Genomic DNA, 83,074 nt, shown 5'->3' with positions numbered 1-83,074 from the left:
ACAATCCCAACCCGCCTAAAAACACCCCAAATACCGCGTGCGCCCACCACCATTCGCTCTGGGCGAGGGGGCCGTATAAATACGCGGTATCGGCACGGGCCAACGCGCGCCTGGCGGCGCGCGCGATCCATGACCTCGGCCGGCCATCAGCAGCCACGGCAGATGATCAGCCGGCGGTCGATCTCCTTGTCGAGCCGCTGCAGCTCCGCGTCTTGGGGCGAGGCTTGCGTCGACCCGGGCACGTCGCTGCGTCGCGGCTGCCGGTGACCGATGGGAGCCTGCCGGGACAGGTCCGCGAACTTCATTGCGTCCACACTGCCAGGCGAGGACATGGTCACAGGCGCGCTTGCGCCTCCGGCAGCCCTGAGGCTGGAAACCGATCCGAACAGAAACGTAGCTGCGACGACGGTCACGCCAAGTCTGATTGACATCATCATTCTCCTATCGCGGTGACGTTGCGACGATGCGCACACGATGGATAGGAGGTCCCGGCTACTCGACCATTTCGCCCGCGGTGACATCGCGTTACCATTGCAACCGCGATCGCCGATTGTCGTGCGCCAACTCTGGATTCCTGTTTTGACGCGCTTCGTTCGCGCGAGCCGGCTTCCGCTTCGCTCGAAAACGCTCTACCGCGCCACGGCGGCCCGCCTCACGCGTCGTCGCGCGGCCGACGAGGCGACGCTCCGCGCCAGGACGCCGGCGAGCTCCGCCGATATCAGCGGGTGATGAACGAGCTCGGTGATCCCTGACGTCTCCAGCGACGGCACCGCCAGCTCGCGCGTCGATGGGCTCGCCAGAATCATCGGCAAGGCCGGCGCCGCCGCGTGCAATGCCGCCGCCAGCTCGATCGAGGAGCCTCCGGGCATGTGACACACCAGCGCCGCATCGAAGCGTGCTTGCGCGGTGCGGCAGGCGGTGATCGCCTCCGCCAGCCTGGTGAACCCGACCGGCTCATACCCCAGCGCCGCGAGGATTTCCTCATGGCGCAACAGGCGACGGCGATCGGTGTCGAGCACCAGCACCGTCTCGCCCGCGCCACGGAACGCCAGATCGGGGCTGTGCTGAACCGGCACCGCCTCGTCGGGGTCGCCGGATGGCAGCCAGACGTCGAAGCGCGTGCCCGCATCCGGCTCGCTCTGCACGGCGACGGCGCCGCCATATTGCTCCGCGATCTCGCGAACGGTTGCGAGCCCGATGCCGTTGCCGTCCGGGCGCGTCGTGAAGAAGGGCTCGAAGATCCGTTCCAGCGTCGCCTCGTCCATTCCCGGCCCCGGATCGGTGACCGAAATCACGGTGAAGCGGCCGGGGCCGACCTCACTGCGTCCGATCGACAATGGCTGTTGAAGATCGCGCACCTTGATGCCGAGTTCGATGCAACCCGGCTCCGTCATCGCCTGAGCCGCATTGTTGCAAAGATTCAGGATCACCTGCTGCAACTGGGCGGGCTCGCCCATCACGGTGGCCTCTTCGGCCGACTCGTTCACCTCGAACTGGACGTGCGAAGGCAACGAAGCCGCCAGCAGCGATCTGGTTTCGTCGATCAGGGTCCTGACGCAGACACGCTCCCGCCTGCCCTCGCCGCGGCGGCCGAAGCCGAGAATCTGTTCGACCAGTTCGCGCGCCCGCTCGCCGGCACGGCGGATCTCCGCAAGGCTGCCGGCCGGCCGGCCTCCTGACCGGATTCGCGCTTCGGCGATCTCGGCATAGCCGAGAATCGCACCGACGATATTGTTGAAGTTGTGGGCGATACCGCTGGCAAAGGTGCCGAGGGTTTCCATGCGGCGTGCCTGTTGCAGGCTCGCCTGCAAGCGCTCCTTCTCGCCTTCGAGCCGCACCCGGCGGATCGCGTTGCCGATGGCGTCGAACGCCATGCGAAACAACGAGACTTCGGACCAGTATGCGAGCGCCCCGGCCGGCACGGTATCGAAGCCGAGGATTTCATCGCGATGTCCCCTGACCGCCGTCACGCACAGCCAGCCACCGACGCCGGCGTCCTCGAGCAGGTTCATCGTGTCGTCGGGATGGGCGGCCTTGACCTTGGGAATATAGACGATACCGCCTTCGCCACTGTCGAAGCGTGGCGCGAGGCTCAGCGCGCGATCCGGCCAACCCGGCTCGAATGCGATCCCGTCGCGGGACCACCGATAGGTGCTTGTCGTCGTCCCGGTCGCGCCGACGAAATAGGCGCGATCCGCACCGATGCATCCGGCGAGCTGTTGCAGCGCGGTCTCGACGTCAGCGGTGATCCTCTCGCGGCTCGAATCGATGAACCGCATCGAGATGCCGGCCATGACGTGCTCGAACGCCGCACGGCGGCGCAGCGTGACCGCGCGCCGGTGCAATAGCAATCCGAAATAGACCACGCCGCAGAGCAGCAGCAGCGACGTCATGAACTGCAACAGGCGTACCCGGCGCGCCGACGCCCGCGAGGCGAGCTGACGCCTGGTGATCAATGCCAATACGGCATCCTGCTCGCGGTTGTTCGATTCGGCGACGAGCGTCTTCACGATCGTGTCGATGTCGGGCAGAAGGTCATGCAGCATCTCCCCGTGCATCAACAACGCGCGGACCGAATCCATGTCCTGCGGCGGCGTTTGCACGAGCGCCAGCTCTTCCAATCGACCCTGGACCTGACGCGCCACGACGTCCGACGTATCGAGCGTCAGGCGCAGCATCGCTGCCGCCAATGCGGAGGCGGCCGTGACCAGCGCCCGCTGATCCGACTCAGCCAACTTGTCGCTGAACAGACCGAAATAGGCAAAGGAGTTCTGGAGCAACGCGTTGCGGCTCTTGAACCGTTCGACCAGATCCTCCTGCCGGAGGGCGCGTGCCGACAGCACATCGATGGCCCTGGTCTCTTCGGCATTGAGACCCGGCGTTTCGCGCAGCCGCGTCAGGGCGTCGTCATAGGCATCGGTCATCTGCACCAGCTTGTCATAGTTGCGCGACAGGCCGACGCGCGCGGTCAGCACTTCCCTGGTCATCGCGCGTTCGAACCGGGTGAAGTCGCCAAGCGCCTGGAGCTGACGGTCGTAACGCACCGAATTGAAGTTCAGCCCGTTCAACAACAGCCAGGTCAGCAGGGCGAGCACGCAGGTTACGCCGATCACGGCGGGGGCAAATTTCATGGGGAGCATCCGACAGTCGCGCCGCGATAGGTGCCGGTCAGACTGTTCAGAAAGGCGACGAGCGCCTTGACCTGCTTCTCCGTCAACGTGGCGTTCAATTGGGCAAAGGCCATCTTGCGAACCGCGTCATCGAGCGTCGGCGCGCTGCCGTCATGGAAATACGGCGGCGTGGTCGCGACGTTGCGCAGGCTCGGCACGCGCAGAATTTTCGGCTCGGGCGATGCGAGCGGGTGGAATATGCCGTGGCGCTGGAACAGATTGCCGCCGACATTGACGCCCTGATGGCAGGACGCGCAGCCCAGCGATTTGAACAATTGGTAGCCGCCCAGCTCGTCCTCCGACAGCGCCGCGGCGTCACCCGCCAGCCAACGATCGAACTTGCCGCCCGGCGTGACCAGCGTGCGCTGGAAGTTCGCGAGCGCGTCGACGACATCGCCGCGCTCCGGGCGGTGGCCGTAAGCCGCGAAGAAGCTCTCGCGCATGTCGGGATCGGAATTGAGCTTCTCTGCGATCTCGACCGAGCTGCTCGCCATGGTGCGCGGGCTTTCCAGCGACGCCCTGGTATCGGCCTCGATGTTGCGTAATTTTCCTTCCCAGCCGAAGCGAAAGCTGAGCGCCGCATTGAAGACGGTGAGCGTGTTGAGCGTGATCGCCGCCCCGTCGGGGCCGACATCGTGCTGCCTCGGGCTCGCGCCGTTCGTCGCGATATCGTGACACGATGCGCAACTGCGTGAATTGTCGTGCGACAGCCTGCGATCGGAGAACAGTCGTTCGCCGAGCTTGACCTTCAGCGGATTGATTGCCGGCGGTGCCGGAATGGGCGTGATGGGCTCATCCTTGCGGACCGACACGAAGGCCGGCGGCGACTGCGACGGTGCCGGAGAGACCTTCAGAGAGCACGGCACCAGTGCGCAAATCACGATCGCGCAACGTCGAAGGCCGGCACCTCGTCCGGCCCCGAGAAATCTGGCGAACTGCTGCACGCCCAGCAATGTGGGGGTGAAGCGAGAATTGTCGCGGCTGCTCAAGGAATTTTGATCGAAGCTGGATGATTTCGCGAAGGTGGCCGCCACATGCTCCGGGCGATGCTGTCAGCAATCACGGCAGTACCTCACCACCCGCTCGATGTCCGACCTGCCGGAAATCCCGAGGTCCCGCAAGGTCCGGTCATCGAACTCCATCAACGCAGCGACGGCCTTCCTGATCTCACGTTCCCGACGCCAGTACGCAGGCAGGTCCATCAGAGTCCCCAGGGTCGCGCCGAGCGACCCCAGCCGATTCCAGCTGCGCTCCAGTCGCGCATCGCGCGGCGCGGCGCGATCGAGCCTGACGATATTCCCATTATTGTCATTCCCATTGTTGTCGGCTCCATCGTTGCCGCTCTTCTCCGCGGGCTCGCGACCCGCCGAGGGCGATCGGCAATCTCTCGTGGCCTCCAGCATCGCCTGAACCGGCGCGGCTGCGGTCGGATGCAAGGCTGCACCGTAGAGGGCAAAGCCCTCCATCAGGGAGGCGAAGACCGCCCACCAGAATGTGGTGACGGGCTGATCCTGCCCGGCAGGCGGCACATCCGGAGGCGAAGCAATGTCCGGCGCGCGATGCCTCGCGGCAACCGCACCGAGACGGACCATGCCGCGACCGTCAGATCGTGCGACCCAGTTCGCCCTGTCGAGTTCCATGTGACCCGGCAAGGCAACGCGGCTCACACTGTGAGAATACTTCTCCATCGTAAATCTCCCACACGCTGTTGGTGGGAGGCAATCTGACGGCCCGCTGTTACGCCAAGGTCACCGCCATCGGCAAATTGGCTACAATTGCAATCCGCCAATTGCTTCTAGAACGGATCGACCGGCACCGCGAAGACATAGCCGACGCCGCGCTCGGTCTGAATGACGCGCGGCGCGCTCGGATCGGTCTCCAGCTTGCGCCGCAGCCGCAGCACCTGGACGTCGATGCTGCGATCGAAGATATCCTCATGGATACGGGTCGCCTGCAGCAGATGCTCGCGGGTCAGGGGACGCTGCGGCGCCTCCAGAAAGGCCAGCAGCAGCGCATATTCTCCCTTGCTCAACGGCACCGGCGCTTCGTCGGGATCGGTCAGCTTTCGGCTACGGCGTTCGAGCTTCCAGCCGCTGAAGCGATAGCCCCCGCGCTCGGGATCGCGGGCGCGCGCGGCCCGTCCCATCTCCTGCCGCCGCAACACCGCGCGGACGCGCGCCAGCAGCTCCCTCAGGGAGAACGGCTTGATGATGTAGTCGTCGGCGCCAAGCTCGAGCCCGACGATACGATCGATCTCGTCGGGACGATGGCCCGTCGTGATGATGACCGGCACGTCGGAATGCGACCGGATTTCCCTCAACAGGTCCAGACCGTCATCCTGACCAAGCCGAAGATCGAGGATGATCAGGCTCGGCTGGCTGCCATCGAGATAGTGGTTCAATTCCGATCTGTTGGAGGCCGCCCTTGTCGGGATATTGTGCTCCTCGAGATATTTGATCACCATTTGCCTTAACGTCGGATCGTCATCGACGACGACGATGTGGCCAATATCTGCAAGCATTCCATACTCTCAAAATTCGCCGTCCGCCGAGTGAGCTGTACTTAAGAATTGCGAACGTCAACGTCCGGCTGTGGTGAAATGATATTGATGTCATCCGAATTGGAATCGCTCAAAATAGAACGGGATATCCGAGGCCATCGGCACACACTGAGCCTATCTATGATGCCGTGATGACGTCGCAACAGGGTAATTCTGCGGCTAATTCCGCCGGATGTCGCATACGTGAATAATTGTGATCCCAACGCTTACTACTTTGGGGCGATAGGAAGCCTGCGGCCTGCGCTGTCGTTCAGCGACTGCGATGTGCTGCGCAGGCTGTTGCCCGCCCCCGCAGGGCGCGATCGTTTGCGGGCTTCACGGAATCATCAGGAGCCCGGCAGAGCCAACAGGTACTGGTAGATCGCGGCGAGATCGTCGTCATCCATCCGCCCGATCGGCCGCCACGGCATCTGCTCGCCGAGCCGATGCCCGTTCGGATCAACGCCTGTGCGCATGGTGTCGACGAATTGCGCAAGGCTCCAGTTCTTGACGATACCGAGGTCCGGTCCGAGCGGCGGCAATTGTCCCGGCACGCCGCCGCCGAGATCCCTGCCGTGGCATTCGCGGCAATCCTGATAGGACAGCAGGTACTTGCCATAGAGCGCCGTCGGCGCCTTCGGCGGCGCGGTGATCACGCCGGTGAAGACGGGCTTCGCATCCGGCAACAGTCCGGCGCCCAGCATCACGATGCCCAGCAGGCTGAAGCGATCCGGCGGATCCGGGGTCTGCGTACCGCTCGCGGGCAGGCTGCGGATGTAGGCGATCACCGCCTTGGTGTCGTCGTCACTGAGCCGGCCGGCATTGGTGAAGGACATGATCGCCAGCCAGCGCCCCCTCGCGTCGATCCCATTGCGAATGGCACGAAAGATCTCGGCATCGGACCAATTCTTCAAGACGCCGGCGGGCGTGAGATTGGCCGGCACGAACGAGCCGATGGGAATCGGGAGATCCTTGGCCACGTCGCCGCCGCCGGTCAGCGTCCCGGTCTGCGAGTGACATGCGGCGCAAAAGCCGTCGGCCACGGCCATGCCTCGGGCAATCTGGTCCGGTGTCGCCTCGATCTTCACATCCGGGACCGGTGCAGAACGGGCGTGTTGCCGGACGATACCGACCGCGGTCAAAGCGGCAACGCCGAACACTGAGATGGCCAGCATGGCCGTCAGCACCATGCCGCTCCACTTCGCCAGAGCAGATTTCGTCCGGGAGGCGCGAACGCCCAGCCAGGCCAGAAACGCGATGAACGCAACCATCGCAATCAGGGCGACAATATTTTCCATGCCAGTCCTCAATGAATTGGGCGCGACCGATGCCGCGCGACATCCGGATCGTCAAAAATGAATTTCGGCCGACGCCAACGCGCCAATATCTGCGAAGGTGTGCCATGCGGAGGTCTGCCGGATTAACAGCGCGGTGTTTCCGTGCCGTTTCATCGCCCGCCGCTCGCGTTACAATTGTAATCCTGTGCGAGTTATCGGCTTCCGGCGCGATGTCACCGGTTTTTGCACCGGCCTTTTTGCCCGGCCTTGGCAGCGCCACGATGCGTTGCCGCCGTAACCATTTTCGCTGCCGCCGGAAGTCTTGGCGTAACGGCGATCGCTTCAATTGCCTCTCACTCGACCGGACGCTCTGGGGCGACCGTGCATCGATCATCAAGAGGTCAACTCACATGAAGATTCTTATCGCTTCGACACCGGCGACGGGTCATCTCAATCCGATGCTGGCGATCACGCAAATCCTGCGTGGCGATGGCCACGAGATCGCTTTCCTGACGGGCACCGCCTTTCGTGCCCGCGTCGAAGCCAGCGGCGTCAAATTCTTTCCCCTTCCCGAGGACGCGGACTTTGATCCGAACGACGTCTTCTCGCGGTTCCCCGAACTCAAGACCATCCCGCCGGGACTGGAGTGGTTCCGTGTTGCTTGCGAGCGCATCTTCGTCGACGCCATTCCGGCTCAGCACCAGGGGCTGCTGCAAATCTTGCGGCAATTCCCCGCCGACATCATTGTCGCCGACGACATGCTGTTCGGTGTACTGCCGATGCTGCTCGGACCGCGCTCGCAGCGGCCTCCCATCGCGCTCTGCGGGACCTCGTTTCTGCATTGGGCGCGCGAGGACGGCGCGCCCAATTTCCTCGGTCTGCCGCCGGCAAAGAGCGGCGAGGAGCGCGATCGCTATGCGGCCATGGCGCGGGAATTTGATGCGGCAGTCGATCAGCCGGTGTCACTGCGCCTGAATCGGGCGTTGAAGTCTCTCGGGGTCGGGCCGATCGCGATGCCGATGTTCCATTCTGTGGTCGCTCTCGGGGATGCCTATCTGCAATTGTCGGTGCCAAGCTTCGAATTTCCTCGCGAGATTCCGCCCTCAGTGCATTTCGTCGGCACCCCACCGATCATCGCCAACCAGGTCCCGCCGCCCCCCTGGGCCGAAGAGCTCGACGGATCGCGCAAGATCGTTCTGGTGACGCAGGGAACGGTGGCCAATCACAATTTCAATCTGCTGGTTGCCCCGACGCTGGCGGCCCTCGCGGACGAGAAAGACATCCTGGTGATCGCGACGGCAGGCGGCCGCCCGGTTGACGCCATCCCCGGCAAGATCCCGTCGAACGCGCGCATCGCCAGCTATCTGCCGTTCGAATGGCTGCTGCCGAACGTCGACGTGCTCGTCACCAACGGCGGCTATGGCAGCGTCAACCAGGCCATGAGCTTCGGCATCCCGCTGGTCACTGCGGGGCTGACCGAAGACAAGGCCGACGTCAACGCGCGGGTCGCATGGTCCGGGGTCGGCATCAACCTCGCGACCAACGAGCCGACACCGAAGGCGCTGCGCGACGCGGTGCGGACGGTGCTCGATCAATCCCGCTTCCAGTCGCGAGCCTCGCAGATCGCGGACGAATTTGCCGGGATCGACACGCGGGCCGAAATCCTCCGGGTCATCGGCGAGCTTGTGGCCGACGAGAGCTCGCACACCGGCGCGATGGCGGCAACCCGGGGGCGGCGCGCCGAACGGCGCGCGTAATCGCCGAACGCAGCGATGGAGGGCGGGCGACCGCGCCTCCATCGCCTCATGCACATCGACCAAGCCGGAACCGGAAATCTGTCCATGCAAATCGACCCCGCATCCTTCGCCTTCACGCTGCTGCTCGGTTTTCTGGCGGCCGTGCCCTATTCCGGCATCGACATCAATCTGCCGGCGCTGGCAGCAACCGGTGCGACGCTCGACGCGAGCGCGTCGGATGTCGGGCTGACCATGAGCGCCTTCATGCTCAGCCTCGCCACCGCGCCGCTGATCTACGGACCTATCTCCGACCGCCTGGGCCGCAAGCCGATTCTGGCATTCGGCCTCGTACTGTTCGTCGCAGCAAGCCTTGCCTGCGCGAAAGCGTCCTCGCTGCCGGTTCTGTTGCTGGGCCGCTTCGTCCAGGGCATCGGCGCCGCCGCCACCGCAACGACCTTTGCCATCATTCGCGATCTCTTCGACGGCAACGCCGCGCGAGGCAAGATCGCCAACGTCATGGTCACGGTCAATGTCGCGACCGTGATCGCACCGACGGCCGGCGCCGCCCTGCTGGCGATCGCCGGCTGGCGATCGATCTATGCCGCCCAGGCGGGGATCGGTCTCATGCTGCTGGTCGTGGTGATGTTTCGCTTCGCGGAGACTGCGACGACCGACCGCGCCGGCCGCCTGGGGCTTTCTGCTGTCATCGACAGCTACCGCCAGGTGCTGACGCATCCGGTGTCGTTGCCTTTCATCCTGGTCGGCGCCGCGGGCGGCGCGACCGTGTTTGCCTACGTCACCGGCGCCTCGCTGTTCTTCGTCGGCGCCATCGGACTGCGCCCGGAGCAATATGGCCTGATCTTCAGCGCATGCTCGGGGGCCGTCATGGTCGGCGCCTTTCTCGACGGCCAGCTCGGCCGGCGCGGCGTAGAGTCGGCGCGCATGCTCACAACCGGGCTGACGCTGTCGGCCGCCGCCAGCACCGCCCTGCTCGCGATGACATTGGCCGGCTGGATGCCCACGTCACTCGTGGTCGCGCTGCTGATGGCGGTCGCACTCGGCTTCGGGTTCAGCGTGCCGAACGTGATGAGCGCGACGATGCAGCGTCTCCCGGAGATCGCGGGCGCCGTCAGCGCTGCCGCCGGAAGCATTCAGCTGACCGCCGGCGCGATATCGAGCGGACTGGTCGCACTTCGCTTCGACGGGCGGACCGCGTTGTCGATGACGGCGGTGATGGCGGCAACGTCGCTGCTCGCCCTGGTTCTCTATCTGCTGGTCGCGCGCCCCGCCGAACGCCGCCTGCCGTCGCAGACGATCGATCCCGGCGTGGCGGTCCGCAGCCCCACGAAGTCCTGAGTTGGGGTTGCGACCTGACTAGGCCAGTGAGGGATCGAACCTCCGCATGGCGGAACCAAAACCTGTTTGATTATTCGACGATTTCAATCCGCATTTGGAACAAGCGGCGTGGCGCGCCCCGCCCTTATTCTCGCCGCCATCATCATTCAGGAACGCGCGCAGGGGGCGGGCTCCTCCAGGGGGCAGTTCCCAAAGGTTCTGCGTGATCATCCGACGTTTAGTGCAACACGAAGTGATTGCGTCCCGCCGTGCGCTCCTTGGCGGGCTTGCGTCCTCAGCCTGCGTTGTCGCGCTGGGCGGATGCGCCAGCCTGGGTGCTACCGGCGCACGCTACGACGCTTCGTCGCTCTCGGTCGACCCTACATTGCTCGTCGTAACCACGCGCAAGCCAGTGAACGGCGGCCGGACGAAGCCGTGGTTCGGGCCGGAGCGGGCTTCTACGATGACCGTCGCACGCGCGAAGCTTGTGGCGCCTGGTGACAGCCGTTTTTCTCTGGCTGCAGCGGGGCTTGACGATTGGCGTCTTGATGGGGTCGAGCCGGTATCGGGCGATGTCGGCAGTCTTGTCGCGCAGGCCGGCGGCGGACCGGACGTCCTGATCTACGTGCACGGCTTCAAGCAGACGTTCGAGACAGCGGCGCTCGATGCCGCGCATCTCTCCGATGGCATCAGGTTCCGCGGCCAGACGATGGTATTCTCCTGGCCCTCGAAGGCTGGACTGTTCGACTACGCCTATGACCGCGACAGCGCAATGTGGTCCCGCGATGGCTTCGAACGCGTGCTGCAATCTGTCGTGACGAGTTCAAGCGCCGGCCGCGTCCACATCGTCGCGCACAGCATGGGAACCATGCTCACGCTCGAAAGCCTGCGCCAGCTCTATGCGCGATCCGGTGACGCCGTTGCGGGCAAGATCGGGGCCGTGGTGTTCGCCGCGCCGGACATCGACATGGACGTGTTCTCGTCGTCGATCAACCGCATCGGTCCGCTTTCGCGCAAGATCACCGTCATCGCCGCGACGAACGACCGCGCGCTGGCGTTGTCGGGGCAAATCGCTGGTGGGATGACACGGGTCGGCGCTGCCGAGAAGACCGCCATCGAAGGGCTTGGGGTGCGCGTGGTCGATGCTTCCGAGGCAGGCTGGGGCGTTATCAACCACGACCTGTTCCTGTCGAATGCGGAGGTGCGCCAGGTGATCCGCCGCTCGATTGATACCGTGGCCGCGTGAACCCGGCGTGGCGGAAACGATATCGCTGATAGAGAGGTATCTTGGGGCTAGCTCTGACATCCCGTTGACAGGTTCAATGCCTTGAACAGGCCATCGAAGACACCTGACCGGCAGGGCTTGACCTCCGCGACTGGCTTGGCGCGCTTGGCATTCGCAAATGCCTTGGACGTTCCCTGCACGGGCCGAGGTCTGGGCAGCATGACCGCGAATTTTCTCCCGCTTGCGGTGCGCTGGTGTGGCGCGATGATCTTCAAAGGCTCTGGCGCAACATTCGCCGTTTAATCCGGCGGAGGCATCGGTTCGCTCAAGGAGACCGGCTGCGGAGGCGCTTCAAATTGCATGTGCATGTGCGGGGTCCCGAGCCGGTCTGCCGTCGTCAGCGTATCGGCTGAGACGCGTAACCCGACGGTCGCCTGAACAGGCGGCGCGTTCACGGGCTTGGTCATGCGCGGCGCCGTCTCAAGCTCCATCACCGCGAGTGTACTGAAGCCAACGAGGATGAGAGCCGCCTTCATCTGATTTCACGCTTCCCGAACGCGACGCCTCGTTCAAAGCCTGCCGAAAAATAAGCTCCCGAAAATCGGAGACCAATTGCGGACATCCAATAAGGCGGCTTGGCGGCAGAACCGAACCAGCCGGCGGGGCGACCGGACAAGATCAGAGACAGGGTTAACGCGGGTCATGCGAACTGGCCCCTTATGCGGAGTGCTCGCTGTCGCCTAACGACCGGTACCTGAGGCCCCCCCTCGAGCTTGCAATGTGCTAGTCTGAGCCGGCACTCAGCCCGGACGGTGCACCGTGACCGATGGTCGTCACCCGGCATGGACCGAGGAAAGCCGCTTTCGCGGTGCGCTCGACGATGTGATTATCATCCCACTTGTTGTTGTTGCGCTCGCCACGAACAAGATCCTGCGTTTCGTTCTTGCGATCTTGATGCGGATGCTTGACTTCGCCTTCCCTTTTGCGATGCAGATTGTCTGGCTGCCGCTGTTCGCGGCCAGGGTTGTCGGCGATGTCATCGTAACTGTCATCAATGGCGCGGTGCGCTTGCTTCCCCTGTCCGCGTCGAAGCGTCGACAGTGGGGTAGATCGATTCGCCGAAACTGGTTGTGGTTCCGGCGGAAGATCAGCTATCGGGCGTTCGAACACGCTGTGCATGATGCCTTTGAAGGCGGCATGGCATGGGTGTTCAGAACATGCCGGCATCTCACGCCGAATGCCGCATTGCTCGTGATCCTGTGCGCGGTCCTTTGGCTGCCGATCTCTTTCGGTGCGGCAACGGCGATGCACGCGATATTGTTTGCCAAGGTCACATCCTGGCCAGCCTGGATGCAACTCCTGCATCCGCTCGCAACGGTCATCGCGAAGAGCAAGCTTCTGGTGCTACCGGTCTATCCGGCAGCCTGGCCGCAGGCCAGAAAGCATCCACTCGTTCAGCTCGTCTTCAAGGGCTACGACATCATCAAGCGCGTGCATGTGATCAGAAAGGTCGGCCTTCGCTATCGGCAGGCAGAGATCGCCGGGACCGCAGCGGTTGAGAGGCTCGAGCGCATTGCCGGCCTCACGTCGGCGGTGAGGTGGTTGCGCGAGGCGCATGTCGCAGAGCATTTGGGCGTCGAGAAGCCCACTCAGGAATTGCGTTCGTTCTTCGCGCGATGGTCCATCAAGTTCTCGGCCGAATATTACGAAGCAAAGGAACGGCAAGCCTCAGCGGTCCCATCATCAAACAGCAGCAAGCTGCGACCGCCGAGTTGATCGTCAATCGCCAACGGCCTCACCGTGCCGCCGTCGCTGCCCGATCTCTCTCCAACGGGCAACGGACTGCGACATTTCCAAATGAAGCCAGGACAGCTTGTCTTACCATCCGGCAGCGAATCCCACTGGTCGATAGATCAGAAGCTTGGGTGCAAACCAGCGCCGGGACGCGATTGCGGTGTTTCTGTCTGTCAGCATCATTGCCGCGCCTGAGGGATTGGTCGGACGCTGCCGGGCGCGTGCTCCTCGCCGCCAATTGCTGCCGACTCCATCGCTCGCAACTACGATGTCGTCGAAGATGGCAGTGAATTGTTTCTGACTACAATCCGCTACAGCAGCTCTTTTGCCGCGCGGCACGATTGGACGCACGGCAAAGCGATCCGTGCGCTCCTCTGGCAATCTTATTTATGCCGAGGGCTCGCTATTCATCGCTTCGATCCCCACATTTAAGTCCACCTTGGTCAACCGTCGAGATTGGCCGGAGTGCGCGGAGACTTCCAACGAAAGGGCTCTGCATATGTCCAAATCTCAGCAGCATCGCGCAAGAGCGACCGCGTCCGGCGAGCTCGTTAAGGATTCGGCCAGCGCTGAGGAAAGCTGTAAATTCAACACCTGGCGGGCCGGCTTCGTCTTTTTGACGGATCACAGGCGCAACAATGAAATCGGTCGCAACAAGCTGCCTTTGAAAAAGGACACGCCTGGCGATGCGAGATCGAGCGCAACCGCTCTGTCACGATGGGAGAACGAGGGAGGCTCGGTCCGCGACGAACTGCCGCCCTGATCCGCTATTCGAGTGGGCTAATGTCCCGCGTTTGGCCCGGCGCTCGGTTTGGCCGCGCGGCGGTCAGTTCTTCCGGTCTATCTCGGGTTTGTCGCGCAGAACCGCGTTCAGAAGCGAGCTATGGACCTCGATCTTTCCATTGTAGCTGATGAAGCCAAGCTTCCGGAACTTGTTCATGAAGAAGCTGACCCGTGATCGGGTCGTACCGATCATTTCGGCCAGCGTTTCCTGGCTGATATTGACGCCAATGGGCTGCGAGCTGGCTTCCTTGCCGAAGTTCGCCAGCAGAAGCAGCAGGCGCGCCAAGCGTTTCTCGCTCGAATTGAAGAGTTGGTCGATCAGGTCTTCTTCAATCCGGCTATTGCGCGCGAGCAAATACGCCATGAACAATTGAGAGAACTTCGGCTTGCCTTCGAGCGCTGTAGTCATCGCCGTCTTCGATATTCTCGTGATGACACAGGACTCCATTGCCGTAGTCGTGGCAAGACGCAATGGATGACCATTGAGGCAGCCCTCGCCAAAGAATTGTCCGGGCTCCAAAATCCCAACGACGGCTTCCTTGCCTTGGTCCGAAACGACCGTGAGCTTGATCTTTCCCTCTTGAATGTAGAATACCGCGTCCGCAGCATCTCCCTGCACGAACACGCTCCGACCTTTGCCAACTTTCGAGATCGATTTCCCGGCCCCGACCTTGGCAAGGAATGCTCTGGGATCAAAGTCCTTCGCCGCTTTCACCAAGGCAGGACTCTCGTTCGCTGGACCATTAACACGCAATCATACTACCACAATTGAAAGGATGTTCACCCGTTGGAAGGCCGCGTGGCGTGCGGCAAATCGGGAACTGAAATGACGAGGGGAAGCGCTCGGCTCGACCTGGGCTTCAGGGATTTCGTCCCATCGAGTTCTCCGTTCAAAGTAGATACGACGAATTTGATGCTTGACCATCTGGCGACGACTGCCTGGTCTGCTTTGCAGGAGCCCCCTTCCACTGCGCAAGATGCAGACGTGTCGAGGGGCCGGCGCGTCTATGCGCAGATTTCCGCCGCGCGACTTGCCTGACTATCCGCGCAGCTCCACAGCTTTCTTGCTACCAAGCGATTCGGCACAAGCTTTCGCAACGGCTGAATTTGGCTCAGTGCTTCCCGGCATCGTGGCCCAACCGCCTTTTTCGACGAACTTGCTCTGATCCCACGCATAGGTCGTCTTCTTCATTGCGACCAGGTTTTCCGACGCATCAGCGGCTTGTTGAAACTTCTCAACGCAGATGGGTGTGAGAGCTGCGACGACAGCCGTCGCAGCACTATTCCTCGCGAGCGTCTCGGCGGCCCCACCCGTCACCCAGCCGCCCCAGCTGAAACCCACGATTGCCAGAGCAATTGCTCCGGCCACGGCTCCCCACAGTGCCGGCCGCACGGCAGCTTTCGTCTCCCTGGAGATTTCCATGATCTTCGCCTTGATTTAGAGGTATGTTGAGCTTCACCGGTTAAGGAGGCTAGACACGTAGAGGGATCGGCGTCTGTACCAAATTGCTCACTGCACTCGCGTAGGGATACCTTCGGGATGGCTTGATGCGCCGGCTCGCTGCAGTCTGATGCCAGCGCGCCACGGCGAGTATCTGCACCCTTGATGCTCCTGGAAATGCAGGGCCTTTGTGAGATTCTCCGCCTTTCGCGGTTGAGCGCTGGCGGTACCAATAATCGGTTCAGGTGTTCCTTTTCGAACAGACGGCGACGCCTCTCCCCGCTTTATTCCTGCATTGCCTGACTTGAATATATTACCGATCAGCCCGGCCCTCGCGGCCGGGCTTTTCGCTTGGGAAGGCCGTTCGCAGTCGAGGCCGATAGAACAGCAGTCTCACCTCGGCGTCTCGGCAAACGAGGAGAAGCTTCCCTGGAAGGGTTTGCCGGACTGCGGAGTGCGCATGCGGTTCTCAACTGACCCTTTCCTGTGAGCAGATCGTCGCTTCTGCCTCCTGGAAATCGGCCATCCCTTCCCTTGTCTCCGTTCGGCCATGAGCGGGTTGACCTAGAAATCCATACCGCCCATGCCTCCCATGCCGCCGCCACCCGCAGGCGCGCCGCCGCCGGCGTTCCTCTTCGGCACCTCGGCCACCATGGCTTCGGTGGTGATCAGGAGAGCCGCAACCGAAGCCGCGTTCTGGATCGCCACGCGAACCACCTTGGTCGGGTCGATGATGCCCTTGGCGACCAAGTTGCCATACTCACCGGTCTGCGAGTCGAAGCCGTAGGCGTACTGTTCCTTTTCCAGGATCTTGCCGACGATGACCGAGCCGTCTTCGCCGGCGTTGATCGCGATCTGGCGAGCCGGCGCGGACAGCGCCTTGCGCACGATCTCGACGCCGGTCTTCTGGTCGTCGTTCTTGGTGCGCAGCCCCTTGAGATGCTCGGAGGCACGGAGCAGGGCGACGCCGCCGCCCGGGACGATACCTTCCTCGACCGCCGCGCGGGTCGCATGCATCGCGTCATCAACGCGATCCTTGCGCTCCTTCACCTCGACCTCGGTCGCGCCGCCGACGCGGATCACCGCGACGCCGCCTGCGAGCTTGGCGAGACGCTCCTGGAGCTTCTCACGGTCGTAGTCCGAGGTGGTCTCCTCGATCTGCGCCTTGATCTGGGCCACGCGCGCCTCGATGTCGGCCTTCTTGCCGGCGCCGTTGACGATCGTTGTGTTCTCCTTGTCGATCATCACCTTCTTGGCGCGACCGAGCATGTTGAGCGTGACGTTCTCGAGCTTGATGCCGAGATCTTCCGAGATCGCCTGGCCGCCGGCCAGGATCGCGATGTCCTGCAGCATGGCCTTGCGGCGATCGCCGAAGCCCGGAGCCTTGACGGCCGCGACCTTCAGACCGCCGCGCAGACGGTTGACGACGAGGGTGGCGAGCGCCTCGCCTTCCACGTCTTCGGCGATGATAACGAGCGGCTTGCCGCTCTGTACGACAGCTTCCAGGAGCGGCAGCAGTTCGTTCAGGCTGGAGAGCTTTTTCTCGTAGATCAGGATATAGGCGTCGTCCATTTCAACGCGCATCTTGTCGGCGTTGGTGACGAAGTAGGGCGAGATGTAGCCGCGGTCGAACTGCATGCCTTCGACGACTTCGAGCTCGGTCTCGAGCGATTTGGCTTCTTCAACCGTGATGACGCCCTCGTTGCCGACCTTCTTCATGGCGTCGGAGAGGAACTTGCCAATCTCCGCATCGCCGTTGGCCGAGATGGTGCCAACCTGAGCGATCTCCTCGTTCGAGGTGACCTTCTTGGAGTTCTTGACGAGGTCGGCGACGACGGCGTCCACTGCCAAGTCGATGCCGCGCTTGAGGTCCATCGGGTTCATGCCGGCGGCAACCGCCTTGGCGCCTTCCTTCACGATCGCAGCCGCGAGCACGGTGGCGGTGGTGGTGCCGTCGCCGGCCGCGTCAGCCGACTTGGAGGCAACTTCGCGCACCATCTGTGCGCCCATGTTCTCGAACTTCTCTTCGAGCTCGATCTCCTTGGCGACGGTGACGCCATCCTTGGTGATGCGGGGAGCGCCGAACGACTTGTCGAGGACAACGTTGCGGCCCTTCGGACCGAGCGTCACCTTTACCGCGTTGTTGAGAATTTCGACGCCGCGCAACATGCGGTCGCGGGCATCGACGCCGAATTTGACTTCTTTGGCTGACATGGCGATCTCCGTTTTCAACTGGTCAGATCCCAAAAGCCGCGCAACTGGCGAGCTCTTGAGGGATGAGATTTGAATTGCGGGCCTCATCCTTCGAGAACCCGGCTACGCCGAATCCTCAGGGTAAGGAAAACCGGCTGGCGCTTACGCGGCCTTCTTCTTGGCGGCCGGCAGATCAGTGAGGACGCCCATGATGTCGCTTTCCTTCACGATCAGCAGGTCGACGCCGTCGATCTTGACTTCAGTGCCGGACCACTTGCCGAACAGCACGCGGTCGCCGACCTTCAGGTCGATCGGGATCAGCTTGCCGGCTTCGTCGCGGCCACCGGGGCCGACGGCGATGACTTCGCCCTGGGAGGGCTTCTCCTTGGCGGTGTCCGGAATGATGATGCCACCGGCTGTCTTGTCGTCGGCCTCTATGCGCTTGACCACGACGCGGTCATGGAGCGGACGGAATTTCATGCGATCCTCCCTGGCTTTTGTGATTATTTCTGGATTGGCAGTCGTAATGAAGCACGTGCCGTAAACGAAGTCTTCCGCTTCCATCAAGACGCGAGGCTTCGTCTCAAAAATTGGCGGCGACCAGATCGTAAGAGCCCCTGCTGCCGCGGACGTACACCCTGGCAGCGGCGGCGCATATCACATCACGATTGGAATCGAATGCGCTCAGGAAATCCGATTCATTGTTGGAGTGAGCGCCCGGTTCAAGTCGCCTCAGCGCGTCTTCCTCTATGAAGAACGATGCCTCTAACGCGCTATCGTATCCCCAAAAACGCACGGCGTGCCGCGTTCGGTCATATGAACGACTGAAATTCGGAAACTCGATCATGGTTGGGTCCGATCAAGTTTGCGCAACGGGAATAGGTTCTGAGAGCGATCCGGCTGCGCTAAACCATAAATGGCTACTCTGGAATCGGATTACAACTGTCCACGAAAATTAAGTGCGACCAGCCTCGTGATCTTCTTCGGGCTGTTGATCGTCGCTGCAATTAATTTTCAGTGGTAGTTCTCTCGGCTCACCCGCGCTATCGGCTCAAGCCAACAGCTAGTTGGCTCCGCTGAAATGACTCACGAGCTCAGCCCGGCGGCAGTTGATGCGATCCTTTCACAAGGTACGACCGTCACTCGTACTGCGCTCAGTCCTACAGGTGGTCAGCTTGTCTTCAGCGACCCGCGCGATCGTTGTGCGAAATTCGCGAACACCGTCCGGGTAACTGATCTCGAGTTTCTGGAAGATGTTCTGAGTGAATGGTGGCGAACAAAAACAGCAACGTCTCCAGCGGACGGCGCCATCCGCTCTCCAAATGGGGCAACGATGACGTCGATTTGGTAAGCAATATCAATTGGCTGGGGCGGGAGGGATCGAACCTCCGAATGGCGGAATCAAAATCCGCTGCCTTACCGCTTGGCTACGCCCCAACAGGCGACCAGGGAACGGGCGGAAGAACCGGCTACCGCAGATTCCCGCTGGTCGCAGCCGGTCTATAGGGAGCGGCGCGCCATTTCAACCGCCTGGAGGGGCAAAATACCTGAGGTCCAGGACCGGGGCCGGCGCTGGCCGAGCCACCCTTTATTATAGGCCCGGCGGCGGCGCCGTTCCGGGCCGGCGCAGTCCCGGCGTTCGGGCAGTTGAGACCTCCCCCGTTTCATGGGAATACGGCGCCAATACCTGTCCACGGGAGTGAGCCATGACCTACCGCGCGCCGATCTCAGACATGCTGCTGTCGCTCAACCATGGCGCCGGCCTCAAGGCTGCCGTGGAGGCCGGCCATTACGGCGATTTCGACGGCGACATCGTGAGCGCCGTGCTGGAGGAAGCCGGCAAGTTCGCAACCGACGTGCTGGCGCCGCTCAACCAGGTCGGCGACGAGCACGGCATCAAGCTCAGCGATGGCAAGGTCACGACTGCGCCGGGCTGGCCGGACGCCTACAAGCGCTGGACCGAGGGCGGCTGGAACGCGGTCTCCGGCCCCGAGGATTTCGGCGGCCAGGGCCTGCCGATCGCGATCAACGCCGCCTGCACCGAGATCTGGAGCGCTTCCAACGTCGCCTTCGGCCTCTGCCCGCTGCTGACGGCCTCGGCGATGGAGGCGCTGGATGCGCATGGCAGCGACGAGCTGAAGAAGATCTATCTGGAAAAGCTCGTCTCCGGCGAATGGACCGGCACGATGCAGCTCACCGAGCCGCAGGCCGGCTCCGACGTCGGCGCGCTGCGCACCCGCGCCGACAAGCAGGCCGACGGCACCTATCGCATCAAGGGGACGAAGATCTTCATCACCTATGGCGAGCACGACATGACCGACAACATCGTGCATTTCGTGCTGGCGCGCCTGCCGGACGCGCCCGCGGGCACCAAGGGGATCTCGCTGTTCCTCGTGCCGAAGTTCATGGTCAATGCCGACGGCTCGCTCGGCGCGCGCAATGACATCTATGCGTCGGGCGTCGAGCACAAGCTCGGCATGCACGCTTCCCCCACCTGCACCATGACCATGGGCGATCATGGCGGCGCGATCGGCTTCCTCGTCGGCGAAGAGAACCAGGGCATGCGCTGCATGTTCACGATGATGAACCAGGCCCGCCTCGGCGTCGGGCTGGAGGGCGTCGGCGTCGCCGATCGCGCCTACCAGCAGGCGCTGGCCTATGCGCAGGAGCGCAAGCAGGGCCGCGCCATCGGCAAGAAGGGCGACGGTTCGGACGCGATCTTCGTGCATCCGGACGTCAAGCGCATGCTGATGCGGATGCGGGCGCAGACCGCCGCCGCACGCACCATCTGCTATGCGACCGCGGTCGCGATCGACGTCTCCACGCGCGCCAAGGATCCGAAGGTCCGCGCGGACGCCGCCGCGCGCGCGGCGCTGCTGACGCCGATGGCGAAGGGCTATTCCACCGATATCGGCAACGAGGTCGCCTATCTCGGCGTGCAGGTGCACGGCGGCATGGGCTTCATCGAGGAGACCGGCGCCGCGCAGCACTATCGCGATGCGCGCATCACCGCGATCTACGAGGGCACCAACGGCATTCAGGCGATCGATCTCGTCACGCGCAAGCTCGCGGCCAATGGCGGCGCTGCGGTGTGGGCGCTGCTCGACGAGCTCTCGGCAACCGTGAAGCAGGTCGAAGCCTCCAACGATCCCGCTTTCGGCACCACAGGTATCAAGCTGCGCGAGGCGCTGGAGGCGCTGACGCGCACCAGCAAGTGGCTGCTGGAGCGCGTGACCTCCGCGCCGAACGAGGCGCTCGCCGGCGCGACGCCGTATCTGCAGCAGTTCGGCTCGACGCTCGGCGGTTGCATGCTGGCCTCCGAGGCGCTCGCCGCCAAGTCCGACGGCAACACTGACGCCCCGCGCTACGTTTCGCTCGCGCGCTTCTTCGCCGAGAACATCACGGTGCAGGCCGGCGCGCTGGAGCGCACGGTGACGGAGAGCGCGGAGTCGGTCGCTGCGGCGGATGCGGTGTTGTTGTAAGCGAGATACTGCCAACGCGTTGTCATGGGAGATTTCTCCTCCTCCCCGCTGTCATTCCCCGCGAAAGCGGGGAATCCAGTACGCCGCGGCCTCGCGATAAAACAACAAACGTCTCGGCGTACTGGATCGCCCGATCAAGTCGGGCGATGACAGCGAACATGTGGGACGCACGTGCCACACTCGAGCCTATCCCGGATTGCGCTTCGCTCCATCCACCCTACGAAGCGGCGAGCTTCGCCCTTCTCCCCGGCCGCCACAGCACGATTCCCGCCGCCACGAGATCGAGCATCACACAGATCGCAAACGCGCTCGTGTAGTTGCCGGTGAAACTCCGCACGAGGCCGATGATGCCGGGGCCGAAGGCGCTGACGACGCCGCTGATCGACGTGCCCAATCCCATTGCGGCGGCAAAGGCGGCAGCGCCGATCTCGCGCTGGATGATCAAGGGTGGGAACGTGATCATGTTGCCAATCGAGAAGCCGTAGACGGCGCAGCAGACGAGCAGCACGGTCGGGTTCGTGCTTTGGAGAAGCACGAACAGCGCCGCCGCCTGGCTCGTCATCGACGCCGCGCAGGCGAGCCGCGGATCGAGCCGGTCGACGAACAGGCCGAGCGACAGGCGGCCGACCACCGCCATCGCCGCCATGATGGTGACCGCAAGGCCTGCGGCATAACGCCCGATCAGCGGCTCGAGGAACGTCACCTGGTGGATGATGAATCCCATCTGCGCCAGCAGCGCGATCGCGATCGGCAGCACCATGGTCCAGAACGCCGCGTTGGCGAGCAGCGTCTTGCGGGAATGGGCCGGCGCGGCCATGCCAGCGGACGAGCGGCCGCCCGATGCCGGCGATATCTGCGTCGGCCAGCCGATGAAGATGACAACCACCGGCAGCACCAGCACCACCATCGCCATCGTGGCGGCAAGCATGGCGGACTGGAAGCCGATGCTGCCGGTCAGCGACAGCAGCAGCGGAACGAGGACGATGCCGCCGCAGGTCGCGCCGTTGAAGGCGAGGCTGAGCGCGAGCCCGCGCCGCCGTTCGAACCAGGCGTTCAGCACGGTGGCGATCACCACGGTGCCCATGCCGGTCCAGCCGACCGACATCAGCGCATAGGCGAGATAAAGCTGCCAGGGCGTCTGCATCAGCGCCAGCAGCACGGTCGACGCGCCGAGCGCCGACAGGCCGCACAGGATCAGCGCGCGCAGCCCGATGCGGGCGAGCAGATCGTCGGTGAAGATGACGAGCACGGAGGTGAGGAGAAACGAGAAGGTGCTGGCCGCGGAGACCAGCGTGCCCGGCCAACCATGGGCGCGCTGGAGCTCGGCGAGATAGACGCCCTGGCCATAGAGGCCGAAGCCGAACATGAAGAAGGCCATCAGGAAACAGGCCAGCACGACGCGCCAGCCGCGATAACGCAGCGAGGATTCGTCAACGCCCGTTGCGGCAATCATCAAACGAGCAATCGGCCAAGTGGAACGGCATTGGGCAATCGTGCCCTACAACCCCCGGTTTTTCAAATGAAACATTGTAGCCATTTGTTGCAATGCGCAACTGCATGTGCGAAGCAATACAACCGGCATGATCCGGTGCGGTGCGGTTCCCGATCAGAAAAACGACAGCGCGCCATATGGCGGACTCACGAGGACGTTCTCGAAAAGGCCGAGCGGGCGGATTGGCACGCCTGCAAGATGATGTAGGCTGAGGCTTGCGAGACTCGCCAAGGCAAGCGTCGCGGCGACCGCAGGGGGCTCTCATGCCGAATGGCAATATCGTCGTCACCGAAGAGCGCGGAACGCGCGTCATCACCCTGCGCCGCCCGAGCAAGAAGAACGCGATCACGCAGGACATGTATCGCGAGATGAGCCGCGCGATCGACACCGCGCAGAACAATCCCGACATCCGCTGCATGATCATCACCGGCGGCTCCGGCGTGTTCACCGCCGGCGACGACATCGACGACTTCATGCAGGCCGAACCGAATTCCGAGACGCTGTCGGACGGCGCAAAATTTCTCTATTCGCTCGCCCTCAACGTCAAGCCGATCATCGCGGCCGTCGACGGCGCCTCGATCGGCATGGGCACCGTGATGCTGTTCCATTGCGACTATGTGCTTGCCTCGAACGCCGCGACCTTCTCCGCGCCCTATATCCATCTCGGGCTCGTTCCGGTCGGCGCGGCCAGCCTCCTGATGCCGAACACGATGGGCTACCAGCGCGCCTTCGCGATGCTGGTGATGGGGCGAACTTTCACCGCCGCGGAGGCGCACGCGGCAGGCTTCGTCAACACCGTGGTCTCGCCGGGACATACCGAGGTCGAGGCGCGCAAGGTGGCGCGCGATATCTGCCGGCTGCCGGCCGAGGCGGTCGCGGCCTCGCGCAAGCTGCTGCGCGCCGCGCCCGAGGAGCTCACCCGCCGCATCGACCAGGAGGCCCATCTGTTCGGCGAGCGGCTGAAGTCGGACGAGGCGATTGCCGCGTTCAAGGCGTTTGCGAATCGGAAGAAGAGGTAGGGGGCGGCCGGCGCCCAGCCAATGGTCGTCATTCCGGGCTCGCGACTTCGTCGCGCCCCGGAATGACAGCGAGAACGTTCGTGAAATCTTCGCGGGGAACGACTAAACTTGTTCCATGCGATACGCCTTCCTATTCCTCCTTGCCGCTCTCGCCACCCTCCCCGCCTCGGCCCAGACCGCCGCGCCCGTCGAGCTGCGCATTCTCGCGATCAACGATTTCCACGGCAATCTGCGTCCGCCGCCGGGCGGCATCCGGATCGGGGATCCCGAGGACAAGAGCAAGAAGGTGACGGTCGCGGCCGGCGGCGCGGAGTATATGGCGACGCTGGTCAAGCAGCTGCGCGAGGGGCACACCAACACGATCTTCGTCGCCGCCGGCGACCTGATCGGCGCGAGCCCGTTCCTGTCGGCGATGTTTCACGACGAGCCCTCGGTCGAGTCGCTCTCGATGATGGGACTTGCGATCACATCGGTCGGCAATCACGAGTTCGACGAGGGCAAGACCGAGCTCTTGCGGATGCAGAACGGCGGCTGTCATCCGGTCGACGGCTGCCAGGGGCCGCATCCCTTCACCGGCGCCAAATTCCATTATCTCGCGGCTTCCACCATCGAGACCGCGACCGGCAAGAGCGTACTGCCGCCCTACGAGATCAGGGAGGTCGAGGGCATCCCCGTCGCCTTCATCGGACTGACCTTGAAGGAGACCGCGGGCATCGTCTCGCCCTCAGGCATTGCCGGGCTCGAATTCCGCGACGAGGCCGAGACGGTGAACGCGCTGGTGCCGCAGCTGAAGGCGCGTGGCGTCGAGGCGATCGTGGTGCTGATCCACCAGGGCGGTGAGCCCTCGGGCGACTACAATGAATGCCCTGCCATTACGGGGCCGATCGTCGACATCGTCAAGAAATTCGACCGCGCCGTCGACGTCGTCGTCAGCGGCCACACCCACCGCGCCTATGTCTGCGACATCGACGGGCGGCTCGTCACCAGCGGCGACAAATACGGCACGCTGGTCACCGCGATCGACCTCAAGCTCGATCCTGTAACCCGCGACATCGTCGGCGCCAAAGCCGAGAACGTCATCGTCGCCAATGCCTCGCTGGCGAAGGATCCCGAACAGACCGCCCTGATCGATGCCTATGACAAGCTGTCGGCACCGATTGCGAATCGCCCTGCCGGATCGGTGACGCAGACGCTGTCGCGCGTGCCGAACGAGGCCGGCGAGAGCGCACTCGGCGACGTCATCGCGGACGCTCAGCTCGCCGCGACGAAGGACGCCAAGGATGGCAGCGCTGTCATCGCGTTCACCAATCCCGGCGGCATCCGCACCGACATTGTTCCGAAGGAGAACGGCGCGGTGTCGTTCGGCGAACTGTTCGCGAGCCAGCCGTTCCGCAATCGCCTCGTTACGATGACGCTCACGGGCAGCCAGCTCAAGGACATGCTGGAGCAGCAATGGCTCGATCCGAAGCGCCCGCGGATTCTCCAGGTGTCGAACGGGTTCAGCTACACTTGGGATGCGACGAAACCTTTCGGCGAGCGAATCAGCATCGAGAAGGTGACGCTCAACGGCAAGCCGATCGAGCCTGGGAGCGGCTACCGCGTCACCGTCAACGATTACCTCGCCGTCGGCGGTGACGGTTTCACGGCCGCCAAACAAGGCACAGCGCAGCAATATGGCGGCTACGACGCGGACGCGCTGTTCGCCTTCTTCAGGGCACACGGACCGATCGGTCCGCTGCCGCCCACCCGCATCCTGCGCGTGAATTGATCCGGATCAAACGGACTTGTCCGGAACCACCCTTTGCCATCCCCGCCCAAGCGCTTAGATTGCGTTTTGCATTTGCGTTTTGGCTCGGGATGCGCCAAGCGACGTCAAGAGCCCGTTCCCTGTGAGGCCGACCTGATGAGCACGCTTCTCCTCTCCCACAAGGCCTGCCTCGACCACGTCACGCCGCCGGGACACCCTGAAAGGCCCGACCGCCTGCGGGCGGTGGAGGAAGCGCTGTCGCAGGAACGCTTCCAGTTCCTGGCGCGCGACCTGGCACCGGAAGGCGATCTCGATCTCGTGACGCTGTGCCACAACGAGCACTACGTCACCGAGCTGCGCCACATCGCGCCGACCAGCGGCCAAGTCTATATCGACGGCGACACCTCGATGTCACCAGGCACGTGGGAAGCAGTGATGCGCGGCGTCGGCGGCGCAGTGGCTGCGACCGAAGCGGTGATGAATGGCGAGCATCGCAACGCCTTCGTCGCGGTGCGCCCGCCCGGACATCACGCCGAGATCGGCAAGCCGATGGGCTTCTGCTTCTTCGACAATGCCGCGATCGCCGCGCGTCACGCGCAGCGCAAATACGGCGTCCAGCGCGCCGCCATCGTCGATTTCGACGTGCATCACGGCAACGGCACGCAGGACATCTTCTGGTCCGATCAGACCGTGATGTACTGCTCGACGCATCAGATGCCGCTGTTTCCGGGTACCGGCGCGAAGGGCGAGCGCGGCGACCACGACACCATCGTCAATGCGCCGCTCGCTTCCGAAGACGGCGGACCAGAATTCCGCGCCGCGTTCGAGCAACTGATCCTGCCGCGCCTCGAAAAATTCAGCCCCGAGCTTCTCGTCATCTCCGCGGGCTTCGATGCGCATTACCGCGATCCGCTGGCCTCGCTGAATTTGCGCGCGGAGGACTACACCTGGGTCACGCGCAAGCTGATGGACCTTGCCGACAAGTCCGCAGGGGGCCGCATTGTTTCGGTGCTCGAGGGCGGCTATGACCTGCAAGGATTGAAAGAATCTGTTACGGCGCATGTCGGCGCCCTGATGGGCGCTTGACGCACCCGCCACATTACGCCCGCAAAACTGCGCTTTTTCTCACGTGAAGCGGGCAATCGGAAACGGATATGGCCGAAAATACCCAAGTCGACGTCTCCAGGCTCACCTTCGAACGCGCCATCGAGGAGCTCGAAACCATCGTGAAGCGGCTCGAGGACGGCAAGGTGCCGCTCGAGGAATCCGTGACGATCTACGAGCGCGGCGAGGCGCTGAAGCGCCGCTGCGAGGAATTGCTGCGCCAAGCCGAGGCACGCGTCGACAAGATCACCACCGATGCCAGCGGCCAGGCCACCGGCACCGCACCGCTCGACGTGCAGTAAGGTCCCCGTTTCAAGCCGCCCGCCTCAAGCATCGGCCATCTGCAGTTTTTCATGATCGCACGCCGCTGTTTGGGCTTACAGCCCTCGGCGGCCAAGCACTGACATCGAAGAGTTCCCCCGGCCAGGGCCTCTCGGGCTCGCGAATCTGGCCAAAACGGCCTTCCTCTCGCCCAAAATGCAGGCGAGGAACCGGGCAAGACTGGAACCCATCCGCCGGCGCCAGGATTAACCAAGCTGGCCCGCGGGTTGCAGGTGCATACCCCTAAACGACCCTGCGGGTTGGCTTTGGCCCAAGCTTTGGTGTAAAGCTGCGCGGAGTGTGGCTTTTTGCAAGCCTTGCGTGGGCACAAATTACCGACGACAAGCGCTTCAAACTGCTAATGAAATTGGCTGGGACGGACGAAGCCGATCTAAGTGACAGGGATCACAGGGACTGAACCGGAGCGCACCTAAGCTCACCTAAGCTTGAAGACGGGGCCCTGCCCCATGCAGGTGGCTCCGACGGTTTAAGGACTCGCGCTGCGCCGATATTGTGCAAACCCATCGCGCACCGGAACGATCTTCCGGCGCTGACAAATTGGAAATCGCCGTGAACGCATACAGTAAAACGCCGCTTCTCGACACCATCCATACGCCGGATGACCTGCGCAAGCTCAAGATCGAGCAGGTTCGCCAGGTCGCCGACGAGCTGCGGCAAGAGACCATCGATGCCGTCTCGGTGACCGGCGGTCACTTCGGCGCCGGCCTCGGCGTGGTCGAGCTCACCACCGCGATCCATTATGTCTTCGACACGCCGCGCGACCGGCTGATCTGGGACGTCGGCCATCAGGCCTATCCGCACAAGATCCTCACCGGCCGGCGCGACCGCATCCGCACGCTGCGCACCGGCGGCGGCCTGTCCGGCTTCACCAAGCGCAGCGAGAGCGATTACGATCCGTTCGGCGCAGCGCATTCCTCGACCTCGATTTCCGCCGGCCTCGGCATGGCGGTCGCGCGCGACCTCTCCGGCGGCAAGAACAACGTTATCGCGGTGATCGGTGACGGCGCGATGTCAGCCGGCATGGCCTATGAAGCCATGAACAACGCCGGCGCCATGAACTCGCGCCTGATCGTGATCCTCAACGACAACGACATGTCGATCGCGCCGCCGGTCGGCGCGATGAGCGCCTATCTGTCGCGCCTCTACTCCGGCAAGACCTATCGCACGCTGCGCGATGCGGCCAAGCAGATCAACAAGCGCCTGCCCAAGATCATCGCCAACCGCGCCAACCGCGTCGAGGAATATTCGCGCGGCTTCATGATGGACGGCGGCACGCTGTTCGAGGAGCTCGGCTTCTATTATGTCGGCCCGATCGACGGTCATAACCTCGACCATCTGCTGCCCGTGCTGAAGAACGTGCGCGACATGGAGACCGGCCCGATCCTGGTCCACGTCGTGACTCAGAAGGGCAAGGGCTACGGCCCGGCGGAAGCTTCCGCCGACAAGTACCACGCGGTCGTCAAGTTCGACGTCGCGACCGGCACCCAGGCCAAGGCCAAGCCGAATGCGCCGGCCTACCAGAACGTGTTCGGCCAGAGCCTCGTCAAGGAAGCGCAGAAGGACGACAAGATCGTCGCCATCACCGCGGCGATGCCGTCCGGCACCGGCGTCGACATCTTCAACAAGGCCTTCCCGGACCGCACCTTCGACGTCGGCATCGCCGAGCAGCACGCGGTGACGTTCGCCGCCGGTCTTGCGAGCGAAGGCTACAAGCCGTTCTGCGCGATCTACTCGACCTTCCTGCAGCGCGGCTACGACCAGATCGTGCATGACGTCGCCATCCAGAACCTGCCGGTCCGCTTCGCCATCGACCGCGCCGGCCTCGTCGGCGCCGACGGCGCGACGCATGCCGGCTCGTTCGACAACGCCTATCTCGGCTGCCTGCCGAACATGGTGATCATGGCCGCGGCCGACGAAGCCGAGCTCGTGCACATGGTGGCGACCCAGGTCGCGATCGACGACCGTCCGAGCTCGCTGCGCTATCCGCGCGGCGAAGGCCGCGGCATCGAGATGCCCGAAGTCGGCGTTCCGCTCGAGGTCGGCAAGGGCCGCATGATTCGCCAGGGCAGCAAGATCGCATTGCTTTCCTTCGGTACGCGCCTCGCCGAATGCGAGAAGGCGGCCGACGAACTCGCCGCCCACGGCCTCTCCACCTCGATCGCCGATGCGCGCTTCATGAAGCCGCTCGACACCGAGCTGGTTCTCAAGCTCGCCCGCGACCACGAGATCCTGATCACGATCGAGGAAGGCTCGGTCGGCGGCTTCGGCTCGCATGTCGCGCAGTACCTGACCGATCAGGGCGCGCTCGACGGCGGCATGGTCAAGTTCCGCTCGATGGTGCTGCCCGACGTGTTCCAGGACCACGACACGCCGGCCGCGATGTACGGCCGTGCCGGTCTCGACGCCAAGGGCATCGTCGCCAAGGTGTTCGAGGCGCTGGGCAAGGACGTCAAGACCGAGACGGTCAAGCTCGCCTAACGGCGAGCTTCGACCTTCGCGAACCAGCGCGACCTTCATGAAAATCTATCTGGCAGGGCCCGACGTGTTCCTGCCGGATGCGGTTGAGATCGGCCGGCAAAAGGCCGCGATCTGCGCTGCGCATGGGCTCACCGGCCTCTATCCCCTCGACAACGCGATCGATCTCACCTCGCCCGACGCCTCGCGGCAGATCTTTTGCGGCAACGAGGCGATGATGGACGAAGCCGATGCCATCATCGCGAACCTCACCCCGTTCCGCGGTGCCGGCGCCGACCCCGGCACCGTCTACGAGCTCGGCTACATGGCCGGCCGCCGCAAGATTTGCCTGGCCTATTCCAACGACGGCGCCGTCTATGCCGACCGCGTCGGCCGCTTCATGGACGTGACCTCCGAGGACGGACGGCTGGTCGATGCACAGGGGCTGACGGTCGAGGATTTTGGCCTCGTCGACAACCTCATGATGATCCATGCGCTGGAGCTGCACGGCTGCCCGCTGGTGACGCCGGCGCAGATGCCGATCGACGTCTGGCACGATCTGGCCGCGTTCGAGGCTTGCGTCCGGATCGCGGCCGCGCGATTGATCGCACCATAGACGTTTCAGTCGCCTCCGGAGATCCGATGTCCCCTGCCCGCAAGCGTGCGGATGTTCTGCTGGTCGAGCGCGGCTTGTTCGAGAGCCGGGCGCGGGCGCGCGCGGCGATCGAGGCCGGGCTCGTCACCGCCGACGACAAGCAGGTCGCCAAACCCTCGGAGACGATCGCCGAGGACGCGGTGATCGTCGCCGAGCCTGCGCATCCCTATGTGTCGCGCGGCGGCGTCAAGCTCGCCGGCGCGCTGGAGCGCTACCCCATCGAGATCGAGGACCATGTCTGCCTCGACGTCGGCGCCTCCACCGGCGGTTTCACCGAGGTGCTGCTGGCGAACGGCGCCAGCCTGGTGTTCGCCATCGATGTCGGCACCAGCCAGCTGCATCCCTCGCTGCGCGACCATCCCAAGATCGTGTCGATGGAGGAGACCGACATCCGCAGCTATGACGGCAAACGGTTGCCGGCGCGGCCCGACGTCGTCGTCATCGACGTCAGCTTCATCTCGCTCAAGACGGTGCTGCCCGTGGCGCTGTCACTGGCGGCGGCGCCGATGAGCCTGCTGGCGCTGATCAAGCCGCAGTTCGAGGCCGATCGGAAGCACAACAAGAAGGGCATCATCCGCGACGCCGCCGTGCATCAGGAGATCTGCGACGACATCGCGGTCTTTGCCGCTTCGCTCGGCTGCACCGACATCGAGGTGTTCCCCTCCCCGATCACCGGCGGTGACGGCAATATCGAATTCTTCCTGGGCGCGCGCCGTGGTTGAGCGCATGAGGATCGATCACGTCGGCCATCGCGGCGACGGCGTCTCGCTCGCTGCGGGCGATCCCGTCTATGTGCCCTACGCGCTTGGCGGCGAGACCGTCGAGGTCGACCACGTCGCCGGCAGCCATCCCGACCGCCGCAAGCTGCTCGCGGTCGATGTCGCCAGCCCCGATCGCATCGAGCCGTTCTGTCCGCATTTCGGCGTCTGCGGCGGCTGCGCCATCCAGCACTGGGCGGCTGAGCCCTATCACGCGTGGAAGCGCGGCATCGTGGTCGAGACGCTGGCCCAGGCCGGGATCGACTGCGAGGTGGCGCCGCTGGTCGATGCCCATGGTGCCGGCCGCCGGCGCGTCACGCTGCACGGGCGGTTCGGCACGCATGACGTCCTCAAGGTCGGTTTCTCGGCGGCGAGCTCGCACGACGTGATCCCGATTCATCGCTGCCCGATCCTCGATCCCGGGCTCGAGGGCGCGCTCGATGCCGCCTGGGCGCTTGCCGAATCCCTGACGTCTAGGATGGCGGTGACGAAGCCGCTGGACATCCAGGTCACCGCGACCGCCAACGGCCTCGATGTCGACGTGCGCGGCTCCGGCCCGCTGCCGACGCCGCTGGTCACGGCGCTTTCGCGCGTCGCCGAGCAGCATCGGCTGGCGCGGCTGACGCGGCACGGCGAGCTGGTGCTGCAACGCCTGCCGCCGACGGTGCGGATGGGCCGCGCCGAGGTGACGCTGCCGCCGGGCTCGTTCCTGCAGGCAACGGTCGCGGGCGAGGAGACGCTGGCGTCGCTCGTCGCCGAGCGCGTCGGCAAGGCCAAGGAGGTTCTCGACCTCTTCTGCGGCGTCGGCCCGTTTGCCTTGAGGCTCGCCGAGAAGGCGCGCGTCACCGCCTATGACAACGACGCCGGCGCCGTCGCGGCGCTTGTGAAGGCTGCGCGCACACCCGGGCTGAAGCCGATCAAGGCCGAACCGCGCGACCTGTTCCGCCGCCCGCTGGTGCCGCCGGAGCTGCGCGACTTCGACGCCGTGGTGTTCGACCCGCCGCGCCAGGGCGCGCAGGCGCAGGCGCTGAAACTCGCTGCGAGCAAGGTACCCGTCGTGATCGCGGTGTCCTGCAACGCCGCAACCTTCGCTCGCGACGCCCGGCTCCTCATCGACGGCGGCTACAGGATCGAGACCGTGGTCCCGGTCGATCAGTTCCGCCACACGCCGCATGTGGAATTGGTGGCGCGGTTCACGCGCTGACGCGCTACCTGCCGCTCACCGTCCGAACCCTTCCAGACTGCTATGCCGACGGTTCGAATTGCGGCTGCCATCGCAGCAGGTAGGACTGCAGCGAGCGCACCGCGATCGCCAACAGGATTCCGACGAACATCATGACGAAGATGGCGACCATCATCTCGCTGGCATTGGCGCGCGCCTCGGCTTCGATGATGAGCTTGCCGAGCCCGCGCTCGGCGCCGATGAATTCGCCGACGATGACGCCGATCAGCGCGAAAGACACCGCCGGCAACAGCGACGCGAACACCCAGGCCAGCGCGGAGGGGATCACCACCGTGCGCAGCACGGTGAGTTCGCTGGCACCGAGCAGACGGGCAGCGGCGATCTGGTCGCGGTCGACCGCACGCGTTCCCTCGAAGGTGTTGAAGAACACCACGAAGAACACGACGAGCCATGCCGTGGCGATCTTGGAGAGATCGCCGAGGCCGAAGATCAGGATGACGAGCGGCACCAGCGCGATGCGCGGTATCGAGTTGAGCGCCACGACATAGGGCCCGAACACGCGGGCCAGGAAGTCCGAACGGCCGAGGACCAGGCCGGCCGCGATTCCGCTCGCTGAGCCGAAAAGAAATCCCCACCAGGTGTTCTTCAGCGTGACGAGCGTGGCGAGCCACAAATTGTTGTCGTTGCCGTTGATGCAGGCGGCAAAGCCGGCGGGATCGGCAAAGCAGCCAAGCCGCAGGAAGCTCTGCCAGATCAACGACGGCTTGGCGACGAAATAGGGATCGAGGATTTTCGGCACATAGGCCTTCGGCAACAGCGCCTTGCTCCATTCGAAGCCCCACTGCCAGACGACGAGAACCACCACGAGAATGGCCACTTGCCAGAACAGGACGGCGCTACGGCTGTTGGACATGATCATTCGGCCCTGGTGCGGCGGAATTCTTCGCCGAGGGAATGCCAGATGTGAGAGTAGAGGCGGCCGAATTCGGCGGTCTCGCGCACGTCCACGGGATCGCGCGGCCGCGGGATGGCGACGTCGAAATCTTCCTTGAGCCTCCCGGGCCGGGCCGAGAGCAGGATGATGCGGCTCGCCAGCGTCAAGGCCTCGCCGAGATCGTGGGTCACGAACAGCACAGTCTGCCGCTCGCGTTCCCATATCTCCAGCAGCGTCTTGTGCATCTCGAGTTTGGTGTGGGTGTCGAGCGCGCCGAACGGCTCATCCATCAGCAGGATCTCGGGCTCCATGATCAGCGTGCGCATCAAGGCGACGCGCTGACGCATGCCGCCGGACAGCATGCTGGGGAAGCTCTGTGCAAAGCCGGAGAGCCCGGCCTTCTCGACGGCCGAAGCGACGCGCCCGGCGCGCTCGGTCTTTCGCAGCCCCGCGATCTCCAGCCCATAGCCGATGTTCTGCTCCACGGTTCGCCAGGGAAACAGCGTGTCGCGCTGGAAGACATAGCCGACCCTGCGGTTGACCTTTCCGGTCTCAACCATGTCCTCATCGATCAGGATGCGTCCGCCCGAGCGCGGCAATAGCCCCGCAACCATGTTGAGGATGGTGCTCTTGCCGCAGCCGGACGGACCGAGCAGCGCGACGAACTCGCCTTGCTTGACCTCGAAGGAAACGTCATCGACCGCCACGAACTCGCGGCCGGACGCGTTGAAGCGCTTGGCGAGACCTCGCACCGCGATGCGGGTTCGCTCCTCCACCTCGTCTCGCGCGAGCGCGAATCCTGGGCCTGGCGCAGCGATCATTTGTATTTCGCCATCGCCGCCTGGAGGAAGCTCATGTCGACGACATCCTCGTATTTCGTCTCGGGAATATCCGTTCCCTTGCGGTACCAGGGCTTGGCCCCGCGTTCGAACGAGGACTTGTCGATGACGCCGTCATAGGCCCAGGTCGATTTGTCGAAGCCGAGCTCGGCGCTGACTGCATCGGGGTCGATGCCCGAGAAATATTTCGGCGTGACCAGTGCCTGTACGTCCGCGAGCGGCGTCGCCTTCACGAAAGCGATCGCGCGGTGGATCGCGTTCACATAGGCCTGCACCATCGCCTTGTCCTGCTCGATCGTGTCCTGGAGCGTGTAGATCACCAGCACGGGCAGCGTGCCGCCGAAATCCTTCTCGAATACGCCGGGCTTGGAGGTGTCGTAGATCGTCCTGCCGAAGCCCTTCTTCTCGACCTCGACGATCCAGCTTGGCGGCGCCATGATGGCGTCGAACTGCTTGGTCTGCAGCGACGGGAACATCGTGTTGGGTCCGCCGCCGGCGACCCAGTTCACCCTGTCGCCGAGCCCGCGCGTTTCGAACACATAGGTGCCGAACACCCAGGTGCCCGACCCGATCGCGGTGGCCGCGACGATCGGCTTGGCGCCGTCAGGCCGTTTATGCTCGGCGAGCTTCTCGACTGAATTGATACCGCCGTCGTAAAGGTCCTGCCGGACCACGATGTTGGCGTAGGAGCACACCATCTCGGTCGCGAGCAGGATCTTGCAGGGTTTGCCGCGCGCACTGAGCTGGAGCGGATGGCTGGCATCGCCGTGCGCGAACAGGGCTTGTCCCGCCGCCAGCGTCTGACGGCCGAACGTGCCGGCGTTACCGGTGACGAGCTTGGAGTCGAGACCTTCGTCCCTGAAGTAACCCTTCAGCTCGGCAATCATGCCGATGGCGTAGACCGGCGACACCGGCCCGAAGGCGAGCGATACCTGCTTGGTCTCGGCGCGGAGCTGCCCGGGCAGCATCGATGCGCCGGCCAATGTGGAGCCCGCGATCAGCGCCTGGCGTCTGGTGATGTTCATGTGCTCCTCCTTGATTCTTGTTTGATCGATCCGTTCGTCAGGACGGCCCAGGCGCAATCCGGATGGTTCCTGCCTTTTGCAGCGTCTCGATTTCACTCGACGAAATGCCGATCTCGCTCAGGATCTCGCGCGTCTGCTCGCCGATCTGCGGCGGATCGTAGCGGTTGGGCAGCCGGCGGCCGTCCATGGAGATCGGCAACAGCGGCGTTTTTGCCTCGCCGCCGTCAGGCAGGTGAATGTTGGTCAGCCCGCCCGACTGGTTCAGATGCGGGTCGTCGAAGAGATCGCCGGGCTTGTTGACCGGCGCGTAGGGCAGATCGAGCTGCTCGAGGCGTGCCGCGAGATCGGCCTTGTCCCATTGCTTGAAGATCTTCGCGATCTCCGGGATCAGCCAGCCGCGATGATCGACGCGGTCGTTGCTCGTCGCAAAGCGCGGATCGGCAAGCCAGGATTCGCGATCGAAGGCGCGGCAGAACGCCTCCCATTGCTCTTCACCGACGATGGTGACGAACAGCTTCGAGCCGTCCCTGGTGTCGAAGAGATCGTAGACCGGCCAGGGGCTGTCCTTGATCGAATAGGGGATCGAGGGCTGGCCGCTGACCACCTCGCACATCATGGCCTGCGCCATCAGGAACACGTTGTTCTCGTAGAGCGCGCTCTGGATGTAGCGGCCGCGCCCGGTGCGCTGCCGCTCGGCCAGCGCGGCCTGGATCGCGATCACGCCGAACATGCCGCCCATGATGTCGTTGACCGAGGCACCGGCGCGCATCGGCCGGTCCGGCAGGCCCGTCATGTAGGCAAGGCCGCCCATCATCTGCACGACCTCGTCGAGCGCGAGGCGATTCTCGTACGGGCCGGGCAAATAGCCCTTGAGCGAGCAGTAGATCAGGCGCGGCGCAAAAGCGGCAACCGACTCGTAGTCGAGACTGATCCGCTTCAGCAGGCCGGGTCGGAAATTCTCGATCAGGACGTCGCTGCTCTCGATCAGCCGCCGCGCGATGGTCTGGCCTTCCGCGGTCGACGTATCCAGCGCGATGCTGCGCTTGTTGCGGCTGTAGGTGGCGAAGAAGCCGGCAGCGGGCCCCTTGAAATAGCGGGTGCGGTCGCCCTTGGGCGGCTCGACCTTGATCACGTCGGCGCCGAGATCGGCGAGGATCAAGCCGCAGCTCGGCCCCATCACCATCTGGCTGAACTCGATGACACGAAGGCCGGCCAGCGGACGCAGCTCCGTTGCCGCCTCGGGCGCGGCCGTCGTCATGCCGCCCTCCGCAGCACCTTGGGAATGCCGGCCTCGTGCAGGTGCCCGGTCAGATGTTTTGCCTGGATGTGGCGGGCCAGAATCTCGCGCGTTTGCATCAGCCGATCGAGGTCGATGCCGGTCGAAAGTCCCATGCGTTCCAGCATGAACACGAGATCCTCGGTGACGATGTTGCCGCGGGCACCAGGCGCGAAAGGACAGCCGCCAAGTCCTGATACCGCGGCGTCGAAACGCCGGATCCCGGCTTCGAGGCCGGCGACGGCATTGGCGAGGCCAGCACCGAGCGTGTCGTGCAGATGCAGCCGCAGCGTCATCTGCAATCCGACTTCACGCCTGACGGCTTCGACGATCTGCCTGACCAGTTTCGGGGTGGCGTAGCCGACGGTGTCGGCGAGCCCGATCTCGTCGGCACCGGCCTCGGCAAAGGCGCGCGCGACCCGGCACACCGCCGCTTCGCTCACCTCGCCTTCCAGCGAGCAGCCGAAGGAGGTGGCGATCGCGCCCATCAGGTGCGGCCGCCGGCCCGCCGGACAGGCGTCGATCGCGGCGCGGACCGCGCGAAACCCGTCGAGCTGCTCTTCGATCGAGCGCCGCACATTGGCGCGGTTGTGCGTCTCGCTGGCGGAGATGACGAAGTAGACGGCGTCGACACCGGCGGCGATGGCGCGCTCGGCGCCCTTCACGTTCGGCACAAGTGCACCGATGGTCGCGGTCCTGTGCGCGAGCGCGTGCGCCATCACCGCATCGACATCGGCGAATTGCGGTACGACCTTCGGCGGCACGAAGGATCCCGCGTCGATCTCGCGCACGCCGGCGGCGGCGATCGTATCAATCAGCGCGCATTTGGCTTCGGTGGGAACGAACACGTCCAGGTTTTGCAGCCCATCGCGGGGGCCGACCTCGCAAATCAGGACATCCGGCGCATGCGCCATCAGGCTCTCCCTGGTTCGATTGTATATTATTGCGTAAAAGAACAATCCGTGGGACAGTCTGTCAAGCTCAAAATCCGCGTGCACTGCAATGACCGCCTCCGACAATTCCCGACCGCCCGCTTCAAGCAAAGGCGGTTCCGAGCGCGCCGAGCACCTCGCCGGGCTGATCATGGCGCTCGCCCGACGCGAAGGCATGAAGGCTGGCGATCGCTTGATCGAACAAAGGCTTGCCGATGCGCTCGATCTTTCACGCGCGCCGATCCGGCTCGGCCTCAAGGCTCTGGAAGCGGCAGGGCTCGCGCGCGGCGAGCCACATCGCGGGTTCGTGCTGGCCAAGCATCCGACCAGCGGCGCAGCCCAGCCAGCCCTCGCGGCGGTCAGGCGCAGCGAACAGGTTTATACGTCCATCGCAGGCGACGTGCTCGCAAGCCGGCTGCCGGCTGACGTCACCGAGGCGGAGCTGATGCGCCGCTATGGCCTCAGCCGGGCCGAGTTGCAGCGGCTGCTTGACCGGATCGCTGCCGAGGGCTGGATTGCACGCCTGCCGGGTTATGGCTGGCGCTTCGCGGAGACGGTCTCGAACCCCGAAGCTCACGCCAAGGCCATGGCGTTTCGCGCGGTGATCGAACCTGCGGCAATCGCGCAGCCCAGCTTTGCGCTGCCGCAGGAGGTGATTGCACGCTTGCGCGAGCGCCAGCTGCGCGTATTCGAAGGCGAGCTCGAGAAGATGACGATCGGCGAGGTCTTTCTTTCCGGTTGCGAATTCCATGAGGAGATCATTCGCGGCGCCGGCAATCCCTTCTTTCTTGAATCGCTCCGGCGCGTGAATTCGATCAGACGCCTGTTCGCCTATCGCAGCTTCGCCGACCGCGACGGTATGCGGCGGCACGTGCGCGAGCATTTGCGCCTGCTCGAGGTTCTGGAAACGCGGCGTTACGCCGAAGCGGCAGAGCTGATGGCGAAGCACCTGCAACGCCCGCTGGTGGCGGGCTTGTCGTAAGCCAACGCGGCTGCCGTCAAGCGGGCGGCGAAAGCGACGCGTGACCGCTCAACGACGCAAGCCACCCAACGCCGGTGACTCGCCGGGCAGCATTGACGAATTGATGTCGCTGTCCATGCGTCCCGATTGCTGCTGGGTGAAACCGGCGCCGAACGACAGGCTGAGGTTGGAGGTCGGCTTGAACTCGACACCCGCGAAAGCGCCGTAGCCGGGCGAGGCGCTGGAGGTGAGCGGGGCGAGCGAGCTGCCGATGCCGCCATTGTATTTCAGCGTGTCGAACCCGGCAAAGAACGTGACGGGCATGCCGCCCGCGGTCTTGTAGTTGTAACCGAACTGCGTGCCATCGTAGGAGAGCGCGTTGAAATTGCCGGCCGGCGCAGGCTGGCTGAGGCCGCCCAGGCCTAGATTGCCGCGTTCGCTTCCGACGAAGAAACCGGGACGAAAATCATAGCCTGCGTTGGCATCGCCACCCTTGAAGCTCGGAAAATTGCCGTAGCCATCGGAGCCCTGGCCGGCGCTGCCACCAAAGCCGAAAGGCCCGCCCGGGATCCAATATTGCAGGGGCGCGACTTGCGCATGAGCCGGCGCTCCGCCGAGGCAGAACACCACGAAGAGAGTTGCGAGACCGCAGGAACGTGCAAGGCTGGACATTCAGGTAACCGTCAAAAAAGTGCGGAAATTATATGCCGGGGATCACACGAATACCAGTGACGCGATGCCGGTGGTCGCGCCATCGAGTTCCAAAATCACGTTATCCTGACGTGTTGAACCTCCTGCGCGACGGATTGACCCACATAGAGGACGCGCGAACGCGAGCCGTCGCTTCGATCCTGATCGGCCGGCGCAGTCCGGCAAGACGCAATTGCGCAGACCTTTGAAAATGCCAGACACAACATGGAGGCTGTCATGGAGGTCGATTCCGACAGGTTGAATGCCTTTATGGGCAAGATGATCACCGAGGTCGGTGCCGCGATGAACGCATCGCTGGTCCTGCTGGGCGACAAGCTCGGCCTCTACCGCGCCCTCGCCGCCAAGGGACCCATGAGCTCTGCCGAGCTCGCAAGCGCCACCGGAACGAACGAACGCTACGTCCGCGAGTGGCTGGCGAGCCAGGCGGCTTCTGGTTACGTCGAATACGACTCCGCTTCCGGCAAGTTCTCGATGCTGCCGGAGCAGGCGATGGCGCTTGCCGATGATGACAGCCCGGTCTTCCTCGGCGCGGTCGGTAATGTCATTGCCGCGGCGTTCCTCGACGAGCCGAAAATTACGGACGCATTCAAGTCCGGCAAGGGCGTCGGCTGGAATCGTCGCAGCGAGTGCCTGTTCTGCGGCACCGCCCGGTTCTTCCGCACCGGCTACATGCATCATCTGGTGCAGGAGTGGCTGCCCGCGCTCGAAGGCGTCGTGGACAAGCTGAAGCGCGGTGCCAAGGTCGCCGACGTCGGCTGCGGGCACGGCGTCTCGACACGGCTGATGGCGGAGGCCTTCCCGAACTCCCGCTTCTACGGCTTCGACTATCACGAGGGCTCGATCGCGGCCGCACGAAAGGCGACGACTGAGGCGAAGCTGGGCGATCGTGTCAGCTTCGCGGTTCACTCGGCGAAGACCTATCCCGCCGAGGGCTACGATCTCGTCTGCTTCTTCGATTGCCTGCACGACATGGGCGATCCCGTCGGCGCCATCAGCCACGTGCGCAAGACCATGGCGAAGGACGGCACCTGCATGCTGGTCGAGCCGTTCGCAGGCGACCGCCTCGAAGACAATCTCAACCCGGTCGGGCGGGTCTACTATGCGGCATCGACCATGATCTGCACGCCGGCCTCGCTCGATCAGGAGGTGGGCCTCGCGCTGGGCGCCCAAGCCGGCGAGGCAAGGCTGCGCAAGGTCGCCAGCGAAGGCGGCCTGTCGCGCTTCCGCCGCGCCGCCGAAACACCCTTCAACCTGATCCTGGAGGCCAGGATCTGATGCAATGGCGGACGCGCGGCCGGCGATGTCAGGCCGCGTCGTCCGTTCCCATACCGAACGTGAGCTGATTGCCGTCGGCGTCGACGACGTCGAAATCGCGCATGCGATAGTCACGGTCCTCCGGCCGGTTGAGCAGCCTGGCGCCGCGTCCCGATAGTTCGGCATAGATCTGATCGACGTCCCTGACGAAGATGCAGATGCCGCCGTGCCCGGGCAACCGCTTCGTTACCGCCGCCGCAAGCAGATGCAGGCCGACCTCGTCACGGCAGAGGCAGGCGTAGGACGGAGGCTGACCGTATTCGAAGGTGACCTCGAAGCCGAGCACGTCGCGGTAATAAGCGAGGCTGGCTGTGATGTCGGACACGACGAAGACGGTGGCGGAGCCGGCCATCATCGGGTGTTCGTCGGTCATTGGTCCCTCCATCCGGCAAGCAATCTCCTGCACGCAGTCTAGCATGCGCGCTGGAGGTCTTGCACGGCCCAAGCCGCACCGTAAGCTGTCGCCCGGACAAGGCGGAAGCACCGAACGACAGCGTCCCGCCGCCGCCGCTCGCCGCGAAATAACCGGGCCACCACCTCGATCGATGCCGCACGTTTCCCGAAAGCATGGAGAACCCGGTGACATCTGACAATCCCGTCGCCTACGAACGCGCAGGCAACATCGCCCGCATCACGCTGCGCCGCCCGCCCGTCAATGCACTGAGCCTCGAGGTCATCCGTGCGGTGGTCGCGGCCCTGCGTCGCGCAGCGAACGATCCGGAAGCTCGCGTTGTCGTGCTGGCGAGCGCGATCGCCAAGCGCTTTTCGGCCGGCCTCGACCTCGACATCCTGCTTGGCAAATCCGGCGCCGAGATCCGCGAATTCCTCCAGTCGCTCTATATCGACCTTTACGACGCCCAGTACGGGCTCGGAAAACCGTCGATCGCCGCGGTCGGTGGTGCGGCGCGCGGCGGCGGCATGACCATGGCGGTGTCCTGCGACGTGGTGCTGGCGGCCGAGAGCGCGACGTTCGGCTATCCCGAGATCGACGTCGGCGTCATTCCCGCGATCCACTACGCACACCTGCCGCGCATCGTCGGACGCCACCGCGCTTTCGAGCTGCTGTTCACCGGCCGCGTCTTCACCGCCGCGGAGGCGCGGGAACTCGGCGTGGTCAACCGCGTCGTCGCCGATGCGGAGCTCGACACCGAGGTGATCAAGCTCGCGGCGCAATTCGCCGGCAAGTCGGCCGCCGTGCTGCGGATGGGCCGCGCCGCCTTCATGCGCCAGATTGATCTCGACTACCGGCGCAGCATCGCAAGTGCAGTAGACGATTTCTGCAATGTCGCGACGTCGGACGAAGCGCAGGAGGGATTGAGGGCGTTCGTGGAGAAGCGGGCGCCGAAATGGTGAGGGGGGCCGCCGGCCGCCCAGGGAGGCTGGCGTTCAGGCCGTCCTGTCCACCGAGGACGACGAATCCGCAGGCGGATATTTCGTCACCGGCACGGTGAAGGATTTGGAGCCGACCTGATAGATGATCTTGCCGTTTTGTCCGTTGTCGGTCGATATCTGCGACTGCCCGAACATGATGACGTTCCTGTAGACGTAGCCGGTGCCCTGGCGGGTGATACCGTCGGTGGTGACGCTGACCGTCGCCTCCTTGCCGTTGATGGCCAGCACGCGAAAGCTCGCACTCTTGCCGATGTCGGCGGAATAGCCGCCCCAGCTTCCCATGAGGATGCTGTCGGAACCCGGCGCCGCCTGTTTCTGCAAAGTCGCGCTCTGCTTGCCAACGCCCGAGGAGAACAGGAGCACTAGGTTCTTGCCGTCCTTGGTGCCGACCGTGACGTTGCCGTAGCTTATCGTTGCACCATTGACCTCGCCGATACCGCGCTCGGTGTGCCCGTTATGGGTGTACTCGATTTGGGCCCTGGCCCCGCGGATGTTCACGACCTTGAAGCCGACGGCCTGGTTGTTGCCTGCCCAATTGCCCTTCCAGTCACCCACCAGACTGCTCTGGTGATACACCCGCTCGTTGGCGGGCGAAATCTGGCTGGTGCTCGATGTGACGATGGCCATTGGATTGCTCGGCGGATTTGTCTGACAGACCCGCTTCTGTTCGCGCGCCGGACGGCGAAGTCAGAACTTTATCCGGAAACAACGGGAAGCAGGCCGATTAGGGCCACGCAGCAGTTAACGCGTGGTTAAATTCGACCGCGGGCGGGACAGGGCAAAAGGTCTCATTCGGGGTGGTGCGGATCAGCGCCCCCAGCGGTCCGACCAGATTTTCTCGCCGATCAAGCAGCTGACCCGTGGCTCCTTGTCGGCAACGCGCCTCACGGGGCGCTCCGGCATGCGGCCCGCGACCTCCATCAGGAGCTTGGTGCGGATCGCTTCCTTGAACTTGTCGCGATCCTTGATCGTGATGACGAAGGAGCCGGGACCGCCGATAACGCAGTCCTCGTAGTAGTAGTCGAGATTGTCGATATCCATGGTCGAATAGGACGGCTCCTTGACCATGATCGGCAGGCCGTTGATGACGATGCCCTTCTCGAGCGCGGCGTCGCGCGCGGCCGTCACCGGGCCGCCATTGTTGTTCGGGCCGTCACCGGAAATGTCGATCACGCGGCGCAAGCCGCGATAGGGATCCTCGTCGAACAACGGCATCGCGAACGTGATCGCCCCGGAGATCGAGGTGCGCGAGGCGCGCCGGATCGGCGTCTTCAAGATCTCGGCGGCGACCGCGTCCGCCGTCTCCGGTCCGTCCACCAGCCGCCACGGGATGATGATCTTCTGGTCGCTGGAAGCGGCCCATTCGAAGTAAGTCACCGCGATCCGGCCATTCGGCCCGAGCTTCAGCGCCTGGAGGAATTCCTTCGACTGGATCGCCTGCGCATAGCCTTCGCGCTGGATCGCGAGTTCGTCCATGTCCATGGAGTAGGAGACGTCGACCGCGAGGACCAGCTCGACATCGACCGTCTGCGCGTCCCGATCGGCCGCTAGCCGTTGTGGCGAACTCTTGCTCGGTTCAAATTTGGGCCCTGGTGCCGCGATGCCCGCGACATCCCCTCCGGCGAGTACGCCGGCCACCAGCACAGCCCCGATCGAGAACAGCATGCGCATCGCAGTCTCCCGTCGTATGACGCGATGGTGACATGCAATCGCCTTGCCGCAAAGTCCGAAGATCGCTTGCGCTTCACATTCCGGTTAGGAATTCGCGAGTTGGGAATGCGCACGTCACGCAAAGCTGCCGCCGTGTTGCCGCGCTTGCGCCACGGGGACATGCGCGATCGCTCACGCCAACATTCCGGAGCGTCCAGCAGCATCGAGCCGAAGACAGACCTTCCCCGCCCACTTGTCCGGTGCGATTTCCATGCTAGGTTGGATGTACAGATGGGGATGGAGTCCCCCGACAACCGCCCGTCGGCCTGTGACCGTAGTGGGCTGATGACTCCTGCTCGAGGAGGGGCAATCTCAAAGCCTCGGCCTTTGGCGGGAGCATGGACAAACCCGCCGATGGCGGGTTTTTTGTTGCCTGAAGGCGAAGGTCAGGGCGTGACGACGACGACACCGAATGCTGCGCGTGCGGGGCTGCCCAGGGGGATCTGGGTGCTCGGCTTCGTCTCGATGCTGATGGACGTCTCCTCCGAGATGATCCACGCGCTGCTGCCGGTCTATCTCGTCACCGTGCTCGGGGCCTCCACGCTCACGGTCGGCTTCATCGAGGGCATTGCGGAGGCGACCGCCTCGATCACGAAGATCTTCTCCGGCGCATTGTCCGACTGGCTCGGCCGGCGCAAGCTCCTCGCGGCGCTCGGCTACGGCCTAGCCGCGCTGACAAAACCGCTGTTCCCGCTTGCCCCCAGCGTCGGTTGGCTGATTGCCGCGCGCTTCATCGACCGCGTCGGCAAGGGTATTCGCGGCGCACCGCGCGATGCGCTGATCGCCGACATTGCACCTGCGGGTCTGCGCGGCGCGAGCTTCGGCCTGCGGCAGTCGCTCGACACCATCGGCGCATTCGTCGGACCGCTCGTGGCGATCGGCCTGATGTGGTGGACGGCAGATAATTTTGCCCTCGTCTTCTGGGTAGCGGTGCTGCCGGCCTTCCTGTCTTTCGGCCTGATCGCATTCGCGGTGAGCGAGCCGGAGCCGGACCCAAGCCGGGAGACTACGAAGAATCCGCTGAACACCTCCGCCATGCGGCAGCTCGGATCCGTGTACTGGCGCGTCGTCGCGGTCGGCGTGGTGTTCACGCTCGCGCGCTTCAGCGAGGCCTTTTTGATCCTGCGCGCGCAGAACATCGGTCTCTCGGCGATGTGGGTGCCGGCGGTGCTGGTGCTGATGAACGTGGTCTATGCCCTGTCGGCCTATCCGGCCGGCGTGCTGTCGGACCGGATCAACCGGACCGGCCTGCTCGCGCTCGGCCTCGTCTTCCTCGCCGGCGCCGATCTCGCGCTCGCGCTGCTGCCTAGCCTCGCGGGCCTCGCGCTCGGCGTCGTGCTGTGGGGGCTGCACATGGGATTGACCCAAGGCCTGCTGTCGGCCCTCGTCGCCGACGCCGCGCCGCCGAGCCTGCGCGGCACCGCATTCGGCTATTTCAACCTGTTCACCGGACTGGCCTTGCTAGCCGCAAGCGTGATCGCCGGCGCGCTGTGGGATGCCTACGGTCCTGCGGGCACGTTTTTGGCCGGGCTCGGCTTCGCGCTGGTCGCGCTCGCAGGGCTGCTCGCCGTCGGCAATGGTCTGGCAGCGGAGGACAAATGATGATGGAGGAGCGTTCGTCGTGTTGAGCGGAGTGATCGCAATCGTGGTCGGCAGCGTTCTCGGCGGCTGCGCGCGCTATTTCGTCTCGGGCGCGATCGCGCGGCGGCTGGGCGAGACCTTTCCCTGGGGCACCATGACCATCAACATCACCGGCGCCTTCCTGATCGGCATTTTCGGCGCGCTGGCAACCCATCCCGGCTCGATCTTCGCCGCGCCCAATCCATGGCTGTTCGCGGTGACCGGGTTCCTCGGCTGCTACACCACGGTGTCCTCGTTCAGCCTGCAGACGCTGACACTCGCGCGCAACGGCGAGCCGATGCATGCGCTCGGCAATGTCGCGCTCTCGGTCGGGCTTTGCCTTGCCGCCGTCAGTTGCGGCTTTGTCATCGCTGACGGTCTTGGAGGCTAGAGGCGGATGACCGTTCCCTCCTCCACCGACCGCTGGCGCAGCGCGATGCTCTATGCCTGGGTTTCCTTCGGCAGCGTCCTTGGCGGCCTCGCGCGCTATTTCGTCTCCCTCGTGCTCGACACCGGCCCGGGCTTCCCCGTCGCGACGCTGTTCATCAATGCCACGGGATCGCTCATCATCGGCTTCTACGCAACGCTGACCGGCCCCGACGGCCGCGTGCTGGCGCGGCCCGAGCACCGGCAGTTCGTCATGACCGGGTTTTGCGGCGGCTACACCACCTTCTCGGCCTTCAGCCTGGAGACCTTCCGCCTGTTCCACGGCGGCATGAAATACACGGCACTCGCCTATATCGCGGCATCCGTCATCTGCTGGCTGGTGTCCGTGTGGCTCGGCCATATGATGGCAAGCCGCTACAACCGCTTGACGAGGAGCTGACCATGCAAATCCCCAATCAGGCTGTTTCGCTCCGGATCTTCATCGGCGAGAGCGACCATTTCGGCGGCAAGCCGCTTTACGAAGCGATCGTGATGACGGCGCGCGAGCGGCATCTCGCGGGCGCCACCGTGCTGCGCGGCCCGATGGGGTTTGGCAAGTCGAGCCGGCTGCACACCTCGAAGATCCTGCGGCTGTCGGAAGACCTGCCGCTGCTGATCGAGATCGTCGACAGCGAGGACAGCATCAACGCATTCCTGCCCATCCTGGATGGCATGATGTCGAGCGGCCTGATCACCTTGGAGAAGGTGCAGGTCCTGCAATATGGTGAGAGGACCGCACACTGAGCACCGCGGCTGAACCGAGCCCGCCGTTTCCGGGAGGCGGAATGAACGACACCGTTACCAAGCCTAAAACCAGGACGAAGACCAAGGTCGAGCGGCCCAAGCTGCACAAGGTCATCCTGATCAACGACGACTTCACGCCACGCGAATTCGTCACGATGATCCTCAAGGCCGAGTTCCGCATGACCGAGGATCAGGCCTACAAGGTCATGATCACCGCGCACAAGCTGGGCGCCTGCGTGGTCGCCGTGTTCACCAGGGACGTCGCCGAAACCAAGGCCACCCGCGCCACCGACGCCGGCCGCGCCAAGGGCTATCCGCTGCTGTTCACGACGGAGCCCGAGGAATAGGGCTTCATGTTGCGACGATGAATGATCTTCATCTCATCGCGCATCAGGCCATCACCACCGGCGTCTCTTCGGCGAGCCCGTACACGCGTTGCGCCTTCGAAAACCCTGCGATCGGAAATTCGCCGAGCTCGCGCCAGTCATGGCGGCAGGCGTTCGCGAAGACTTCCGAGACCACGACGGTCCGCCCCAGCCTGCCCGTGATCTTCTCAAGCCTTGCCGCGAGATTGACGGCGGGGCCGATGCAGGTGAAGTCGAGGCGATTGCCGCCGCCGATATTGCCGTAGAGGATGTTGCCGACGTGCAGCGCGACGCCGAAGCGGAAGCGCTCGACGATGTCGCCGACCGGGAAAGCGAGCGCCTCGACGCTGGCGCGGGATTCGCGCGCGGCCTCCAGCACGCGGGTGCAGACATGGGCGGCATCGCCGACATATTCGTCGATCGGGAACACCGCGAGCAGGCCGTCGCCCATGAACTTCAGCACCTCGCCGCCATGGCCCCGGATCGCGGTGACCTGGCAGTCGAAATACTGGTTGAGGATCTCGACCACGGTCTCGGCCGGCAGCCGGTCCGACAGCGCAGTGAAACCGCGCAGATCCGAGAGCCAGATCGCAGCCTGCATGGTGTCGTTGTGGCCGCGTCGGATCTGGCCGCCGAGGATGCGCGCGCCGGCACGGTTGCCGACATAGGTGTCGAGCAGCATCTCGGCGGTGCGGCGCAGGCTGATGATCTCGCTGACGCGCGCGAGCGGTGCCGCAAGGGTCCGGATCGCCGCGATGTCGTCGTCGCTGAAGCCGCCGGGCTGCCGCGTCACCCAGCTCGTCGCGTGGATCGAGCCGTCGAGATAGTGCATCGGCATCGCGAGGTAGTCGGTCACGCCTTCGGCGCGCATGTCGTCGAGGAACGGAAACCGCTTGCTGTCCGGGTCGTCCATCCGTCCCCGGACCTCCAGCCCCTCCTCGAACACGATCCGGAGCGGGCTCCTGGCGAATTCAGGCGTGTCCAGAATCTCGAAATCGACAGTACCAATCTCGACCTTCTGACCTTCCCGCCAAATGAAATTGCGGCCGAAGATTTCCGGATGCAGCGTTCGGATGAAGATACCGAACCGCGACAGCGGCAGGCCGACCGCGACCAGATGCTCGCAGACCTCGGCGATCATCTCGGAAGGGGTCCCAGACGACCTCGCACCGTCGATCAGCCAGTTGGTGATGCGCTGGATCTCGGAGTTTTGCATGACCGCATTTGCGGACGAAGTTGTGGGGACGTCAAGCTGCGCGGTGGGCTAGTACCGCGACACGAATGCTCTAGCGGCCGACCTGCCCGCGATCCCGAATGAAGTGATCGGCGAGCACGCAGGCCATCATGGCCTCGCCGACGGGCACGGCGCGGATGCCGACACAGGGGTCGTGGCGGCCCTTGGTCATGATCTCGGTGTCGGCGCCCTTGCGATCGACAGTGAGGCGCGGCTGGAGGATCGACGAGGTCGGCTTCACCGCGAAGCGGACCACCACCGGCTGTCCGGTGGAGATGCCGCCCAGAACGCCGCCGGCATGGTTGGAGAGGAAGCGCGTGCCATCATTGCCTGTGCGCATCTCGTCGGCGTTCTCTTCGCCGGTGAGCTCGGCCGCGCCAAAGCCGGCACCGATCTCGACGCCCTTCACGGCGTTGATGGTCATCATCGCACCCGCGAGATCAGAATCGAGTTTTGCGTAGATCGGGGCACCTAAGCCTGCCGGCACGCCTTCGGCGACGACCTCGATCACCGCGCCGATCGACGAGCCGCTCTTGCGGATGCCGTCGAGATAGGTCTCGAAGAAGGCGGCCTTGTCCTTGTCCGGACAGAAGAACGGATTTTTGGCAATCTCGTCCCAGTCCCATTTGTCGCGGTCGATCTTGTGCGGGCCGATTTGCACCAGCGCGCCGCGGACCTTGACGTCGGGCAGCACTTTTCGCGCGATCGCACCGGCGGCAACGCGCATCGCGGTCTCGCGCGCCGAGGAGCGGCCGCCGCCACGATAGTCGCGCAGGCCGTATTTGGCCTCATAGGTGAAGTCGGCATGTCCGGGACGAAACTTGTCCTTGATCTCGGAATAGTCCTTCGAGCGCTGGTCGGTGTTCTCGATCAGGAGCCCGATCGGGGTGCCCGTCGTCACCTGCACGCCGGTCTCCGGATGCGCCATCACGCCGGACAGGATTTTCACCTGGTCCGGCTCCTGGCGCTGGGTGGTGAAGCGCGATTGGCCGGGCCGACGGCGGTCGAGATCCTGCTGGATATCGGCCTCGGTGAGCGGGATCATGGGCGGACAGCCGTCGACCACGCAGCCGATCGCCACCCCATGGCTCTCGCCGAAGGTGGTGACGCGGAACATGTGGCCGAAGGTGTTGAAGGACATCGCTGCTCGCTGGGTCGGTTCGGGCGTGTGGTAACGCGCGGGGGGCCGGGGGTCAAACCCATAGCCACCGTGGATGACGGCGAACCGACCTAACTAAACTTCTCAAGCCGCCCGTCGCGGAAGACGTAGACGGCGCCCTGCTCGATATAGAGCTCGGCGGCGCTGGCCGGCGTCTCAAGGCCGAGCGAAACCATCAGGGCCCGGCAAGTCCCGCCGTGGGCGACGGCGACGGTGTCGGTCCGGAGCTCGTTGTACCAGGCCCGCACGCGGACCTGCACATCGGCGTAGGTCTCCCCGTCCGCGGGGCCGACCGTCCATTTGTCGGCGAGGCGCCTGGCATAGACGTCCGGATCGGCCGCCTCGCTCTCGGCCAGCGTCAGCCCTTCCCAGCTGCCGTAGCCGATCTCGCGCAGGCGATCGTCGAGCGCGTAGTCCGCCGGCGGCAGTTCGAGCTTGCCGCGCGCGAGTTCCATGGTCTGGCGTGCACGCCCGAGCGGGCTCGACACGTAGGGTAACGCCGCCTTGTCCTTGCCGTCGCGCTTGAAGAGATCCGCCAGCACGCCGCCGGCCTGCACGGCCTGACCGCGTCCACGCGCGTTCAGCGGAACGTCCTTGGTGCCCTGAAGCCTCCCGAGCGCATTCCACTCGGTCTCACCGTGGCGAAGGTAATAGATCGTGGGCACCGGCATTCCAGATTTATAAGCTAGTCCTTGCCGCCGAACGAGATGTCCGGCGCGTCCGGGCGCTTCATGCCGAGCACGTGATAGCCGGAATCGACGTGATGCACCTCGCCGGTGACGCCGCGCGCGAGGTCGGAGAGGAAATACAGCGCGCTGCCGCCGACGTCTTCGATCGAGACGTTGCGCCGCATCGGCGCGTTGTTCTCGTTCCACTTCAGGATATAGCGGAAGTCGCCGATGCCGGATGCCGCGAGCGTCTTGATCGGGCCGGCCGAGATCGCGTTGACGCGGATGTTCTTCTCGCCGAGATCGGCGGCGAGATAGCGCACGCTGGCCTCCAGCGCGGCTTTCGCCACGCCCATCACGTTGTAGTGCGGCATCCACTTCTCGGCGCCGTAATAGCTGAGCGTGATGAGCGAGCCGCCATCGCTCATCAGCTTCTCGGCGCGCTGCGCCACGGCCGTGAACGAGTAGCAGGAGATCAGCATCGACTTGGAGAAATTCTCCGGCGTGGTGTCGACGTAGCGGCCGTCGAGCTGCTCGCCATAGGCGATCGCATGCACCAGGAAGTCGATCTTGCCCCACTTCTCCTTCAGCACTGCGAAGGCGGCGTCGATGGTCGCGGCATCGGTGACGTCGCAATGGCCGAGCACGAGGCCGCCGATCTCGGCAGCGAGCGGCTCGACGCGCTTCTTGAGCGCATCGCCCTGATAGGTGAAGGCGAGCTCGGCGCCGGCTGCGTGGCATGCCTTGGCGATGCCCCAGGCGATCGAGCGGTTGTTGGCAAGGCCGAGGATGACCCCGCGCTTGCCCTGCATCAGACCTGAATTCTGCGCCATTTGCTAACGTCCCGTCGAGCTCTCGTTGAGGTCTGGAGGTACACCAGCCCTCCTTCGCGGTACAGTCCTAATACGCGGCGTTAACGCTGTTTCAAGCGCCGGAATAGCCGTTCCGTTCGGGTGTTATGATGATTGAGGCGCTCGCGCCGGACAGCAGGACGTCAAGACGGCATGAGTGCGTTTCGCCAGAGTGTGGAAGCCATGATCCCGGCGTTGCGCCGCTACGCCCGCGCGCTCACGCGCGATGCGGATGCGGCCGACGACCTGGTGCAGGATACGCTGGTGCGGGCGCTGCGTTCGGAGCGCCTGTTCCTCGGAGGCGATGTCAGGAGCTGGCTCTATACGATCCTAACCAACCTCAACAAGAACCGGCGGCGCTCGCTGGCAAGGCGCCCGCAATTCACGCAGCTGACGGAGAACAATCCGGATGCCAGCGGGACCGAGGCCGAAGGGCGCGACATCGAGAAGGCGCTGGCGACGCTGGTCGAGGAGCAGCGCTCGGTGCTTCTGCTGGTGATGCTGGAGGGCATGAGCTACCGCGAGGTCGCCGACATCCAGGGCGTGCCGATCGGCACCGTGATGTCGCGCCTGGCGCGAGCGAGAGCCCACGTTAAAGCCTCGCTGGAAGGTGAGCGCCCGGCGCTCAAGCGGGTGAAGTGATGGCAGTGTTGATGCATCGCGCAGGTCGCTTCGCCTGCATGGCGCGGGAAGCAGCGCAGTTGAACTGCGAAAGACATTTTGGGCCGCAGAGCCAGAGACGATCGATATGAACGACCATAATATTCCCATTACCGAAGACGAGCTGCACGCCTATGTCGACGGCGAGCTGCCGGCCGAGCGCCGCGCCGACGTCGAGGCCTGGCTTGCCGCACACCCTGACGATGCCGGACGCGTGCAGTCCTGGCGCGCCATGGCCGAGATGCTTCACGCGCGTTACGACTCTGTCGTCCAGGAGCCGGTGCCGGCCCGGCTGGAGCTCGAGCGGCTGGAGCGCCGTCCCCGGCAATGGCTCTATGGCGCCGCGGCGGCTGTGCTGGTCGCCTTCGTGGCCGGCGGCACCGCCGGTTGGGTGGCGCATGGCGCGGCCAACGCCCCCTCGACCTTCCAGAGCTTTACAGCGGACGCGCTCGACGCCCACCGCCTCTATGTCGTCGAGGTTCGCCACCCCGTCGAGGTCGGCGGCAACGAGCGCGACCATCTCCAAGCCTGGCTGACCAGGCGTTGCGGCTGGACCGTGTTCGCGCCGAACCTGGAGGCGAGCGGGCTGAAGCTCGTCGGCGGCCGGCTCTTGCCGGGGCCGAACGGTCCGGCGTCGTTCCTGATGTATGAGGGCGCCTCGGGCGAGCGGTACACGATCTACACCGCCAAGACCGAGACCGGCGCGACTCAGATGCGCTACGCCAAAGCCGACAAGGACGGCGCACTGTTCTGGGCCGAGCGCGGCGTCGGCTACGTCGTCAGCGGCGGCAGCGATCGCGATCGCCTGACCAAGGTCGCGCAGGCGGTCTACGACCAGGCCGAGAAAAACGGTACCTGAGCAACCGCTTGAAGGCGGTGCCTCGATTCCGACATTGAAAATTTGGAATCAAGACATGGGTGCGTCTCATTATCGCACCGGATGCTCACGAGAAAATGAGTAGCGTTCGATCCGCCGATCGACGCGGGCGGCCTCGATTGGGGTTTTTGGTACCGCGCTGGTCCCCCTCTCGAGGCCGCACCTATTATCGACTGCCCCGCCGGACAGCCGACACGTCGAACCACATGAGCCGAGAGGCGCTCTCACGCCTCAGGCATATGACGAGCATCATCTGTTGAGAGATGCTCTGGTCCTTTGGGAGACCCCCCTTCAGTTGCGATCTCGCCCTAAAGCGCGATGGCTCGCGCTTTAGCAATTTTCTTTGCGCATGATCTTTTCGGAAAACGGCTGAACGCCGCATGAACGCCTCGCTCTCACGCGGCCCTCCGGGTCCGGATCATGCTTTAGCCAAGCCCGCTACGTGGATTGTAGGGGTGTTGGTCCCGCCACTTCTCCATCAATGCCTCAAGCTCGGCGTCGTTCCCGTCCGGTAGCATAATCCTGATGGTGACGAAGAGATCCCCGGTTCCGCCAGTTTTTGGCAATCCCTTGCCCTTGAGGCGGAAGGTCCGGCCGCTGGAGGTGTTTTTCGGGACCGACAGTTCCACGGCATTGCCGAGGGTCGGCACGCGGACCTTGCCGCCGAGCACCGCCTCGTAGAGCGTGACCGGCAGGTCGATCCTGAGGTCGGCACCCTCGATCTTGAAGAACGGGTGCGGCGCGATGTTGATCGTGATCAGGAGATCGCCCGGCGGATGGCCCTGGGCGCTCTCGCCCTGCCCTCGCAACCGGATCTGCTGGCCCTCGGTGACGCCGGCCGGAATCTTGACGTTGAGCTCCTTGCCCGTCGGCAACCGGACGCGCTTCTCGCCACCCTTGACCGATTCTTCCAGCGAGACGCTCATCGCGACATTGACGTCGAGATCGAGGCCGATCCCTCCGGTGTCGAATTCGAACTGCCCGGCGCCGCCGGCCCCGGGCCGCGCACCACGCGTCCCGCCGAACATGCTGTTGAGGATGTCCTCGAACGCGCCGCCGCCCTGACCAGGGCCCGCGCCGCCGCTGCGGAACGTATAGCTTTCGAACCCGCCGGGACCCGCACGGCCGCGCGGCCCGCCGCCGCCCGGAAAACCCTGGAAGCGCGGCTTGCCGTCGGCGTCGATCTCGCCGCGGTCGAACTGCTTGCGCTTGTCCTCGTCGCCGATGATCTCGTTCGCCGAATTGATCTCGGAGAAGCGCTCGGCGGCCTTGGGGTCATCCTTGTTGCTGTCGGGATGGTGCTTCTTGGCAAGCTTGCGATAGGCGCTCTTGATCGCGGCAGCGTTGGCGCTCCGCGGCACCCCCAAGACCTCATAGGGGTCGCGCATCCGTCACGTCTCCTTCAAGAAATCGAATTGTTCAAAGGGCTCCCCGCCCCATCTGCTCGTCATGTGGGAGGCGAGTGGCATTTTTGCAACTAGCCGCAGAGCCGATTCCTAGCTCCGCCACGGCTTTAGCGTATGAATCTCCCAACGGCCACGGCTGCTTTGGCAGCCGGCGCCCTGGAGCCAGCTTTCGGTGCTGCCATTGACGTAGCTCGCCAGGAAGTCCCGGCACTTGCGGCCGTCCTCGGCAGCGTAGGACTGCGCGATCGGCGTCACCGAACCACGCGCACCGGTTTCCGGATTCTCCCAGTGCTGGCTGGAATCCTTGTCGCCCTTGCTCAGCACGTCGGAGGCGGCGTTACGGGCGAAGGCAAGATCGGTGTCGGTCGGCGGGGCGTCCTTTGCCGCCCGCGCGATCGAGCCGGTCAGGTCACTGTCGTCGGCCTTGGCGTAGGCGCTGGTGTCGTTGCGGGAAAAGCTGCAGCCGCCGGAGCCGAGCCCGATCAGAATCATTGTCATGACAAAGCCGGACGGCCGGATCGCCGATAGGCCAACGCGTCCCCATGCCCTATATAGGGCGGTAGCGGACAACAACGCGTTTTGGGCCGCTGGACGCAATTCGGACTCCGGACATGACCGACACGACCTCGATGAAACACCAGACACCCTTAACATCCGGTGATTTCACCGCCGCCGACGAGCCATTTGCGCTGTTCGAGGCCTGGCTGAACGAGGCGATCAAGACTGAGCCGAACGATCCGAACGCCATGGCGCTCGCAACCGTCGACCCCGACGGGCTGCCAGACGTCCGCATGGTGCTGATGAAGGGCTTCGATGCCGACGGTTTCGTCTTCTACAGCCACATCGCGAGCCAGAAGGGCCGCGAACTCGCCGCAAATCCTAAGGCGGCGTTACTTTTTCACTGGAAGTCACTGCGCCGTCAGGTCCGCATCCGCGGCAACGTGACGCCGGTGACCGACGCCGAGGCCGACGCTTACTTCGCCACCCGTCCCAAGCAGGCGCAGATCGGCGCCTGGGCGAGCAAGCAGTCCGAGGCGCTGGAAAGCCGCTTCGCCTTCGAACAAGCCATCGCCAAAGTCGCGGCCAAGCACATCATCGGCGAGGTGCCGCGGCCGCCGGGCTGGAGCGGCTGGCGCATCACGCCCTCGCGTATCGAGTTCTGGCACGACCGCCCGTTCCGCCTGCACGACCGTATCGAATTTCGCCGTGACGCGGCCGGCCAGCCATGGTCCAAGACGCGGATGTATCCCTGAGCTTAGGCCGACCTGAAAGATGTCCATGCCGCATTCGTCCAATGCGCCGCGCCGCACGCTGCTCCTGACCGGAGCGAGCCGCGGCATCGGCCACGCCACAGTGATCCGCTTCTCGTCGGCGGGCTGGCGCGTCATCACCTGCTCGCGGCATCCCTTCCCCGAGGACTGTCCGTGGGACGCCGGCCCCGAGGATCACATCCAGGTCGACCTCGGCAACCCCCTGGACACCGCGCGCGCGATCACCGACATCCGCAACCGGCTCGAAGGCGGCATGCTGCATGCGCTCGTCAACAACGCCGCGATCTCGCCGAAGGGGCCGGGTGGCTCGCGGCTTGGCTCGGTCGACACCGACCTCGACACCTGGACGCACGTCTTCCACGTCAATTTCTTTGCGCCGATCATGATCGCGCGGGGATTGATCGAGGAGTTGAAGGCGGCCAGGGGCTCGGTCGTGAACGTCACCTCGATCGCGGGCTCGCGCGTGCATCCCTTTGCGGGCGCCGCCTATGCCACATCGAAAGCTGCGCTTGCATCCCTGACGCGCGAAATGGCCTCCGATTTCGGCCGCGTCGGCGTCCGCGTCAACGCGATCGCGCCGGGCGAGATCGACACCTCGATCCTGTCGCCGGGCACCGAGAAGATCGTCGACCAGCAGATCCCGATGCACCGGCTCGGCACGCCCGACGAGGTCGCCAAGATCATCTACGTGCTGTGCACGGACACCAGCTCTTACGTCAACGGCGCCGAGATCCACATCAACGGCGGCCAGCACGTGTAAAGGCCAGGCAGGCGAAGCATGGGCCGGTTCGCGAGCACTGCGTCACTCTACGAGCATTTGCGGCCGCCCTACCCGAGCGAATTCTTTCGCAGCGTCGCGCACAAGCTTGGTCTCACCAAACAGAGCAGCCTGATAGACCTCGGCACCGGACCCGGACTCTTGGCGCTCGGCTTCGGCCCCTATGTCGGCCGCGTTGTCGGCGTCGATCCCGAGCCCGAGATGATCGAGGCGGCGCGACGCGCCGCAGCGGGCGCAGGGCGGAATATCACGCTGATCGAAGGCAAGGCCGAAACGCTGGCTCCCGACATCGGCAGCTTCGATGTCGTGACGATCGGGCGCGCCCTGCATTGGATGGATCGCGACCTGACGCTTGCACTGCTCGACCGGCTCGTCGCGCACGACGGCGCAATTGCCATCTGCGCCTCATTCTCGGCCACCGACGGCCGCAACCCGTGGCTTGACGGCTACAATGAAGCGCGCCGCCGATGGTCACCGGCCAAGCTGTGGGAGGAGGCCGGTCGGGGCACGCGGACTCACCGCGACCTCCCAGCATTCTTTCGCGGCAGTTCGTTTCAGCCCGCTGAACTCGTCTCAATCGAGACCAGCCATCTGGTCGGCCTGCACGACCTGGCGAAACGCACCCTCACCTACTCGTCGTCATCGCCGGAAGCGCTTGGCGAAAATGCCGACGCGATGCTGCGCGATGTCGGGCAGCATCTCGCTCCCTTCAGTCGCGACGGTGCTATCGCCGAGACCGTCGTCTCGACGGCCCAGATCGTGAAGCGCTAGATGATTTTCCCGCTCGAAGCGCGGGAAGCAAGGCGATCCAGACAACGCCGCCGCAGGACCTGGATCGCCTTTACCCTTCCGTTCCTCAATCGACTCGAATCCGACGCGACCGATCGCGCAGCCGCGGAGCGGCCGTGCTGAACGCAGTCGAGCAGTCGTCGTCGTTCTCACCGTCGAGCAGCGGAGCACCACAGTGCCGGCACATGCGCGCCGACATCGACGACGCCTTGCCGCTCGCCAGGACCTGACGGTAATTCGCCAGATCGATGACGTTGCGGGGCGACGTTATGTGTTTTTCAACCATGGCTGTTCCTCGCGGCTAACATGCTGCTTATCGCAGACAAGTTTCGCGCAAACGTTCAGCCCACTGCTCAAATTTTACCGGAGGAATTGGGGCGGCGGGCACACATCACGGCGCGGCCTCAATCCCGCTCTATTCTGCGACACCAACCATCGTGTCTCGTTGAACAGCGTAAGGTCTCGGTAGGTATCAAAGCCACTTCTTCCACTTGAAGAGCCAGTACGGGACGATCGCGGCGGCGAGCATCATCACCAGCGCCATCGGATAGCCGTGGACCCATTCGAGTTCCGGCATCGCCTTGAAATTCATGCCGTAGATCGAGGCGATCAGCGTCGGCGGCATCAGGACAACGGCCATGACCGAAAACAGCTTGATGATGTTGTTCTGCTCGAGATTGACGACGCCGAGCATGGCGTCGAGCACGAAGGTGATCTTGCTGGAGAGATAAGAGGCGTGGTCGGTCAGCGAGGCGACGTCGCGCTGCATGGTCTTGAGCTGCTCGCGCATGTCCTTCGACCATTTCACGCCCTCCACCACCGCGGAGAGGAAGGTGACGACGCGGCCGATCGACACCAGGCTTTCGCGAACCTTCGAGGTCAGGTCGCCCTTGCGGCCGATCGAGATCAGGATCTGGGAATATTGCTTGGCGTGGCCGTGGCGCTCGCTCTCGGGCTCGAAGATGTCGTGCGAGACCTGGTCGATCTCCGCGCCGCAGCGCTCCAGGATGTCGGCGCAGCGGTCGATCACGGCGTCCAGCAGTTCCATCAGCACCATCTCGCCGGTGATCGCGGGCGTGCAGGAACGGGCCAGCTTGGCCTCGACCAGCGCAAACGGCTTGGGCTGGTCGTAGCGCACCGTCACCAGGCGATGGTCGCCGAGAATGAAGGTCACAGCCGTGGTCCGGGGCATGTCGGTGTCGGACTGGCACATCAGCGTTGCCGTCATGTAGCGGGCGCTGTTCTCGATATAGAGGCGGCTGGAGATCTCGATCTCCTGCATGTCCTCCCGGGTCGGGATCGCAATACCGGAGAGCCGCTCCACCGCCTTGTCCTCAGCCGCGGTCGGGTTGACCAGGTCGATCCACACCGCATGCTCTGGAACCGCCGCGAGGTCTTCGACAACCGCTTTCTTGAGGGAGGAGTCGGTGGGAACGAACACAGAAAACATGCACAACTCCAGCAGGGGCCTGCGACAGACTGACAGCCCTTAGCGCGATTCTGACAAGTTCATGATGACAAGCACATTAACGGAGCGTTTGCATTTGTGGCGGCGCCGTGGCCCAACCGTGGCACGGAATCGACAGTCGGGCGTGCTTTACCTAAAAACCAGCACAGGAGCGCAAAACTTGCGGCAAAAAAGCCACAGCTCGGCTCTTGCAGCGCGGGAAAAGGTCCGAAACGCTGGAATTGTGGCAGATTTCAACGATAATAGGGCCCAACGGAGTCGTGGTTTGGGCGCGTCTCAAGCCCCGCGAAAGCTAGTTGTTGTCGATTGGAACCAAATCATGTCGTCGCTGAAAGTTATGCTGGGTATTTTGGCCGCTGGCCTGATGCTGTCGGGCTGCATGCAGGCCACACATTTTGAAGCGACCGACACCAAGGCCTTCAAGCCGAAGGACAAGGAACTCCTCGCCAAGGTCCGGTACGAGAACACCCCGGTCGCCGAGCCGTTCCGCCGCGCCATCGTCGATTACCACCGCAAGGAATCGCCGGGCTCGATCGTGGTCGATTCCGACAACCATTACCTCTACTGGGTGATGGATGGCGGCAAGGCGATCCGCTACGGCATTACCGTCGGCGAAGAAGCCATGGCATGGTCGGGCATTGCCAAGGTTGGCAGCATGACCGAGTGGCCGGCCTGGCATCCAACCCCGGGCGAGATTTCGCGACTGGGCGTGCCGACCTACGTTGCACCGGGTCCGGACAATCCGATGGGCTCCCGCGCGATGTATCTCTACTCCGGCGGCAAGGACACGCTGTTCCGCATTCACGGCACCAACCAGCCGGAATATATCGGCGCCTCGATCTCGTCGGGCTGCATCCGCCTGACCAACGAGGATGCCATCGACCTCTATGGCCGCGTCAAGGTCGGCACCATCGTCGTGGTGCTCGAGCCGAAGCATGGCGACTCGCCCTACAATTCGCGCCTCGCGCTCGGCGGCAGCCAGACGGGCCAGGCGGGCAGCTACTGATCGCTTCCTGCTCTCGGACATTCAAAAGCGCCGGTTTTACCGGCGCTTTTTTGTTGCCGGCTTGTGCGGCTCGGCTTTGGTGCCATCGGCGGCCGACTTGTCCGCCGGCGCAGGGGATTTCTGCGCCGGCTCGTCATCAGCTCCGTCCTTGGCTCCATCCTTGGCCTCAGGCCTGGCCGCGACCTCGCGCGGCGGCGCCTCCTCGGGCCGTCCCGCCGGCAGCAACGGGGCGACCTGCGGCAGGGGATCCCAGACGTTCCACTGACAAATCCGGTAGTCGTTGCGCCGTTGCGCCAGGTCGAGATGGATGTGGTCCTCGTGATACCAGTCCGAGCCCGGACCGAGCACGGTGGAAAAGCGCGCGCAGACTGAATGCAGCACGCGCTCGCGCACATCGCGCGGCATGCCGCGGTCGGTCAGGCCGATCGACCGCCCGTTGGCGAGCTTGATGGCGCGGACGTCGAGCGCGTTGGCCTTGCCGTGTTCGGACAGCATCGCGCCGGCGACGCGGTTACGGCCTCGGCATTCGAAGCTGTCGAAATTGTCGAGATCGCTGATGGTCGAGCCGAGGCTCGCCGCCAGCGGCACCATGTCCTTGCGCACCCAATCGGCGATCGCGGACGCCATGGTGCAGCGGAGGATCGCCGCCGGCTTGACCGCCACCTTGCGCTTGTCCGGCAGCACGATCGCCTCCAGGCGCACCAGATCCTCGCCGCCGCAGGCGCCGGGGCCGCGAATATCGGGAATGGACGGCGCGACTGCGATCTCCTCGGTCAAGGCGAGCCGGCAGGCCGAGAGTTGCTTCTCGGGCGGCGGCGCGGCCTCGGCGGGCTTGGTCGCGCTCGGCTTGTCTGCGGAAGGCTTCCCCTCTGCCTCCGGCGCGGCCTCGTCCGTTGCTTGGGGGGCCTCCTCCGGACGGGGCTTTGGTAGCGGTATCCTGGCGGAGTGCACCTTCGTACGTGGCCGTGGTGTCCCGAGGCCAAAGATATCCAGCGGCGCAGCATATTTTCGTGCTTCTGCCCGCTCCGCCAGCACAAGCGACAGCCCGAGCGCAGCGGTAACCATTGCCGCGCCTGCGGACATATAGCCGCGACAAGACCATTTGCGGCGAAAGTCCGGCAGGCTAAAACTCATGACAATTCTTTGGCCCAGCGCTGAGAGCTATAAAAAGTCCAGCCCACCTCGGAGGAATGTCTGAATGCTTGGTTTGATGCAAGATTGGCCCCTGCTCTGCCACCGGATCATCGAACACGCCGCCAAGATTCATGGCAAGCAGGAGGTCGTTACGCGATCGGTCGAGGGACCGATCCATCGCACCACCTACGGCGAAATCCACAAGCGGGCGCTCAAGGTCTCGCAGGTGCTGGAGCGAGACGGCATCAAGCTCGGTGACCGGGTCGCAACGATCGCCTGGAACACCTGGCGCCATCTCGAGGTCTGGTACGGCATCATGGGGATCGGCGCCATCTGCCATACCGTCAATCCCCGCCTTTTCCCCGAGCAGATCGCCTGGATCATCAACCATGCGCAGGACCGCATCGTGATGACCGACCTCACCTTCGTTCCGGTCCTGGAGAAGATCGCCGACAAGCTGCCAAGCGTCGAACGCTACGTCGTGCTCACCGACAAGGCGCATTTGCCTGAGACCACGCTGAAGAATGTGGTCGCCTACGAGGACTGGATCGCGGAGGCCGACGGCAAATTCGAATGGAAGGACTTTGACGAGAACACGGCCGCCGCGATGTGCTACACATCCGGCACCACGGGCGATCCGAAGGGTGTTCTGTATTCGCATCGCTCCAACGTGCTGCACGCGCTGATGGCAAACAATGTCGATGCGCTCGGCACCAGCGCGTCCGAGACAATGCTGCCGGTGGTGCCGCTGTTCCATGCCAATAGCTGGGGCATCGCCTTCTCGGCCCCCTCGCAAGGCACCAAGCTGGTCATGCCCGGCGCCAAGCTCGACGGCGCCTCCGTCTACGAGCTGCTCTCGACCGAGAAGGTGACGCACACGGCGGGCGTGCCCACGGTGTGGCTGATGCTGCTGCAGCACATGGCCGCCAACAATCTGAAGCTGCCGGCTCTGAAGATGGTGATCTGCGGCGGCTCGGCGATGCCGCGCTCGATGATCAAGGCCTTCCTCGACATGGGCTCGAACGTGCGCCACGCCTGGGGCATGACCGAGATGAGCCCGATCGGCAGCGTCGCGGCGCTGAAGCCGCCGTTCCAGAATGCGACCGGTGAGGCGCGGCTCGACGTGCTGCAGATGCAGGGCTATGCGCCCTTTGCGGTGGAGATGAAGATCACCGACGATGCCGGCAAGGAGCTGCCCTGGGACGGCAAGACCTTCGGCCGTCTCAAGGTCTCCGGCCCCGCCGTCGCCAAGGCCTATTACCGCGTCGACAGCAACATCCTCGACGAGGAGGGCTTCTTCGACACCGGTGACGTCGCGACCATCGACGAGGCCGGCTACATGCGGATCACCGACCGCTCCAAGGACGTGATCAAGTCCGGCGGCGAGTGGATCTCCTCGATCGACCTCGAAAACCTCGCGGTCGGCCATCCCGCCGTGGCGGAGGCCGCCGTGATCGGCATCTATCATCCCAAATGGGACGAGCGGCCGCTGCTGATCGTGCAGCTCAAGCAGGGCCAGCAGGCCAGCCGCGAGGACATCCTGAAGTTCATGGACGGCAAGATCGCCAAATGGTGGATGCCTGACGACGTCGCCTTCGTCGAAGGCATTCCGCACACCGCGACCGGCAAGATCCTGAAGACCGCACTACGCGACCAGTTCAAGGATTACCGTTTCCCGAACGCGGCGGCGTAACCCTCGGTACCACCCTCCCCTGGAGGGCGTGAGCGCTCGACGCATTGAAGCCCCACAACGTCATGGCCGGGCTTGTCCCGGCCATCCACGCCTTGCCCCGCGGCACGGAGAACGTGGATGCCCGGGCATAGGCGAGCGGAAGCGACGCCGTCCTTCGGACGGCTATGCCCGGGCATGACGGTCTGGGCGCATGCGGAACCCTTGAATTTGCCTCCGGGCCGTGGTCTCAACGGCCCATCGTCGCGCCAAATCGGCCGACATCGCCCAAACCCCCGGCAGAGCTTCACCCTATGGCCCGCAGGTTTTCCGCTCCCTATCAGTCGGAGCCCGTGTCCAGCCTCGCGAGTTGGGCGCGCAATCTGGCCGTGTTCGCGGTGGTGGCGGTGGTGGTCTCGATCATCATCGTCCGCTTCGACTTCCTGGAGATGAGGCCGGCGCTGATGACGTTCTTCGGCGGGCTCGCGATCGCCGGCCTCTCGATCCTGTTTGGGCTCGCGGGCTTTGCCGCGATCTGGCAGAACGGCTCGCGCGGCATGGGGCGCATCCTGCTCGCCTTCCTCATCAACGGCGCGATCCTCGCTTATCCCGCTTATCTCGCCCTGCAATACCGCAAGCTGCCCCCGATCTACGACATCACGACCAACCCGATCGACCCGCCGCGCTTCGACGCGCTCGCGCATCTGCGCACCGGCGATGGCACCAACACCGCGGTCTATGCCGGCCTCTATTCGGCCGAGCAGCAGCGCCAGTTCTACCCGGACATCGAGCCGATCGAGCTGGAGATCCCCGTCGATCGGGCCTATGCGATCGCGCGCCAGCTCGTCATCAAGCGCAAATGGCTCGTCATCGACGAGCGCGAGCCGCAGCCGCCGCGCCGTATCGGTCGCATCGAGGCGGTGGCACGGACGCCGATCATGGGGTTCCGCGAGGACATCTCGATCCGGGTCGTGCCCGACGGTGACGATTCCCGCGTCGATATCCGCTCGGCGTCGCGCTATTTCGACAGTGATCTCGGCAGCAACGCCGCGCGCGTCAAAAAATTCATCGACGATCTCAACACCGCCGCCGACGCCGACGCGCTGAAACCGGTGAAGAAGACGCCGGTCGCGCCGCCGAAGGCACCGGCGAAGACGGTGAAGAAATGAGATCGGCGAATGGGGAGTAGCAAATAGCGAGTGGAAAGCACCTATTCGCTGCTCCCTATTCGCCATTCGCCCCTAAGCCATTCGATACGTTCCACCGATCACGGGATCGCCGTCCGTCGTCACCACGCCGCGCGCGACCAGATCTTCCAGATGCGCCAGGACCGAATAGCCGGCGGCCGTCGTCAGCCTGGGATCGATACCGATATAGATCGCGCGCACCATGGTCGGGATATCGGCCTCGCCCTTGGCTAGGCGATGCAGGATCGAGGCCTCGCGCGCCTTGCGGTGGCGGATCAGGAAGCGCACGAAGCGCTGGCCGTCCGGGATCTCCGGGCCGTGGCCTGAGAAATACAGATCCTCCTCGCGCCCGGCGAGGCGGTCGAGCGACTCCATGTAGTCGATCATCGAGCCGTCGGGCGGCGCCACGATCGAGGTCGACCAGCCCATCACGTGATCGCCGACGAAGTTGAATTTCCGTTCGGGCCAGGCGAAGGCGAGATGATTGGCGGTGTGGCCGGGCGTCGCCACGGCCTCCAGACGCCAGCCGTCGCCTTCGACGACGTCGCCATGGGCGATCCTGATATCGGGCGCGAAATCGCGGTCGGCGCCGGACTCCGGATTGTGCTTCTCGCTCTCGAAGCGCGGTCGCGAGGCACGGTGCGGGCCCTCGGCATAGACAGGCGCGCCGGTCGCCTGCTTGATCCGTGCCGTGTTCGGCGAATGGTCGCGATGGGTGTGGGTGACGAAGATATGGCTCACCGTCTCGCCGCGCACGGCATCGAGCAGCGCCGCCGCATGCGCCTCATCGTCCGGGCCGGGATCGATGATCGCGACGTTGCCTTGGCCTACGATGTAGCTGACCGTGCCGGTGAAGGTGAACGGGCTCGGATTGTTACAGAGCACGCGCCGCACGCCGGGACGGACTTCCTCGACGACACCGGCTTTGAGCGGAAAGTTGCGGTTGAACGGGATGTCGTCGTTGTCGGACATGGGACTTCCTGTGCACTGCAGCCCCAACCCTCACCGTCATACCCCGCGAAAGCGGGTATCCAGTACGCCGCGGCGCCTGAGGCGAAGGCGAGGTCTCTGGGATACTGGATCGCCCGCTCTAGTGCGCAATTGCGCACAGGGCGGGCGATGACAGCGGAGCAAACTAGCCGCGGCCGAAGAACGCTGCGACTAGAAAAACGCCTGGATGCCCGTGATCGCACGTCCCAGGATCAGGGCGTGGACGTCGTGAGTCCCCTCGTACGTGTTGACGGTCTCGAGGTTATGGACGTGGCGCATCACGTGGTACTCGGCCGAGATGCCGTTGCCACCGTGCATGTCTCGCGCGACGCGGGCGATATCGAGGGCCTTGCCGCAATTGTTGCGCTTCATGATCGAGATCATCTCGGGGGCAAACTTGCCCTCGTCCATCAGACGGCCGACGCGAAGCGAACCCTGGAGGCCCAGCGCGATCTCGGTTTCCATGTCCGCCAGCTTCTTCTGCACGAGCTGGGTCGCGGCGAGCGGCTTGCCGAACTGCTTGCGATCGAGCGTGTACTGGCGGGCGCGGTGCATACAGTCCTCGGCGGCGCCGAGCGCACCCCAGGAGATACCGTAGCGGGCGCGGTTGAGGCAGCCGAACGGGCCCTTGAGGCCGGACACGTTGGGCAGCAGCGCGTCCTCGGGAACCACGACGCCATCCATCACGACCTCACCGGTGATCGAGGCGCGCAGGGACAGCTTGCCGCCGATCTTCGGCGCGGAGAGGCCCTTCATGCCCTTTTCCAGCACGAAGCCGCGGATCTGGTTGTCGTGCTCGGCCGACTTGGCCCAGACCACGAACACGTCGGCGATCGGCGCGTTCGAGATCCACATCTTGCTGCCGGTCAGGCGATAGCCATCCGAGACCTTCTCGGCGCGGGTCTTCATGCCGGCCGGATCGGAGCCGGCGTCGGGCTCGGTGAGACCGAAGCAGCCGACCCATTCGCCGCTGGCGAGCTTCGGCAGGTACTTCTTGCGCTGGTTCTCGTCGCCATAGGCGTAGATCGGGTACATCACCAGCGAGGACTGCACCGAGTTCATCGAGCGATAGCCGGAATCGACCCGCTCGATCTCGCGCGCGACGAGGCCGTAGGCGACGTAGCTCGCATTGGCACAGCCATATTCCTCAGGCAGCGTAATGCCGATCAGGCCGAGCTCGCCCATCTCGTTGAAGATCTCGCGGTCGGTCTTCTCCTCGAGATACGCCTTGGTGACGCGCGGCAGCAGCTTGTCCTGGGCATAGGCGCGCGCGGTGTCGCGCACCATGCGCTCGTCTTCGGTAAGCTGCTCGTCGAGCAGGAACGGATCGTCCCATTGGAAAGAAGCCGCAGCCGGCTTGTCCTTGGTCTGAGGGCGCACGCTCATGAAACGTCCTTTCGTCTGGTTCCGTCAAAATTTGCCCGACAAAGTAAAGCGCCGCGGCAACAAGTGCAATTGCGTTGCAGATGGATGGCTCTGCGTGAACCCCGGGGATGCGCAACGCGCGCCCCCGGAATGACAGCGCTAGCTTTCAAGCTGCTCGTTGGCGACGATCTCGATGCCGAAGCCTGACAGGCCCTTGTAGTCGTGCACCGAAGAGGTGAGGTGGCGGATCGAGGTGACGCCGAGGTCGCGCAGGATCTGCGCGCCGACACCGACCTCGCGCCACTGGCGGTTGCGGTCCGCCTCGCTCGCGCTCTCATCGGGCAGCGGAGCAACGGGGACACCGGCGGCGCCGTCACGCAGGTAAACCAAGACGCCACGGCCGGACTTCTTGAAGTGCTCGAGCACCGCCGCCATGCGCTTGTGGCCGGTGAAGATGTCCTTGACAATGTTGGGCTTGTGGAAGCGCGTCAGCACGTTCTTGCCGTCGCCGACGCCGTTATAGACGAACGCGACGTGGGCGATGGAATCGAACGGCGAGCGGTAGGCATAGCCCTGAAGCGGCCCGATCGGGCTGTCGGTGACGAAGGTCGAGACCCGCTCGATCAGCTTCTCGCGCACCTGGCGGTAGGCGATCATGTCGGCGATGGTGACATGCTTGAGCTTGTGCCTGGCGGCGAACTGCGCAACCTGCTCGCCCTTCATCACGCTGCCGTCGTCGTTCATCAGCTCGCTGATGACACCGACCGGCGGCAGGCCGGAGAGCTTGCACAGATCGACCGCGGCCTCGGTATGGCCGGAGCGCAAGAGCACGCCGCCGTCCTTGGCAATCAGCGGGAAGATGTGGCCCGGGCGGGCAAAATCGTTGGCGCCGACATTGGGATTGGACAGCGCGCGGCAGCACGAGGCGCGCTCTTCGGCCGAGATGCCGGTGCCGCCGTCGGGCTTGTAGTCGATCGAGACCGTGAATGCGGTGGTGTGCGCGGAATCGTTGTGGGCCACCATCGGATCGAGCCGGAGGCGGCGCGCGTCCTCGGTGGTCACCGGCGCGCAGACGATGCCGGAGGTATGGCGGATGATGAACGCCATCTTCTCGGCGGTGCAGAGCGAGGCGGCGACGATCAGATCGCCCTCGCCCTCGCGGTCCTCGTCGTCGGTGACGACCACGAGCTCACCCCGGGCAAAGGCCTGCAAGACTTCCTGAACGTTATCGGGCATTTCCCAATCTCTATCGGTTATGGCCGGGAGGCTTAGCCGGACGCCTTAGCCGGACTTGGCCCCAAGCGCTAGTGTCCTGGACGCAACCGCATATGCCTGATGGCGGGCCGGCCCGCGGGTCTAAGGCTTGCACCGAAGATACCAGGGATATAGGCGCACACGGCCCGGACGGAAAGCGGCCGCGCCGCCTTCAGGGCAGCACTTCGCGCCGCTCGCCGAGCCGGACATCGAGCTCGGCCCGCTTGTCGGCCAGCAGGCCAGCCTGGGCCGCTTCGATCACGGTAAACAGCTCATGAGCGTCGCTGAGCCGGGTCACCGTGACGTAGCTGGCGCCGGCCGCGTAGAGCTCGCTCACATCCGACAAAAGATCGGCCGTGGCCACGATCATGGCGGTCGGGTTGAGGGTACGGACGTGGCGGACCAGCTTCTCGTTGCTGGCGCCCTTGAGAAGGGCGTCCGGCACGCTGAGGATGATCATCTCGGACTTGCCGACGCCGGCATGGAGCAGCGTGTCGGCGCTGCTGATGTCACCATAGATCACGTGCAGGCCGCGCGATAGCAGCGTCTTGTACACATTGGGATTGAAGTCGATCACGGTGATCTGCTCGAGCAGCACCGGCGCCTGCCGTTCGATCTCGGCCAGCAGCGCGCTCGCCGCACGGAAAAAGCCGAGGATGACGATGCGGCGGGCCTCGCCGTGGCCGCCCTCGTGCCCCTCCTCGGCGTGGCCGTTGCCATGGTCGAGGTCGCGCAGGCCGATCCGCTTCAGGGGGCCGATCGCCCAGCGGGTGATCTCGTCGCTGCGGGTCATCACGAAGGTCGAGAGCACCGCCAGCACCACGAAGGCAAAGGAGGCCGCATTCGCCGTTTCGGCCGCGATATGATGGTCGGCGACGCCGGTCTGGATCACCACCAGCGAGAACTCGGAGATCTGCGCGAGGTTAAGGGCCGGCAACAGGCTGGCGCGCAGGCCCTGCTTCATCAGGTAGAGCGGGGCGAAGGTGGTGACGAGGCGGCTGACCACCGTGAACGCCGCGATCATCAAGGCAAGCCCGATCACGGAGAGGCCCGGCACGGGAATGGTCATGCCGAGCGCGACAAAGAACAGCGTGATGAAGAAGTCGCGGAGCGTGGTGACCTTGGCGGTGACGTCGAGGGCGTAAGGGAAGGTCGACAGCGAAACGCCGGCGATCAGCGCACCCATCTCGCGCGAGAGTGAGAGCCGCTCCGCGGTCTCGGCGACGAGGAAGCACCAGGCGAGCGCGCCAAGCAGGATCAGCTCGGGGCGGCGGGCAATCTGATGGAATAGGCGCGGCAGCACGTAGCGGCTGACCAGCAGCGCGGCGGCGACCAGCACCGCGACACGGCCGATCGACAGCAGGATGACGCTGACCTCGAGATTGGCGAGGCTCGGCTGCACCGCCAGGAACAGGATGGCGAAGATATCCTGGAGCACCAGCACACCGAGCGTGATGCGGCCGGGCAGCGTGTCGAGCTCGCGCTTCTCGTAGAGCACCTTGACGATGATCACGGTGCTCGACAGCGCGCAGGCGACGCAGAGATAGACCGCATCGAAATGCCCACCGCCGAGCGACAGGCCGATGCCAACAAAGAACAGCACCCCGAGCACGCAGCCGCCGATGAGCTGGCCGCCCGCCGCGAACAGGATCACCTTTCCCGCCCGCACGATCTTCTTCAGGTCGATCTCGAGCCCGATCATGAACAGCATGAAGATCAGGCCGAGCTCGGAGATGACGCTGATCGATTCCTGCGATTTGACCCAGCCGGCACCGAATGGACCTATGCAGAAGCCGGCGATAAGGTAGGCCAGGATCAGCGGCTGCCGGGAGAAATGGGCGAGCAGGCCCAGCATCCAGGCAAACAGAATACAGAGAGTGATGTCGCGAATGAGTTCGTGCATACCAAATTGGTCCGTTTTGCCGCACCCTAGGGCCAGGTTGCGGCGCGGCAAGCGAGCAATTCGTCACATGCGAGCAGGGCTTTTCGCAGCAATGCTGCTATGTCCCCTCGCCTCTGCCGCGCCCGCAGCCGCGCAATCCAAAGTCAATATCGAACAAAACTTTGCCGATTCGCTCACCACACTGCCGAAGGAGGAACTCGCCGTCTCCGGCGGGTTCTATGTGCCCGCCTATTCCAGCGTCGCGATGAGCCAGGGCAAACTACGTGTCGACTTCTCGGTGACGCTGAGCGTTCACAACGCCTCCGAGACCCAGCCGCTGGTGGTCAAACGCATCGCCTATTTCGACACCGCAGGCAAGCAGGTCGAGACCTACCTGAAGGGCCAGGTGGCGCTGAAGCCTCTGGCCACCGTCTCGATCTTCATTCCGACCGACGATGTGCGCGGGGGGACCGGGGCCAATTTCCTTGTCGACTGGGCCGCAACAGGCGAGATCGCCGAGCCAGTGGTCGAGGCCTTGATGGTTGGCGGCGTCGCCAATGCGCATTACGCTTTCATCAGCCTGGGCCGTCCGACGAGGACGGCCGGCAAGAAGTAAGGCACGCCGGCGCAAGGCCGGCCGCTCAACAAGAACAAAACGAGGAACGCCCCCATGACGTCCAGCTTCGATTTCGCGCCCCTGTTTCCCGCAGGGCTGCCGGCCCCTTCCGCGCGCTGGACGGGCCTCGCCAAGTACAGTTTCGTCGGCGGCAACAACGATTCCGAGCAGTTGCCGCTCGACGGCCTGATCGAGGCGACCAATTCCGCCCTGCAAAAGGAAGGCCGCTCGCTCGCGACCTACGGCCTGGCGCACGGGCCGCAGGGCTACCTGCCCTTGCGCGAATTCCTGGTGACAAAACTGAAGCGCGACGCCGGCATCAACTGCACCGTCGACGATCTCCTGATCGTCTCCGGCTCGCTCCAGGCGCTCGACCTCGTCAACGCGACGCTGCTGACACGCGGCGATACCGTGATCTTCGAGCAGGACAGCTATCAGGGCTCGTTGACCCGACTGGCGCGGCTCGGGGTCAACGTCGTCGGTATCCCCCTCGACAAGGACGGCATGCGCATGGATGTGCTGGCCTCGACGCTGGCCGATTTGAAGAGCCGCGGCATCCGGCCGAAATACATCTACACCATCCCGACCGTGCAGAACCCGACCGGCAGCATCATGCCGGAGAGCCGCCGCACCGAACTGGTGCGGCTCGCGGCCGAATATGGCGTGCCCATCTTCGAGGACGATTGCTACGCCGATCTCGTCTGGTCGGGGCAGCGACCGCCGGCGATCCACGCGATGAGCCCGAACGGCGGCGTGATCCATATCGGCTCGTTCTCGAAATCGATCGCACCGGCGCTGCGCGTCGGCTTCATCGTCGCGCCCTGGGATGTGATGTCGCGGATGCTGGCGCTGAAGACGGATGCAGGCTCCGGCGCACTGGAGCAGATGGTGCTGGCCGCCTATTGCAAGCCGCATTTCTCGACCCACGTGCCCGCGTTGACGAAGGCGCTGCGCACCAAGCTCGATACGCTGATGGAGGCGCTGAACGAGCAGTTCGGGACGGCGGCCGAGTTCGAGGAGCCCAAGGGCGGCATCTTCCTGTGGGTGAAGCTGCCCGACCAGGTCGATACGCTAAAACTCTATCAAGCCGCGCTCGCCGCCGGCGTGTCGATCAATCCGGGCCCGGAATGGTCGACCAACAAGCCCCATTCCAGCTCGCGGCTCAGGCTGTGCTTTGCGAGCCCCTCGCATCAGCAGATCCGTGAGGGCGTCGCCGTGCTGGCCGAGGTCTGCCGCAAGGAGTTCGGCGTGCCGGCCCGCAGCGCCAACGTGGAGAAGCGGGCCTAAGGCTCGCTCTAGGCCACCTGAGGCTGGCTGCCGTGGATCGCGGAGGCCAGCCGCAGCAGCAGCACGATCGAGACGTTGCCCTTGCCGGCCTCGATCTGGGCGATGTAGCGCTCGGAAATCCCGGAGCGGCGTGCCAGCTCCCGGCGCGACAGCTCGCACCGCGCACGCGAGGACCTCAAGCGCTCGCCCAGCTCGGCCAGGAACGCGGTCTCGGAATAAGGCGGCACGGCACAGCTCCCCGGCAGTACCTCGCCCGCGAAATCCACGACTTGATTCAGCATCGCTCTCACCAACTTCGCCTTCGGGAGCGCCATCCTACCCTTGATACGACCGGCCTCATTGACGCGGATCAAATTCGCGCGCGATTGCCAGCTCGCATGGACGATCGCGCGCGGGATGCTACACTTGGACTTGTTCGAGGCGGGGTTTTTCAGGACATGAAGCGTTGTCTAGGCTGCTGGATCGCGGCGGCGATGCTGTGGATTGCGTTCACGCCAGCGGCGGGCGCCGAGACGCTTGCGGCGACGGTCGAGCAATGGGGCCTGCTCGGTTCATGGGCGGTCGATTGCGCGGCGCGGCCGGACCGCGACAAGGGCTCGCTGTTGACTTACGAGATCAGGAAGGACGGCCGGGTGATGTACCGGCGCGATTTCGGCGAGGCCAGGGACGAGAACGAAGTTGTGTCCGCCACGGTCGAAGCCGAGGGCCTGCTCAATGTGATGGTGTACTTCCCCTCGCTGCACCAGACGCGTGAGTTCGGGCTGCTGCTGGCGAAGGATGGCAGCTTGCGCGCGATCTACAATCGCAGCGAGCGCGGTGTGTACACGATCAGGGACGGCAAATACGTCGCGACAGGCGCGCCGACACCAGCGCAGCAACGCTGCGATTGAGCATCACGTTTGAGCATGATCGTTTGGAAAACCGCTTCACACTTTTCCGGATCATGGTCTGTCTGAACATCCATTCAGAATTCTCTTCCAGTTCCTCCGGAACGTTCGCACACATGCGCCGTTCTCATGTGCATTGCATTGGAGGAGGACATCATGAAGAAGCTTGGTTATGTGGTTGCGGCTCTCGGCGCGCTCGCGATCGTTGCACCGACGATGGCGAATGCCGAAACGGTGGTGATCAAGAACGGCTACCATCATGGCTACGGCGCCCGCGCCGAAATGCGCGAGCATCGCGACCACGGCTGGCATCGCGGCTGGCACCATCACGACCGGGTCGTCGTGGTCAAGCGCGGTCACCATCACCACTGGGATTAATGCGTAACGCATGATGGAAATGGCCCCTCGCGGGGCCATTTCTTTGCGCTCTTTCTTCCTTCTCCCCTTGTGGGAGAAGGTGGCGCGAAGCGCCGGACGAGGGGTTGCTTCAGCGCATTCAATGAGAATTGGACTCGCGGATGGAGACCCCTCACCCGTCTCGCCGCTACGCAGCGAGCCACCCTCTCCCGCAAGGGGAGAGGGTAAGGGCGGCGCGTTCAGCGTCGAGTTTTAATCCCACACCGGCGCAAAGCCTGGATTGACGCAACGCCTGTCCTTGGGCAACGCCGCGATCTTCTTGCGGTCGGCATCGTCGAGCGTGATCTTCAGCGCATCGAGGTTGGCTTGCTGGCTCTCCCGGCGCGAGGCCTTCGGGATCGCAGCGACACCGCCCTGGTCGAGCAGCCATTTCAGCGCGACCTGCGCGGCGGTCGCGTTGTGCCTGGCGCCGATCTCGGCCAACGCCGGATCTGACGCGATGCGTCCTTGCGCGAGCGGGCAATAGGCGACCAGCGGGATCGATTTGGCGTTGAGATAGGCCAGCACCCTCGATTGATCGAGCATGGCGTGATATTCGATCTGGTTGCAGGCGATCGGCGCCTTGATGTCCTCGACCGCGATCTTGAGCAGCGCCGTGGTGAAATTGGCAACGCCGATCGCCCGCGTACGCCCCTCCTCCTTCAGCTTCATCAGGGTCTCGAACACCGCGCCCCAGTTCGCGGATTTCGACGGCCAGTGCACGAGGTAGAGATCAACATGGTCGAGCCGGAGCTTGGTCAGGCTGGCGTCGAAGGCGCGGCGGATCGCATCGGGGCTGAGATTCTCGTGCCAGACCTTGGTCGTGACATGCAGCTCGCCGCGCGGCAGCCGGGCCGCGGCGAGCGCGGCACCGATCGATTCTTCGTTGGCGTACATCTCGGCGGTGTCGATGTGGCGATAGCCGATCGACAGTGCGCTCTCGACCGCCGCGCGGCAGGCATCGCCCTGCATGCGGAAAGTGCCAAGGCCGAGCTTGGGCATGCTGATGCCCTGTGTCTTCAGATGATCCATGAGCTAACTCCTGACGTATTTCAGCCGCCGAACACGCGGTGGGGCCGCAAGGGCAGACTCTTCGGTGATTGAAAAGAGGTGGCGGGGATAGAGACTATAGCGCAGGAGACGCGAGGCGGCCAATCAAGATCGGGTTAGTGCTGGGATGCGCGATCCGTCCCCACCGTCATGCCCGGGCATAGCCGTCCGAAGGACGGCGTCGCTTCCGCTCGCCTATGCCCGGGCATCCACGTTCTCAGGGCCGAGCAGCAAGGCGTGGATGGCCGGGTCAAGCCCGGCCATGACGACGGAGAGAGTTGCCCACTCACGAATGCTGCGCGACCACGGCCGGGCGCGCCTGCGGCTGCGGCTGCGGCACGATGTCGACCGACCAGAGGTCGCGGTTGTCGACGTCTTTCAAGGTCACGGTCATCACGCCGCTCGCACCGTCGATATCGACCCTGCCGAAGAACTGCAGGCCGAAGCACGGCGCAAGGTTCTCCCCCTGCGCCTCGCTGCAGCCGTTCTGGTACATCGCGACCGGGCCAAACGTATTGTCGAGCTCGCCCGGACCCCAGGTGCCGGCATGCAGGGGTCCGGAGACGAACTCCCAGAACGGCTCAAAATCCTGGAATTGCGCCTTGTTCGGATCGTAGTAATGCGCGGCGGTGTAGTGCATGTCGGCGGTGAGCCAGACGATGTTGCGCACGCCCGCGTGCTTGATCGAGGCCAGCAGATCGGCGACCTCATGCTCACGCCGATCGGGCGCTCCGTTGCCGAGCGCGACGGCATCGAGACTGACGAGGCCAATCGGCAGGTCGGCCGCGATCACCTTCCAGGTCGCGCGCGAAGCGGCGAGCTCCCGCTTCAGCCATGCGAGCTGCTCGGCACCGAGAATCCAGCCGCGATGGTCCTCGCCCTTGTTCCAGCTGTCGTCACGATAGCTGCGCATGTCGATCATGAAGACGTCGAGCAGCGGACCATAAGCGATCTTGCGATAGACGCGCCCCTGTCGCGTGCCGATGTCGCGGATCGGCATGAAATCGAAGAAGGCACGGCGGGCACGCGCGACCAGGCGCGGCGTGCCGTCGTCCTCATAGCCGGCGTTGTCGTAGCTGCCGGTCGGCGACCAGTCGTTGGTGACCTCGTGATCGTCCCACTGTGCGAACATCGGCACCTGCGCGTGGAAGGCGCGAAAATGCTCGTCGAGATGGTTGTATTTGTAGTTGCCGCGGAATTGCGCCAGCGTGTGCGCGGCCTCGGCTTTCTCCTCGGTCACCAGATTGCGCCAGGTCTCGCCGTTCGGCAGCTTCTGCTCGGAGGGAATCGTGCAGTCGGCGTAGATATGATCGCCGGAGTGGATGAAGAAGTCCGGGCGATTCTCGAGCATGGTGCGATAGCTGCGATAGCCGCCGCGCGAGATGTCGATGCCCCAGCCCTGCCCCGCGACGTCGCCCGACCACACGAACGAGATAGATTGCCCTGCAGCCGGCGCGGTGCGGAAATGGCCGACGCGGCTTTCGCCGGCAATGCCGGTCGCGATGTCGTCGAAACGCACGCGATAGAAGATATCCTGCCCGGACGGCAGATCGTTCAGCAGCAGTTTTGCGGTGAAGTCGGCATCGGGCAGCGCGTCGCGCGAAGCTGACGCTATGATCGTCTTGAAACTCTCGACGGTCGCGCATTCCACCTGCATCCGCGCGGGCCGGTCGGCGCGCGCCCAGATCACGGCGGAGCCATCCGAGACGTCGCCGGACTGAATGCCGCCCGCGATCTGCGGGCGATCGGCGGCGCGGCTGATGGATGGCTTTGCGACTGTGCCGAGCGCGGCAACGGCGAGGCTTGAAGTCGAGCGGACCAGGAACTGCCGCCGGGTCCATGCGCGCGAGGCGCGGAGCGTTGCCATTCAGGAAACCTTCGTCGAATCGCGACGGAAGGTGCCTGCGCTCCTTGACTCCTATCCTGACGGTTTCTTGACTCCGCGCCTACGGTTTTGCGACGCCCGGATGACGCGAGAGATCCGGCTAGTGCTTCCAGTTGCAAATGCCGCCGGTGCGGCACGGCCAGGTCTGGATGCGGGTGTCCATCGCCTGCGCGTCCAGCGGATTGCCGCGACGATGTGCAAGCTTGGTGCGCGCTGCGCCGCGTGGCTGGGCGCCCCTGGCATGAACAACCTTCGGCTGGGCCACGTGCACGCGTTCGGCGGCAACTTTCTTCGGCACGTCGATGGGTTCGCCGCGCGCCTGCGCCTCGTTGCCTCCCTTCGCCTCCAACGCAACCGGGGCGAACTGCGTCTCGGGCCCGAGCCGCTTTGGCGACAGCACCGCCTTGGAGAGATCGAGACCGAGATATTCGTCGGGCTTGTAGTCGTCAGCGCGCGCAATGCCGCCCCATGCGAGCACGAGGGCAACGGCAACTGCAAATGGAACGCTCTTCAGGACCACGGACGCCTCCTGAAATTGCTTATTTCAAGGGGTAATTTACTCCTATTTAGGAGGCGTCACGCGCAATTCCAGCGGCCAAGTGCCGCCGTGGTTAAGAAGTTTGGCGGAGTCAGGCGACCTTTCGCGCCGCACCCGTCCCGTCCAGGAACCCCATCAGGCGGCTGCGGATGATCTCTTCCGCCTCATCCATGATGCGATCGACGAGCTCCTTGCAGGAGGGGATGTCGTGGATCAGCCCTGCGACCATGCCGCAGCTCCAGGCACCCGCGTCCATCTGGCCGTCCAGCATGATCTTCGGATAGACGCCCGCGACCTGGTCGTGGATGTCGTCGATGCTCAGCTTGGCGCCCTTCTCGCGCTCGATCTCGAGCAGACGATCGACGTTGGCGTTCTTCAGCACGCGCTCGGTGTTGCGCAGAGCGCGCATGATCAGCCGGGTGTCGAGCTCGGTTGCCGCAACAAGCGCGTTCTTCACGTTCTGATGCACCGGTGCTTCCTTGGTGGCGATGAAGCGCGTGCCCATGTTCATGCCGGCCGCGCCCAGCGACAGCGCCGCGACGAGGCTGCGCCCGTCAGCCATGCCGCCGGAGGCCACGAACGGAATCTTCAGTTCCTCCGCCGCGCGCGGCAGCAGGATCATGTTGGGAATGTCGTCCTCGCCGGGATGGCCGCCGCACTCAAAGCCGTCGACGCTGACGGCGTCGCAGCCGATGCGCTCGGCCTTCAGGGAGTGGCGCACGGACGTGCATTTGTGGATCACCTTGATGCCGGCGGCCTTCAGCGCAGGCATGTATTGCTCCGGGCTGCGCCCCGCCGTCTCCACCGCCTTGATGCCGCCTTCGACGATGGCCGCGATGTATTCCGGATAAGGCGGCGCCGAGAAGGTCGGCAGGAAGGTGAGGTTCACGCCGAACGGCTTGTCCGTCATGTCGCGACAGCGCGCGATTTCCTTCGCGAGCAATTCCGGCGTCTTCTGCGTGAGGCCCGTGATGATGCCGAGCCCGCCGGCATTGGAGACGGCAGCGGCGAGTTCGGCAAAGCCGACGAAATGCATGCCACCCTGGATGATCGGGTGCTCGATGCCGAACAGTTCGGTGATCGCGGTCTTCACGTAGGGGCCTCCCGGATTTCAGTTTGTATTGAGATCAGTCTAGCCGCAGTCTTGCTCCGCGGTCACCATTTCTCTCCGAAGGGACGGATCTCCATCTCGAAGGTCCAGGCGCTCTTCGGCTGCTGATAGAGCTGCCAATAGGCATCCGCGACAGATGACGGCGGCATCAGAAGATCGGGATTATCAAGCGCATTCGCCCCGAGCGCTTCGAGCCGGCGCTGCCGCACCCACTCGGTGTCGACGCCGGAATCGATGATGAGATGGGCGACGTGGATGTTGTTCGGCCCGAGCTCGCGCGCCATCGCCTGCGCCACCGCGCGCAGTCCGAATTTTGCGCTGGCAAAGGCAGCAAAGCCGCTGCCGCCGCGCAGGCTCGCCGTCGCGCCGGTGAAGAAGATGTTGCCGCCACCGCGCGGCAGCATCAGCCGCGCCGCTTCCCTGCCGGCCAGGAAGCCGGAATAGCAGGCCATCTCCCACACCTTCCGGAACACGCGCTCGGTGGTGTCGAGGATCGGGAAATTGACGTTGGCACCGACGTTGAAGATGCAGACTTCGAGCGGCGCATGCTGGTCGGCGTCATTGAGGAAGGAGATGACCTCCTCCTCTTTGCGTGCATCGAGCGAGCGCGCGTGAATCTCGCCGCCGGCGGCCTCGATGTCCTTCACCAGCGGCGCCAGCTTGTCGCCGTTGCGGCGCCCGGCAAAGACCGTGAAACCTTCCGCGGAAAATTTCTTGGCGATCTCGGAGCCGATGAAATCGCCGGCCCCGATCACGGCGGCTGTCGCGTTTCGCTTGGGCAAGGTCACCTCCTCCGGTGAGAACGGTATGTGATTGGGCCGGAGGCTATAGTTCTAAAATAGAACTGTCAAACTACAGGGGTGAATGATATTCTCTATTAGAAATAGCGCTGATCATTCAAGTCAGTTCCTTTTTCTGACTTACTACCCTTTGCCGGAGATTCGCTACATGAAGTGGGACACGCTGGATGAAGAGCCCTGCTCGCTCTCCCGGACCGTCGCCGTGGTCGGCGACCGCTGGACGCTGCTGATCCTGCGCGAATGTTTTTTACGCGTGCGCCGGTTCGAGGCGTTTCAGTCCTCGCTCCAGATCACGCGGCACCTCCTCTCGGAGCGTCTGAAGAAGCTGGTGCGGTTCGGCATCCTGCGCCGCGTCCCCTATTCCGAGGCGCCCAAGCGCTACGAATACATCCTGACGCAGAAGGGCCTCGACCTCTACCCGATCATCATGACGATGGTGCATTGGGGCGACACCCACATGGGCGACGAGCGCGGCCGCCCGCTGCTGCACCAGCACAAGACTTGCGGCAAGGATTTCGACCCCGTGATGGTCTGCTCGGAATGCGGTGAGCCGCTACATGCGAAACAGGTGCATGTGCATGCGGGGCCGGGGCGGAAGGAGGCGGTGGGGTAGAGTGGCGGAGAGCAAAGGTGTCGTGCCCCGGCTTGACCGGGGCATCCAGTCGGTGGGCCGTTCCTTGCTCATCGGATCGCTTTCCATGGGGGCTTACGCGAAGGGAACGCCGTAGTACGAGTTGATGCCGCGGACTGCCGCGTCGTCACCCCAGTTCCAATCGCTGCGTTCACCGTATTTCGGCGCGCCTTCGAGCGTCTTGGCGGTGATCCCGGTGACATAGCCGCCGAGCTCCGTATCGTATTTGAGCGACTGCCAGGGCAGCGGATAGTGGTCGTTGCCGAGGCCCAGGAAACCGCCGAAGCCGAGCACGGCGTAGGACACCTTGCCGCTGACCTTGTCGATCATCACGCGTTCGATCGAACCGATCTTGTTGCGATCGGCGCCATAGACCGATGTTCCCTCGACCTTGTCGCTGCCGATCAACCTGTCCATCTCGCTGCGGTCCAACTCGCCTTGTTTCAGCATTCCAATTCTCCACTCGGCCAACGTGTGGACCAACCGGGTCGGCGAGCGAACGTTCCGGCGCATGTTCTGGTGGTCGCGTCAGACACGGAGCACGGTCGCCAGGGGCGATCAGCGAGCGGCCGCGGCCTCCGGTAGCATCAGGAAATCATGCATCGCGGCAGCAGTCTGAAGCTGATCAATGCGCGCCATAACAGAATCGCGCTGCTGTCCATCCGGCAAGCCCGACAGTTCGTGCTCGAGCCGCAGCTGCTCTGCCTTGAGACGTTGTTCGAACGTGTGGGGCTCAGATCGTCTTCGCATCTTCCGTCCTCGGTGGTTGCAGCCCCGAGCTGTTGGCCCAGCGCTCGACTTGCTCGATGACCTTCTGATGGCTCGGACGCACCGGTTTGGGCGCCTCGGGCTCTTCGGAAAGCTTGCGGGGTAACCTGACTTCCTCCGCCATGGCCTCTTCTCCCTCTCTCCCGAAAGAATGCGCCACCGCCAGAGTTGTTTCAATAATAACTTATTGATTTTACTAACTATTTTTACTCATCTGACGATTTTTCCGACTCTTGTGGAACTCGCGCCAAACTCGTTCGTTGAGCAAACTACTCAACTTACTCACTTTGCGTGATCGACCATGAATGACCTTCGCGCCGAGCGCCTCCAGGTCATGCTCTCGCCGGAAGAGCTGGCCGCCGTCGATGATTTCCGATTCAAGCACCGCATGCCGACGCGCGCTGCGGCGGTCCGAGAGCTTCTCAAATTCGGGCTCGCAGCCGCGGGCATCGAGACGAGCATCGACCCGTCGGCAGGCATCAAATCAAGCGAGTTTGGTGTCTTTGGTCGCGGTCCCGAAGGACACGCGCCCGCGAAGCCCGAGGGCGACACCGAGGATTGAGTCTCTCCCAAGCAAAAACGACCCCGGCACAGTGGGGTGCTAGGGCCGTCCTTGGAGATTGCTTCCGGCGCACCGGGGGCATGACAGCCGGAAGCAATCCGTCGACTCGTCGCGAAGGGATTCGTTCCTCGCGAGAACTAGCCGGTCGGCGCGTCGCCGGAATCGTCCGGCATCACGCCGGAGCCCGGTGTCTTGGTGTTGTCGTTGAGCTTGGGATCGCGCGTCGCTTCGCGCGACGGCGAGCCTTTCGAATCCGTCTTGTGCACGGTTTGCGCGCGCTGCTTGTCGCGCGGTTGATCTTCCGCCCGCTTGTCCTTGACGATGCCGTGGTCGGAATGCGCCATGATGTCCTCTCGCCTCTCCAGATGTCCTGAAGCGCTTACGCGCCGGCACAACGAATGTTCCAGCGCGCGAGGCCCGCAGCGCTAACTATGCGTGGCGTGGATCGCCGCCGATGCATTCTCCAGATGCACCTGCCGCACCGTCGTCACTGTCGCGAACGCGACCGAGACGCCAAAGGCGAGAATGAGCGAGAGAAGAGCCAGACGTGGAGCCATCGCAAAACCTCCTTCTGGAATCAAAATCAACGCGATCGACTGTTCGTGGATGATCCTGGATTGGTTGCTTGCATTCCGTGAGCAGTCTCACATGCAGATTCACGAAAATGAGAGCGCTTACGCATCCTGCGTTCGAAGGACGCGGACCTTTACGGGCGGGATTTCACCGTCCAGCCAGTCCTGCTCGTTCGCCAATGCCGTCCAGGCATCCGCCATGCGCAAATAGCGTTTGTGGGTGGGCTGCCCTTCCGCGCGCTCGGCGAGCTGAAGGCAGTTGTCGGCGTTATCCCTGAAGATGTCAGACTGTTTCATACAGAAGATGTGGGAACGGAACTCTCGCTCCGCAATCGCCTTTACCGGATCGTAACGCCGGGGGAACTTCGCACGCCATCGGTCATTGGAGATGCATGAGGATTCTCGTGGCAATCATCCTGGCTCTCGTCAGCACCTCGGCGTTCGCCGACAATATGGGCGAGCGAACGGCCGGCGACCGCGTGCCGACCGCAACCGATGTCATCACCGGCCTCTATAGCTTCAGCCGTTTCCAGCAGGGCCTGCTGGAGAGCACCGACCTGAAAGGCAATGCGGAGGTGAAAAATCTCGCGGCCCTGCGCGCCGAGGAGGCGGGCAAGCGCGACAAGACCCTGAAGCAGATTCAGGACGCAATCGGTGCGGAGCCGCACGCCGGCAAGACGACGTCAGTGAGCGCAAGCCTCGTCGAGCCCGAAAATGCGGATGGACCAACTTACGTCAGAAGCTTCTATGCCGCGCAAATCCCCGAATACGAATCCGCCATCAGCCTGCTCGAGCGCTATCTGAAAGCGCCCGACAATCCTGCGCTCGCCGCCTTCGCGCGCGAGCAATTGCCGATGCTGCGCACGCAGGTGAAAGATGCGGAGCGCACCATGGCGGACAAATAGCAGCCTATTTGTCTTCCGGATGATGCTGCTGGCTCTCCGGCCGCACCGTACGGTTACTCTCGGGGCCGGCATCGCCGTTGTCGTCCCTGCCGCCCGAGGTCGAGGCGCCGCTGCCGCTGGGGCTCGATCTGGTCGCGGTCCTCGTGGCCTGCGAATCAGCGTGCGGCGTGGCGGAGCTTGCGGCGGGGTCGCCAGTCACAGCCCCGCGCCCGCTGGGCGCGCCAGCGCCTCTCCTAGGACGGCTCTGAGCTCTGGTGCAGCGGCCGGCCGGCTTTTTCCTGAGCGGGATGGAACCATCGTCACTCCTCACCGTTATTTTGGCCGGGCTGAGCACGGCAGGTTCCAATTCCAAGCGCTGCAACGTTGGCGCTTGATTTCGAATTTGGCTGACGGTCTATTTTGACAACTGCGTCACGCCTTGGATTCGGCCGACGCCGCGGGGGAATCAGTATGAGCGACCTCGATCCCGGAACTGCATCACGCTCCGGTCGTCGCGTTCCAAAGCCAAAAACCAACGGTATGTCGGACCCGGATTCGCGGCCGGAATTGCTGCTTGCCTTGCAGGCCATGCGCAGCGGCGATTTTTCGGTGCGGATGAGCGGGGACTATCTCGGCATCGACGGCAAGATCGCCGACACTTTTAATGAAATCATCGCCGCCAACCAGCGCATGGCGCAGCAGCTCGAGCTGGTCGGTCAGGTCGTAGGGCGCGAGGGCAAGACCCGCCAGCGCGTGAAGTTCGGCCTCGCCAGCGGCTCCTGGGCCGACATGGAAGGCTCCGTCAACACGCTGATCGACGACCTCCTGTGGCCGACGCGCGAGGTGACGCGCGCGGTCGCGGCGGTGGCGCAAGGCGACCTGCTCCAGACCGTCAAGCTGGACGTCGACGGCCGCCCGCTGCGCGGCGAATTCCTGCAGTCGGCGACCATCGTCAACACCATGATCAAGCAGCTCGGCGTGTTCACCTCCGAGGTGACGCGCGTCGCGCGCGAGGTCGGCACCGAAGGCAAGCTCGGCGGCCAGGCCCAGGTGCCGGAAGTGACCGGCGTCTGGAAGGATCTGACCGAGAGCGTCAACTCGATGGCGAACAACCTGACCAACCAGGTTCGCAACATCGCCGAGGTCACGATCGCGGTCGCCAACGGCGACTTGTCCAAGAAGATCACCGTCGACGTCCGCGGCGAGATCCTTCAGCTCAAGGAAGCCATCAACACGATGGTGGACCAGCTGCGCTCCTTCGCCTCCGAAGTGACGCGCGTGGCGCGCGAGGTCGGCACCGACGGCAAGCTCGGCGGCCAGGCGATCGTGCCCGGCGTCGCCGGCACCTGGAAGGACCTCACCGACTCCGTCAACGCGATGTGCGGCAACCTCACCGCCCAGGTCCGCAACATCGCCAACGTCACCACTGCCGTGGCGCGCGGCGACCTGTCGCGCAAGATCACGGTGGACGTGCGTGGCGAGATCCTGGAGCTGAAGGACACCATCAACACCATGGTGGACCAGCTCAACTCCTTCGCCTCCGAAGTGACCCGCGTGGCGCGCGAGGTCGGCACCGAAGGCAAGCTCGGCGGCCAGGCCCAAGTGCCCGGCGTGGCCGGCACCTGGAAGGACCTCACCGACAACGTCAACTTCATGGCGTCGAACCTGACCGCGCAGGTCCGCAACATCGCCGACGTCGCGACCGCGATCGCAGGCGGCGACCTGTCGAAGAAGATCACGGTGACCGTCTCGGGCGAGATCCTTCAGCTGAAGGAAACGCTCAACACCATGGTGGACCAGCTCAATGCGTTTGCCGGCGAAGTCACCCGCGTCGCGCGCGAGGTCGGCACCGAGGGGCGGCTCGGCGGTCAAGCCAACGTGCTCGGCGTCGCCGGCACCTGGAAGGACCTCACCGAGAGCGTCAACTCGATGGCGTCAAACCTGACCGCACAGGTCCGCAACATCGCCGAGGTGACGACGGCGGTCGCGGGCGGCGATCTGTCGAAGAAGATCACCGTGGACGTGCGCGGCGAAATCCTGGAGCTGAAAGACACCATCAACACGATGGTGGACCAGCTCAACGCCTTCGCCGGCGAAGTCACCCGCGTCGCGCGCGAGGTCGGCACCGAAGGCAAGCTCGGCGGCCAGGCCCAAGTGCGCGGCGTCGCCGGTACCTGGAAGGACTTGACGGACTCGGTCAACTCGATGGCCTCGAACCTGACCGGTCAGGTCCGTAACATCGCCGAGGTCGCGACCGCCGTTGCGAAGGGCGACTTGTCGAAGAAGATCACCGTGAACGTGTCGGGCGAAATCCTTCAGCTGAAGGAAACGCTCAACACCATGGTGGACCAGCTCAACGCGTTCGCCGGCGAAGTCACGCGCGTGGCGCGCGAGGTCGGCACCGAAGGCAAGCTCGGCGGCCAGGCCCAGGTGACGGGCGTCGCTGGCACCTGGAAGGACCTGACCGACAACGTCAACTCGATGGCGGGCAATCTCACCGCCCAGGTCCGCAACATCGCCGAGGTCGCAACCGCCATCGCCGGCGGCGACCTGTCGCGCAAGATCACGGTGGACGTCCGCGGCGAGATCCTTCAGCTCAAGGACACGCTGAACACGATGGTCGACCAGCTCAACCGCTTCGCGGGCGAGGTGACGCGCGTGGCGCGCGAGGTCGGCACCGAAGGCCGGCTCGGCGGTCAGGCCAACGTGCCCGGCGTCGCCGGCACCTGGAAGGACCTCACCGACAGCGTCAACTCGATGGCGGGCAACCTGACCGCACAGGTCCGCAACATCGCCGAGGTCACCACCGCCGTGGCGCGCGGCGACTTGTCGCGCAAGATCACCGTGGACGTGAAGGGCGAAATCCTCGAGCTGAAGAACACCATCAACACCATGGTGGACCAGCTCAACGGCTTTGCCGGCGAAGTGACGCGCGTGGCGCGCGAGGTGGGTACCGAGGGCAAGCTCGGCGGCCAGGCCGAAGTGCCCGGCGTTGCCGGCACCTGGAAGGACCTCACCGACAACGTCAACTTCATGGCCTCCAACCTGACGGCCCAGGTCCGCAACATCGCCGAGGTCGCGACCGCAATCGCCGGCGGTGACCTGTCGAAGAAGATCACGGTGGACGTGCGCGGCGAGATCCTGCTGCTCAAGGACACCCTGAACACGATGGTGGAGCAGCTGCGCTCCTTCGCCGCCGAAGTGACGCGCGTGGCGCGCGAGGTCGGCACCGAGGGCCGGCTCGGCGGTCAGGCCGTCGTGCCCGGCGTCGGCGGCACCTGGAAGGATCTCACCGACAACGTCAACCTGCTGGCCGCGAACCTCACGACGCAGGTCCGCAACATCGCCGAGGTCACGACCGCCGTGGCGCGCGGCGACTTGTCCCGCAAGATCACCGTGGACGTGAAGGGCGAAATCCTCGAGCTGAAGAACACCATCAACACCATGGTGGACCAGCTCAA

Annotated in this window: 84 protein-coding genes, 1 tRNA gene and 1 riboswitch; of the genes, 38 read left to right on the top strand and 47 right to left on the bottom strand. The window is 64.3% G+C overall.

What is annotated here, in order from left to right:
* Window positions 1-146 precede the first annotated feature (146 nt).
* From AC0L3X_RS06680 to AC0L3X_RS06655, 6 genes are all read right to left on the bottom strand, one after another.
* Window positions 147-431, bottom strand: coding sequence for a hypothetical protein (locus tag AC0L3X_RS06680; RefSeq protein WP_187387777.1), 285 nt, complete (start codon window positions 429-431; stop codon window positions 147-149).
* A 198-nt stretch (window positions 432-629) separates the two neighbouring features.
* Window positions 630-3,131, bottom strand: coding sequence for a two-component system VirA-like sensor kinase (locus AC0L3X_RS06675; RefSeq protein WP_063984896.1), 2,502 nt, complete (start codon window positions 3,129-3,131; stop codon window positions 630-632).
* Window positions 3,128-4,036 (bottom strand): cytochrome-c peroxidase, encoded by a 909-nt coding sequence (locus tag AC0L3X_RS06670; RefSeq protein WP_354131727.1) that lies wholly within the window; start codon window positions 4,034-4,036, stop codon window positions 3,128-3,130. The genes AC0L3X_RS06675 and AC0L3X_RS06670 overlap by 4 nt, the downstream gene beginning before the upstream one ends.
* A gap of 186 nt (window positions 4,037-4,222) precedes the next feature.
* Window positions 4,223-4,858, bottom strand: a complete 636-nt coding sequence (locus AC0L3X_RS06665; protein WP_063984897.1) for a DUF1127 domain-containing protein — start codon at window positions 4,856-4,858, stop codon at window positions 4,223-4,225.
* 107 nt (window positions 4,859-4,965) lie between these two features.
* Complete coding sequence (locus AC0L3X_RS06660) at window positions 4,966-5,691, bottom strand: response regulator (RefSeq protein ID WP_014497160.1); 726 nt, start codon at window positions 5,689-5,691, stop codon at window positions 4,966-4,968.
* 365 nt (window positions 5,692-6,056) lie between these two features.
* Complete coding sequence (locus AC0L3X_RS06655; protein WP_063984898.1) at window positions 6,057-7,007, bottom strand: c-type cytochrome; 951 nt, start codon at window positions 7,005-7,007, stop codon at window positions 6,057-6,059.
* Between the two features lie 389 nt (window positions 7,008-7,396).
* Between AC0L3X_RS06655 and AC0L3X_RS06650 the strand changes: the two genes are divergently transcribed.
* From AC0L3X_RS06650 to AC0L3X_RS06640, 3 genes are all read left to right on the top strand, one after another.
* Window positions 7,397-8,743, top strand: coding sequence for a nucleotide disphospho-sugar-binding domain-containing protein (locus AC0L3X_RS06650; protein WP_063984899.1), 1,347 nt, complete (start codon window positions 7,397-7,399; stop codon window positions 8,741-8,743).
* 84 nt (window positions 8,744-8,827) lie between these two features.
* The gene (locus AC0L3X_RS06645; protein WP_231144381.1) at window positions 8,828-10,078 is read left to right on the top strand and encodes a multidrug effflux MFS transporter; all 1,251 of its coding nucleotides are present in this window, start codon (window positions 8,828-8,830) and stop codon (window positions 10,076-10,078) included.
* Between the two features lie 202 nt (window positions 10,079-10,280).
* Window positions 10,281-11,303: an alpha/beta hydrolase gene (locus AC0L3X_RS06640; RefSeq protein WP_084795243.1), complete on the top strand. Its 1,023-nt coding sequence runs from the start codon at window positions 10,281-10,283 to the stop codon at window positions 11,301-11,303.
* Window positions 11,304-11,581: 278 nt separating this feature from the next.
* Here AC0L3X_RS06640 and AC0L3X_RS06635 read toward each other — a convergent pair whose 3' ends face one another.
* Window positions 11,582-11,818: a hypothetical protein gene (locus tag AC0L3X_RS06635; protein ID WP_473316315.1), complete on the bottom strand. Its 237-nt coding sequence runs from the start codon at window positions 11,816-11,818 to the stop codon at window positions 11,582-11,584.
* A 283-nt stretch (window positions 11,819-12,101) separates the two neighbouring features.
* On the opposite strand from AC0L3X_RS06635, the gene AC0L3X_RS06630 reads away from it, so the two are divergent.
* Window positions 12,102-13,058, top strand: coding sequence for a hypothetical protein (locus tag AC0L3X_RS06630; protein WP_063984902.1), 957 nt, complete (start codon window positions 12,102-12,104; stop codon window positions 13,056-13,058).
* Window positions 13,059-13,440: 382 nt separating this feature from the next.
* Complete coding sequence (locus AC0L3X_RS06625) at window positions 13,441-13,839, top strand: hypothetical protein (RefSeq protein ID WP_283018513.1); 399 nt, start codon at window positions 13,441-13,443, stop codon at window positions 13,837-13,839.
* Window positions 13,840-13,902: 63 nt separating this feature from the next.
* Here the strand turns inward: AC0L3X_RS06625 and AC0L3X_RS06620 are convergent, their stop codons facing one another.
* The 6 genes from AC0L3X_RS06620 to AC0L3X_RS06595 form a co-directional block, all read right to left on the bottom strand.
* A complete protein-coding gene (locus tag AC0L3X_RS06620; protein WP_063984903.1) occupies window positions 13,903-14,577 on the bottom strand; it encodes a Crp/Fnr family transcriptional regulator in 675 nt (224 codons plus the stop codon).
* A gap of 321 nt (window positions 14,578-14,898) precedes the next feature.
* The gene (locus AC0L3X_RS06615) at window positions 14,899-15,282 is read right to left on the bottom strand and encodes a hypothetical protein (RefSeq protein ID WP_063984904.1); all 384 of its coding nucleotides are present in this window, start codon (window positions 15,280-15,282) and stop codon (window positions 14,899-14,901) included.
* 582 nt (window positions 15,283-15,864) lie between these two features.
* On the bottom strand, window positions 15,865-17,514 hold the full coding sequence (gene groL, locus AC0L3X_RS06610) for a chaperonin GroEL (RefSeq protein WP_071917644.1): 1,650 nt from the start codon (window positions 17,512-17,514) through the stop codon (window positions 15,865-15,867).
* Window positions 17,515-17,655: 141 nt separating this feature from the next.
* Window positions 17,656-17,973, bottom strand: coding sequence for a co-chaperone GroES (locus AC0L3X_RS06605; protein ID WP_063984905.1), 318 nt, complete (start codon window positions 17,971-17,973; stop codon window positions 17,656-17,658).
* A gap of 103 nt (window positions 17,974-18,076) precedes the next feature.
* Window positions 18,077-18,340: a DUF1488 family protein gene (locus tag AC0L3X_RS06600; protein WP_063984906.1), complete on the bottom strand. Its 264-nt coding sequence runs from the start codon at window positions 18,338-18,340 to the stop codon at window positions 18,077-18,079.
* Window positions 18,341-18,855: 515 nt separating this feature from the next.
* Window positions 18,856-18,930 (bottom strand) — tRNA-Gln (locus tag AC0L3X_RS06595).
* 269 nt (window positions 18,931-19,199) lie between these two features.
* Here AC0L3X_RS06595 and AC0L3X_RS06590 point away from each other — a divergent pair.
* A complete protein-coding gene (locus AC0L3X_RS06590; RefSeq protein ID WP_063984907.1) occupies window positions 19,200-20,975 on the top strand; it encodes an acyl-CoA dehydrogenase in 1,776 nt (591 codons plus the stop codon).
* Window positions 20,976-21,192: 217 nt separating this feature from the next.
* Here the strand turns inward: AC0L3X_RS06590 and AC0L3X_RS06585 are convergent, their stop codons facing one another.
* The gene (locus tag AC0L3X_RS06585; protein ID WP_063984908.1) at window positions 21,193-22,428 is read right to left on the bottom strand and encodes an MFS transporter; all 1,236 of its coding nucleotides are present in this window, start codon (window positions 22,426-22,428) and stop codon (window positions 21,193-21,195) included.
* A gap of 302 nt (window positions 22,429-22,730) precedes the next feature.
* Between AC0L3X_RS06585 and AC0L3X_RS06580 the strand changes: the two genes are divergently transcribed.
* The 8 genes from AC0L3X_RS06580 (at window position 22,731) to AC0L3X_RS06545 (ending at window position 31,750) form a co-directional block, all read left to right on the top strand.
* Window positions 22,731-23,486 (top strand): enoyl-CoA hydratase-related protein, encoded by a 756-nt coding sequence (locus AC0L3X_RS06580; RefSeq protein WP_028148179.1) that lies wholly within the window; start codon window positions 22,731-22,733, stop codon window positions 23,484-23,486.
* A gap of 115 nt (window positions 23,487-23,601) precedes the next feature.
* Window positions 23,602-25,254, top strand: a complete 1,653-nt coding sequence (locus AC0L3X_RS06575) for a bifunctional metallophosphatase/5'-nucleotidase (protein WP_063984909.1) — start codon at window positions 23,602-23,604, stop codon at window positions 25,252-25,254.
* A gap of 135 nt (window positions 25,255-25,389) precedes the next feature.
* The gene (locus AC0L3X_RS06570) at window positions 25,390-26,319 is read left to right on the top strand and encodes a histone deacetylase family protein (protein WP_063984910.1); all 930 of its coding nucleotides are present in this window, start codon (window positions 25,390-25,392) and stop codon (window positions 26,317-26,319) included.
* A gap of 68 nt (window positions 26,320-26,387) precedes the next feature.
* A complete protein-coding gene (locus AC0L3X_RS06565) occupies window positions 26,388-26,639 on the top strand; it encodes an exodeoxyribonuclease VII small subunit (RefSeq protein ID WP_008132970.1) in 252 nt (83 codons plus the stop codon).
* A gap of 589 nt (window positions 26,640-27,228) precedes the next feature.
* The gene (gene dxs / locus AC0L3X_RS06560; protein WP_028148183.1) at window positions 27,229-29,157 is read left to right on the top strand and encodes a 1-deoxy-D-xylulose-5-phosphate synthase; all 1,929 of its coding nucleotides are present in this window, start codon (window positions 27,229-27,231) and stop codon (window positions 29,155-29,157) included.
* Window positions 29,158-29,194: 37 nt separating this feature from the next.
* On the top strand, window positions 29,195-29,749 hold the full coding sequence (locus tag AC0L3X_RS06555) for a nucleoside 2-deoxyribosyltransferase (protein ID WP_063984911.1): 555 nt from the start codon (window positions 29,195-29,197) through the stop codon (window positions 29,747-29,749).
* A gap of 26 nt (window positions 29,750-29,775) precedes the next feature.
* On the top strand, window positions 29,776-30,510 hold the full coding sequence (locus AC0L3X_RS06550) for a TlyA family RNA methyltransferase (RefSeq protein WP_063984912.1): 735 nt from the start codon (window positions 29,776-29,778) through the stop codon (window positions 30,508-30,510).
* Entirely contained in the window at window positions 30,503-31,750 is a 1,248-nt protein-coding gene (locus AC0L3X_RS06545; protein ID WP_063984913.1) for a class I SAM-dependent RNA methyltransferase, read from the top strand. The genes AC0L3X_RS06550 and AC0L3X_RS06545 overlap by 8 nt, the downstream gene beginning before the upstream one ends.
* Window positions 31,751-31,790: 40 nt before the next feature.
* On the opposite strand, the gene AC0L3X_RS06540 is transcribed toward AC0L3X_RS06545, so the two are convergent.
* The 5 genes from AC0L3X_RS06540 to AC0L3X_RS06520 are packed head-to-tail and all read right to left on the bottom strand — an operon-like array spanning window position 31,791 to window position 36,717.
* A complete protein-coding gene (locus AC0L3X_RS06540; RefSeq protein ID WP_063986589.1) occupies window positions 31,791-32,642 on the bottom strand; it encodes an ABC transporter permease in 852 nt (283 codons plus the stop codon).
* A gap of 2 nt (window positions 32,643-32,644) precedes the next feature.
* Complete coding sequence (locus tag AC0L3X_RS06535) at window positions 32,645-33,484, bottom strand: ABC transporter ATP-binding protein (protein ID WP_084795245.1); 840 nt, start codon at window positions 33,482-33,484, stop codon at window positions 32,645-32,647.
* The gene (locus AC0L3X_RS06530; RefSeq protein ID WP_063986590.1) at window positions 33,481-34,527 is read right to left on the bottom strand and encodes an ABC transporter substrate-binding protein; all 1,047 of its coding nucleotides are present in this window, start codon (window positions 34,525-34,527) and stop codon (window positions 33,481-33,483) included. The genes AC0L3X_RS06535 and AC0L3X_RS06530 overlap by 4 nt, the downstream gene beginning before the upstream one ends.
* 37 nt (window positions 34,528-34,564) lie before the next feature.
* Window positions 34,565-35,785 (bottom strand): CaiB/BaiF CoA transferase family protein, encoded by a 1,221-nt coding sequence (locus AC0L3X_RS06525; RefSeq protein ID WP_063984914.1) that lies wholly within the window; start codon window positions 35,783-35,785, stop codon window positions 34,565-34,567.
* Window positions 35,782-36,717 (bottom strand): hydroxymethylglutaryl-CoA lyase, encoded by a 936-nt coding sequence (locus tag AC0L3X_RS06520; protein ID WP_063984915.1) that lies wholly within the window; start codon window positions 36,715-36,717, stop codon window positions 35,782-35,784. The genes AC0L3X_RS06525 and AC0L3X_RS06520 overlap by 4 nt, the downstream gene beginning before the upstream one ends.
* Window positions 36,718-36,805: 88 nt before the next feature.
* Here AC0L3X_RS06520 and AC0L3X_RS06515 point away from each other — a divergent pair, with 88 nt between their 5' ends.
* A complete protein-coding gene (locus AC0L3X_RS06515) occupies window positions 36,806-37,717 on the top strand; it encodes a GntR family transcriptional regulator (RefSeq protein ID WP_084795387.1) in 912 nt (303 codons plus the stop codon).
* A 48-nt stretch (window positions 37,718-37,765) separates the two neighbouring features.
* Here AC0L3X_RS06515 and AC0L3X_RS06510 read toward each other — a convergent pair whose 3' ends face one another.
* On the bottom strand, window positions 37,766-38,368 hold the full coding sequence (locus AC0L3X_RS06510) for a hypothetical protein (protein ID WP_063984916.1): 603 nt from the start codon (window positions 38,366-38,368) through the stop codon (window positions 37,766-37,768).
* A gap of 255 nt (window positions 38,369-38,623) precedes the next feature.
* Here AC0L3X_RS06510 and AC0L3X_RS06505 point away from each other — a divergent pair, with 255 nt between their 5' ends.
* The gene (locus AC0L3X_RS06505) at window positions 38,624-39,682 is read left to right on the top strand and encodes a class I SAM-dependent methyltransferase (RefSeq protein WP_063986592.1); all 1,059 of its coding nucleotides are present in this window, start codon (window positions 38,624-38,626) and stop codon (window positions 39,680-39,682) included.
* Window positions 39,683-39,710: 28 nt separating this feature from the next.
* Here the strand turns inward: AC0L3X_RS06505 and AC0L3X_RS06500 are convergent, their stop codons facing one another.
* A complete protein-coding gene (locus AC0L3X_RS06500; RefSeq protein ID WP_063984917.1) occupies window positions 39,711-40,094 on the bottom strand; it encodes a bleomycin resistance protein in 384 nt (127 codons plus the stop codon).
* 206 nt (window positions 40,095-40,300) lie between these two features.
* Here AC0L3X_RS06500 and AC0L3X_RS06495 point away from each other — a divergent pair, with 206 nt between their 5' ends.
* Window positions 40,301-41,074 carry an enoyl-CoA hydratase/isomerase family protein gene (locus AC0L3X_RS06495; RefSeq protein WP_063986593.1) on the top strand — a complete coding sequence of 258 codons (774 nt, stop codon included), beginning with the start codon at window positions 40,301-40,303 and terminating at the stop codon, window positions 41,072-41,074.
* Window positions 41,075-41,107: 33 nt separating this feature from the next.
* Here the strand turns inward: AC0L3X_RS06495 and AC0L3X_RS06490 are convergent, their stop codons facing one another.
* Window positions 41,108-41,740, bottom strand: a complete 633-nt coding sequence (locus AC0L3X_RS06490; protein ID WP_063984918.1) for a hypothetical protein — start codon at window positions 41,738-41,740, stop codon at window positions 41,108-41,110.
* Window positions 41,741-41,920: 180 nt separating this feature from the next.
* Entirely contained in the window at window positions 41,921-42,784 is an 864-nt protein-coding gene (locus AC0L3X_RS06485) for a DUF1194 domain-containing protein (protein ID WP_063984919.1), read from the bottom strand.
* A 263-nt stretch (window positions 42,785-43,047) separates the two neighbouring features.
* Window positions 43,048-43,125: riboswitch (Fluoride riboswitch) on the top strand.
* Between the two features lie 52 nt (window positions 43,126-43,177).
* Between AC0L3X_RS06485 and AC0L3X_RS06480 the strand changes: the two genes are divergently transcribed.
* The 5 genes from AC0L3X_RS06480 to clpS are packed head-to-tail and all read left to right on the top strand — an operon-like array spanning window position 43,178 to window position 45,960.
* Entirely contained in the window at window positions 43,178-44,425 is a 1,248-nt protein-coding gene (locus tag AC0L3X_RS06480; RefSeq protein WP_231144376.1) for an MFS transporter, read from the top strand.
* Window positions 44,400-44,834, top strand: coding sequence for a fluoride efflux transporter CrcB (gene crcB, locus AC0L3X_RS06475; protein WP_063984920.1), 435 nt, complete (start codon window positions 44,400-44,402; stop codon window positions 44,832-44,834). The genes AC0L3X_RS06480 and crcB (AC0L3X_RS06475) overlap by 26 nt, the downstream gene beginning before the upstream one ends.
* Window positions 44,835-44,840: 6 nt before the next feature.
* Window positions 44,841-45,269 (top strand): fluoride efflux transporter CrcB, encoded by a 429-nt coding sequence (crcB, locus tag AC0L3X_RS06470; RefSeq protein ID WP_212487035.1) that lies wholly within the window; start codon window positions 44,841-44,843, stop codon window positions 45,267-45,269.
* A gap of 2 nt (window positions 45,270-45,271) precedes the next feature.
* The gene (locus tag AC0L3X_RS06465; RefSeq protein ID WP_063984922.1) at window positions 45,272-45,613 is read left to right on the top strand and encodes a DUF190 domain-containing protein; all 342 of its coding nucleotides are present in this window, start codon (window positions 45,272-45,274) and stop codon (window positions 45,611-45,613) included.
* A 41-nt stretch (window positions 45,614-45,654) separates the two neighbouring features.
* Window positions 45,655-45,960: an ATP-dependent Clp protease adapter ClpS gene (clpS, locus tag AC0L3X_RS06460; RefSeq protein ID WP_014497217.1), complete on the top strand. Its 306-nt coding sequence runs from the start codon at window positions 45,655-45,657 to the stop codon at window positions 45,958-45,960.
* A 43-nt stretch (window positions 45,961-46,003) separates the two neighbouring features.
* Here the strand turns inward: clpS and AC0L3X_RS06455 are convergent, their stop codons facing one another.
* The 4 genes from AC0L3X_RS06455 to fabI form a co-directional block, all read right to left on the bottom strand.
* Window positions 46,004-47,194 (bottom strand): adenylate/guanylate cyclase domain-containing protein, encoded by a 1,191-nt coding sequence (locus tag AC0L3X_RS06455; RefSeq protein ID WP_473316312.1) that lies wholly within the window; start codon window positions 47,192-47,194, stop codon window positions 46,004-46,006.
* Between the two features lie 70 nt (window positions 47,195-47,264).
* Complete coding sequence (gene aroC, locus AC0L3X_RS06450) at window positions 47,265-48,353, bottom strand: chorismate synthase (RefSeq protein ID WP_063984924.1); 1,089 nt, start codon at window positions 48,351-48,353, stop codon at window positions 47,265-47,267.
* 89 nt (window positions 48,354-48,442) lie between these two features.
* Window positions 48,443-49,042 carry a histidine phosphatase family protein gene (locus AC0L3X_RS06445; RefSeq protein WP_063984925.1) on the bottom strand — a complete coding sequence of 200 codons (600 nt, stop codon included), beginning with the start codon at window positions 49,040-49,042 and terminating at the stop codon, window positions 48,443-48,445.
* A 14-nt stretch (window positions 49,043-49,056) separates the two neighbouring features.
* A complete protein-coding gene (fabI, locus tag AC0L3X_RS06440; protein WP_063984926.1) occupies window positions 49,057-49,872 on the bottom strand; it encodes an enoyl-ACP reductase FabI in 816 nt (271 codons plus the stop codon).
* Window positions 49,873-50,043: 171 nt separating this feature from the next.
* On the opposite strand from fabI, the gene AC0L3X_RS06435 reads away from it, so the two are divergent.
* Window positions 50,044-50,532 (top strand): sigma-70 family RNA polymerase sigma factor, encoded by a 489-nt coding sequence (locus tag AC0L3X_RS06435; RefSeq protein WP_014497222.1) that lies wholly within the window; start codon window positions 50,044-50,046, stop codon window positions 50,530-50,532.
* A gap of 106 nt (window positions 50,533-50,638) precedes the next feature.
* Window positions 50,639-51,409, top strand: coding sequence for an anti-sigma factor family protein (locus AC0L3X_RS06430; protein WP_014497223.1), 771 nt, complete (start codon window positions 50,639-50,641; stop codon window positions 51,407-51,409).
* 443 nt (window positions 51,410-51,852) lie between these two features.
* Here AC0L3X_RS06430 and AC0L3X_RS06425 read toward each other — a convergent pair whose 3' ends face one another.
* Window positions 51,853-52,815, bottom strand: coding sequence for a J domain-containing protein (locus AC0L3X_RS06425; RefSeq protein ID WP_354131723.1), 963 nt, complete (start codon window positions 52,813-52,815; stop codon window positions 51,853-51,855).
* Window positions 52,816-52,923: 108 nt separating this feature from the next.
* Window positions 52,924-53,331 carry an RT0821/Lpp0805 family surface protein gene (locus AC0L3X_RS06420; protein ID WP_063984928.1) on the bottom strand — a complete coding sequence of 136 codons (408 nt, stop codon included), beginning with the start codon at window positions 53,329-53,331 and terminating at the stop codon, window positions 52,924-52,926.
* Window positions 53,332-53,444: 113 nt separating this feature from the next.
* On the opposite strand from AC0L3X_RS06420, the gene pdxH reads away from it, so the two are divergent.
* Genes pdxH through AC0L3X_RS06405 form a run of 3 tightly spaced genes read left to right on the top strand, consistent with a single transcriptional unit; the run spans window position 53,445 to window position 55,653 of the window.
* Window positions 53,445-54,086: a pyridoxamine 5'-phosphate oxidase gene (gene pdxH, locus AC0L3X_RS06415; RefSeq protein ID WP_063984929.1), complete on the top strand. Its 642-nt coding sequence runs from the start codon at window positions 53,445-53,447 to the stop codon at window positions 54,084-54,086.
* A 25-nt stretch (window positions 54,087-54,111) separates the two neighbouring features.
* Entirely contained in the window at window positions 54,112-54,864 is a 753-nt protein-coding gene (locus tag AC0L3X_RS06410) for an SDR family NAD(P)-dependent oxidoreductase (protein WP_063984930.1), read from the top strand.
* A gap of 18 nt (window positions 54,865-54,882) precedes the next feature.
* Window positions 54,883-55,653: a class I SAM-dependent methyltransferase gene (locus AC0L3X_RS06405; protein WP_231144375.1), complete on the top strand. Its 771-nt coding sequence runs from the start codon at window positions 54,883-54,885 to the stop codon at window positions 55,651-55,653.
* 85 nt (window positions 55,654-55,738) lie between these two features.
* On the opposite strand, the gene AC0L3X_RS06400 is transcribed toward AC0L3X_RS06405, so the two are convergent.
* Together AC0L3X_RS06400 and AC0L3X_RS06395 are read right to left on the bottom strand one after the other, a co-directional pair.
* Entirely contained in the window at window positions 55,739-55,957 is a 219-nt protein-coding gene (locus tag AC0L3X_RS06400; protein ID WP_028148212.1) for a hypothetical protein, read from the bottom strand.
* A gap of 186 nt (window positions 55,958-56,143) precedes the next feature.
* Window positions 56,144-57,121, bottom strand: coding sequence for a magnesium transporter CorA family protein (locus AC0L3X_RS06395; RefSeq protein WP_063984932.1), 978 nt, complete (start codon window positions 57,119-57,121; stop codon window positions 56,144-56,146).
* Window positions 57,122-57,458: 337 nt separating this feature from the next.
* Between AC0L3X_RS06395 and AC0L3X_RS06390 the strand changes: the two genes are divergently transcribed.
* Window positions 57,459-58,145, top strand: coding sequence for a L,D-transpeptidase (locus tag AC0L3X_RS06390; protein ID WP_063984933.1), 687 nt, complete (start codon window positions 57,459-57,461; stop codon window positions 58,143-58,145).
* 36 nt (window positions 58,146-58,181) lie between these two features.
* Here AC0L3X_RS06390 and AC0L3X_RS06385 read toward each other — a convergent pair whose 3' ends face one another.
* Window positions 58,182-59,279 carry an extensin family protein gene (locus AC0L3X_RS06385; protein WP_063984934.1) on the bottom strand — a complete coding sequence of 366 codons (1,098 nt, stop codon included), beginning with the start codon at window positions 59,277-59,279 and terminating at the stop codon, window positions 58,182-58,184.
* A gap of 64 nt (window positions 59,280-59,343) precedes the next feature.
* Between AC0L3X_RS06385 and AC0L3X_RS06380 the strand changes: the two genes are divergently transcribed.
* Both AC0L3X_RS06380 and AC0L3X_RS06375 read left to right on the top strand, forming a co-directional pair.
* On the top strand, window positions 59,344-60,972 hold the full coding sequence (locus AC0L3X_RS06380) for a fatty-acid--CoA ligase (RefSeq protein ID WP_063984935.1): 1,629 nt from the start codon (window positions 59,344-59,346) through the stop codon (window positions 60,970-60,972).
* Window positions 60,973-61,262: 290 nt separating this feature from the next.
* Complete coding sequence (locus AC0L3X_RS06375) at window positions 61,263-62,117, top strand: DUF1499 domain-containing protein (protein ID WP_063984936.1); 855 nt, start codon at window positions 61,263-61,265, stop codon at window positions 62,115-62,117.
* A 72-nt stretch (window positions 62,118-62,189) separates the two neighbouring features.
* On the opposite strand, the gene AC0L3X_RS06370 is transcribed toward AC0L3X_RS06375, so the two are convergent.
* The 4 genes from AC0L3X_RS06370 to AC0L3X_RS06355 form a co-directional block, all read right to left on the bottom strand.
* On the bottom strand, window positions 62,190-63,107 hold the full coding sequence (locus AC0L3X_RS06370) for an MBL fold metallo-hydrolase (protein WP_063984937.1): 918 nt from the start codon (window positions 63,105-63,107) through the stop codon (window positions 62,190-62,192).
* 189 nt (window positions 63,108-63,296) lie between these two features.
* A complete protein-coding gene (locus AC0L3X_RS06365; protein ID WP_028148218.1) occupies window positions 63,297-64,511 on the bottom strand; it encodes an acyl-CoA dehydrogenase in 1,215 nt (404 codons plus the stop codon).
* A 138-nt stretch (window positions 64,512-64,649) separates the two neighbouring features.
* Window positions 64,650-65,726 carry a 3,4-dihydroxy-2-butanone-4-phosphate synthase gene (gene ribB / locus AC0L3X_RS06360; RefSeq protein WP_063984938.1) on the bottom strand — a complete coding sequence of 359 codons (1,077 nt, stop codon included), beginning with the start codon at window positions 65,724-65,726 and terminating at the stop codon, window positions 64,650-64,652.
* A gap of 190 nt (window positions 65,727-65,916) precedes the next feature.
* A complete protein-coding gene (locus AC0L3X_RS06355) occupies window positions 65,917-67,647 on the bottom strand; it encodes a cation:proton antiporter (RefSeq protein WP_063984939.1) in 1,731 nt (576 codons plus the stop codon).
* 67 nt (window positions 67,648-67,714) lie between these two features.
* Between AC0L3X_RS06355 and AC0L3X_RS06350 the strand changes: the two genes are divergently transcribed.
* The gene (locus AC0L3X_RS06350; RefSeq protein WP_063984940.1) at window positions 67,715-68,242 is read left to right on the top strand and encodes a DUF3124 domain-containing protein; all 528 of its coding nucleotides are present in this window, start codon (window positions 67,715-67,717) and stop codon (window positions 68,240-68,242) included.
* A 54-nt stretch (window positions 68,243-68,296) separates the two neighbouring features.
* Complete coding sequence (locus AC0L3X_RS06345; protein ID WP_063984941.1) at window positions 68,297-69,529, top strand: aminotransferase-like domain-containing protein; 1,233 nt, start codon at window positions 68,297-68,299, stop codon at window positions 69,527-69,529.
* A gap of 8 nt (window positions 69,530-69,537) precedes the next feature.
* On the opposite strand, the gene AC0L3X_RS06340 is transcribed toward AC0L3X_RS06345, so the two are convergent.
* Complete coding sequence (locus AC0L3X_RS06340; protein ID WP_014497240.1) at window positions 69,538-69,810, bottom strand: helix-turn-helix domain-containing protein; 273 nt, start codon at window positions 69,808-69,810, stop codon at window positions 69,538-69,540.
* Between the two features lie 156 nt (window positions 69,811-69,966).
* On the opposite strand from AC0L3X_RS06340, the gene AC0L3X_RS06335 reads away from it, so the two are divergent.
* Both AC0L3X_RS06335 and AC0L3X_RS06330 read left to right on the top strand, forming a co-directional pair.
* The gene (locus AC0L3X_RS06335) at window positions 69,967-70,419 is read left to right on the top strand and encodes a hypothetical protein (RefSeq protein ID WP_063984942.1); all 453 of its coding nucleotides are present in this window, start codon (window positions 69,967-69,969) and stop codon (window positions 70,417-70,419) included.
* Window positions 70,420-70,572: 153 nt separating this feature from the next.
* Complete coding sequence (locus tag AC0L3X_RS06330) at window positions 70,573-70,794, top strand: hypothetical protein (RefSeq protein ID WP_063986595.1); 222 nt, start codon at window positions 70,573-70,575, stop codon at window positions 70,792-70,794.
* Between the two features lie 231 nt (window positions 70,795-71,025).
* On the opposite strand, the gene AC0L3X_RS06325 is transcribed toward AC0L3X_RS06330, so the two are convergent.
* From AC0L3X_RS06325 to AC0L3X_RS06305, 5 genes are all read right to left on the bottom strand, one after another.
* Window positions 71,026-71,844, bottom strand: coding sequence for an aldo/keto reductase (locus tag AC0L3X_RS06325; RefSeq protein WP_063984943.1), 819 nt, complete (start codon window positions 71,842-71,844; stop codon window positions 71,026-71,028).
* 304 nt (window positions 71,845-72,148) lie between these two features.
* Window positions 72,149-73,729 (bottom strand): alkaline phosphatase D family protein, encoded by a 1,581-nt coding sequence (locus tag AC0L3X_RS06320; RefSeq protein ID WP_063984944.1) that lies wholly within the window; start codon window positions 73,727-73,729, stop codon window positions 72,149-72,151.
* 118 nt (window positions 73,730-73,847) lie between these two features.
* Window positions 73,848-74,267 carry a hypothetical protein gene (locus AC0L3X_RS06315; RefSeq protein ID WP_063984945.1) on the bottom strand — a complete coding sequence of 140 codons (420 nt, stop codon included), beginning with the start codon at window positions 74,265-74,267 and terminating at the stop codon, window positions 73,848-73,850.
* A gap of 109 nt (window positions 74,268-74,376) precedes the next feature.
* Window positions 74,377-75,378, bottom strand: coding sequence for an NAD(P)H-dependent flavin oxidoreductase (locus AC0L3X_RS06310; protein ID WP_063984946.1), 1,002 nt, complete (start codon window positions 75,376-75,378; stop codon window positions 74,377-74,379).
* Between the two features lie 62 nt (window positions 75,379-75,440).
* Complete coding sequence (locus tag AC0L3X_RS06305; protein WP_063986596.1) at window positions 75,441-76,178, bottom strand: SDR family oxidoreductase; 738 nt, start codon at window positions 76,176-76,178, stop codon at window positions 75,441-75,443.
* A gap of 166 nt (window positions 76,179-76,344) precedes the next feature.
* On the opposite strand from AC0L3X_RS06305, the gene AC0L3X_RS06300 reads away from it, so the two are divergent.
* A complete protein-coding gene (locus AC0L3X_RS06300; protein ID WP_063986597.1) occupies window positions 76,345-76,809 on the top strand; it encodes a winged helix-turn-helix transcriptional regulator in 465 nt (154 codons plus the stop codon).
* A gap of 93 nt (window positions 76,810-76,902) precedes the next feature.
* Here AC0L3X_RS06300 and AC0L3X_RS06295 read toward each other — a convergent pair whose 3' ends face one another.
* Both AC0L3X_RS06295 and AC0L3X_RS06290 read right to left on the bottom strand, forming a co-directional pair.
* Complete coding sequence (locus AC0L3X_RS06295) at window positions 76,903-77,277, bottom strand: PRC-barrel domain-containing protein (RefSeq protein ID WP_063984947.1); 375 nt, start codon at window positions 77,275-77,277, stop codon at window positions 76,903-76,905.
* Between the two features lie 283 nt (window positions 77,278-77,560).
* A complete protein-coding gene (locus AC0L3X_RS06290) occupies window positions 77,561-77,719 on the bottom strand; it encodes a hypothetical protein (protein ID WP_187387779.1) in 159 nt (52 codons plus the stop codon).
* 177 nt (window positions 77,720-77,896) lie between these two features.
* Between AC0L3X_RS06290 and AC0L3X_RS06285 the strand changes: the two genes are divergently transcribed.
* Window positions 77,897-78,157, top strand: coding sequence for a hypothetical protein (locus AC0L3X_RS06285; RefSeq protein ID WP_028148230.1), 261 nt, complete (start codon window positions 77,897-77,899; stop codon window positions 78,155-78,157).
* Between the two features lie 137 nt (window positions 78,158-78,294).
* Here AC0L3X_RS06285 and AC0L3X_RS06280 read toward each other — a convergent pair whose 3' ends face one another.
* The 3 genes from AC0L3X_RS06280 to AC0L3X_RS06270 form a co-directional block, all read right to left on the bottom strand.
* A complete protein-coding gene (locus tag AC0L3X_RS06280) occupies window positions 78,295-78,501 on the bottom strand; it encodes a hypothetical protein (RefSeq protein WP_063984948.1) in 207 nt (68 codons plus the stop codon).
* An 81-nt stretch (window positions 78,502-78,582) separates the two neighbouring features.
* Window positions 78,583-78,714, bottom strand: a complete 132-nt coding sequence (locus AC0L3X_RS06275; protein ID WP_256376429.1) for a hypothetical protein — start codon at window positions 78,712-78,714, stop codon at window positions 78,583-78,585.
* Window positions 78,715-78,831: 117 nt separating this feature from the next.
* Window positions 78,832-79,026 carry a hypothetical protein gene (locus AC0L3X_RS06270; protein ID WP_063984949.1) on the bottom strand — a complete coding sequence of 65 codons (195 nt, stop codon included), beginning with the start codon at window positions 79,024-79,026 and terminating at the stop codon, window positions 78,832-78,834.
* A 95-nt stretch (window positions 79,027-79,121) separates the two neighbouring features.
* On the opposite strand from AC0L3X_RS06270, the gene AC0L3X_RS06265 reads away from it, so the two are divergent.
* Together AC0L3X_RS06265 and AC0L3X_RS06260 are read left to right on the top strand one after the other, a co-directional pair.
* A complete protein-coding gene (locus tag AC0L3X_RS06265; protein WP_063984950.1) occupies window positions 79,122-79,634 on the top strand; it encodes a DUF4142 domain-containing protein in 513 nt (170 codons plus the stop codon).
* 450 nt (window positions 79,635-80,084) lie between these two features.
* Window positions 80,085-83,074: HAMP domain-containing protein (locus tag AC0L3X_RS06260; RefSeq protein WP_473316310.1), on the top strand; the 2,990-nt coding region annotated here is incomplete at its 3' end.

It is taken from the genome of Bradyrhizobium sp. MI1.7 (assembly GCF_055811795.1).
The sequence above is the reverse complement of the archived record's forward strand: the minus strand, read 5'-3'. Positions and strand labels throughout refer to the sequence as shown.

Coding starts and splice junctions, on each gene's coding strand:
- AC0L3X_RS06365 (WP_028148218.1), bottom strand. CDS start 64,511: ATGAGCGTGCGCCCTCAGACCAAGGACAAGCCGGCTGCGGCTTCTTTC.
- AC0L3X_RS06680 (WP_187387777.1), bottom strand. CDS start 431: ATGTCAATCAGACTTGGCGTGACCGTCGTCGCAGCTACGTTTCTGTTC.
- AC0L3X_RS06645 (WP_231144381.1), top strand. CDS start 8,828: ATGCAAATCGACCCCGCATCCTTCGCCTTCACGCTGCTGCTCGGTTTT.
- AC0L3X_RS06615 (WP_063984904.1), bottom strand. CDS start 15,282: ATGGAAATCTCCAGGGAGACGAAAGCTGCCGTGCGGCCGGCACTGTGG.
- AC0L3X_RS06350 (WP_063984940.1), top strand. CDS start 67,715: ATGCGAGCAGGGCTTTTCGCAGCAATGCTGCTATGTCCCCTCGCCTCT.
- fabI (WP_063984926.1), bottom strand. CDS start 49,872: ATGGCGCAGAATTCAGGTCTGATGCAGGGCAAGCGCGGGGTCATCCTC.
- AC0L3X_RS06380 (WP_063984935.1), top strand. CDS start 59,344: ATGCTTGGTTTGATGCAAGATTGGCCCCTGCTCTGCCACCGGATCATC.
- AC0L3X_RS06395 (WP_063984932.1), bottom strand. CDS start 57,121: ATGTTTTCTGTGTTCGTTCCCACCGACTCCTCCCTCAAGAAAGCGGTT.
- AC0L3X_RS06335 (WP_063984942.1), top strand. CDS start 69,967: ATGAAGCGTTGTCTAGGCTGCTGGATCGCGGCGGCGATGCTGTGGATT.
- AC0L3X_RS06295 (WP_063984947.1), bottom strand. CDS start 77,277: ATGCTGAAACAAGGCGAGTTGGACCGCAGCGAGATGGACAGGTTGATC.
- AC0L3X_RS06435 (WP_014497222.1), top strand. CDS start 50,044: ATGAGTGCGTTTCGCCAGAGTGTGGAAGCCATGATCCCGGCGTTGCGC.
- AC0L3X_RS06465 (WP_063984922.1), top strand. CDS start 45,272: ATGCAAATCCCCAATCAGGCTGTTTCGCTCCGGATCTTCATCGGCGAG.
- AC0L3X_RS06635 (WP_473316315.1), bottom strand. CDS start 11,818: ATGAAGGCGGCTCTCATCCTCGTTGGCTTCAGTACACTCGCGGTGATG.
- AC0L3X_RS06665 (WP_063984897.1), bottom strand. CDS start 4,858: ATGGAGAAGTATTCTCACAGTGTGAGCCGCGTTGCCTTGCCGGGTCAC.
- AC0L3X_RS06575 (WP_063984909.1), top strand. CDS start 23,602: ATGCGATACGCCTTCCTATTCCTCCTTGCCGCTCTCGCCACCCTCCCC.
- AC0L3X_RS06500 (WP_063984917.1), bottom strand. CDS start 40,094: ATGACCGACGAACACCCGATGATGGCCGGCTCCGCCACCGTCTTCGTC.
- clpS (WP_014497217.1), top strand. CDS start 45,655: ATGAACGACACCGTTACCAAGCCTAAAACCAGGACGAAGACCAAGGTC.
- AC0L3X_RS06425 (WP_354131723.1), bottom strand. CDS start 52,815: ATGCGCGACCCCTATGAGGTCTTGGGGGTGCCGCGGAGCGCCAACGCT.
- AC0L3X_RS06300 (WP_063986597.1), top strand. CDS start 76,345: ATGAAGTGGGACACGCTGGATGAAGAGCCCTGCTCGCTCTCCCGGACC.
- AC0L3X_RS06430 (WP_014497223.1), top strand. CDS start 50,639: ATGAACGACCATAATATTCCCATTACCGAAGACGAGCTGCACGCCTAT.
- AC0L3X_RS06410 (WP_063984930.1), top strand. CDS start 54,112: ATGCCGCATTCGTCCAATGCGCCGCGCCGCACGCTGCTCCTGACCGGA.
- AC0L3X_RS06525 (WP_063984914.1), bottom strand. CDS start 35,785: ATGACGACGGCCGCGCCCGAGGCGGCAACGGAGCTGCGTCCGCTGGCC.
- AC0L3X_RS06520 (WP_063984915.1), bottom strand. CDS start 36,717: ATGGCGCATGCGCCGGATGTCCTGATTTGCGAGGTCGGCCCCCGCGAT.
- aroC (WP_063984924.1), bottom strand. CDS start 48,353: ATGTCCTTCAACACCTTCGGCCACATGTTCCGCGTCACCACCTTCGGC.
- AC0L3X_RS06565 (WP_008132970.1), top strand. CDS start 26,388: ATGGCCGAAAATACCCAAGTCGACGTCTCCAGGCTCACCTTCGAACGC.
- AC0L3X_RS06650 (WP_063984899.1), top strand. CDS start 7,397: ATGAAGATTCTTATCGCTTCGACACCGGCGACGGGTCATCTCAATCCG.
- AC0L3X_RS06345 (WP_063984941.1), top strand. CDS start 68,297: ATGACGTCCAGCTTCGATTTCGCGCCCCTGTTTCCCGCAGGGCTGCCG.
- groL (WP_071917644.1), bottom strand. CDS start 17,514: ATGTCAGCCAAAGAAGTCAAATTCGGCGTCGATGCCCGCGACCGCATG.
- AC0L3X_RS06605 (WP_063984905.1), bottom strand. CDS start 17,973: ATGAAATTCCGTCCGCTCCATGACCGCGTCGTGGTCAAGCGCATAGAG.
- AC0L3X_RS06385 (WP_063984934.1), bottom strand. CDS start 59,279: ATGAGTTTTAGCCTGCCGGACTTTCGCCGCAAATGGTCTTGTCGCGGC.
- AC0L3X_RS06320 (WP_063984944.1), bottom strand. CDS start 73,729: ATGGCAACGCTCCGCGCCTCGCGCGCATGGACCCGGCGGCAGTTCCTG.
- AC0L3X_RS06590 (WP_063984907.1), top strand. CDS start 19,200: ATGACCTACCGCGCGCCGATCTCAGACATGCTGCTGTCGCTCAACCAT.
- AC0L3X_RS06660 (WP_014497160.1), bottom strand. CDS start 5,691: ATGCTTGCAGATATTGGCCACATCGTCGTCGTCGATGACGATCCGACG.
- AC0L3X_RS06570 (WP_063984910.1), top strand. CDS start 25,390: ATGAGCACGCTTCTCCTCTCCCACAAGGCCTGCCTCGACCACGTCACG.
- AC0L3X_RS06405 (WP_231144375.1), top strand. CDS start 54,883: ATGGGCCGGTTCGCGAGCACTGCGTCACTCTACGAGCATTTGCGGCCG.
- AC0L3X_RS06675 (WP_063984896.1), bottom strand. CDS start 3,131: ATGAAATTTGCCCCCGCCGTGATCGGCGTAACCTGCGTGCTCGCCCTG.
- AC0L3X_RS06275 (WP_256376429.1), bottom strand. CDS start 78,714: ATGGCTCCACGTCTGGCTCTTCTCTCGCTCATTCTCGCCTTTGGCGTC.
- AC0L3X_RS06400 (WP_028148212.1), bottom strand. CDS start 55,957: ATGGTTGAAAAACACATAACGTCGCCCCGCAACGTCATCGATCTGGCG.
- AC0L3X_RS06540 (WP_063986589.1), bottom strand. CDS start 32,642: ATGTCCAACAGCCGTAGCGCCGTCCTGTTCTGGCAAGTGGCCATTCTC.
- AC0L3X_RS06325 (WP_063984943.1), bottom strand. CDS start 71,844: ATGGATCATCTGAAGACACAGGGCATCAGCATGCCCAAGCTCGGCCTT.
- AC0L3X_RS06445 (WP_063984925.1), bottom strand. CDS start 49,042: ATGCCGGTGCCCACGATCTATTACCTTCGCCACGGTGAGACCGAGTGG.
- AC0L3X_RS06550 (WP_063984912.1), top strand. CDS start 29,776: ATGTCCCCTGCCCGCAAGCGTGCGGATGTTCTGCTGGTCGAGCGCGGC.
- crcB (WP_212487035.1), top strand. CDS start 44,841: ATGACCGTTCCCTCCTCCACCGACCGCTGGCGCAGCGCGATGCTCTAT.
- pdxH (WP_063984929.1), top strand. CDS start 53,445: ATGACCGACACGACCTCGATGAAACACCAGACACCCTTAACATCCGGT.
- AC0L3X_RS06505 (WP_063986592.1), top strand. CDS start 38,624: ATGGAGGTCGATTCCGACAGGTTGAATGCCTTTATGGGCAAGATGATC.
- AC0L3X_RS06530 (WP_063986590.1), bottom strand. CDS start 34,527: ATGAACATCACCAGACGCCAGGCGCTGATCGCGGGCTCCACATTGGCC.
- AC0L3X_RS06580 (WP_028148179.1), top strand. CDS start 22,731: ATGCCGAATGGCAATATCGTCGTCACCGAAGAGCGCGGAACGCGCGTC.
- ribB (WP_063984938.1), bottom strand. CDS start 65,726: ATGCCCGATAACGTTCAGGAAGTCTTGCAGGCCTTTGCCCGGGGTGAG.
- AC0L3X_RS06600 (WP_063984906.1), bottom strand. CDS start 18,340: ATGATCGAGTTTCCGAATTTCAGTCGTTCATATGACCGAACGCGGCAC.
- AC0L3X_RS06390 (WP_063984933.1), top strand. CDS start 57,459: ATGTCGTCGCTGAAAGTTATGCTGGGTATTTTGGCCGCTGGCCTGATG.
- AC0L3X_RS06585 (WP_063984908.1), bottom strand. CDS start 22,428: ATGATTGCCGCAACGGGCGTTGACGAATCCTCGCTGCGTTATCGCGGC.
- AC0L3X_RS06455 (WP_473316312.1), bottom strand. CDS start 47,194: ATGCAAAACTCCGAGATCCAGCGCATCACCAACTGGCTGATCGACGGT.
- AC0L3X_RS06480 (WP_231144376.1), top strand. CDS start 43,178: ATGGCGGGTTTTTTGTTGCCTGAAGGCGAAGGTCAGGGCGTGACGACG.
- AC0L3X_RS06555 (WP_063984911.1), top strand. CDS start 29,195: ATGAAAATCTATCTGGCAGGGCCCGACGTGTTCCTGCCGGATGCGGTT.
- AC0L3X_RS06265 (WP_063984950.1), top strand. CDS start 79,122: ATGAGGATTCTCGTGGCAATCATCCTGGCTCTCGTCAGCACCTCGGCG.
- AC0L3X_RS06280 (WP_063984948.1), bottom strand. CDS start 78,501: ATGGCGCATTCCGACCACGGCATCGTCAAGGACAAGCGGGCGGAAGAT.
- AC0L3X_RS06285 (WP_028148230.1), top strand. CDS start 77,897: ATGAATGACCTTCGCGCCGAGCGCCTCCAGGTCATGCTCTCGCCGGAA.
- AC0L3X_RS06270 (WP_063984949.1), bottom strand. CDS start 79,026: ATGAAACAGTCTGACATCTTCAGGGATAACGCCGACAACTGCCTTCAG.
- AC0L3X_RS06510 (WP_063984916.1), bottom strand. CDS start 38,368: ATGTCCAGCCTTGCACGTTCCTGCGGTCTCGCAACTCTCTTCGTGGTG.
- AC0L3X_RS06375 (WP_063984936.1), top strand. CDS start 61,263: ATGGCCCGCAGGTTTTCCGCTCCCTATCAGTCGGAGCCCGTGTCCAGC.
- crcB (WP_063984920.1), top strand. CDS start 44,400: ATGGTCTGGCAGCGGAGGACAAATGATGATGGAGGAGCGTTCGTCGTG.
- AC0L3X_RS06655 (WP_063984898.1), bottom strand. CDS start 7,007: ATGGAAAATATTGTCGCCCTGATTGCGATGGTTGCGTTCATCGCGTTT.
- AC0L3X_RS06355 (WP_063984939.1), bottom strand. CDS start 67,647: ATGCACGAACTCATTCGCGACATCACTCTCTGTATTCTGTTTGCCTGG.
- AC0L3X_RS06535 (WP_084795245.1), bottom strand. CDS start 33,484: ATGATCGCTGCGCCAGGCCCAGGATTCGCGCTCGCGCGAGACGAGGTG.
- AC0L3X_RS06420 (WP_063984928.1), bottom strand. CDS start 53,331: ATGACAATGATTCTGATCGGGCTCGGCTCCGGCGGCTGCAGCTTTTCC.
- AC0L3X_RS06485 (WP_063984919.1), bottom strand. CDS start 42,784: ATGCGCATGCTGTTCTCGATCGGGGCTGTGCTGGTGGCCGGCGTACTC.
- AC0L3X_RS06290 (WP_187387779.1), bottom strand. CDS start 77,719: ATGGCGGAGGAAGTCAGGTTACCCCGCAAGCTTTCCGAAGAGCCCGAG.
- AC0L3X_RS06340 (WP_014497240.1), bottom strand. CDS start 69,810: ATGCTGAATCAAGTCGTGGATTTCGCGGGCGAGGTACTGCCGGGGAGC.
- AC0L3X_RS06515 (WP_084795387.1), top strand. CDS start 36,806: ATGACCGCCTCCGACAATTCCCGACCGCCCGCTTCAAGCAAAGGCGGT.
- AC0L3X_RS06330 (WP_063986595.1), top strand. CDS start 70,573: ATGAAGAAGCTTGGTTATGTGGTTGCGGCTCTCGGCGCGCTCGCGATC.
- AC0L3X_RS06490 (WP_063984918.1), bottom strand. CDS start 41,740: ATGGCCATCGTCACATCGAGCACCAGCCAGATTTCGCCCGCCAACGAG.
- AC0L3X_RS06370 (WP_063984937.1), bottom strand. CDS start 63,107: ATGTCCGACAACGACGACATCCCGTTCAACCGCAACTTTCCGCTCAAA.